This is a genomic window from Variovorax atrisoli, assembly GCF_014195185.1.
Taxonomy (GTDB): domain Bacteria; phylum Pseudomonadota; class Gammaproteobacteria; order Burkholderiales; family Burkholderiaceae_C; genus Variovorax; species Variovorax atrisoli.
Map to the genome: position 1 here is coordinate 1,331,141 of NZ_JACIBG010000001.1, position 110,120 is coordinate 1,441,260.

At 68.3% G+C, this 110,120-nt stretch carries 106 protein-coding genes and 2 riboswitches (1 of these 108 cut by a window edge); of the genes, 50 read left to right on the top strand and 56 right to left on the bottom strand.

Features of this window, described 5'->3' with window-relative positions:
* The 5 genes from FHY06_RS06310 to FHY06_RS06330 all read left to right on the top strand — a co-directional run.
* Positions 1-903: the end of a penicillin acylase family protein gene (locus FHY06_RS06310; protein ID WP_184603911.1), read on the top strand. The gene continues 1,500 nt to the left of window position 1, outside the view; the window shows 903 of its 2,403 coding nt (coding positions 1,501-2,403); its start codon lies off the left edge, out of view; its stop codon occupies positions 901-903.
* A gap of 23 nt (positions 904-926) precedes the next feature.
* Complete coding sequence (locus FHY06_RS06315) at positions 927-1,574, top strand: histidine phosphatase family protein (RefSeq protein WP_184603913.1); 648 nt, start codon at positions 927-929, stop codon at positions 1,572-1,574.
* Positions 1,575-1,633: 59 nt separating this feature from the next.
* Positions 1,634-2,596: a DnaJ C-terminal domain-containing protein gene (locus FHY06_RS06320; RefSeq protein WP_184603915.1), complete on the top strand. Its 963-nt coding sequence runs from the start codon at positions 1,634-1,636 to the stop codon at positions 2,594-2,596.
* 2 nt (positions 2,597-2,598) lie between these two features.
* Positions 2,599-2,916, top strand: coding sequence for a chaperone modulator CbpM (locus FHY06_RS06325; protein ID WP_126021976.1), 318 nt, complete (start codon positions 2,599-2,601; stop codon positions 2,914-2,916).
* Positions 2,917-3,043: 127 nt separating this feature from the next.
* Positions 3,044-3,577 (top strand): MerR family DNA-binding protein, encoded by a 534-nt coding sequence (locus FHY06_RS06330; protein ID WP_260310077.1) that lies wholly within the window; start codon positions 3,044-3,046, stop codon positions 3,575-3,577.
* Here FHY06_RS06330 and FHY06_RS06335 read toward each other — a convergent pair.
* The gene (locus tag FHY06_RS06335; RefSeq protein WP_184603918.1) at positions 3,531-5,270 is read right to left on the bottom strand and encodes a dipeptidase; all 1,740 of its coding nucleotides are present in this window, start codon (positions 5,268-5,270) and stop codon (positions 3,531-3,533) included. The two genes, FHY06_RS06330 and FHY06_RS06335, sit on opposite strands and share 47 nt — an antisense overlap.
* A 64-nt stretch (positions 5,271-5,334) precedes the next feature.
* Here FHY06_RS06335 and FHY06_RS06340 point away from each other — a divergent pair, with 64 nt between their 5' ends.
* Positions 5,335-5,919, top strand: coding sequence for a DNA-3-methyladenine glycosylase I (locus FHY06_RS06340; protein ID WP_184603920.1), 585 nt, complete (start codon positions 5,335-5,337; stop codon positions 5,917-5,919).
* A gap of 86 nt (positions 5,920-6,005) precedes the next feature.
* On the opposite strand, the gene FHY06_RS06345 is transcribed toward FHY06_RS06340, so the two are convergent.
* The 4 genes from FHY06_RS06345 to metE form a co-directional block, all read right to left on the bottom strand.
* A complete protein-coding gene (locus FHY06_RS06345) occupies positions 6,006-6,359 on the bottom strand; it encodes an alpha/beta hydrolase (RefSeq protein ID WP_126182217.1) in 354 nt (117 codons plus the stop codon).
* A 329-nt stretch (positions 6,360-6,688) separates the two neighbouring features.
* Positions 6,689-7,657, bottom strand: coding sequence for a Bug family tripartite tricarboxylate transporter substrate binding protein (locus FHY06_RS06350; protein WP_184603922.1), 969 nt, complete (start codon positions 7,655-7,657; stop codon positions 6,689-6,691).
* A 101-nt stretch (positions 7,658-7,758) separates the two neighbouring features.
* A complete protein-coding gene (locus tag FHY06_RS06355) occupies positions 7,759-8,571 on the bottom strand; it encodes a hypothetical protein (RefSeq protein ID WP_260310078.1) in 813 nt (270 codons plus the stop codon).
* A 117-nt stretch (positions 8,572-8,688) separates the two neighbouring features.
* Entirely contained in the window at positions 8,689-11,034 is a 2,346-nt protein-coding gene (gene metE, locus FHY06_RS06360; protein WP_184603924.1) for a 5-methyltetrahydropteroyltriglutamate--homocysteine S-methyltransferase, read from the bottom strand.
* 109 nt (positions 11,035-11,143) lie between these two features.
* On the opposite strand from metE, the gene FHY06_RS06365 reads away from it, so the two are divergent.
* Positions 11,144-12,070, top strand: a complete 927-nt coding sequence (locus FHY06_RS06365; RefSeq protein ID WP_184603925.1) for a LysR family transcriptional regulator — start codon at positions 11,144-11,146, stop codon at positions 12,068-12,070.
* Positions 12,071-12,094: 24 nt separating this feature from the next.
* Here the strand turns inward: FHY06_RS06365 and FHY06_RS06370 are convergent, their stop codons facing one another.
* The 3 genes from FHY06_RS06370 to gcvA form a co-directional block, all read right to left on the bottom strand.
* The gene (locus FHY06_RS06370) at positions 12,095-12,745 is read right to left on the bottom strand and encodes a hypothetical protein (RefSeq protein ID WP_260310079.1); all 651 of its coding nucleotides are present in this window, start codon (positions 12,743-12,745) and stop codon (positions 12,095-12,097) included.
* Between the two features lie 86 nt (positions 12,746-12,831).
* The gene (locus FHY06_RS06375; protein WP_019652025.1) at positions 12,832-13,470 is read right to left on the bottom strand and encodes a DUF1345 domain-containing protein; all 639 of its coding nucleotides are present in this window, start codon (positions 13,468-13,470) and stop codon (positions 12,832-12,834) included.
* Between the two features lie 29 nt (positions 13,471-13,499).
* Positions 13,500-14,483 carry a transcriptional regulator GcvA gene (gene gcvA / locus FHY06_RS06380; protein ID WP_184603926.1) on the bottom strand — a complete coding sequence of 328 codons (984 nt, stop codon included), beginning with the start codon at positions 14,481-14,483 and terminating at the stop codon, positions 13,500-13,502.
* Between the two features lie 151 nt (positions 14,484-14,634).
* Between gcvA and FHY06_RS06385 the strand changes: the two genes are divergently transcribed.
* Both FHY06_RS06385 and FHY06_RS06390 read left to right on the top strand, forming a co-directional pair.
* Positions 14,635-15,915: an MFS transporter gene (locus FHY06_RS06385; RefSeq protein ID WP_409327436.1), complete on the top strand. Its 1,281-nt coding sequence runs from the start codon at positions 14,635-14,637 to the stop codon at positions 15,913-15,915.
* The gene (locus FHY06_RS06390; protein WP_157773606.1) at positions 15,912-16,076 is read left to right on the top strand and encodes a hypothetical protein; all 165 of its coding nucleotides are present in this window, start codon (positions 15,912-15,914) and stop codon (positions 16,074-16,076) included. Before FHY06_RS06385 ends, FHY06_RS06390 begins: the two co-directional genes overlap by 4 nt.
* A gap of 24 nt (positions 16,077-16,100) precedes the next feature.
* On the opposite strand, the gene mmsB is transcribed toward FHY06_RS06390, so the two are convergent.
* The 4 genes from mmsB to FHY06_RS06410 all read right to left on the bottom strand — a co-directional run bounded on the left by mmsB (position 16,101) and on the right by FHY06_RS06410 (position 21,080).
* Entirely contained in the window at positions 16,101-16,997 is an 897-nt protein-coding gene (gene mmsB, locus FHY06_RS06395; RefSeq protein ID WP_184603931.1) for a 3-hydroxyisobutyrate dehydrogenase, read from the bottom strand.
* Between the two features lie 121 nt (positions 16,998-17,118).
* On the bottom strand, positions 17,119-18,234 hold the full coding sequence (locus FHY06_RS06400; RefSeq protein WP_184603933.1) for an enoyl-CoA hydratase/isomerase family protein: 1,116 nt from the start codon (positions 18,232-18,234) through the stop codon (positions 17,119-17,121).
* Between the two features lie 64 nt (positions 18,235-18,298).
* Entirely contained in the window at positions 18,299-19,453 is a 1,155-nt protein-coding gene (locus FHY06_RS06405; protein ID WP_126182225.1) for an acyl-CoA dehydrogenase family protein, read from the bottom strand.
* Positions 19,454-19,556: 103 nt separating this feature from the next.
* A complete protein-coding gene (locus FHY06_RS06410; protein ID WP_184603935.1) occupies positions 19,557-21,080 on the bottom strand; it encodes a CoA-acylating methylmalonate-semialdehyde dehydrogenase in 1,524 nt (507 codons plus the stop codon).
* A gap of 160 nt (positions 21,081-21,240) precedes the next feature.
* On the opposite strand from FHY06_RS06410, the gene FHY06_RS06415 reads away from it, so the two are divergent.
* Positions 21,241-22,200, top strand: coding sequence for a LysR family transcriptional regulator (locus FHY06_RS06415; RefSeq protein WP_132798350.1), 960 nt, complete (start codon positions 21,241-21,243; stop codon positions 22,198-22,200).
* Between the two features lie 41 nt (positions 22,201-22,241).
* A complete protein-coding gene (locus FHY06_RS06420; RefSeq protein WP_184603938.1) occupies positions 22,242-23,411 on the top strand; it encodes a pyridoxal phosphate-dependent aminotransferase in 1,170 nt (389 codons plus the stop codon).
* Here FHY06_RS06420 and FHY06_RS06425 read toward each other — a convergent pair.
* From FHY06_RS06425 to FHY06_RS06435, 3 genes are all read right to left on the bottom strand, one after another.
* A complete protein-coding gene (locus FHY06_RS06425) occupies positions 23,408-24,790 on the bottom strand; it encodes a CoA transferase (protein ID WP_184603940.1) in 1,383 nt (460 codons plus the stop codon). The genes FHY06_RS06420 and FHY06_RS06425 overlap by 4 nt on opposite strands.
* An 86-nt stretch (positions 24,791-24,876) precedes the next feature.
* Positions 24,877-25,515 (bottom strand): 3-oxoacid CoA-transferase subunit B, encoded by a 639-nt coding sequence (locus tag FHY06_RS06430; protein ID WP_019652014.1) that lies wholly within the window; start codon positions 25,513-25,515, stop codon positions 24,877-24,879.
* Position 25,516: 1 nt separating this feature from the next.
* The gene (locus FHY06_RS06435; protein ID WP_019652013.1) at positions 25,517-26,320 is read right to left on the bottom strand and encodes a CoA transferase subunit A; all 804 of its coding nucleotides are present in this window, start codon (positions 26,318-26,320) and stop codon (positions 25,517-25,519) included.
* Between the two features lie 114 nt (positions 26,321-26,434).
* Here FHY06_RS06435 and FHY06_RS06440 point away from each other — a divergent pair, with 114 nt between their 5' ends.
* A complete protein-coding gene (locus tag FHY06_RS06440) occupies positions 26,435-27,001 on the top strand; it encodes a LuxR C-terminal-related transcriptional regulator (protein ID WP_019652012.1) in 567 nt (188 codons plus the stop codon).
* Here the strand turns inward: FHY06_RS06440 and FHY06_RS06445 are convergent.
* On the bottom strand, positions 26,998-27,495 hold the full coding sequence (locus FHY06_RS06445; RefSeq protein WP_221404103.1) for a GNAT family N-acetyltransferase: 498 nt from the start codon (positions 27,493-27,495) through the stop codon (positions 26,998-27,000). The genes FHY06_RS06440 and FHY06_RS06445 overlap by 4 nt on opposite strands.
* Before the next feature lie 235 nt (positions 27,496-27,730).
* Between FHY06_RS06445 and FHY06_RS06450 the strand changes: the two genes are divergently transcribed.
* Complete coding sequence (locus FHY06_RS06450) at positions 27,731-27,877, top strand: hypothetical protein (RefSeq protein ID WP_019652010.1); 147 nt, start codon at positions 27,731-27,733, stop codon at positions 27,875-27,877.
* Positions 27,878-27,889: 12 nt separating this feature from the next.
* Here the strand turns inward: FHY06_RS06450 and FHY06_RS06455 are convergent, their stop codons facing one another.
* From FHY06_RS06455 to FHY06_RS06515, 13 genes are all read right to left on the bottom strand, one after another.
* Positions 27,890-28,858, bottom strand: a complete 969-nt coding sequence (locus tag FHY06_RS06455) for a Bug family tripartite tricarboxylate transporter substrate binding protein (RefSeq protein ID WP_184603943.1) — start codon at positions 28,856-28,858, stop codon at positions 27,890-27,892.
* A gap of 52 nt (positions 28,859-28,910) precedes the next feature.
* Positions 28,911-29,291, bottom strand: a complete 381-nt coding sequence (locus FHY06_RS06460; RefSeq protein ID WP_126182232.1) for a VOC family protein — start codon at positions 29,289-29,291, stop codon at positions 28,911-28,913.
* Positions 29,288-30,277, bottom strand: coding sequence for a hydroxymethylglutaryl-CoA lyase (locus FHY06_RS06465; RefSeq protein ID WP_184603945.1), 990 nt, complete (start codon positions 30,275-30,277; stop codon positions 29,288-29,290). The genes FHY06_RS06460 and FHY06_RS06465 overlap by 4 nt, the downstream gene beginning before the upstream one ends.
* On the bottom strand, positions 30,274-31,449 hold the full coding sequence (locus FHY06_RS06470) for a CaiB/BaiF CoA transferase family protein (RefSeq protein ID WP_184603948.1): 1,176 nt from the start codon (positions 31,447-31,449) through the stop codon (positions 30,274-30,276). The genes FHY06_RS06465 and FHY06_RS06470 overlap by 4 nt, the downstream gene beginning before the upstream one ends.
* Positions 31,450-31,573: 124 nt before the next feature.
* On the bottom strand, positions 31,574-32,356 hold the full coding sequence (locus FHY06_RS06475) for a magnesium transporter CorA family protein (protein WP_184603950.1): 783 nt from the start codon (positions 32,354-32,356) through the stop codon (positions 31,574-31,576).
* Positions 32,353-33,084: a phospholipase D-like domain-containing protein gene (locus tag FHY06_RS06480; protein WP_184603952.1), complete on the bottom strand. Its 732-nt coding sequence runs from the start codon at positions 33,082-33,084 to the stop codon at positions 32,353-32,355. Before FHY06_RS06480 ends, FHY06_RS06475 begins: the two co-directional genes overlap by 4 nt.
* Before the next feature lies 1 nt (position 33,085).
* Positions 33,086-38,338, bottom strand: a complete 5,253-nt coding sequence (locus FHY06_RS06485) for a DNA repair ATPase (protein WP_184603954.1) — start codon at positions 38,336-38,338, stop codon at positions 33,086-33,088.
* Between the two features lie 12 nt (positions 38,339-38,350).
* Positions 38,351-38,896, bottom strand: coding sequence for a TFIIB-type zinc ribbon-containing protein (locus FHY06_RS06490; protein ID WP_126182238.1), 546 nt, complete (start codon positions 38,894-38,896; stop codon positions 38,351-38,353).
* Complete coding sequence (locus FHY06_RS06495; protein WP_019652001.1) at positions 38,893-41,085, bottom strand: hypothetical protein; 2,193 nt, start codon at positions 41,083-41,085, stop codon at positions 38,893-38,895. Before FHY06_RS06495 ends, FHY06_RS06490 begins: the two co-directional genes overlap by 4 nt.
* An 80-nt stretch (positions 41,086-41,165) precedes the next feature.
* Positions 41,166-41,819, bottom strand: coding sequence for an OB-fold-containig protein (locus FHY06_RS06500; RefSeq protein ID WP_019652000.1), 654 nt, complete (start codon positions 41,817-41,819; stop codon positions 41,166-41,168).
* A gap of 25 nt (positions 41,820-41,844) precedes the next feature.
* Positions 41,845-42,228, bottom strand: coding sequence for a hypothetical protein (locus tag FHY06_RS06505; protein ID WP_019651999.1), 384 nt, complete (start codon positions 42,226-42,228; stop codon positions 41,845-41,847).
* A 5-nt stretch (positions 42,229-42,233) separates the two neighbouring features.
* Entirely contained in the window at positions 42,234-42,947 is a 714-nt protein-coding gene (locus tag FHY06_RS06510) for a PspA/IM30 family protein (RefSeq protein WP_184603957.1), read from the bottom strand.
* An 11-nt stretch (positions 42,948-42,958) separates the two neighbouring features.
* Positions 42,959-43,375: a YjfI family protein gene (locus FHY06_RS06515; protein WP_126182241.1), complete on the bottom strand. Its 417-nt coding sequence runs from the start codon at positions 43,373-43,375 to the stop codon at positions 42,959-42,961.
* A 140-nt stretch (positions 43,376-43,515) separates the two neighbouring features.
* On the opposite strand from FHY06_RS06515, the gene FHY06_RS06520 reads away from it, so the two are divergent.
* The gene (locus FHY06_RS06520) at positions 43,516-44,436 is read left to right on the top strand and encodes a LysR family transcriptional regulator (RefSeq protein WP_132751415.1); all 921 of its coding nucleotides are present in this window, start codon (positions 43,516-43,518) and stop codon (positions 44,434-44,436) included.
* Positions 44,437-44,474: 38 nt separating this feature from the next.
* Here the strand turns inward: FHY06_RS06520 and FHY06_RS06525 are convergent, their stop codons facing one another.
* Positions 44,475-44,849 carry a DUF779 domain-containing protein gene (locus FHY06_RS06525; RefSeq protein WP_145758747.1) on the bottom strand — a complete coding sequence of 125 codons (375 nt, stop codon included), beginning with the start codon at positions 44,847-44,849 and terminating at the stop codon, positions 44,475-44,477.
* Positions 44,849-46,369, bottom strand: a complete 1,521-nt coding sequence (adh, locus tag FHY06_RS06530) for an aldehyde dehydrogenase (protein ID WP_126182244.1) — start codon at positions 46,367-46,369, stop codon at positions 44,849-44,851. The genes FHY06_RS06525 and adh overlap by 1 nt, the downstream gene beginning before the upstream one ends.
* A 215-nt stretch (positions 46,370-46,584) precedes the next feature.
* Here adh and FHY06_RS06535 point away from each other — a divergent pair, with 215 nt between their 5' ends.
* The 3 genes from FHY06_RS06535 to FHY06_RS06545 all read left to right on the top strand — a co-directional run bounded on the left by FHY06_RS06535 (position 46,585) and on the right by FHY06_RS06545 (position 51,211).
* Positions 46,585-48,465: a sigma-54-dependent Fis family transcriptional regulator gene (locus FHY06_RS06535; protein ID WP_184603959.1), complete on the top strand. Its 1,881-nt coding sequence runs from the start codon at positions 46,585-46,587 to the stop codon at positions 48,463-48,465.
* 121 nt (positions 48,466-48,586) lie between these two features.
* Complete coding sequence (locus FHY06_RS06540; RefSeq protein WP_184603962.1) at positions 48,587-49,429, top strand: class I SAM-dependent methyltransferase; 843 nt, start codon at positions 48,587-48,589, stop codon at positions 49,427-49,429.
* Positions 49,430-49,612: 183 nt separating this feature from the next.
* Complete coding sequence (locus FHY06_RS06545; RefSeq protein WP_126182247.1) at positions 49,613-51,211, top strand: OpgD/OpgG family glucan biosynthesis protein; 1,599 nt, start codon at positions 49,613-49,615, stop codon at positions 51,209-51,211.
* 28 nt (positions 51,212-51,239) lie between these two features.
* On the opposite strand, the gene FHY06_RS06550 is transcribed toward FHY06_RS06545, so the two are convergent.
* Complete coding sequence (locus FHY06_RS06550; protein ID WP_184603965.1) at positions 51,240-51,650, bottom strand: FKBP-type peptidyl-prolyl cis-trans isomerase; 411 nt, start codon at positions 51,648-51,650, stop codon at positions 51,240-51,242.
* Between the two features lie 118 nt (positions 51,651-51,768).
* Between FHY06_RS06550 and eat the strand changes: the two genes are divergently transcribed.
* The 7 genes from eat (at position 51,769) to FHY06_RS06585 (ending at position 59,105) form a co-directional block, all read left to right on the top strand.
* Positions 51,769-53,196, top strand: a complete 1,428-nt coding sequence (gene eat / locus FHY06_RS06555) for an ethanolamine permease (protein ID WP_019651989.1) — start codon at positions 51,769-51,771, stop codon at positions 53,194-53,196.
* Positions 53,197-53,218: 22 nt separating this feature from the next.
* Positions 53,219-54,622: an ethanolamine ammonia-lyase subunit EutB gene (locus FHY06_RS06560; protein ID WP_184603968.1), complete on the top strand. Its 1,404-nt coding sequence runs from the start codon at positions 53,219-53,221 to the stop codon at positions 54,620-54,622.
* The gene (gene eutC, locus FHY06_RS06565) at positions 54,619-55,425 is read left to right on the top strand and encodes an ethanolamine ammonia-lyase subunit EutC (RefSeq protein ID WP_184603970.1); all 807 of its coding nucleotides are present in this window, start codon (positions 54,619-54,621) and stop codon (positions 55,423-55,425) included. Before FHY06_RS06560 ends, eutC begins: the two co-directional genes overlap by 4 nt.
* 49 nt (positions 55,426-55,474) lie before the next feature.
* Positions 55,475-55,819 carry a helix-turn-helix domain-containing protein gene (locus FHY06_RS06570; RefSeq protein ID WP_019651986.1) on the top strand — a complete coding sequence of 115 codons (345 nt, stop codon included), beginning with the start codon at positions 55,475-55,477 and terminating at the stop codon, positions 55,817-55,819.
* Positions 55,809-57,062: a type II toxin-antitoxin system HipA family toxin gene (locus FHY06_RS35035; protein ID WP_145758753.1), complete on the top strand. Its 1,254-nt coding sequence runs from the start codon at positions 55,809-55,811 to the stop codon at positions 57,060-57,062. The genes FHY06_RS06570 and FHY06_RS35035 overlap by 11 nt, the downstream gene beginning before the upstream one ends.
* Before the next feature lie 101 nt (positions 57,063-57,163).
* Positions 57,164-58,426 (top strand): HAD family hydrolase, encoded by a 1,263-nt coding sequence (locus tag FHY06_RS06580; protein WP_184603972.1) that lies wholly within the window; start codon positions 57,164-57,166, stop codon positions 58,424-58,426.
* Between the two features lie 97 nt (positions 58,427-58,523).
* Positions 58,524-59,105: a peroxidase-related enzyme gene (locus FHY06_RS06585; protein WP_184603975.1), complete on the top strand. Its 582-nt coding sequence runs from the start codon at positions 58,524-58,526 to the stop codon at positions 59,103-59,105.
* 144 nt (positions 59,106-59,249) lie between these two features.
* Here the strand turns inward: FHY06_RS06585 and FHY06_RS06590 are convergent, their stop codons facing one another.
* The 3 genes from FHY06_RS06590 to FHY06_RS06600 are packed head-to-tail and all read right to left on the bottom strand — an operon-like array spanning position 59,250 to position 62,335.
* Entirely contained in the window at positions 59,250-61,001 is a 1,752-nt protein-coding gene (locus FHY06_RS06590) for a phosphoethanolamine transferase (protein WP_184603979.1), read from the bottom strand.
* A 46-nt stretch (positions 61,002-61,047) separates the two neighbouring features.
* Entirely contained in the window at positions 61,048-61,644 is a 597-nt protein-coding gene (locus FHY06_RS06595; protein WP_184603981.1) for a phosphatase PAP2 family protein, read from the bottom strand.
* Positions 61,631-62,335: a phosphatase PAP2 family protein gene (locus FHY06_RS06600; RefSeq protein WP_184603983.1), complete on the bottom strand. Its 705-nt coding sequence runs from the start codon at positions 62,333-62,335 to the stop codon at positions 61,631-61,633. Before FHY06_RS06600 ends, FHY06_RS06595 begins: the two co-directional genes overlap by 14 nt.
* 163 nt (positions 62,336-62,498) lie before the next feature.
* On the opposite strand from FHY06_RS06600, the gene FHY06_RS06605 reads away from it, so the two are divergent.
* Together FHY06_RS06605 and FHY06_RS06610 are read left to right on the top strand one after the other, a co-directional pair.
* Positions 62,499-63,170: a response regulator gene (locus FHY06_RS06605; RefSeq protein ID WP_019651979.1), complete on the top strand. Its 672-nt coding sequence runs from the start codon at positions 62,499-62,501 to the stop codon at positions 63,168-63,170.
* Positions 63,171-63,216: 46 nt separating this feature from the next.
* Positions 63,217-64,572: a sensor histidine kinase gene (locus FHY06_RS06610; protein WP_132751428.1), complete on the top strand. Its 1,356-nt coding sequence runs from the start codon at positions 63,217-63,219 to the stop codon at positions 64,570-64,572.
* Positions 64,573-64,747: 175 nt separating this feature from the next.
* Here FHY06_RS06610 and FHY06_RS06615 read toward each other — a convergent pair whose 3' ends face one another.
* From FHY06_RS06615 to FHY06_RS06625, 3 genes are read right to left on the bottom strand one after another with little or no spacing between them, the layout of a single operon-like run.
* A complete protein-coding gene (locus FHY06_RS06615) occupies positions 64,748-65,173 on the bottom strand; it encodes an acyl-CoA thioesterase (RefSeq protein WP_019651977.1) in 426 nt (141 codons plus the stop codon).
* On the bottom strand, positions 65,170-66,060 hold the full coding sequence (locus FHY06_RS06620) for a DMT family transporter (RefSeq protein WP_311733672.1): 891 nt from the start codon (positions 66,058-66,060) through the stop codon (positions 65,170-65,172). The genes FHY06_RS06615 and FHY06_RS06620 overlap by 4 nt, the downstream gene beginning before the upstream one ends.
* 20 nt (positions 66,061-66,080) lie before the next feature.
* Positions 66,081-66,863 carry an SDR family oxidoreductase gene (locus FHY06_RS06625; protein WP_019651975.1) on the bottom strand — a complete coding sequence of 261 codons (783 nt, stop codon included), beginning with the start codon at positions 66,861-66,863 and terminating at the stop codon, positions 66,081-66,083.
* A gap of 143 nt (positions 66,864-67,006) precedes the next feature.
* Between FHY06_RS06625 and FHY06_RS06630 the strand changes: the two genes are divergently transcribed.
* Positions 67,007-68,704: an electron transfer flavoprotein-ubiquinone oxidoreductase gene (locus tag FHY06_RS06630; RefSeq protein ID WP_184603986.1), complete on the top strand. Its 1,698-nt coding sequence runs from the start codon at positions 67,007-67,009 to the stop codon at positions 68,702-68,704.
* Between the two features lie 102 nt (positions 68,705-68,806).
* Here FHY06_RS06630 and FHY06_RS06635 read toward each other — a convergent pair whose 3' ends face one another.
* Both FHY06_RS06635 and FHY06_RS06640 read right to left on the bottom strand, forming a co-directional pair.
* The gene (locus tag FHY06_RS06635) at positions 68,807-69,877 is read right to left on the bottom strand and encodes a hypothetical protein (protein WP_184603988.1); all 1,071 of its coding nucleotides are present in this window, start codon (positions 69,875-69,877) and stop codon (positions 68,807-68,809) included.
* Positions 69,878-69,909: 32 nt separating this feature from the next.
* Positions 69,910-70,146: a hypothetical protein gene (locus FHY06_RS06640; protein WP_184603990.1), complete on the bottom strand. Its 237-nt coding sequence runs from the start codon at positions 70,144-70,146 to the stop codon at positions 69,910-69,912.
* Positions 70,147-70,316: 170 nt separating this feature from the next.
* On the opposite strand from FHY06_RS06640, the gene denD reads away from it, so the two are divergent.
* The 4 genes from denD to FHY06_RS06660 all read left to right on the top strand — a co-directional run bounded on the left by denD (position 70,317) and on the right by FHY06_RS06660 (position 74,209).
* Positions 70,317-71,336 carry a D-erythronate dehydrogenase gene (denD, locus tag FHY06_RS06645; RefSeq protein WP_184603992.1) on the top strand — a complete coding sequence of 340 codons (1,020 nt, stop codon included), beginning with the start codon at positions 70,317-70,319 and terminating at the stop codon, positions 71,334-71,336.
* Between the two features lie 50 nt (positions 71,337-71,386).
* Positions 71,387-72,355, top strand: coding sequence for a TRAP transporter substrate-binding protein (locus FHY06_RS06650; protein WP_019651970.1), 969 nt, complete (start codon positions 71,387-71,389; stop codon positions 72,353-72,355).
* A complete protein-coding gene (locus tag FHY06_RS06655; RefSeq protein ID WP_019651969.1) occupies positions 72,352-72,846 on the top strand; it encodes a TRAP transporter small permease in 495 nt (164 codons plus the stop codon). Before FHY06_RS06650 ends, FHY06_RS06655 begins: the two co-directional genes overlap by 4 nt.
* Positions 72,847-72,931: 85 nt before the next feature.
* Positions 72,932-74,209 carry a TRAP transporter large permease gene (locus FHY06_RS06660; RefSeq protein ID WP_019651968.1) on the top strand — a complete coding sequence of 426 codons (1,278 nt, stop codon included), beginning with the start codon at positions 72,932-72,934 and terminating at the stop codon, positions 74,207-74,209.
* Here FHY06_RS06660 and FHY06_RS06665 read toward each other — a convergent pair whose 3' ends face one another.
* Positions 74,210-74,989 (bottom strand): AraC family transcriptional regulator, encoded by a 780-nt coding sequence (locus tag FHY06_RS06665; RefSeq protein ID WP_019651967.1) that lies wholly within the window; start codon positions 74,987-74,989, stop codon positions 74,210-74,212. It abuts the gene before it with no gap.
* A 97-nt stretch (positions 74,990-75,086) separates the two neighbouring features.
* On the opposite strand from FHY06_RS06665, the gene FHY06_RS06670 reads away from it, so the two are divergent.
* The 7 genes from FHY06_RS06670 (at position 75,087) to gcvP (ending at position 82,939) form a co-directional block, all read left to right on the top strand.
* A complete protein-coding gene (locus FHY06_RS06670; protein WP_184603994.1) occupies positions 75,087-76,277 on the top strand; it encodes an MFS transporter in 1,191 nt (396 codons plus the stop codon).
* Positions 76,278-76,358: 81 nt separating this feature from the next.
* Positions 76,359-76,853, top strand: coding sequence for a L,D-transpeptidase Cds6 family protein (locus FHY06_RS06675; protein ID WP_080647784.1), 495 nt, complete (start codon positions 76,359-76,361; stop codon positions 76,851-76,853).
* A gap of 102 nt (positions 76,854-76,955) precedes the next feature.
* Positions 76,956-77,504, top strand: coding sequence for a hypothetical protein (locus FHY06_RS06680; protein ID WP_019651964.1), 549 nt, complete (start codon positions 76,956-76,958; stop codon positions 77,502-77,504).
* Positions 77,505-77,537: 33 nt separating this feature from the next.
* Positions 77,538-77,948, top strand: a complete 411-nt coding sequence (locus FHY06_RS06685; protein ID WP_184603996.1) for a YkvA family protein — start codon at positions 77,538-77,540, stop codon at positions 77,946-77,948.
* Positions 77,949-78,002: 54 nt separating this feature from the next.
* Positions 78,003-78,083: riboswitch (glycine riboswitch) on the top strand.
* Between the two features lie 20 nt (positions 78,084-78,103).
* A riboswitch (glycine riboswitch) is annotated at positions 78,104-78,213 on the top strand.
* 45 nt (positions 78,214-78,258) lie between these two features.
* The gene (gcvT, locus tag FHY06_RS06690) at positions 78,259-79,431 is read left to right on the top strand and encodes a glycine cleavage system aminomethyltransferase GcvT (RefSeq protein ID WP_184603998.1); all 1,173 of its coding nucleotides are present in this window, start codon (positions 78,259-78,261) and stop codon (positions 79,429-79,431) included.
* 52 nt (positions 79,432-79,483) lie between these two features.
* Complete coding sequence (gene gcvH, locus FHY06_RS06695; RefSeq protein WP_019651961.1) at positions 79,484-79,855, top strand: glycine cleavage system protein GcvH; 372 nt, start codon at positions 79,484-79,486, stop codon at positions 79,853-79,855.
* Positions 79,856-80,023: 168 nt separating this feature from the next.
* Complete coding sequence (gcvP, locus tag FHY06_RS06700; protein WP_184604000.1) at positions 80,024-82,939, top strand: aminomethyl-transferring glycine dehydrogenase; 2,916 nt, start codon at positions 80,024-80,026, stop codon at positions 82,937-82,939.
* A gap of 22 nt (positions 82,940-82,961) precedes the next feature.
* Here gcvP and FHY06_RS06705 read toward each other — a convergent pair whose 3' ends face one another.
* From FHY06_RS06705 to FHY06_RS06725, 5 genes are all read right to left on the bottom strand, one after another.
* On the bottom strand, positions 82,962-83,216 hold the full coding sequence (locus FHY06_RS06705; RefSeq protein WP_132798399.1) for a hypothetical protein: 255 nt from the start codon (positions 83,214-83,216) through the stop codon (positions 82,962-82,964).
* A 121-nt stretch (positions 83,217-83,337) separates the two neighbouring features.
* Positions 83,338-84,252 (bottom strand): DUF3014 domain-containing protein, encoded by a 915-nt coding sequence (locus FHY06_RS06710; protein WP_184604002.1) that lies wholly within the window; start codon positions 84,250-84,252, stop codon positions 83,338-83,340.
* Between the two features lie 138 nt (positions 84,253-84,390).
* A complete protein-coding gene (locus FHY06_RS06715; protein WP_184604004.1) occupies positions 84,391-85,062 on the bottom strand; it encodes an alpha/beta hydrolase in 672 nt (223 codons plus the stop codon).
* Between the two features lie 40 nt (positions 85,063-85,102).
* Entirely contained in the window at positions 85,103-86,152 is a 1,050-nt protein-coding gene (locus tag FHY06_RS06720; RefSeq protein ID WP_184604005.1) for an NAD(P)H-dependent flavin oxidoreductase, read from the bottom strand.
* Positions 86,153-86,260: 108 nt separating this feature from the next.
* Entirely contained in the window at positions 86,261-87,562 is a 1,302-nt protein-coding gene (locus FHY06_RS06725; protein WP_019651955.1) for a UDP-N-acetylglucosamine 1-carboxyvinyltransferase, read from the bottom strand.
* Between the two features lie 315 nt (positions 87,563-87,877).
* Here FHY06_RS06725 and FHY06_RS06730 point away from each other — a divergent pair, with 315 nt between their 5' ends.
* On the top strand, positions 87,878-88,303 hold the full coding sequence (locus FHY06_RS06730) for a GFA family protein (protein ID WP_184604007.1): 426 nt from the start codon (positions 87,878-87,880) through the stop codon (positions 88,301-88,303).
* A gap of 5 nt (positions 88,304-88,308) precedes the next feature.
* On the opposite strand, the gene FHY06_RS06735 is transcribed toward FHY06_RS06730, so the two are convergent.
* A complete protein-coding gene (locus FHY06_RS06735; protein WP_019651952.1) occupies positions 88,309-88,665 on the bottom strand; it encodes a hypothetical protein in 357 nt (118 codons plus the stop codon).
* A gap of 331 nt (positions 88,666-88,996) precedes the next feature.
* Between FHY06_RS06735 and FHY06_RS06740 the strand changes: the two genes are divergently transcribed.
* The 3 genes from FHY06_RS06740 to FHY06_RS06750 all read left to right on the top strand — a co-directional run bounded on the left by FHY06_RS06740 (position 88,997) and on the right by FHY06_RS06750 (position 92,283).
* On the top strand, positions 88,997-89,482 hold the full coding sequence (locus tag FHY06_RS06740) for a GFA family protein (protein WP_184604010.1): 486 nt from the start codon (positions 88,997-88,999) through the stop codon (positions 89,480-89,482).
* A 124-nt stretch (positions 89,483-89,606) separates the two neighbouring features.
* Complete coding sequence (gene chrA, locus FHY06_RS06745) at positions 89,607-90,983, top strand: chromate efflux transporter (RefSeq protein ID WP_184604012.1); 1,377 nt, start codon at positions 89,607-89,609, stop codon at positions 90,981-90,983.
* Positions 90,984-91,035: 52 nt separating this feature from the next.
* Positions 91,036-92,283, top strand: a complete 1,248-nt coding sequence (locus FHY06_RS06750; protein WP_184604013.1) for an MFS transporter — start codon at positions 91,036-91,038, stop codon at positions 92,281-92,283.
* Positions 92,284-92,334: 51 nt separating this feature from the next.
* On the opposite strand, the gene FHY06_RS06755 is transcribed toward FHY06_RS06750, so the two are convergent.
* Entirely contained in the window at positions 92,335-93,390 is a 1,056-nt protein-coding gene (locus tag FHY06_RS06755; protein WP_184604014.1) for a DMT family transporter, read from the bottom strand.
* Between the two features lie 237 nt (positions 93,391-93,627).
* On the opposite strand from FHY06_RS06755, the gene FHY06_RS06760 reads away from it, so the two are divergent.
* The 6 genes from FHY06_RS06760 (at position 93,628) to FHY06_RS06785 (ending at position 99,561) form a co-directional block, all read left to right on the top strand.
* Entirely contained in the window at positions 93,628-94,206 is a 579-nt protein-coding gene (locus tag FHY06_RS06760; RefSeq protein ID WP_184604015.1) for a dihydrofolate reductase family protein, read from the top strand.
* 51 nt (positions 94,207-94,257) lie between these two features.
* Complete coding sequence (locus FHY06_RS06765) at positions 94,258-95,184, top strand: LysR family transcriptional regulator (RefSeq protein WP_184604016.1); 927 nt, start codon at positions 94,258-94,260, stop codon at positions 95,182-95,184.
* 178 nt (positions 95,185-95,362) lie between these two features.
* Complete coding sequence (locus FHY06_RS06770; protein ID WP_184604017.1) at positions 95,363-96,313, top strand: N-carbamoyl-D-amino-acid hydrolase; 951 nt, start codon at positions 95,363-95,365, stop codon at positions 96,311-96,313.
* Complete coding sequence (gene cuyB / locus FHY06_RS06775; RefSeq protein WP_184604018.1) at positions 96,310-97,041, top strand: cysteate racemase; 732 nt, start codon at positions 96,310-96,312, stop codon at positions 97,039-97,041. The genes FHY06_RS06770 and cuyB overlap by 4 nt, the downstream gene beginning before the upstream one ends.
* A gap of 58 nt (positions 97,042-97,099) precedes the next feature.
* Positions 97,100-98,086 carry a Bug family tripartite tricarboxylate transporter substrate binding protein gene (locus tag FHY06_RS06780; RefSeq protein ID WP_184604019.1) on the top strand — a complete coding sequence of 329 codons (987 nt, stop codon included), beginning with the start codon at positions 97,100-97,102 and terminating at the stop codon, positions 98,084-98,086.
* A complete protein-coding gene (locus FHY06_RS06785) occupies positions 98,086-99,561 on the top strand; it encodes an N-acyl-D-amino-acid deacylase family protein (RefSeq protein ID WP_184604020.1) in 1,476 nt (491 codons plus the stop codon). The genes FHY06_RS06780 and FHY06_RS06785 overlap by 1 nt, the downstream gene beginning before the upstream one ends.
* 145 nt (positions 99,562-99,706) lie before the next feature.
* On the opposite strand, the gene FHY06_RS06790 is transcribed toward FHY06_RS06785, so the two are convergent.
* Positions 99,707-100,723, bottom strand: a complete 1,017-nt coding sequence (locus FHY06_RS06790; RefSeq protein WP_184604021.1) for a patatin-like phospholipase family protein — start codon at positions 100,721-100,723, stop codon at positions 99,707-99,709.
* Positions 100,724-100,975: 252 nt separating this feature from the next.
* Positions 100,976-101,380: a RidA family protein gene (locus tag FHY06_RS06795; RefSeq protein ID WP_132798429.1), complete on the bottom strand. Its 405-nt coding sequence runs from the start codon at positions 101,378-101,380 to the stop codon at positions 100,976-100,978.
* Positions 101,381-101,533: 153 nt separating this feature from the next.
* Between FHY06_RS06795 and FHY06_RS06800 the strand changes: the two genes are divergently transcribed.
* A complete protein-coding gene (locus FHY06_RS06800) occupies positions 101,534-102,460 on the top strand; it encodes a LysR family transcriptional regulator (protein ID WP_184604022.1) in 927 nt (308 codons plus the stop codon).
* On the opposite strand, the gene FHY06_RS06805 is transcribed toward FHY06_RS06800, so the two are convergent.
* Positions 102,441-102,920, bottom strand: coding sequence for a DUF4188 domain-containing protein (locus FHY06_RS06805; protein ID WP_184604023.1), 480 nt, complete (start codon positions 102,918-102,920; stop codon positions 102,441-102,443). The two genes, FHY06_RS06800 and FHY06_RS06805, sit on opposite strands and share 20 nt — an antisense overlap.
* 263 nt (positions 102,921-103,183) lie before the next feature.
* Between FHY06_RS06805 and FHY06_RS06810 the strand changes: the two genes are divergently transcribed.
* The gene (locus FHY06_RS06810; protein ID WP_019651937.1) at positions 103,184-104,014 is read left to right on the top strand and encodes an HDOD domain-containing protein; all 831 of its coding nucleotides are present in this window, start codon (positions 103,184-103,186) and stop codon (positions 104,012-104,014) included.
* Positions 104,015-104,044: 30 nt separating this feature from the next.
* Here FHY06_RS06810 and FHY06_RS06815 read toward each other — a convergent pair whose 3' ends face one another.
* From FHY06_RS06815 to FHY06_RS06835, 5 genes are all read right to left on the bottom strand, one after another.
* A complete protein-coding gene (locus FHY06_RS06815; RefSeq protein ID WP_184604025.1) occupies positions 104,045-104,791 on the bottom strand; it encodes a tRNA-uridine aminocarboxypropyltransferase in 747 nt (248 codons plus the stop codon).
* Positions 104,792-104,837: 46 nt separating this feature from the next.
* Positions 104,838-105,350: a hypothetical protein gene (locus tag FHY06_RS06820; RefSeq protein ID WP_184604027.1), complete on the bottom strand. Its 513-nt coding sequence runs from the start codon at positions 105,348-105,350 to the stop codon at positions 104,838-104,840.
* A gap of 64 nt (positions 105,351-105,414) precedes the next feature.
* Positions 105,415-106,779, bottom strand: coding sequence for an NHL repeat-containing protein (locus FHY06_RS06825; protein WP_184604029.1), 1,365 nt, complete (start codon positions 106,777-106,779; stop codon positions 105,415-105,417).
* Between the two features lie 372 nt (positions 106,780-107,151).
* Complete coding sequence (locus FHY06_RS06830; protein WP_184604031.1) at positions 107,152-108,363, bottom strand: DUF1501 domain-containing protein; 1,212 nt, start codon at positions 108,361-108,363, stop codon at positions 107,152-107,154.
* Between the two features lie 163 nt (positions 108,364-108,526).
* Positions 108,527-110,077 (bottom strand): DUF1800 domain-containing protein, encoded by a 1,551-nt coding sequence (locus FHY06_RS06835; protein ID WP_184604152.1) that lies wholly within the window; start codon positions 110,075-110,077, stop codon positions 108,527-108,529.
* Between the last annotated feature and the right edge of the window lie 43 nt (positions 110,078-110,120).

A 110,120-nucleotide genomic window follows, 5' to 3' on the forward strand; every position in this document is an offset into this window, starting at 1 on the left:
GACTACGTGCAGAACAGCAACGACAGCTTCTGGCTCAGCAACCCCGACGTCGCACCGGCGGCGGGCATCTCGCCGCTGGTGGGCCCCGTCGGCGTGCCACAGCGGCTGCGCACGCGCAGCGGCATCCTGGAGATCCGCAGCCGCCTGGCGGGCACCGACGGCCTGCCCGGCAACCGCATGGGCGCGGCCGAGCTGCGCAGCGTGATCTTCCGCGACAGGAACCTCGCCGGCATGCTGGTGATGGACGACCTGCAGGCAGCCTGCCGCGCCGCCGGCAGCGCGCTCGACACCGACCAGGCGCTGGGCTGCCGCGTGCTCTCCGCCTGGGACCGCACCAGCAACGCCGACTCGAAGGGCGCACCGCTCTTCCGCGAGTTCTGGCGCAAGGCCAAGGACATCCCGAAGGTCTGGCGCCTGCCCTTCGACCCCGCGCAGCCGGTGGCGACGCCGGCCGGGCTCGACATGGCCACGCCGGCCACGCGCGAGGCCGTGTTCAAGGCGCTGGGCGAGGCCGTCGGCATCCTGCGCACCGCCGGCTTCGCGGCCGACGTGCCGCTGGGCGTGCCGCAGTCGCGCCTGGTGCGCGGCCAGAAGATCGCGCTGCACGGCGGCGACGAGTTCGAGGGCGTGCTCAACAAGCTGGAGTCGCAGGGCCAGTCGCTGATCGACCCGAAGGGCTACAACGTCAACTACGGCAGCAGCTACATGCACGTCGTGAGCTTCGACGCCAACGGCCCCGTCGCCCAGGGCCTGCTGACCTACGGCCAGAGCAGTGACCCCGCCTCGCCGCGCGCCTACGACCAGCTGCCGCTGTTCGCGGCCAAGCAGTGGCATCCGCTGCCCTTCCACCGCGCCGACGTGCAGGCGCAGCGCGTGGGCGCGCCGCTGCAGCTCGCCTACTGACCGATCGATACCACCTTCCATCCATGTCGACACAGACCGCTACCCCCGCACACACCAGACCCAGCGGGCTCGACCAGCTGATCAGCATCGCCGCGGACCAGCCGCTCTCGCCCGACTGCGACCATTTCTACTTCCTGCGCCATGGGCAAACTGGCCGCAACGCGCTGCGCATCTTCCAGGCGGTGGACGAGCCGCTGAGCGAGCTCGGCCTGCAGCAGGCCGCGCGCGCCGCCACGCTGCTGGCGGGCGAGCCGATCCGCACGGTGGTGTGCAGCGACGCGCGGCGCGCGAACGACACCGCCTATGCGGTGGCCACCGCGCTCAAGCTGGTGCCGGCCGCGCAGGCCACGCTGCGCGAGCGCAACTTCGGCGCGCTCATCGGCACCTCGTCCGCCAACATCGACTGGGCCTGCGAGCCCGAGGGCGGCGAGACGCTTTCGCAGTTCATCGCGCGCACGCGCGAGGCCATCGACACCGCCCTGCGGCTGCCGGCCCCGGTGCTGGTGGTGGCGCACGGCGGTACGCTCTACGCGCTGGCCGCCCTGCTGGGCGTGCCCGTCGACCTCGGCCTGCTCGGCAACGCCCAACCCTTGCGTTTCGAGCGCCGCGGCCCCACATGGGCCGTGACGCCGCTGCTGCGGCACGCCGACGGCGACGCGGCCCTGGCCTAGTAGCTGCCGGGGATCCTTCCCCACCTCGATGCCGTCCACCCAACGAACCACCACGCACCATGGAATTCAAGGACTACTACAGCGCACTGGGCATCGACCGCACCGCGTCGGACGACGAGGTGCGCAAGGCCTACCGCAAGCTCGCCCGCAAGTACCACCCCGACGTCAGCACCGAGGCCGATGCCGAGCAGCGCATGCGCGACATCAACGAGGCCAAGGACGTGCTGGGCGACAAGGAGAAGCGCGCCGCCTATGACGCGCTGGCCGACCGCGTCGCGCGCGGCGGCAGCCCCGAGGGCGACTTCCGTCCGCCGCCGGGCTGGGACGAAGGCTTCGAGTTCCACCGCGGCCCGCGCCAGGGTCCGGCCGACCATGCCGACTTCAGCGACTTCTTCTCTTCGCTCTTCGGCGAGGCCGAGCGGCGCGGCGCCGCGCGGCAGAACTTCCGCGCGCGCGGCGAAGACCACCATGCGGCGATCGAGATCGCCCTGGAAGACGCCCTCAACGGCGCCGAGCGCGAGATCACGCTGCGCGCGCAGACCATCGACGCGCAGGGACACCCGCAGTGGAACAACCGCACGCTCAGCGTGAAGATTCCGCCGGGCGTCCACCCGGGCCAGTTCATCCGACTGGCCGGCCAAGGCATGCCCGGCCACGGCGGCGAGCCGCCGGGCGACCTGTACCTCGAAGTGCGAATCGCCCCGCACAAGCTCTACCGCGTGGAGGAGCGCGACCTGTACATGACGCTGCCCGTCACGCCCACCGAGGCCGCGCTGGGCGCGCAGGTTCAGGTGCCGACGCCGACCGGCGGCGTGGTCGAGGTGACCGTGCCGCGCAACGCGCGCAGCGGCCTGAAGCTGCGCCTGAAGGGCCGCGGGCTTGCAGGCAAGACGCCGGGCGACCTGTACCTGCTGATCGAAGTCGCGGTGCCGCCCGCCGACAGCGACGACGCCCGCAAGGCCTACGAGCAACTGGCCCAGGCCACCTCATCCTTCAACCCACGCCAGCATCTGGGAGTCTGAGCATGGTGAATTTCACCCTCACGAGCACCACCGCCATCAGTGCATCGCAGCCGCTCGCGGCGAGCGAACTGGCGCATGCCGTCGGCGCAGACACCGCCTGGGTCGTGCAGCTGGTCGAAGTCGGCATCCTGCGCATCGAAACAGCCGAGGCGCCGCCCGAGCGCTGGGAGTTCTCGAGCACCGACTTGCAGTGCGCACTCGAGGCGCGCAGGCTGGAGCGCGACTTCGGCGTGAACCTCGATGCCGCCGCGCTGATCCTCGACCTGCAGCACGAGGTGCGGCGCCTCAAGGCGGCCCTGCACGCGCACGGCCTTCGATAGGCGGCGCAGGCAGCCCGGCGGGAGGCCGCTTCGCCCTCCCGTCCAAAGGGAAAAGCGGCCCGCCCGCTTGACCTTGACACTGTGCGAAGCCGAAGACTGCGAGCCTTCTCGACACGAAGGAGCTCGCATGAAGAACCCTCGCCACCAAGGCACGCCGGATTCGGCATCGGCATCGGCATCGGCATCGGCATCGGCAACCGCAGCGCAGCCCGAACCGCGATTCGGCATGGAAGAGGCCATCGCCCGTGCGGGCATCTCCGAACGGTTGCTGCGCCAGTGCGAAGCCCGAGGGCTGGTCCACGGCGCCTTCGGCAGCGGATACAGCCACGAGCAAATCGGCGTGCTGCGCTTCGTCCGCCGGGCGCACGCACTGGGCTTCGGCATGGGCGACATCGCCAGGCTGCTCGCGCTGAGACAGGATGAGCACCGCATGAGCGCCGAAGTCAAGAGCGTGGCGCTGACGCGCGCCGAGGAGCTCGAATCGCGCATCGAGGAACTCCAGGCAACGAAGCGCGTGCTGGAGCGCCTCGCGGGCCTGTGCCTGGGCGACCACCAGCCCGCCTGCCCCATCCTCGACGAGCTGCTGGAGCTCAGGGGCTTCGCCTTCGGGCCGGCTACTGCATCTGCTTCAGATTGCCGATACGCACCAGCATCTCGGTGAACATCTGCATGTCGGCATCGAGGTCGGGCACTTCCTTGTACTCCTTGGCGTTGTGCGCGGTGTACTTCTTGCCGGGCATCGCAGGACCGAAGTTGATGGCGTTGGGCATCAGCTTCGCGGTGGTGCTGCCGGCCGTGGGCACGGGCCTGGCTTCGAGGCCGGTGGTGTCGCCGTAGATGTTCAGCAGCGTGGACAGCCATGCGCCCTTGGGGTCGCGCGCCATCCAGTTGCCCTGGTCGTACGCGATCTCGAGCTTCACGTCGTTCGCGCCCGCCCAGGCATCGATCTTCCGCGTGACCTGGGCCTTGAGCTCCTCGGGCGTGCGCCCGCGAGGCATGCGCACGTTGACCGTCACCTCGAGCCGGCCGTCGCTGCCCATGCGCACGAGGTTGGGCGAGAAGGTCAGGGGGCCCGTGAAGTCGTCGGCATAGCCGAGGCCCAGCTTCTCGCCGAGATAGCCCGTGCCGTAGAGCGCATCGATGTACCTCGCGGCCTTCAGATAGTGGTTGGAGGCCAGCGGCACGCCCGATTCCTGCAGGAACAGCGCGAGCCGCGGCAGCGGGTTCACGCCCTCTTCGGGTCGCGAGCCATGGGCGGATACGCCGGTCACCTTCAGTTCGATGCTGTCGGCACCGCGTGCGATGTCGATGGCGAACTTGCCGCCCTGGCCCTCGTACTTCTTCAGAAAGCCGGGCTTCGCGGCCTCGAGTTTCGCGAGCGCGGCGGCCAGGTCGCCGCCCTTGAGCGTGGCGGTGGCCGTCTGCGAGATCGCATTGGCCGACGCGGCGCCCGTCATCGCCGTGATCGCGGTCGATGCCGGGTCGGCCGCCTCAGCAGGGAACAGCACCTTCAGCGCGCCCGAGCCCTTCTCCGCCACCACCGCCGGGTACTTGCTGTCGAGCACGATGTTGTAGGCCGGCAGCTGCGTCTTCGTGCGGTAGTACTGCATCGCGTCGCCGCCGGTCTCCTCGGTGGTCTCGATCATCAGGCGGATGCTGCGCTCGATGGGCAGGCCGCTTTCCTTCACGGCCTTCATCGCGTAGAGCACCGCCGCGATCGAGCCCTTGTCGTCGATGGTGCCGCGGCCGTAGAGAAAGTCGCCCACGCGCGTCATCCTGAAAGGGTCGAGCCGGGTGCCGTCGTCGAGCACCCATTCGGACAGCACCGCGGGCACCACGTCGGCATGGGTGAGGATGCCGAACTCCTCCGAGCCCCTGCCCTTCAGGCTGACCTCGAAGATGCGGTTGTCGACGTTGCGGTACGCAAGCCCGAAGTCGCGCGACATCTTCTCGACCAGCTGGCCGAACTCGATGATCGGCGCACTTTCGTGGGGCGGCACCTGCACGTTGCGCACCGTCGGAATCGCCACCATGGTGCCGATGCTCTCGATCACGGCCTGCTGGTTCTTAAGACGGTTGTAGAGGCCGAGCAAGCGCGCGACGTTGACGAGATCGTCGCCCGCCAGCGATGCCTTGCTGCCGCGGTAGGCATCCACGCTGCCCTGCAGCGTGGGCTGGCTCTTCGCCGCCTGGACGAGGAAGGCATCGAAGTCGGCGGGAGCCTTGCCGGCCTGCCACGCGGCGGCGAGCTGATCGAGCTGGGGTTTCCTGATCGTGTCGGCATGCGCCGGCGAGCCGAGGGCGAGCGCAAGGCCCAGCGAAAGCGCCGACAATGAAAATCGAAATTGCTGCATCAGGGTCTCCCCCTCATTCTGAAAACATCCCGCGACGATAGCCGAGCGAAGAATCGAACGAACAATGAGCAACAGCACCGACAAGATCCGCTGCGCCTGGGCCCAGACCGACCCGCTGCTGATGGCCTATCACGACACCGAATGGGGCGTTCCCGAGCGAGACAGCCGCGCGCTGTGGGAAAAGCTCATGCTCGACGGCTTCCAGGCCGGGCTCTCGTGGCTCACCATCCTGCGAAAGCGCGATGCCTTCCGCAAGGCCTTCAAGGGCTTCGTGCCCGAGAAGATCGCCAGGTTCACCGATGCCGACGTCGAGCGGCTGATGCAGGATGCCGGCATCGTGCGCTCGCGCTCGAAGATCGAGGCCACCATCGGCAACGCCCGCGCCTACCTCGCGATGCAGGCAAAGGGCGAGGACTTTTCTGAGTTCATCTGGGGCATGGCGGGCGGCAAGCCCATCGTGAACCGCACCGGAAACGTGCCGGTGAAGACGCCGCTGTCGGAAGACATCTCGACGGCACTGAAGAAGCGCGGCTTCAAGTTCGTCGGGCCGGTGATCGTCTACGCATGGATGCAGGCCACGGGCATCGTGGACGACCATGCGCACGATTGCCATCGCCACGGGGCGAAGCACAAACTGAAGCCCCAATGAAAAAACCGGACGCTGCTTTCGCAGGTCCGGTTTCTCTTGATGTGTGACTTGTGATTCGATGAAAAGCGGCTTGCGCCGCCTTCGAATTACAGGCCGGCTTGACGCGTGAAGGTCAGGCCCTTGGCTTGCGCGGGGATCACGCTACCGGCGAAGGTTTCGGGACGCAGGTTCTGGCCCGGAGCGTGAGCGGCGGCGACGGCCTGGCTGCGGACGGTGGCGCGGTCGACCGAAGCGGCCAGCGCGGGGGTGGCGGTCGAAGCGGCGCCTTCGTTGTCGCCGTAGGCGTTGCCGGCACGGGCGGCTGCTGCGGCCTGGGGCGCCACGTCGGCGCGGCTGTAGCCGGAAGTCAGGGGCTGAACGCCTTCATAGGTTTCTGCGTGGGCGCCAGCGGCGGCGAGCAGGGACAGAGCGGCGGCGGCGAGGATGTTCGAGGTCTTCATTTCAATTCCTTCTTCATTGGGCTTTTGGTGCCGCTAGTGTGCACCACGAAACCTAGGGCAAACCCTATGGAGAACGAATCGCAGTGTTCACGAAATTGAAACAATAGACCGGAACTTTTTGTCGACGCTAATCCAAGTGTCCTTTCAACGGCCGAAAACCACGGCAGTTTGCATACTTTGTCACTAGACCGTCAAGCACAGCCGCCCCGGTGCCCTTCATCTTTCAATAAAAGGTGGTACCGACACGGCGGCGCTCTTTAGAGCCCTCGTGAATCACATGCACGTTGCATGCCAGCGACCGTGCTCACTTCCGGGGCAGCCGGCCCGGCTCAGTCTTCCTTCATGCCTGTGGCCTTGACCACGCTTGCGAGCCGCGCGCGCTCCTCGTCGACGAACTTGGAAAAGCTCGCGCGCGTGCCGCCGACGGGCTCGATGCCCATGTCCTTCAGGCGCTTCGCGATCTCGGGCGACTTCATCGCGGCGTCGACGGCCGCGGCCATCTTGTCCATGATCGCGTCGGGCGTACCGCGCGGCGCGTGCACGCCGGCCCAGTGCGCGATGCGGATCTCGGGGAAGCCCTCCTCCGTCGCCGTCGGCAGCTCGGGGTAGGCCGAGATGCGCTGGGTCCACGTGCCCGCCAGCGCCTTGAGCTTGCCGCTCTTCGCGTAGGGCAGCACCACGATGCTGGCCTCCGAGGTCGCCTCGACCTGGTTGCCGAGCACCGCGGTGATCGACTCCGAGCCGCTCTTGTAGGGCACCACGTCAAGCTTGCCGCCGTACTTCGTCTGCAGGATGCCCTCGACGAAGTGCGGCGTGCTGCCGGTGCCGGCGGTGGCCCAGTGGAAGCCGTTGGCCGACTTCTTGGAGGCGGCGACGAACTCCTTCAGGTCCTTGTAGGGCGCATTGGCCGGCACCACGATCATTGAGGGCGCCAACCCGATCATGGCCACCGGCACGAGCGCCTCGTCCTTGTACGGCATGCTCTTCTTGATCATGCTGTTCGACACCACGCCCGCCGCGCTCACCAGGAAGGTGTAGCCGTCGGGAGCGCTCTTGGCGACCACGTCGGCGCCGAGGACCGCGCCCGCGCCGGGCTTGTTGTCGACGATCACCGGCTGCCCCAGCTGCTTCGACGCGCCTTCGGCCGCCGCCCGCGCCATCAGGTCGTTGGCGCCTCCTGCGGAAAAGGGAACGACCAGCCTGATCGGCTTGGTGGGCCAGGCCTGCGCAGCGGCCCCCTGGGCGAGGACGGCCACGGCCAGCCCGACGGCGAGCGATGCAATGCGGTTGGAAGTCATGCGAAGTTCTCCTGTGTGTTGTGAGTCGTTGTCGGATACATCGCACATTGCACGCTCCCGGAGCGGCTTTGGCCTCGGGATTTCTCCCAGCGGCCTGTCGGTCAGGAGCGCGGCCAGGCTCGGATCAGGGTGCGCAGCGCGACGCCGCCGCTGCCCTTGACCTCGGCGCGGTAGGTGCCCACCAGCGCCTCGCGCTCGGCGGCGGCCTGCGGATCGTTGCGCCATGCCAGCAACGCGGCCACGTCGGCGTCGGCCAGCGCGGCGAGCTGCGCCTGCGTCACCTGCCTCTCGAATTCGCGCGCCACGAGCATCAGGTTGCGCGGGCGCGTCGAGGTCACGCCGCGCGACCAGAGCGTGTCGAGGGCCATGTCGAGCGTGCGGTCGGGCAGCGAGCTGAACTGGCCGCCATTGCCGCGCGCCAGCTGCTTGACGACGGCGCTCATCAGCAACTGGCTGGAGAAGTCGATCTCGCGCACGTCGGCCACGGCCATTCGCTCCAGCAGCTCGGCGCGGGCCGGGTCCACGGGCTTGGCGCGCTCGCGGTTGAAGAACTCCGCCTTGCCGGCATCGCTCATCGCCGCATAGTCGGTGCGCAGCTTCACGAAGTGCGCCACGGCCGCGAGCAGCTGCGGGCCGGGTGCCGCACCGCCGTTGCCGGCCGATGCAACTTCCTGCTGGATGGCGGCCACCGACGCGTTCGTGTTGAATGCGCGGGCCGCCGCCGTATCCAGCGCCTTGAGCGCCTTGTCGGCGATGGCCTGGTCGTCGGGATCGAGCAGTTCCCTGGCGCCCCGCGAGACGGCACCGGGCCCGTAGGAGGCCTGGTAGCGCTGTTGCACGCCTTCGAACTGCAGCAGCGCTTCCGCGCGGCTTTGCGCCCAGCCCATCAGGGGGGTCGGGAGCAGGAGAAGCAACAGGGAGAAACGGAAGAAAAGGAGACGTTTCGGGGAAAGCATGGCGCCATTATTGGCGCGCCGGCCTTCCCCTCACCCTCCTGCCGGCCCCGGTTGCCCCGGTCTTTTCCGCACTTCTCAGGCCTGCGCCAGTTCCTCGCGCAGCAGCTTCGCCGCCGCCACCATGTTCGACAGCGCCGCCTCGGTCTCGGGCCAGCCGCGGGTCTTGAGGCCGCAGTCGGGGTTGATCCACAGGTTGGCGGGCGGCACCACGTCGGCAGCCTTGCGCATGAGGCGCACGATCTCCTCGACCGAGGGCACGCGCGGCGAGTGGATGTCGTAGACACCCGGGCCGATCTCGTTCGGATAGCGGAAGCCGCCGACGTTGCCGTCGCCGCCGAAGCCTCGCAGCAGCTCCATGTCGGAGCGGCTGGTCTCGATGGTGATCACGTCGGCGTCCATCGCCGCGATCTCCGGCAGGATGTCGTTGAACTCCGAATAGCACATGTGCGTGTGGATCTGCGTCTCGTCGCGCACGCCCGAGGCGCTGATGCGGAAGGCGCGCGTGGCCGACTTCAGGTACGCGGGCCATCCGGCGCGGCGCAGCGGCAGTCCCTCGCGGATGGCCGGCTCGTCGATCTGGATGATGCCGATGCCGGCACTTTCGAGGTCGACCACCTCGTCGCGTATCGCCCATGCGATCTGCTCGCAGGTGGTGGCGCGCGGCTGGTCGTCGCGCACGAAGGACCATTGCAGGATGGTGACGGGGCCGGTCAGCATGCCCTTCATCGGCAGCTTCGTGAGGCTTTGCGCGTAGGCGGTCCACTCGACCGTCATTGCCGCGGGACGCGCCACGTCGCCGTAGATCACCGGCGGCTTCACGCAGCGCGAGCCGTACGACTGCACCCAGCCGTTGGCGGTGAAGGCGAAGCCGTCGAGCTGCTCGCCGAAGTACTCGACCATGTCGTTGCGCTCGGCCTCGCCATGCACCAGCACGTCGATGCCAAGTTCCTCCTGCTTGCGCACGGCCAGCGCGATCTCTGCGCGCATCTTCTCGCGGTAGCCGTCCGCGTCGAGTTCGCCTCGCTTGAAGGCGGCGCGCGCGGCGCGGATGTCGGCGGTCTGCGGGAACGATCCGATGGTGGTGGTCGGCAGCGCGGGCAGCGCGAAGCGCGTGCGCTGCACCAGCTGGCGCATCCCGAAGGACGAGACGCGGCTGTCGTCGCCGGCCACGCTGCGCGCGAGGCGCAGGGCCACGTCGGCACGGTGCACGCGCGGGCTGGCACGGCGTGCCGCAACCGCCGAGCGGGCGGCCGCCAGCTCGGCCGCGACCGAGGCCTCGCCGCCATCGATGGCCGCGCGCAGCACGCGCAGCTCGTCGAGCTTGTCGACGGCGAAGGCGAGCCACGACTTCAGCTCCGCATCGAGCTTCGTCTCCGCCGCGAGGCTGAAAGGCACGTGCAGCAGCGAGCACGACGGCGCGATCCACAGCTCTCCCTGGTGCTTCTCGGCGACGGGCTTGAGCCTGGCGAGCGCGGCATCGACATCGGTGCGCCAGATGTTGCGGCCGTCCACCACGCCGACCGACAGCACCTTGTGCGCCGGCAGCCAATCGGCCACGCCGGTGAGCTCCTGCGGCGAACGCACCGCGTCGACGTGCAGGCCTGCCACCGGCAGCTGGCAGGCCAGGCGCAGGTTGTCCGACAGCGGCGAGAAATACGTGGCCAGCAGCAGCTTCGGCGCACTGCGGGCCAACTGCCAGTAGGCGCGCTCGAAGGCGTTGCGCCATGCATCGGGCAGGTCCAGGCCCAGGATGGGCTCGTCGATCTGCACCCACTCCACGCCCTGCTGCTTCAGTCGGACCAGCACCTGTTCGTACACCGGCAGGAGCGAATCGAGCAGCGAGAAGCGGTCGAAGCCGGCCTCCTTTTCCTTGCCGAGGTACAGGAAGCTCAGCGGCCCCAGCAGCACGGCCTTGACCCCGTGGCCGGCCTGCTGCGCCTGCGCCACTTCATCGAAGAGGCGCGTCGACGCGAGCCTGAATTGCGTGGCCGCCTTGAATTCGGGCACGAGGTAGTGGTAGTTGGTGTCAAACCACTTGGTCATCTCCAGCGCGAAAGTGCCTTCGGTGCCGTGGTTGCAGCTCTCGTCGTGGACGTGGCCGGCTTCGCTCTCCACGCCGCGCGCCATCTTGAAATAGCGCGAGAGCTCGGGCTCGTCGCCATGGAAGTCGAAGCGCTCCGGCTCGCAGCCAAGCAGCTGGATGTGGTTGGCCACGTGGTCGTAGTAGGCGAAGTCGCCCACCGTCACGAAGTCGAGCCCCGCGTCGCGCTGGGCCTGCCAGTGGCGGGCGCGCAGCTGCTCACCGACGGCTTCGAGTGCGGCACGGTCGATCTCGCCGCGCCAGTGCTTCTCGAGGGCGAACTTGAGTTCCCGGTGGGCGCCCATGCGCGGAAAGCCGAGGGTGTGGGTACGGGTGGTCATTTCAGGTAATCCGGTCGCTGATCTTGGAAATCTTGTGAGCCAGCGATGGTCGGCGTTTGAGGCATATGATTCAAACGAAACCTTTTGCTCTTTCGATTGAATATTTTTCATGCAGCAATCGATACTTGAAATCCGCCACCTGCGCACGCTCGTCGCGCTGCGCGACACCGGCAGCCTCGTGCGCGCGGCGCAGCTGCTCAACCTCACCCAGTCGGCCCTGTCGCACCAGGTCAAGCTGCTCGAAGACCGCTACGGCGCCCAGCTCTTCGAGCGCAAGTCGGTGCCGCCGCAGTTCAGCACCACCGGCCTGCGGCTGCTGCAACTGGCCGACACGGCCTTGCCGTTGATCGAGGAAGCCGAGCGCGACGTGGCACGGCTCGCGCTGGGGCGCAGCGGCCAATTGCGCATCGTGGTCGAGTGCCACACCTGCTTCGACTGGCTCATGCCGGCCATGGACGCCTTCCGCCAGCGCTGGCCCGAGATCGAGCTCGACATCGTCTCGGGCTTCCACCCCGACCCGATCGCGCTGGTGATGCAGAACCGCGCAGAAGTGGCCATCGTGTCCGAGCAGGACCCCGGCGAAACCGTCGATTACCACGCCCTCTTCCGCTTCGAGATCATGGCGCTGCTCGCCAACGACCACCCGCTGACGGCCAAGGCGTACCTCACGGCGCGGCACTTCGCCGACCAGACGCTCATCACCTACCCGGTGCCCGACGAGATGCTCGACATCGTTCGCCAGGTGCTGGACCCCGCTGGCGTGGAGCCCGCGCACCGCCGCACGACCGAGCTCACGGTCGCGATGCTGCAGCTGGTGGCCAGCGGACGCGGCGTGGCGACGCTGCCGCTGTGGGCGGTGCAGAACTATCTCGACCGAGGCTACGTCACCGCGCGCCGCGTGGGCAGCAAGGGGCTGACCGGACGGCTCTACATGGCCTGCACGCAGGCCACCTCGGCACGGCCCTGGCTGGCCGACTTCGTGCGCATCACGCGCGAGAGCTGCTTCAAGAGCCTGCCGGGTATCGAGCTGCTCTGAAGCGCATGGTCGCTCCTGCGCCCTTCAGAATCGCGTGCCTACCGATAACCGCACCATGTTCTGCGACGTGAAGTTCACCTTCGGGTCATAGGCTGCGCGAACGAACCACCGCGGCCAGTCGTAGGTCACGGTCAGGCCGGCACGGCGGATGAATCGGCCCTCGACCGTGCCCTGCTTGGCCAGCAGGTCGACGGTCAGGCGTTGCCGATCGGGCAGCGGCATGCGGTAGACGAGATGCACGTCCTGCTGATCGGGGTTCAGCCGGTTGTCGCGGATCAGCGAGAGCGACAGCGCCTTTCCGTCCGTCCACTTGTAGCCGCCATACACCGTGTACGAGTCGTTCGGATCGAAGTTCAGGTTCGCATAGTTGCGCAGGTTGGTGCGGCCCAGGCCCGCGCCGGCGAACCAGCTGTCGCCTGTTTCCACCGCCAGACTGCCGCCCACGAATCCGCCCGAAGCGGCCTGCAGCGAAGGCAGCACCCGCACCGGCCCCAGCGTGAAGGTGTGGTCCCAGCCCACGCGCGGCTGCGCGAAATCGAGTACCGGCGAGCGAAACCAGCCTATCCAGACGTTGCCGTCCCCGTAGGTGTAGCGCAGGTTCATGTCCAGCCCCGGCCCCGCGGGAAGGCCCCCGCCGGAAACGCGGTAGGCCCCCACAGTGAGCTTGAAAGGCATTTCGGCCGGCTCTTCGTCCGCCCACGCGGTCGCGGCGACGCACAGGAGTGCCGCAGCGGCGAATCGGAGATGGCGTGCCCGTGCGCTCAAAACATGCTCGCGCCGATGTTGATGAGCAACGCGAGCACCGTCGTGTTGAAGAGGTACGCCAGGATGCAGTGCACCGAGCCGATCCGCCGCATGGGCTTGGACACGAAGGACACGTCCGCCGTCTGCCCCGAGGTGCCGATCACCGCGGAGAAGTAGAAGAAATCGCCATAGGTGGGAGGCTCGTCGTCCGGAAACTGGAGGCCGGGATTGCGTCCCCGCGCCGTGCCGGCGTAATAGTCGTGCGCGTAGTGCAAGGTGAACATGACCTGCGTGAAGGCCCACGACGACATCACCGTGAGCCCGGCCAGCGCGATGTGCGCGATCTTCTCGATGCCGTGCATGTCCTTCACCACCGCCAGTTCGCCGCCGATGGCCGCCAGGCTGGCAATGGCCGACACCACCACCAGCACGAGGATGACGATGCGACCCTCGTCCTGGAGCTGCGCGCGGTAGCGCATGTGCTGCTGCGAAGAGCGCGTCATCATGATCGCGGCGAGCAGCACGTACAGGCATGCGCCGGTGTTCCAGGCGATCAGCAGACGCGTGACGAGGTGGGCCTCGATGGACGGAGGCCACAGCACGCCGGTCGCGATGGCGATGGCGGTAGCAATGAACAGGCGCGGCCGGGCGGCCATCTGGCGGAGGAATCTGTGTCGCTGGAGCTTCATGAAGGACCGGCCGCGGCGCGCCGACGACGTGGCGGCGCGATGGGCTGACCCGCGACTGTGGGCGATCCTCTCTTGCGGCTACCTGACGAAGCGCCCTTCTCGCGCACCGCATCGAGCAGCCAGTCACGGAATGCCGCGACTTTCGGCCAGTCGCGGCTGGCTTCGGGGCACACGAGGTAGTAGGCGAAGTCTTCGAGCCATGTCACGTTCGAGAGCTGGACGAGCCGGCCCTGCGCGATCTCGGGCGCCATCATGGCGGCGGGCAGCAGGGCCGCGCCCTGCCCCGCGAGCACGGCCTGCAGCAGCAGGCCGGCATCGCCGAAGGAAGGCCCGCGCGCCGGGCCGGCATCGTGGATGCCCTGCGCCTCGAACCACAGGCGCCAGCCCTTGCGATCGGCGTCGTTCACGCGCGGCCACCGCAGCAGGTCGGCCGGCTGCTTCGGCTTGCCGTGCCCGGCGACCAGCGCGGGTGCGGCGACCGGCACCATCTCGACCGTCAGCACGCGCTGGCTGGCAAGCCCGGGGTACTGGCCCATGCCGTGGCGGATGGCGACGTCCACGCCGTCTCGCGAGAAATCGGCCAGCGCATTGCCCGTCAGCACCTGAAGGTCGATGTCGGGATGCGCATCCTGGAAGGACTTGAGGCGCGGCACGAGCCAGGCGGAAGCGAAGAACGGCGTGGCGCTCACGGTGAGCAGGCCGGTCTGCGGGGGCACGGCCACCTTCTGCGTGGCGTCGCTGATCTGCCTGAACGCATTGCGCACGGGTGGCAGGTAGGCCTGTCCCGCATCGGTCAGGAAGATGCCCCGGTTGACGCGGCGGAACAGCTGCACGCCGAGGTGCAGCTCCAGCGTCTTGACGAGCTGGCTCACTGCCCCCGGGGTCACGCAGAGTTCGTCCGCCGCGTTCTTCACCGAGAGATGGCGGGCAGCGGCCTCGAAGGCGCGCAGCGCGTTGAGCGGAGGGAGCTGGTGTTCCATCGTTTAGCCGTTCTGAACTGAAAGAGGCAGAAATTCTGGTTTGCCGCGGAGGCCTGGAAGCCGGAACATCCATCTTGGCTTCACCGAAAGAGAGCACCCGGCCTCGAATGCCCGGGACTACGGCATTAGATATTCTGATCCAGACATCCACATGATGAACACCCCTTCCCCATCGCAAGGCGCAGGCCTGTTCCGTGGCTGGCTGGTGGTCGCGGGCGCCTTCGCCGTGACCTTCGTCGGCTTCGGCTGCGCCTACACCTTCAGCGCCTTCCTCGAATCGCTGCAGAAAGACTTCGGCGCCTCGCGCGGCTCGGTCTCGCTGGTGTTCTCGCTCGCGGGCTTTCTCTACTTCGGCCTCGGGGTGGTCAGCGGACCGCTGGCCGACCGCTGGGGTTCGCGGCGGCTGGCCGTCGCCGGCATGGTGCTGGTCGGGCTGGGGCTGGCGCTGGCGGGGCAGGCGCGCAGCCTCACGCAGATCTATCTCGCCTACGGTCTGGGCGTGGGCCTTGGAGTGGGCGCCTCGTACGTGCCGGTGCTCGGCGCGGTGCAGCGCTGGTTCGTCCGGCGGCGCGGCTTCGCCTCGGGGCTGGCGGTGAGCGGCATCGGCGTCGGCACACTGGCGATGCCGCCGCTCGCATCGCTCTTCATCGAGACACTGGGCTGGCGCAACGCCTACCTGGCGCTGGGTGCACTGGCGATGGTGGTGGGCGTCGGCATGGCCCTGCTGATCGAGAACGATCCGCGCGACCGAGGGCTGGGCCCCGACGGCGATTCGCCGCTGCCGCAGGCCGCGACGGCCCGTCCCGAGGGTTTCACGGTGCGCGATGCCGTGCGCACCCGGCGCTTCGCCGGGCTTTACGTGACCTGCCTCATCAGCTCGTTCGGCCTGTTCGTGCCTTTCGTGCATCTGGTGCCCTATGCGCTGGACCATGGGGTGCCCAACGCGTCCGCTGTACTGCTGCTGGGCGCGATCGGCGTGGGCAGCACGGCCGGGCGCTTCTTCCTGGGCGGGCTAGCCGACCGCATGGGGCGCGCGCAGACCATGCTGCTGATGTCCACCGGCATGGCGCTGTCGCTGCTCGTGTGGGCTACGTCCGGCGGCTTCCGGGGGCTGGCGGTGTTCGCCTTCTTCTACGGCGCGTTCTATGGCGGCTTCGTCGCACTCCTGCCGGCGCTGATGATGGACTACTTCGGCGGGCGCAACATCAGCGCGATCATCGGCGTGCTCTACACCAGCGTGGCCTTCGGCACGCTGGTAGGTCCGGCCGCGGCGGGCTATGCCTTCGACATCAGCCGCAGCTACCTGCTGCCGATCCTGTTCAGCGTCGGAGCCAACCTGGTGGCAGCCGCCATCATGTGGTCGATGTCGCGGATGGATGCCAATGCAAAGCTGGCCCCGGCCGGCGGACTGCGCTGTACAGTGGGGAAATGACACAACCGCAACCCGACGTAACCGCCAGCGCGCCTCCCGCGATGGCTTCGCAGGCCGAACTCACCGAAACGCAGGCGTTCACCCGCGCCTGGGTTCTTTTCGCCGTGCTGCTCGTGGTGGTGCTCGGCCTGCTGTGGCTGCTGCAGTCGCGCTACAGCTGAGCCGGATCGATCGACGCAGCGGGCTCAGGAAGCCTTCTGCACCAGCTTCAGCACGCTCGAGAAATCGAGCGCACCATGGCCGGCGAGGCTGTGGGCCGCATACAGGCTGCGCGCCAGCCCGCCCAGCGGCGTGGCCGCACGCACGGCGGTGGCGTTTTCCTGGGCCAGCCCCAGGTCCTTGAGCATCAGGTCGGTGCCGAAGCCGCCGGCATAGTTCTTCGAAGCGGGCGCCGTCTCCATCACGCCGGGCATCGGGTTGTACTTTTCCAGCGCCCAGTTGCCGCCCGAGCTGCGGCGCATGATCTCCGAGAGCACCTTCGGATCGAGCCCGTTGGCAACGCCCAGCGCCAGCGCCTCGGAGGTGCCGATCATCAGGATGCCCAGCAGCATGTTGTTGCAGATCTTCGCGGTCTGCCCCGCACCTGCCGCGCCGGCATGGAAGATGTTGGCGCCCATCTTCTCGAGCACCGGGCGCGCACGCTCCAGGTCTTGCGTCTCGCCGCCGACCATGAAGGTCAGCGTGCCCGCGATGGCGCCGCCGGTGCCGCCCGATACGGGCGCATCGATTATCGCGATGCCCTTCGCCGCAGCCGCCTCGGCCACCTTGCGCGAGGTCGCGGCCGCGATGGTGCTGCTGTCGATCACCAGCGAGCCTGCGCGGATGCTCTCCAGCAGCCCGGGCTTGCCAGCGCCGCCCAGGAACAGTCCTTCAACATGCGCGCTGGCCGGCAGCATGCTGATGACGACCTCGGCATCCGCCACCGCCTCGACGGCCGACTTTGCGATCGGCAGGCCGTCGGCACCGAACTTCGCACAGGCCTCCTTCGAGAGGTCGAAGGCGGCGAGCGTGTGGCCGGCCTTGTGCAGGTTCATGGCCATCGGGCCGCCCATGTTGCCTAGGCCGATGAATGCGATCTTCATTTGATGTCTCCTGGGTTGCGTGAACACGAATGCCGGATCAGGACGCAGAGGACGCGAAGGTTTCGCGTCCTTCGCGGAACCTTCGCTCCCTTTGCGCCCGGCCGTCCGCTTTCTTTCTCTCTCAGGCCAGCGATGCCAGCTCCGGCGGCATCTCCCCGCGCGGACGCAGGTGGTCTTCGATGAAGGCGGGCGTGATCTCCTCGAGCGTGGCCGGGTTCCAGCGCGGATTGCGGTCCTTGTCGACCAGCACTGCGCGGATGCCTTCGGCGAAGTCCTTGTGCGCGCAGAAGCCGAGCGAGGCCCAGTACTCGAGGCGGAACACTTCGGCCAGCGACATGCGCAGCACGCGCTGCCACAGCTCGAAGCTCAGCGCGGCCGAGCTGGGCGCGCCCTTGGCGAAGGTCTTGGCCGCCGTCTGCAGCCACGCGTCGTCGCTCTGCAGCTCGCGCAGGCGCCCGGCGATGTCGAGCAGGTCGTCGCCCGCCATCAGCGCGTTGATGGTGTCGTAGTGCTCGCGCACCTTCGATGCCGGCATCTCGGCGCCTTCGCCCGCCTTGGCGAGGATGCGCGACAGCGTGGCGCGGTCGGACTTGTTCTCGCCGGCCCATCGGGTGCCGGCGATGGCTTCGAGCACTTCGCTCTTGCGCTCCTGAGGCACCAGCACGTCGGCAAGGCCGCAGAAGATGGTGTCGGCCGCGTTGATGTTCGCGGCAGTGAGCGCGAGGAACAGCCCGGTGCGGCCCGGCGTGCGGCGCAGGAACCAGCTGCCGCCCACGTCGGGGTACAGGCCAATGTTGATCTCGGGCATGGCGATGCGGCTTTGCAGCGTCATCACGCGATGCGAGGCGCCCGCCAGCAGGCCCACGCCGCCGCCCATCACGATGCCGTGGCCCCAGCACAGGAAGGGCTTGGGGAAGGTGTGGATCAGGTAGTCGAGTTCGTACTCCTCGCGGAAGAAGTCCTCGGCGTAGGTATTGCGTTCGGGGCCGCAGTCGAGCAGCGTCTGGTAGAGCTGGCGCAGGTCGCCGCCGGCGCAGAAGGCCTTCTCGCCCGCGGCCTGCAGCAGCACGCCGACGATGCCGGCGTCGCTCGCCCATTCGCGCAGCTTGGGGGTGAGCAACCGCACCATGTCCACGGACAGCGCGTTGAGCGAAGCCGGCGCGTTGAGCGTGGCAACGGCGAAGCGCTGGCCGCCGGCGGTCTTGATTTCGTCGAAGAGAACTACTGAGTCGGTCATGTGAAGCTGAGGTGAGACTGGGCTGGATCGGATGCGGGGACAGCACGCAGAGAACGCGCAGGTTTCAGCGGATGTCGCTGTCCCCTTCCAGCAATTTTCGCGCAACGATCACGCGCATGATCTCGTTGGTGCCTTCGAGGATCTGGTGCACGCGCGTGTCGCGCACCAGGCGCTCCAGCGGGAATTCGCCAAGGTAGCCGTAGCCGCCGTGCAGCTGCAGCGCATCGTTGCAGACGTTGAAACCGGCGTCGGTCGCGAAGCGCTTGGCCATTGCACAGTAGGTGCTGGCGTCGGCATGGCCGGCATCGAGCTTGGAGGCTGCGAGCCGCACCATCTGCCGCGCAGCGACCAGCTCGGTCGCCATGTCGGCCAGCTTGAACTGCAGCGCCTGGAAGCTGGCCAGAGGCTTGCCGAACTGCTGGCGCTCGTGCAGGTAGCGGCGGGCCGCATCGAGCGCGCCCTGCGCGGCGCCCACCGAGCAGGTCGCGATGTTGATGCGCCCGCCGTCGAGCCCCTTCATGGCGATGCGGAAGCCCTCGCCCTCCTTGCCCAGCAGGTTCTGCGCGGGAATGCGCACGTTGTCGAAGCTGATGGTGCGGGTGGGCTGGCTGTTCCAGCCCATCTTGTGTTCCTTCTTGCCGTAGCTGATGCCCGGCGCGTCCGCCGGCACCGCGAAGGCCGAGATGCCGCTCGCTCCCGCGCCGCCCGTGCGCGCCATCAGCACCAGCACGTCGGTCGAGCCTGCGCCCGAGATGAAGGCCTTGCCGCCGTTGATAACGTACTCGGCGCCCTGCAGTTCGGCGCGCGTCTTGAGCGAACCTGCGTCCGATCCGGCGCCCGGCTCGGTCAGGCAGTACGACGCCAGCTTGCGCCCGCTCGTCAGGTCCTCGCCCCACTGCTGCGCCACTTCGTCGGTCGCCCAGGTTCCCAGCATCCACGTCGCCATGTTGTGGATGGTGATGAAGGCCGTGGTCGAAGGGTCGACCGCCGCCATCTCCTCGAACACCAGCGCGGCGTCGAGGCGCGGAAGGCCGAGGCCGCCGATGCGCTCGGGCGCATAGAGGCCGCAGAAGCCCAGCTCGCCAGCCTTGGCGATCGCTTCCCTGGGGAAGATGGCTTGCGCGTCCCACTGCGCCGCATGCGGCGCGAATTCAGCCTGAGCGAAATCGCGCGCCGTCTCGGCGAAGGCGCGCTGCTCTTCGGAAAGTTCAAAGTCCAATTGGTGCCCCACAGCAGATCATTTCTCGAGTCCTCTTTCCGGGGACATCGCGCAGCCGGCCTTGCCGGATCGCAGATGTGGCCCCGGGAGCCTGGGGGCGAGCTTATTTCAGGCTGATGGTCGTGTTCACGCCGTGCGAGACGGTGCTGTCGTCGAACCAGCGCGCCGTCACCGTCTTGGTCTGCGTGTAGAACAGCACGACCTGCTTGCCGTACGGGCCCAGGTCGCCGAGCTTCGAAGCGCGCGAGCCGGTGAACGAGAACATCGGCACCGGCACCGGGATCGGCACGTTGATGCCCACCTGGCCCACGTCGATGTCTTCCTGGAAGCGACGCGCCGCCGCGCCCGACTGCGTGAAGATCGCAGTGCCGTTGCCGTTCGGGTTGCTGTTGATCAGCTCGATGGCCTCGTCGATGTTCTCGGCGTCCGCGACGCACAGCACGGGGCCGAAGATTTCCTGGTCGTAGATCGTCATGCCGGGCTTCACGCCGGTGAAGATCGTCGGGCCGACGAAGTTGCCCTTCTCGTAGCCGGGCACCGTCGGCTTGCGGCCGTCGAGCACCAGCTTCGCGCCGTCGGCTTCGCCGCGCTCGATGAGGCTGTTCACGCGGTCGTAGGCGGCGCACGAGACCAGCGGGCCCACGTCCACGCCCTTGTCGGTGCCGGCGCCGACCTGCAGCGTCTTCGCCTTCTCGATCAGCTCGGGCACCCAGTTGCGCGCCTCGCCCACCAGCACCGCCACCGACACCGCCATGCAGCGCTGGCCCGCTGCGCCGAAGCTCGCGCCGGCCAGTGCGTTGAGCGTCTGCTCCTTGTTGGCGTCGGGCATCACGATGGCATGGTTCTTCGCACCCATCATGCATTGCACGCGCTTGCCGGCCAGCGTGGCGCGGTTGTAGACGTGCGTGCCGACCTTGGTGGAGCCGACGAAGCTGATCGCCTTGATGTCCTTGTGGTCGCAGATGCCGTTGACCACGGCCTCGCCGCCATGCACCACGTTCAGCACGCCGGGGGGCACGCCGGCCTCGAGCGCCAGTTCGCACAGGCGCATGGTGACCATCGGGTCCTGCTCGGAGGGCTTGAGCACGAAGGTGTTGCCGGTGACGATGGCCATCGGGAACATCCACAGCGGGATCATGGCCGGGAAGTTGAACGGCGTGATGCCGGCGCACACGCCCAGCGGCTGCAGCAGCGTGTAGGTGTCGACGCCGCTGGCCACGTTGTTGGCCAGTTCGCCGAGCTGCAGGTTGCCGATGTTCGAGGCGTGCTCGACCACTTCGAGGCCGCGGAACACGTCGCCTTCCGCGTCGGGCAGCGTCTTGCCCTGCTCGGCCGTCAAGATCGCGGCGAGCTCGCTCATGTTCTCGCGGATGAGCTGCTGCAGCTTCAGGAAGATGCGCGCGCGGGCGCCGATGGGCGTCTTGCGCCAGGTCTTGAAGGCTTCCTTGGCGGAAGCGACGGCGGCGTCGAGCTCGGCCTGCGTGGCGAATGGCACGCGCGCCAGCACTTCCTGCGTGGCCGGGTTGACGACGTCGCGCCATTCGGTGGTCTTCGATTCGACCAGCTTTCCGCCGATCAGCAGCTTGACGGTGGCGACCTGGGTCGAGGGCGTGGTGGTGGCGTCCATGGGTTTTGTCTCCTGTGAATCTGTGAAAGCGGCGCCGGGCGAACCGGGTCGGTCACGCATCCTAGCTTTGCAGATTTGCCATGACAATAGACAAAATTGCGCGACGACTTTGCAAAAATGCAAAGCCTTCCACCCGATACGACCTGAAGCACGAAAGCACATGGACTGGGACAACCTGCGGTACTTCCTGGAGCTGGCCCGCTCGGGCACGCTGATGAGCGCGGCACGGCGGCTGGAGGTCGACCACACGACTGTGGCGCGGCGGATCCAGGCGCTCGAGAAGGAGGTCGGCGCCCCGCTCTTCTCGCGCGAATCGGGCGGCCACCGGCTCACCGAGGCGGGCCGGCGCCTGCAGCCGCAGGTCGAGGCGATGGAGAGCGCCTTCCTGGCGGTGGAGAGCACCGCACCGGCCTCGCAGGAAGGCCTTTCGGGGCTGGTGCGCATCGGCGCGACCGAAGGCTTCGGCACGGTGGTGCTGGCGCCGCAGCTCGCGTCGTTCGCGGTGCGGCACCCGAAGCTCACCATCGACCTGCTCGCGATGCCGCGTCTCGTGCACCTGTCTCGGCGCGAGGCCGACATCGTGATCTCGCTCGAACGCCCGGCGCGCGGGCCGGTGGTGGTCGCCAAGCTCACCGACTACACGCTGCGCCTGTACGCATCCAGGCAATACCTGTCGGCGCACAAGCCGATCCGCACCCGGGAGGACCTGCGCGGCCACACCTTCATCAGCTACGTGGACGACCTGCTCTTCAGCAAGGAGCTGCAGTATCTCGACGAACTGCATCGCCCCGACGCCTTCGCGCTGCGCAGCACCAGCGTGCTCGCGCAGCACAGCGCGGTGGCTGCGGGCGCGGGCATCGCGGTGCTGCCGGCCTTCCTCGCCGAACACGACAGCGCGCTGCGCCCCGTCCTGCCCGGGCAGGCGAACTTCACGCGCACCTTCTGGATGTCGATGCCGGCGGAGACCAAGCATCTCGCGCGCATGCAGGCGGTGTGGAACTTCCTGCGCGAGACGGTGCAGGAGCGGCAGCCGCTCTTGCTGCTGCAGCCGCCTGGCGAAGAGAATGAGTCGAGCGGCCCGCCGCAACGGCCGGCCCGCCAGCGCAAGCCCACCCCGTAACGATCGACCCGCTCCCCCAGACGGAGACAGGAGAAACGCCCATGCCACGCCACCGCCCCGCCCGACTCGAACACATCGCCGGCATCGGCGTCGACCGCATGGGCGCCATCGCAGACGACGCGAGCGGCCCGCCGCTCCTGCGGCTGGAGAACCTCGACGTCGACATCCCGCCAGACCCCGAGGCCGTCGCACGCACCGTGCAGGCCGCATCGTTCGACCCGGACAACAGCTACCTGCCCTTCGTCGGCCAGTCGCGGCTGCGCGACGTGGCGGCGCGGCATGTGTCGGCGCTCTCGGGCGTGGCGTACAGCGGCGCGCGCAACTGCGTGATCTCGGCGGGCGGGCTCTCGGGCATCCTCAATGCGCTGCTCGCGACCGTCGAGGTCGGCGACGAGGTGCTGGTGACCGACCCGACCTACGCAGGCCTGCTCAACCGCATCCGCCTTGCGGGAGGCACACCGAAGTACGTGCCCTTCAGGTTCACACCCGGCGGTGAATGGAAGCTCGACCGCGAAGCGCTGCAACAGGCAGTCGGCCCGCGCGTGCGCACCATGCTGCTGATGTCGCCCTCGATGCCCTCTGGCGGCTGCTTCGACGAGGAAGACTGGCGCGCCATCGCCGCGCTGTGCGTGCAGCACGACATCACGCTGATCCTCGACACGGCGATGGAGCGCCTGCTGTACGACGGCCGCAAGCCCATCCATCCCGCGGGCCTGCCCGGCATGGCCGAGCGCACCATCACGGTGGGCTCGTCGGCCAAGGAACTGCGCATGATCGGCTGGCGCGTGGGCTGGACCGTGGCGCCCGAGAGTTACATGCCCGACCTCGTGGCCGTGTCGCTCGCCAATGTGGTGGTGCCCGTCGGTATCGCTCAGGACGCGGTGGCCACCGCGCTGGAGCAATCGCCGCGCACGCTCGCGCCCTACGTGGCGGAACTGGAGCGGCGGCGCGACACGGTGCTGGAGGAGCTCAAGGGCCTGCCGGTCGGCGTGCCGGGCGGTGGCTGGTCGCTGCTGCTGCGCACGAGCGATTTCGGCATCGACGGGCAGACGTTGTCGGAGCGCCTGCTCGCGCAGCGCGTCTGCGCCACCGCGATGAAGGGCTGGGGCGAGACGCATGGGGCGCAGTACCTGCGCTTCGTGTTTTCCAACGAGCCGGTGGAGCGGCTGCGGGGGTTGGGAGACAAGGTGCGGTCGGCGCTCGGGGCTTAAGGCCACCTCGGCGGATCGCTTCCCGGCGGCATCGAAGGCCGCACCCATTCGGCGGGCGTGCGTTGCAGTTGCGCGCTGTGTCGCAGCGCCGCCAGCCGGCCGAACCCGGAGTCGGAGGTTTCGACATACGGCTTCAGATCGGGCTTCGCAGCCGAGAGCCCGTCCTGCACGCGCCCGAGGCTGCGCAGCCACTGTCCCGTCTGCGCCAGCGACAGCTGCACGTGCCAGCTTCCACCCTCCCGCTGCTGGCGCCAAAGTGCCGCGGCTGCGCCGAAGGCGATCAGGTAGCCGGTGGCCTCGTCGAGGATCTGCATGGGCAGCGGCCTGGGCTTGCCGTCGCCTGCGGCCTCGCCCTCGGCGTGGTTGAAGCCCATCGCGGTCTGAACCAGCGAATCGAAACCCCGGCGACTCGCCCACGGCCCCTTGGTGCCGTAGGCGCTGAGCGATACGCAGACGATGCCGGGCCTCATGCTTGCCAGCGCGTCCGGCCCGAAGCCGCGCGCCTCGATGCCGCCCGGCCTGTAGCCCTGGACGAACACATGCGCATCGACCACCAGCCGCCGCAGGGCCGTCCGCCCCTCCTCGGTCTGCAGGTCGGCATGCGCCGAGAGCTTGCCCCGGCTGGTATCGGCGATTGCACTGATGTTCGGCAGGTTCGGTGAGTTCACGAGCATCACCTCCGCGCCATAGGCCGCAAGGGCGCGTCCACCGACCGGCCCGGCAAGCACCCGCGTGAGGTCGAGCACGCGCAGGCCCGACAGGGGGCGCTCGTCTTCGCGCAGGGGCGGCAGTGCAAGCGGCGGCGCATCGCCGATGCGCTCGATGGTGAAGAGAGGCTGCGCGGCGACTGCGCGGCCCTGAGGCGAGGCATCCCATTCGTCGAAGCGCCGCAGCGCCGTCACGACCAGCCCGGCCGCAGCCGCGGCATCTTCGAAGTCGAGCGCGGGCCACGCGGCCATCGCCCGCTCCGCGTCCGCGCGGGTGGCGGTGGCCGGGTCGAGATTCATCAGCCGCAGCGCGCCGTCGCGGTGATGCGCGAAGTTCGCGTGCAAGCGCACCCAGCCGTCGGCGCAGCGATAGAGCCCCGAGAACTCGTCCCATTGCGGTGGTACCTGGCCGTCCAGGCTGAACCAGCCCGTGCTCTCCAGGGCCGCGTGAAGCATGTCGACGCCCACCTGCTGCCGTGGCGTTCCCCGCAGGTGCCCCAGTTCGCAGGCCGCGAGGGCGGCCGCAGCGATGGTGCCCTGTGCCGCAGTGCCTACCGCGAAGGAAGACGGCAGCACAGGTTCCGAACCGGTGAGCCGCGCGAACTGCAAGGCCTCTTCGGGCAAGCCGGCTTGCCGCCAGATGCCGCCCAGAACCTCGCTCGAATTCACCATTTCCATGCTCCAAGGCAAAAAGCAAAAAGGCAGGCCCACTTGCGCGACCCTGCCTCTTGTTGTCGTTGCGTTTGCCGTCCGCCCAGTTACTGGATCAGCTTGGCCCCCGTCTTGGCCTGCAGCGCGTCGAAGGTGACGCCAGGCGCCAGCTCGACGACCTTCAGGCCCTCGGGCACCACGTCCATCACGGCCAGGTCGGTGATGATGCGGTCGACCACGCCCACGCCGGTCAGCGGCAGGGTGCACTTCTCGAGGATCTTCAGATCCTCGGTGCCGTCCTTCTTCTTGGCGACGTGCTCCATCAGGACGATCACGCGCTTCACGCCGGCCACGAGGTCCATGGCGCCGCCCATGCCCTTGACCATCTTGCCGGGGATCATCCAGTTGGCGAGGTCGCCCTTGGTGCTGACCTGCATGGCGCCGAGGATCGACAGGTTGATCTTGCCGCCGCGGATCATCGCGAAGCTGTCATGGCTGCCGAAGATGGCCGAGCCCGGCAGCGTGGTCACGGTCTGCTTGCCGGCGTTGATCAGGTCGGCGTCGACCTGGTCTTCCGTCGGGAACGGGCCGATGCCGAGCATGCCGTTCTCGCTCTGCAGCCACACTTCCTTGTCGCCGGTGTGGTTGGCCACCAGCGTCGGGATGCCGATGCCGAGGTTGACGTAGAAGCCGTCCTCGAGTTCCTGGGCGGCGCGGGCCGCCATCTGGTCTTGGGTCCAGGGCATCTCAGGCTCCTTCTTTCTTGTTGACGACCTTGGCAGGCACTTCGCTGCCGGCTGCTGCCGCGGCGGCGATGACAGTCTGCGCCTCGACCTTGGCGGCGGCGGCATCGACCGATGCGCTCACGGTGCGCTTCTCGATGCGCTTCTCGGGGTTGGCGTTGAGCACGATGCGGTGCACGTAGATGCCCGGCAGGTGGATGTCGTCGGGGGCCAGTTCGCCCACCTCGACGATCTTCTCGACCTCGACGATGCAGATCTTGCCGGCCATTGCGGCAGCGGGATTGAAGTTGCGCGCCGTCAGGCGGAAGCGCAGGTTGCCCGACTTGTCGGCCACGTCGGCCTTCACCAGCGCCACGTCGGGCACCAGCGAGCGTTCCATCACGTAGGTCTCGCCGTCGAACTCGCGCAGCTCCTTGCCTTCGGCAACCTGGGTGCCCACGCCGGTCTTGGTGAAGAAGGCCGGGATGCCGGCGCCGCCGGCGCGCAGCTTCTCGGCCAGCGTGCCCTGCGGCGTGAACTCCAGGGCCAGCTCGCCCGCGAGGTACTGGCGCTCGAACTCCTTGTTCTCGCCGACGTAGGACGCGATCATCTTCTTGATCTGGCGCGTCTCCAGCAGCTTGCCGAGGCCGAAGCCGTCGACGCCCGCGTTGTTGGAGATGACGGTGAGGTTCTGGACGCCGGAATCCTTGAGCGCGTCGATCAGCGCTTCGGGAATGCCGCAGAGGCCGAAGCCGCCGACCGCGAGCATCTGCCCGTCGGCGACGACCCCCTTGAGTGCCGCATCAGCGGTGGGAAAAATCTTGTTCACTCGAGCTCCTCGATGGATGAATGAAAGTGGGTGGAAAGGAGTTGGGAAAGGGCGGGAAACCCCTGAACGATACTACCTACTCGCATACGTAGTATTTCGTAATGGAGACCCCCGATGCCCGAGATCGATTACCGGCTGGCGTTTGAACACGCGCCTGTCGGCATGGTGGTGTCGAGCAACCGCACCATCGTGGCGTGCAACCTGCGCGTTTGCGAGATTTTTGGCGCAACGCCCTCCGCGCTGGTCGGGCATTCGTTCAGCATCCTCTACCCGAGCGTGGCCGAGTTCGAGCGCATCGGCAAGCGCATGGAGCCCTTCCTCAACGCCAGCGGGCACTACGCCGACAACCGCATGATGAAGCGGCTGGGCAACCTGCACGGCGCCATCGCCGACGAGACCTTCTGGTGCCACGTGACCGGCCACGCCATGAACCGCGACGCCCCCCACGAGGCCGGTATCTGGACCTTCGAGGACCTGGGCTCGCGCCGCGCCGTCAAGGCCGAACTCACGCCGCGCGAGCGCGAAGTTGCGGCGCAGGTGATGCGCGGGCTGACCTCCAAGGAGATCGGCAAGGCGCTGGGCATCAGCCACCGCACCGTCGAACTCCACCGCGCCCGGCTGATGCGCAAGTACTCGGCCGCGACCACGGCGGAGCTGGTGCAGAAGCTGATCGCAGGCTAGGGCCGGCCTGCGAGCTCGATGCGCAGGCGCACCATGTCGCGCAGCACGATGCCGTCCTGCCTCTGCAGCCTGCCGCTGCCCGCGCGGCGCACGAAGAAGTCGGTGTCGACGCCGACGATGCGGAAGCCGAAGCGCTGGTAGAAGGCCAGCTCGCGCAGGCTGCTGTTGCCTGTACCCACCTCGAGCAGTTGCGCCCCGCGCTCGGCCGCCAGCGCCTTCGCCTTGCGCAGCAGCGCGGTGCCGACGCCATGGCTGCGCAGTTCGCCGCGCACCGCGATGTTCATGATTTCCCAGGTGCCGACGCGGGTTTCGAGCAGCACCATCTGGCCGACGACCTCGCCTGCCGCCTCCGCCAGCCAGAGCTCGCCGCGGGAGAGGTACTTGCGGATCTCGGCGCGCGGGCCGTCGGCGGCCAGCAGCAGCGGCCATGGCATCGGATCGTCGGGGGTGGCGCGGCGCGTCTTCAGCCTTGGCGCTGTCGTCTTGCTCTTCATTCTTGCGGGTCTGCCTGCTTGTTCGTCTATGGATCGGTCGAGGGGCGCTGGATTTTTACCCCACGTGCGCGGGCCCACCGATTCGAAAGCTCCGCCCGAAGTTCCGTCCGGCGGATGCCCCATCGTTGCGAAAACGGAAACGCCGTGTCGACGAAACGCCTGTGCCGCAGCGCGCTGCGAAGCCTATCGTGGAGGCCATCGGGGCGATGAGCCCGCAACCACACAGGAGTCCGAAATGTCCACACCCATCCATTCCGAACGCAGCCTCCTGCTGCAGACGCAGGCCTCGGTCGCCCGCGCCCATGCGCTCGCCGTGCGCCAGCTGCCGGTCGCGATGACGCTCTCCGCGATCATCCTTTCGATCATCAACGTCAAGCTGTAGCCGCGCCTTGGATCAATCGGGCTTGATGTCCGCCGACTTGATCACCTTCGACCAGGTCGCCAGTTCCTGGTCGACGAATTTCGCGAGCGTCGCCGAGTCCATGTAGGTCGCGAAGGCGCCCTGCTCGTCCACCTTCTTGCGGAAGGCTTCGCTCTCGACGATCTTGCGCAGTTCCGTGCTCAGCCTGTTGACGACCTCCGGCGGCGTCTTGGCCGGTGCGAACACCGCGAACCACGACTCGACCTCGTAGCCCGGCAGCCCCGCCTCGGCCGAAGTCGGCACGTCGGGCATCGACGGGTGGCGCTTGCTGCCCGTGTAGGCCAGCGGCTTGATGCGACCGCCTGCGAAGTGGCCGATGACGGAGGGCGGCGTGGTGATGAACATGTCCACGTTGCCCGAGATCAGGTCGTTGATCGCCGGCCCCGAGCCCTTGTAGGGCACGTGCGTCATCGCCTGCTTCGCCTGCCGCGACAGCAGCTCGCCCGCGATGTGCTGGATCGAGCCGTTGCCCGAGGAGGCATAGAACAGCCCGCCCTCCTTCCTGCTGCCGTACTCGATGAGCTCCTTCATCGACTTCACAGGCAGCTTGCCGCTCACCGCGACCACGTGCGGCGCGCGCATCACCATCGCCACCGGCACGAAGTCCTTGGTGGGGCTCCACTTGATGTTCGGGTAGAGCGAGGGATTGCCCACGTGGTAGCCCGAGTACTGCATCAGCAGCGTGTAGCCGTCGGGCGTGGCGCGCGCCACGAACTCGGTGCCGATGTTGCCGCTCGCGCCGGGCTTGTTGTCGACGACGACGGGCTGCCCCAGCGCACGCTGCAGCGGCTCGCCGACCAGGCGGGCCATGATGTCGGTGGAGCCTGCCGGCGCGGTCGGCACGACCATCGTGGTCGGCTTCGAGGGCCAGGCGTCGGCAGCGCTCGCGGCCGAAGCGGACAGTACAAGGCCGACCGCGACGAGGCGGTGGATGGTTTTCATGGTTTGTCTCCGGTGGTTTTGTTTTTGCTCGCTGTCTTCCGGGGCCTCGCCCTCAGGGTGACAGCTCCGAGATCTCGATCAGGTTGAGATCCGGATCGCGCACATAGACCGAGCGGATGCGCGAGGTGGCGCCGGTGCGCATCACCGGCCCTTCGAGGATCGGCACGCCCTGCCTTGCAAGACGCGCAATGACTTCGTCCAGCGGCACGCTGGCGATGAAGCACAGGTCCAGCGAGCCGGGCGTGGGCAGCTGCGCCTTGGGCTCGAACTCGTGGCCCTTCACATGCAGGTTGATCTTCTGGTTGCCGAAGCGAAAGGCCTTGCGGCCGGCGCCGAAGCTCTCCAGCGACATGCCCATCACGTCGACGTAGAAGCGGATGCAGGCTTCCTCTTGCGCGGTGGTCAGCACGAGGTGGTCCAGGTGGTCGATCATGGTTGCAGCTCCTTCGTTGCGAGCCCGCGCTGCCTTGCACGAGCCACGATGTCGTTGAAATCCGGCGGCGGCGCATGCCGCGTCAGCCGGTGGCCCGCGCGCGAGACCTGGGCGGGCAGATCGTGCTGCAGCAGCGCTTCCAGGGCCACTGCGGTGCCGACCAGGCCCGCGAGGTCCATGCCGGTGTCATAGCCCATGCATTGCAGCATGTGGACCAGGTCCTCGGTCGCCACGTTGCCGGTCGCGCCCGGCGCGTAGGGGCAGCCGCCGATGCCGCCGAGCGACATGTCGAGCCGGCGGATGCCGGCCTCGACCGCCGCCACCGTGTTCACGAGGCCCATGCCGCGCGTGTTGTGGAAGTGGGCCGTCCATTCCAGTGCCGGGTGGCTCGCCATCACCGCTTCGCAGATCTCCCCCACCTGCGTGGGATAGGCCATGCCCGTGGTGTCGCACAGCGTGATGCCCTGCACGTCCAGCGCGGCGAAGCGATCGATCCAGCCACGCACGGCCGCCAGCGGCACCTCGCCCTCCATCGGGCAGCCGAACACGCATGAGAGCGACACGTTCACCGGCACGCCGGCGTGCTTCGCCAGGCCGATGACGTCGGCCAACTGCGCGAAAGACTGCTCCCGCGTCATCCGCAGGTTGGCGAGGTTGTGCGTCTCGCTCGCCGACATGACGATGTTGAATTCGTCGATGCGGCTTTCCAGAGCGCGCTGCGCACCGCGCACATTGGGCACCAGCGCCGTGTAGACCACGCCGGGGCGGCGGGCGATGCGATTCATCACCTCCTCGCCGTCGCGCAGTGCGGGAATCGCCTTCGCCGAGGTGAAGGACGTGACTTCGATCTTCGCGTAGCCCAGGCCGCCGAGCCGGTCGATCAGCGCGATCTTGTCCTCCGTCGGGATGAAGCGGCTCTCCATCTGGAAGCCGTCGCGCGTCGCGACCTCGTTGATGAACAGCCGCGTGCCGTCGCCCTCCTTCATGCCGCCGCTCCTTCGGCACGGCGCGCGGGCCAGCCGCCGCCGCGCAGATCGCCATCGTGCTCGCCCAGCCGGGGCGCGGGGTGCGCGATGCGGCCCGGCGTGGCACTGAGCTTGGGCACCACGCCAGGCACCTTCAGCGTGGCGCCGTCGGAAGTCGAGGCTTCCACGATCATCCCGCGCGCCAGGTATTGCGGGTCGCTCGCGATGTCGGCCACCGTGTAGATGCGCCCCACCGGCACGCCCGCCGCATCGAGCGCGGCCAGCACCTCGTCGCGGCTGCGCCGCAGCGTCCATGCCTCGATGGCGGCGTCGATCTCGTCCACGCGCAGCACGCGGCCGTCGTTGTGCGCGAGCGCGGGGTCGCTTCCCAGGTCTTCCCGGCCGATGGCGCGCATCAGCCGGCGGAAGATGCTGTCGCCGTTGCCGGCCACCAGCACGTAGTGCCCGTCCTCGCAGCGGTAGGCGTTGGTCGGCGCGATGCCGGGCAGCGCGCTGCCGGCCCGCTCGCGCACGGCGCCGAAGGCGTCGTATTCGGGCAGCAGGCTTTCCATCACGTTGAACACCGACTCGTAGAGCGCCACGTCGATGAACTGCCCTTCTCCGCCATGGGCGGTACGGTGGTGCAGCGCGGTCAGCACGCCGATCACGCCGTGCAGCGCCGCAAGCGTGTCGCCCAGCGACACCCCCACGCGCACCGGCACCCGCTCCGGCTCGCCACTCAGGTAGCGCAGGCCGCCCATCGATTCGCCGAGCACGCCGAAGCCGGGCTTGTCGCGATAGGGCCCGGTCTGCCCGTAGCCCGAGATGCGCAGCATGATCAGCCGCGGGTTCAGCGCATGCAGCTCTTCCCACCCCAGGCCCCAGCCTTCGAGCGTGCCGGGCTTGAAGTTCTCGATCAGCACGTCGGCCTCGAGCGCCAGTGCGCGCACGGCCTCCTGACCTTCGGTGCTGCGCAGGTCGAGGCACACCGAGCGCTTGTTGCGCGACTGCACCTCCCACCATGCCGAAGTGCCGTTGTCGCGCAGCAGCCGCCACTTGCGCAGCGGATCGCCGGCGCCGGCCGGCTCGACCTTGATCACGTCGGCACCGAACTCCGCCAGCGTCTTGCCGGCGAAGGGGCCGGCGATGAGCTGGCCGAGCTCCAGCACCTTCAGGCCTTCGAGTGCATTCATGTCCGCGTCCGTCTCCTTGGTTGGGCTGGCCCCGACTCTAGGAACGGATCGCGGAATGCGGAATTGCTTTGGCGGCAGCAGTCCTTCGCGAAACGCGAAGGCCACCGGCGACGGCAGGGCCGCCCTACTTCTTCTTCGACAAGCCCGATCCGAGGGGCGGCACGGCCGGTGCAGGCGCATCGGGCGCCTTCACCCATCCGCGCAGCAGAACGCCCATGAAGAGTCCCGCACCGAAGATCGCCCAGTAGACCCAGCCCGGCAGGTTCTCGACGCCGCTGTGCAGGTTCATGCCGAAGGCCGCGCCGATGGCCATCAGCGGAAAGGTCAGCGCCGCAATGGTGTTGAGCTTGTGCTGCGCCCGGCTGACTTCGTTGGCGGCGCGCGCCTGCTGCTCGGCCGCGTGGGCGAGCCTGTAGTCCAGCGACATGCGGGTGTCCGCCAGCAGCAACTCGAGCCCGCGCGAGATCTCCACCGCACGGTCGCGCAGGTCGGTGATCATCGAGTCTTCCGGCGCGGCCTCCCGTGCGGCCTGCAGCGTGGCCTGCATGTTCGAGGCGGCGCGCGAGAGCGGAATCAGCGGCCCGAGGATCTGGAACAGCGCTTCCGAGCCGTCGGCGGCCTCGTGCCGGACCTCGAAGGCGGCCAGAGTCGCGCGGTAGTTCTCGACCAGCTTGGCCAGCGGCCGCTCGCCCGGGTTGTTGCCCTTGTGCAGCCAGGTGCCGTCGGGCTTGCGCAGGAACACTGCCGCCTTGCGCTCCGACGCCGTGCCAGCCGGCGGCTCGTGCAGGATCACCATCAGGTGCCCCTGCTCGTGGATGACGCGCTGCGCGCCGTAGCTGGAGCCGCCCAGCCGCTGCTGCATCTCTGGCGGCAGTTCCCAGTCGTAGTCGATGCGTCGGGTGCTCATCGGGGGGCCTGCAGTTCTTTCCAGAGGCTGTCGAACTCGTCGGCGAAGCGCCGCACGAGCTGCGGGTCGTTGGTCAGCACCAGGTTCTCCTCGTTGGACTCGCAGGCGCTGCGCGTCCAGTTGTAGCTGCCGTTGAGCAGCCGGGCGCCGTCGAAGATGGCGAACTTGTGGTGCATGTGCGCCTCCGTTCGGTCCACCGCCACGGGAATGCCGGCAGCGCGCAGCTGGCCGATGTCGCTGCCGAGATCGAACTCCTTGTCGTTGTCGGAGATGCAGCGCAGCGATACGCCGCGCCTGTGCGCGGCCAGTACCTCGGCCGTGATGCGGTCGTCCGACAGGGTGAACACGCACAGGTCGATCGAATGCCTCGCCGCACGCAACTGCTGGTTGATGGCCTGCAGGCAGGCCGTACCGGGGCTGAAGAAGGCCTGGGAGCACACGGCCACGTTGTCGGGCGAGCGGCCGGTGTCGATGGCGCGGACCACGCCTTCCAGCCACTTCAGCAGCGCGAGCTGTTCAGGGTCGGCGGTGCGTGCGCGCACAAGGTCGAAGGCACGGTTGCGCAGCTGGCGCAAGCCGTCTTCGGGCGGCTGGGCCTCGCGCAGCGTGTGGACCAGCACGCGCCGCTCGTCGTCGCTCAGGCGGGCATCGGCGAGGGTGTCGTCGAGCTGGGCCAGCAGAAATGGCAGGCCGGGCGGTGCTTCGGTGGTCGCGGGCAAGGCCGACATCTCATTGCTCCTTGTCGGGTTCGGAGGCGCGTTTCGGCGCCGCTCGCATGCTCATCGCCTCTGCCGCGAGCCGCTCCATGTTCTGCGCGATGGAACGGTCCAGCTCCAGGCGGCGCTCGGTGGCCGTCACCAGCGGCAGGATCAGCTCGCGGTAGGTCACGGCGATCTGCAGCATGGCGTCGGCCAGCCGCTGGCTTTCGCTGGGCCCTTCTGCGGGCGCTAGGGGTTCCGGCTTGAGCGCATCGACCGCGCGCGCCACTTCGAGCATGCTGCTGGCGATCCGCTGGCTGCCGTCCACGTCCGCCCCGCCGAGCTTGCGCTGGCGCACGAACTCCTCGCAGATCTCCTTCCAGCGCGCGTCTTCCTCGGGCGTCGGGCTGCCCAGGAGCTGCGCCAGGCGCAGCAGGTTCTCCTCGGCCCCGGTGGTCAGGGTCTGGGCCTCGCCGCGGTAGTGGTCGCGCAGGAGCGAATCGAGCTCGTCGTCGCGCATCAGCGCGGTGATCTTGCCCGCGAGCTTGGTCATGTTGCGGTAGCTGCCCTGCAGCTTGAAGGGCGGCGCGATGCGGTACGACTCCTGCTGCGCAGCCGACTCGATATAGGCGAGGTTCACCTTCAGCAGCAGGTCGCGCGCACGGAAGAGCCGCTGCAGCAGCGCCTTGATCTCCTCCAGCTCGACCGCGCTGTACGCGTGCGAGAGCGCGCTGCTGGGCACCTCGTGGCCCTGGGCCATCTGCACCAGCAGCTGTACGTCCTTGGGGTCGCGCGAGGCAAGCGGCATCAGCGTGGGGTTCGACGTGAGGCTGTTCTCGATGTAGGAGAGCGCGAACGCCGACTCTCGGCCCGAGAGCACGTCGCCGAGGTTGTAGATGTCGGCCCGGTTGGCCAGCATGTCCGGGATCTTGAACACGTCGCCCGATTCGGTGTACGGGTTGCCTGCCATCACGATGGCGAAACGCTTGCCGCGCATGTCGTAGCTGCGCGGTTCGCCGTTCCACACGCCTTCGATGCGGCGGGTGCCGTCGGCCAGCGCGATGAACTTCTGCAGGAACTCGGGGCTCGTGTGCTGGATGTCGTCGAGGTACAGCATCACGTTGCTGCCCATGGCGAGGCCCAGGTTGAGCTTCTCCAGCTCCTGCCGCGCCGCGCTGTTGGGCGCATTGGCCGGGTCGATGGCGGTCACGCCGTGGCCGAGCGCCGGGCAGTTGATGCGCACGAAGATCAGGCCCAGCCGGTCGGCCACGTACTCCATCAGCGTAGTCTTGCCGTAGCCCGGCGGAGAGATCAGCAGCAACAGGCCCATGCGGTCGGTGCGGCTGCCCTCGCCCGCCGAGCCGATCTGCTTGGCGAGGTTGTCGCCGATGATGGGCAGGTACAGCTCGTCGATCAGCTGGTTGCGCACGAAGGTGGAAAGCGGCTTGGCCTGGAACTGGCTCAGCTTGAGACGCGCCTTCTCCTCTTCGAGCAGCTCGTGGCGCAGCCGGTGCAGCGCCTCGAAGGCCGGCACCGCGTGCTGCGCGTGGAAGAGGAAACGGCGCCAGAAGTCGTTGAGGTTCAGCACCAGCCGACCATCGGCCACGCGCGGATGCTCGCCCCTCAGCCCTTCGACGGCCTGGTCGAGCGCCACGTTGACCCGGGTGCGCTGAAGCGGCATGGCGAGCACGCTGGCCGCATCGTCCACCCAGTCGGCCGATTGCGGCGACTGGTGCACCGCATACGCACGCACCCAGTCACGCGCGAGCCGCCAGCGCTCGGCCGGCGGTGCGGCGTCCAGGTCGGCCTGCCATGCCTCGCGGCGCCGGCCGCGTTCAAGCTCGCGCAGCAATGCGGCGGCAAGGTCTTCGCCGGCGCCCGAGACCACCCAGGTCTCGCCGCCATGGGCAGAAAGCTCGCGCACGAGGTAGGCAGCCGACTGGTCGCATAGCGTGGCGACGAGCGCCTTGCGGCCCTCGGGCTCCTGCTCATCCTCCGCCGTCTCGCCCACCGCGAGCATGTCGGGCAGCACCTCGCGCACGAAATGCCCCAGCGAGCGGGCGACGTCGGCTTCGAGCTGGTCGAGGGCGTCGCGACGCCCGAAGAGCTCCTGCATCTGAAGCGCCGCGCGCGCACGGCGCAGCAGCGACTCGCGGTGCGCGATCAGGTGGCCGTGCTGCCAGTAGAGCAATGCCAGCGCACGCTCCGTCGGCCCCCAGGCGAGCAGCCCGGCCTGGTCCTGCATGGCGACCAGCGCGGCCAGCAGGCGAAGCGCATCGTCGTCGTGGATGCCCTTCTGATAGCCCTCCTGGTAGCGCGCGGCAGCGAAGCGGCGGACCATTTCGAGCAGCTGCGGATGCTGCGGGTCCTCGGCCAGCAGCGTGCGCACGTCGGCCCAGCTGCGTTCGGCCCTGCCTTCGAGCAGCGCTTCGAGCAGGCGGCCTGCGAGGTACTCGGCGCGCGACAGCTCGGGCGTCTCGGACACCAGCGACTGGCCCCAGTAGTCCCGCAGCGCCTGCAGGCGCTCGTCTTTCACCGGGCTCAGGTAGTCGGTGCCCGTCACCTGGTAGGCCATGCCTTCCTCGCGGGCCACCAGCGTCAGGTCGACGGGCTGGCGGTGCACGGTGAAGACGTGGCGCCCCAGGCGCAGCGTATCGCCGCCCTCGCTCACCAGTTCGCGTTTGTCGCGAACGGCGCGCAGGGCCTGGTCGCGCGCGGTCTTCAGGCGCGTGTCGAGCTCGTCGGCAGGCACCGCCGCCCCCAGCGTGCGCAGGTCGGCGATCAGCGTGCGCAGCTTGCCGATCATCGGGTCGGCGGCGAAGTAGCTGTGGACCTGCGTCAGATCGGACAGCTGCGCGATGCGGCGCGGAATGCCGTCGAGGATGCGCCCCGCCGCGTCGATCACGCCCTGCGCGCGGCGCTGGCGAGCCTCGACCAGGGCCTGCCGCCGGGCCGACAGCGCCTCGTAGACGCTCTCGCGCTTCTCGGCGATGTCGCCCAGGAACTCGTCCTGCTCGGCGAAGCGGCCTTCGATCTCTTCCAGCTGTGCCAGCAGTCGGGTGAGCGCGTCGTCACACTTCTCGGGCGTGTCGGCGAACTCCAGCGCGTTCTCGACCGCCTGTCCGAAGAGCTTGAACTGCGCGCCGAACTCGGCCCGCGCCTCGGTCACGCCCAGCGACTTGCGCCGGGCGCGCGCGTCGGCGCGCATGCGGTTGATGTCGGCGTAGATGAGAGAGATGCGGTCGAGGATGGATGTGCGGATCACCGCATCGCCGCCCGGCAGGCTGCCGAGCTGCTCGGTCAGCAGGTCGAGGCCGGCGGCCTGCTCGTCGAGGGTGGCGAGCAGTTGCCCCAGCGCCGGGGAGGTGCCGAGGTTGGGCAGTTCCGTCGCGAGCTTGTCCAGCGCCTGGCGCTGGCCGGCGAAGGCGGTATCCGCCGCCAGGAACTGCATGGCGCGCTCGCCGATGCGCTGCTGCTCGGTTTCGAGCTCCGCGTCCATCGCGGCGATGCGCGGCAGGTCGGCGTAGCGCAGCTCCTTGAGCATCTGCAGCGCGCCGCGGCGTTCGCGCAGCCGGCCCAGCGCCTTCACGAAGTCGTCGGGCGCGCGCCAGAGCGTGCTGGCGATGTCGACCAGGAGCGCGTGCTGTTCCTCTTCCGCGCGGGCCAGCGCGCGGGCGGTCTCGCGGCGGATGGTGTCGACTTTCTCGAACTCGGCCAGCGTGCTGCGCGCCACCTCCGCGATGCTGCGCAGCTCGCCCATGATGCCGGCGGCCTCGGGCGCGTCGAGCCAGAAGTAGGCGTCGCTCACGCGGGTGCACTGGCGGATCAGGTCCTCGTAGGCGGCCTTGGTCGGCGCCTGCTCGCGCACCGCGCGCGCGATGCCCATCAGGTCGCTCACGCCGCGCACGAGCTCGGCGTTGCCGATCTTGCCGAAGAAGCCGGCAGCGGGCGGCTGCGCGCTCGCATGCTCCTCGCTCGCGAAGGGCGTCTTCCACAGCTGCATCGGGTGCACGCGCGTCGGCTCGCCGTCGTTGTCGTGGAACACCAGGATGCGGCCGTCGGCGAAGCGCGCGTAGCCGTTGGCGATGATCGGCGTGGCGAGCTTCTTCTCGATCAGGTTGTAGTTGAAGAGCGCGTAGCGGCCGGGCCTGGGGTCGTAGAAGATGTAGGCAACGTCCTCGCCGTTGGGCGAACGCAGCATGCGCTTGAAGCGCAGGTTCTCGACCATCTCGGACGGCAGGTCGAAGCGCTTGTGCTCGCCCGACTGCAGGTAGTAGCCGCCCGGAAAGATGATGCCGTGGTCTTCCGGCAGCTGCACGCAGGAGCCGCCGATGGCGTCGATGCGCTCGACCTGCTGGGTGCGGATGTTGAACACCAGGTAGCGCGTGACCTGCTCGCGGTAGGGCTTCACGCGCAGCAGGATCAGCATGCCGAGCTTCGCCCACGCGATCTCAGCATCGGTCAGCGATTGGCTGCGGTCTTCCACCGGCTCGCTGTAGATGCCCAGCCCGGTCTCGGTGTTGTTCTCGATCTTGATCGTGAGGTCGCCGCCCAGCGTCTCGACGAAGACGGTGTCGAGCACGTTGACGTGAGGGTGCTTGCCCCCCACGTGGTCCTCGCGCGTGGCCACTGTCCACTCGAAGTCGTGGCTCGGCGGCAGGGCGATGTCTCGTTCGCCGCGGTTGTCGATGTACTGGATGCGGCCGTCGCGCTCGATGGCCCAGCGGAACACGCGCACGTCGGTGAGCTGCTGGCCGATCTGGAAGGAGGCGAGCAGCTTGTCCTGCGTGACGCGAAGCTGCAGCAGCGTGGCCTGCTTGTAGTAGGCGTAGAGCTCGCGGAAGTCGGAGGCGAAGCGCGCATCCTCGAGGAAGCTGCCCGCCAGCGGCACCGGCTGCAGTTCGTCGCTGTCTGCGCCCTGCCCGGCTTCGCCCGGCGACACCAGGCGGTAGAGGCCGAACACGTCGCCGACGGTGGTCTCCTTGCGCAGGCCGATGAACACGTTGTAGCCGAACAGCAGCAGGTCGCCGATGCGCACGAGGTCGCGCGCCACGGCGTTGTTCTCGGTGCGCGCGCGGGTGCGCAGCACCAGGGCCTGGTCGGAGCGGCCGAACTCGGCCAGCCGCTGCTCGTTGAGCGCCTGGGTCTTCTTCAGCAGGCCCTCGCCCTGGTTCTCCAGCCGTTTCTTCAGCAGGTCGTAGCTGCCGCTGCCGGACACCAGCGCCTCGGTCTGCGATTCGGCGGCGACGGCCGGCGGCGCGCCTTTTTCATCCGTTGGTTGCATAGTTCGGCGCGGTCAGTCCGCGCGGAGCAAGGCGAGCAGTTCGTCGCGGTGGGGCTGGGTATCGAGCCAGGCGCGGATGCGGTCCAGCTCGTCGATGCATACGTCGCCGTAGCGGCGGCGCAGCGCGGCAACGCGGGCCTCGCGGACCACCTCGGTCTGCAGGCGGCGCTGCCATCCGTCGGACAGCATCTCGTCGAGCCGGCCGGCCAGGCCCCGGCTCACGATGGCGCGCCACTCGCCCTGGTCGAACCAGAGGTTCTGGCAGGCCACGCAGCGGTCGACGCGGAAGTCGGGGCCCGCGCTCATGCGCAGGCGCTGCATCAGGCGTTCGCATTCGGGGCAGTGCCGCACCGCCGTGGCATCGAACACCTCGATGACCTCGTCGTCGACCGCCTGCGGCACGCGGCTCGCGTCGCCCGCCTTCCAGGCACGCCAGTCGTCCATGTCCATCAACATGCCGTGGCAGTCGTCGCACTCCACCGCGAGCAGCCCCTCGGCCAGCGCCACCGGCCGCATCGGCAAGTGCGCGGGACAGCTGCACTTGAGGTTCGCATTCATCGCGCCGCTTCCCCGGCGGCGCCGTTGCGGAAGGTGGCGACCAGGTTGCGCAGCGCGCTCTTCTGGCTCTCGCTGCCGTCGGTGGCGATCCTGTTCATCAGGGCGGCCACGCTGAGGTTCTGCACCTCGCCCGACGAGCTGCCCAGTGCGCCGACGATGTCGCGCAGGTCCTTCACCACGTCGCGCTCGCCGGAGAGCTGATCCTTGAAGGCCACTTGCAGCGCATTGCTCTTGGAGATGACGCCGTCGATGCCCTTGCCCACCGAGAGCGACCGCACGAAGCTGTCGAAGTAGTCGCCCTGCCCGCCCACGATGTCGATCTTGGCGTTGGCCAGCGCGGTGCCCAGCACCTCGGCCTGCTCCTTGGCGATGGCGGTCTGCGCGTCGATGCCCTTGAGGGTCTCGATGTGCGACTTCTCCAGGCGCATGCGGAATTCCTCGTGGTCGCGCGTCTCGGGGCTCATGGACTTCATGGCCTCGAACTTCTCGTGCAGGCCCTTGGCCTCGGCACCGAAGCGCGCCTCGATGACCTGCGCATCGGCCTGGCCCGACTTGAGCGTGGCCTCGGCGTCCGCCGTGCGCACGTTGACTTCGGCGAGGCCGAGCTTCTCCTTGCCCGAGGCCTCGGCCTCGAACTTGGCGCGCATGCCGGCAGCTTCGGCCTGCGAGCGGGCCTCGATCACCTGCGCGTCGGCCTGGCCGGCCTTGAGGATCGCGTCGGCATCGGCCTGGCGGACATGCACTTCGGCAAGGCCCAGCTTCTCCTTGCCCGTGGCCTCGGCCTCGAAGCTGGCGAGCTTGGCCTGCGCGGTAGCGATCTCGACCTTGGCGGCCGCCAGCCCCGGCGCGGCCGAGATGGCCTCCACGCCTTCGGCCTCACGCTTCTTCGATTCGGCCTCGCGCTCGGCCACCTTCAGCTTGGCCTCGGCCAGCGTGAGTTCTTCCGCGGCCTTGTGGCGGGCGCGCTTTTCCTGCGTCTCGGCGGCCTTCAGGTCGAGCACCATCTTCTCGTCGGCCTGCCCCTCGGCCATGATGACGACCGACTTCTTGGTGCGCTCGGCCTCGGCGACCACGCGCAGCTCCTTGATGGCCTCTTCCTGCTCGGCCACCGTGCGCTCGACCACGATGCGCTCTCGGATCACGTCGGCGATCGCCTTCTTCTGCACCTCGACGGCCTTGTCCTTCTCGATGCGCTGCAGCGTCACTTCCTTCTCGCGGTCGACCACCTCCAGGTCGCGGGCGCGGATGACCTTTTCCTCCTCGACGGCCACGGCGCGCTTGCGGTTGTTCTCGGCCACTTCCTTCTCGCGCTGCACGTTCTCCTGCTGCACCGACACCGACTGTTCGGCGAGCAGGCGCGCGGTTTCGGACTTGGTGCGCTCCTCGGCCTGGATCTTGGCGGTCTCGGCCTCCTCGCGGGCCCGCACGCTGGCAATCTCGCGCTGCTGGCGTGCGGTGGCGTCGGCCTGCTGGCGCTCGAGCTCGAGCAGGGCTTCCTGCGTCTCGACGTTCTTCTTCTTGATCTGCATTTCCTCGTTGCGGCGCAGCTCGTTGGTGCGCACGTGCTCCACGGCCGTGAGCTCGGTGATCTTCTTGATGCCCTGCGCGTCGAGGATGTTGTTGGCGTCGAGCTCCGACAGCGGCGTCTGCTCGAGGAAGTCGATGGCGGCGTCTTCCAGCACGTAGCCGGAGAGGTCGTTGCCGATCTGGCTCACGATCTGGTCGCGGAAGTTGTCACGCGCCTGGTAGAGGTCGACGAAGTCCATCGACTTGCCCACCGTCTTCAGCGCCTCGGAGAACTTGGCGGAGAACAGCTCCTCCAGCGTCTCGTGGTTGGAGGCCCGCGCGCAGCCGATGCCCTGCGCCACCTTCAGCACGTCGTCGGCCGTCTTGTTCACGCGAACGAAGAACTTCACCTTGATGTCCGCGCGGATGTTGTCGCGGCAGATCAGGCCCTCGTTGCCGGAGCGGTCGATCTCGATGGTCTTGACCGAGATGTCCATCAGCTCGGCCTTGTGGATGATCGGATAGACCATGCGCCCGGTGAAGGTCACCTCGGGCTCCGCGCGCAGCGTGTTCACGATGAGGGCGTGGCCCTGCTCGATCTTGCGATAGAACTTGGCGAACATCGCGAACAGGCCGAGGACGAGGATGGCCAGTATGACGACGGCGAAGATGATGGGCTCCATTTTTTCTCCAGAGATGCTTGAGAGCGAAAGAAACGAAACGGGTGAGGGCCGGGTGGCGGCGCGCCGGTGGGCGCGCGCACTCAGGCCGCGTGGTCGTCGTGCGCGGCGATGAGGTAGCGCGCGGCCACCTCGTCGTACTCGACGATCAGCGCCTGCGAGCCGCGCTTGAGCGTGTTGGGCGTGGGAGCCCACACGCGGATGTTCAGGCTGGCGCCGCGCCGTGCCACCTCGGCGCGGCCGTCCTTCTCGTTGACCACGCCGGTCACGACGCGGCACAGCTGGCCGACCAGCGCGGCGTTGCTCACGGCCGTATGGCTCACGAACAGGCCTCGCAACGGCCGGATGGCGACGGCCGTGACCGGAATGGCGATGAGCGCGCTGGCCACCAGCAAGGCGGTGCCCGCCAGAAGCTGCAGCGGCATGGTGGGCACCAGCGGCAGCAGCCACTCGCCACCCAGGCAGGACACGGTCCACGCGACGAGCACCAGCAGGCTCACGGCCACCGAGAACGGCACGCCGTTCAGGCCCAGGGCCACGACGTAGCTGGCCAGGTGCCCTATGTCGCTGGTGTCGCCATCCGCGTGCGTGTGGACATCGACGTCCACATCCAGGCCGCTGTGTTCGATGTCGACCATTCCGAGCATCGCGAGCACCCAGTAGATCACCACGACGCCGAGCAGCACCGTGTAGATCGCGGTCGGGTACCCCGTCACCGCTCCCAAGAAATCGCCCATTGATCCTCCCGCGTGCGGGTTGTTGTCAGTTGTTCTGTTTGCTGCCGCGAACCGGCTTCCTCGCGCCGGTGCTGTTCTTCTTCGTTGCCGCGGCCGGCTTGCCCGCGAAGGCAATCAGGTCGCGCGTGGCCCTCTCCTTGATGGCCAGTCTGTCGTCTGCGGCGAGGCCGTATCGCTTCGCCAGGAATTCGTAGTCGGCGGCGCTCAGCGACACCGTGAGACGCGGCCGCTTCGGCTTGGCCGTGGTGGCGAGGCCGAGCACCTGCCGGATCTGGTCCGACGTGGAAACGTGCTGCTTGAAGGCCGCGGTACGCACGGCCTCCAGCACCGCCTCCTCCACGTCGAACGCGACCTGGACGGCGCGCAGCGCCTCGTCCGAGCCCTGCCAGCGAACCGGCTTGACGCGCATGATGCCTATTGCGCCTCGGGTGCCGCCGGCTTCGCCTGGCGGGCGCGGATGCGCTCCATCACCTTGCCGGTGCGGTCGGCGTCGCCGCCGATGCCCGCGGCGGCCAGCTTTTTCTCGAGCGCGCCGTGGCCGAACTCGTCTTCGAGCTGCTTGCTGGCCGTCATGCGGTCGGACAGGTCTTCATGTCGCGCGCGGATGCGCTCCAGCGACTCGCGCGCATTGGCCAGCCGCGAGCCGCCGCTGCCGATGTTCTCGGAGATCGACTGCGTGGCGCGGTAGACGCTCTCGGTGGTCTTGGCGATGCCGATCTCGCGTTCGTGCTCGCGGATGCGCGCCTCGGCGGACTTGATCAGGTCCTTGAGCTTGGACACCTGCAGCGCGTACGAGGCGTGGGCCCTGGCCTGCTCCTCGAGCTCCTGCTCGAGCGCGCCGACCTTGGCCGCGACATCGAGCGCCAAGCCTTCCTGCGTCTTGTTGAGGGCCTCCAGCGCCAGGCCCTCGTAGCGCGCGACTTCGTTCTTCAGCCGTTCGATCTCGCGGGCCGACTGCATCTCCTTGGCCATCACGCCCGTGAGGTCGCCCTTGGCCTTCTCGATGCTGTGCTTGGCATCGATGATTTCCTGCTCGTAGATGCGCGTGGCATTGCTGTCGACTACGCTCTCGCCGATTTCGCGCGCGCTGCCGCGCAGCAGGGTGACGAGCTTCTTGATGACTGTCATGGGACCTCCGCTTAATTCAGGAATTCGGACAGGGCGTCGAGCGCATCGAGCGCGTTGTCGCTGAGCACCGCAACCTCGCGGGCGATGTCCTGCACGCTGGCATCGCGGCCCAGCGCGCCGGTGAGCACGTAGCGGCCGTCGACGCGACCGAAGGAAGACAGGGGAACCGAAGGATTCAGGTCGAGCAGCGATTCGAGCAGCTCGGTGCGGCGCGCCGGCTTCACCTCTTCCTCGGCCCAGAGGTAGCAGATGCAGATGATCTGCATGTCGGAACTGGTGACGAAGATCGGCAGTTCGTCGCGCCCCTCGATGCTCACCTGGATCACGGGCGTGTGGCCCGGAATGGGCTGCAACTGCACGGACCGCCCGCCCATCTCTGCGCCTGCCAGCACATCCAGTCCCTTCAGTTGATCGAGCAGTGGTTGCATACCTCTCCTTGTGGTGAATACCTTTGGAAGCGAGCCGTGCTTCGATGGATTCACTATAGGGATTTGGACATAACATGTCAAAAAATATCTTTCGCCGGACCCATGACTTTCGGCACTGGCGCGCTCCCTAGAATTCGCCGATGGCCAGCACCATCAATCCCGCGCGTGTCGATTTCGTGACGCTTCGCCTCTTCTGCGCCGTGGCCCAGTCGGGCAGCATCACCAAGGGTGCGGAGGCGTGCCACCTCGCGCTCTCGGCCGCAAGCCGGCGGCTTTCCGATTTCGAAGCGGCAACAGGGTCGAAGCTGCTGGAACGCAGCTCCCAGGGCATCGCGCTCACGCCTGCGGGCCATGTGGCGATGCAGCATGCGATGCGGCTCTTCCAGGGCTTCGAGCAGTTCAGCAGCGAGCTCGGCGACTACTCGAGCGGCGTGCGGGGCCACGTGCGGCTGTGGGCCAACATGTCTGCGCTGACGGAGTTCCTGCCCGCTACGCTCGCGGCCTTTCTCGCGCAGCATCCGGACATCCGCGTCGAGGTCGAGGAGCAGCTGAGCGGCGACATCGTGCGCGCGCTCGTCGATGGGCTCGCAGACGTCGGCGTGTTCGCCGAGAACACTCCTGCCTACGGCCTCGACGTGCAGCCCTTCCAGACCGACGAGCTCGTGGTGCTCTGTGCCAAGCAGCATCCGCTGGCACGCAGCCGCGTGAAGCAGACGGATTTCAGGAGCTGCCTCGCGCACGAGTTCGTGGGGCTGAACCGCAGCAGCTCGCTGCTGGAGCTGACCTCGCGCGCTGCCGAGCAGGCCGGCATTCCGATGCGCCTGCGCGTGCAGGTGCGCAGCTTCGACGCGATGTGCCACATGATCGCGGCCAACCTGGGCATCGGCGTGGTGCCGCTGGCCGCCTGCAAGGCGCAGGTGGAGGCGCTCGACCTGAAGGTCGTGCACCTCAAGGACGAATGGGCCACGCGGCGGCTGCTGATGGCGACGAAGACGGGGGCCGAGCTCTCCCCCGCGGCGCGGCTGCTGGTGCGCCAGTTGCTGCAGCCCGCCGCTCCCTGAGGCCGCTCTGCTGCCTCAGGGCTGCCGCGAGCTTGGTCTCACCCTTTCTCCAGCGCTGTCCATTCTTCGTCGGTGAAGAGCCTCGACCGCGTCAGGAAGCGCAAGCCCTCCGGCCCCTCCAGCGAGAACATGCCGCCGCGCCCCGGCACCACGTCGATGATGAGCTGCGTGTGCTGCCAGTACTCGAACTGCGGCCCGCTGATGTAGAACGGCATGCCGCCGATGTGCCCCAGCAGCCTGTCGTAGTCGCCCACGATGAACTCGCCCTGCGCGTAGCACATCGGCGCGCTGCCGTCGCAGCAGCCGCCCGACTGATGGAACATCAGCGGGCCGTGCCCGGCGGCGAGCCTGTCGATCAGCGCAAGCGCAGCATCGGTCGCGGTGACGCGCAGGACTTCGCCGGTGCTGCTCATCAGAAGAAGCCCAGCTTGTTCTCGCTGTAGCTCACCAGCAGGTTCTTGGTCTGCTGGTAGTGGTCGAGCATCATCTTGTGGTTCTCGCGGCCGATGCCCGACTGCTTGTAGCCGCCGAAGGCCGCGTGCGCCGGATAGTGGTGGTAGCAGTTGGTCCACACGCGGCCGGCCTGGATGCCGCGGCCCATGCGGAAGGCGCGGTTCATGTCGCGGCTCCACACGCCGGCGCCGAGGCCGTAGAGGGTGTCGTTGGCGATGGCCAGCGCTTCTTCCTCGTCCTTGAAGGTGGTGACCGACACCACAGGGCCGAAGATTTCCTCCTGGAAGATCCGCATCCTGTTGTTGCCCCTGAACACCGTCGGCTTCACGTAATAGCCGCCGGCGAGGTCGCCTTCGAACTGGTGGCGCTCGCCGCCGATCAGCACTCTCGCGCCCTCCTGCCTGCCGATGTCGAGGTACGACAGGATCTTCTCCAGCTGCTCGCTGGAGGCCTGCGCGCCGATCATGGTGGCCATGTCCAGCGGGCTGCCCTGCTTGATGGCGGCCACGCGCTTGAGCGCGCGCTCCATGAAACGGTCGTAGATCGACTCCTGGATCAGCGCGCGCGACGGGCAGGTGCAGACCTCGCCCTGATTCAGCGCGAACATCGCGAAGCCTTCGAGCGCCTTGTCGAAGAAGGCGTCGTCCTTGTCCATCACGTCGGCGAAGAAGATGTTGGGCGACTTGCCGCCCAACTCCAGCGTGACCGGAATCAGGTTCTGGCTAGCGTACTGGGAGATCAGCCGGCCCGTGGTGGTCTCGCCGGTGAAGGCGATCTTGCCGATGCGGTTGCTCGACGCCAGCGGCTTGCCCGCCTCCACGCCGAAGCCGTTGACCACGTTCAGCACGCCCGGCGGCAGCAGGTCGCCGATCAGCTCCATCAGCACCAGGATCGACACCGGCGTCTGCTCGGCCGGCTTGATCACCACGCAGTTGCCGGCCGCGAGCGCGGGCGCCAGCTTCCACACGGCCATCAGGATGGGGAAGTTCCACGGAATGATCTGCCCGACCACGCCGATGGGTTCGTGGAAGTGGTACGCGAAGGTTTCGTGGTCGATCTCGCTGATGCCGCCCTCCTGCGAGCGCACGCACGAGGCGAAGTAGCGGAAGTGGTCGATGGCCAGCGGCAGGTCGGCGGCGGTGGTCTCTCGGATGGGCTTGCCGTTGTCCCAGGTTTCCGCAGCCGCGAGCACGGCCAGGTTCTCCTGCATGCGGTCGGCGATCCTGTTGAGGATGTTCGCGCGTTCGGTCGTCGAGGTGCGGCCCCAGGCGGCCTTCGCCTTGTGGGCTGCGTCCAGCGCGCGCTCGATGTCGGCCGCGGTGGAGCGCGGCACCTCGCAGAAGACCTTGCCGGTCACGGGCGTGATGTTCTCGAAATACTGGTTCTCCGCCGGCGCGACCCATTCGCCGCCGATGTAGTTGCCGTAGCGCTTCTTGAACGGCACCGCGGTACCGAATTTGCCCGGTTCGAGCATGTCCATGACGTTGTCTCCATGTGCAGGGTGATGGCACCGCGACATGCGGCGGCCGCACGCTCAAGCGCAAGCCGCGTACCCGGCCGGATCGGTAGATTCCCTGAGCGCCCTACCGAGGGGAGGCGGCCCCGGCAGCGGGTTTTCATTCGCAATCTGCGACATGTTCGGGCGAACATGGCGACTACGATGTCGCACAAGGCGAAACACCATCGGAGACACGCATGAGTGCACAAGCGCAGTTGCCGTCGATCGCAGTGGCACAGGCCCGGGAGCTCTTCTTCGAACAGGGCGCCGACCCCGTGCCCTGGATCGCCCCGCACATCTCGCGCTCCTGGCAGCGCAGCCGCCCGGTCGACCACCAGGCCGTCGACCCCGAGCCGATGGCGCTCTCCCTGCTGAGCGAACGGCGCGAGCAGGCCATGCGCCTGCTGAACTGCGCGCAGCCCGAGCTCGACGGCCTGGCCGAGCATGCGATCGGCAACGGCTGCGTGGTGATCCTGTCGGACGCCAGCGGGCTGATCCTCGAAGAGATCGGCAGCCCCGACTTCCTGCCCAAGGCCCAGCGCATCGCGCTGCAGCCGGGCGTGGAATGGTCGGAGCACCACCGGGGCACCAACGCCATCGGCACCGCGCTGGCCGAGCGCGAAGCGCTGATGGTGCTGGGCGGCGAGCACTACCTGGCGCAGAACGGCGGACTCGGCTGCGCCGCAGCGCCCATCTTCACGGGACGCGGCGAGCTCGCGGGCGCGCTCGACATCTCTGGCGACACGGTGCGCGTGAACACGCACGCGCTCGGACTGGTCCGCATGGCGGCCCAGCAGGTCGAGCACCGCATGATGCTGGCCGAGGCCGGCGGCCACGTGCTGCGCTTCCATGCACGGCCGGCGCTGATCGGCACGGCGCGCGAGGGGCTGATGGTGATCGACGGCGGGCGCATCGTCGCGGCCAACCGCGTGGCGCTCGAACTGTTCGGCCGCTCCCGGAAAGACCTGCTCGACCTGGACGCCGACGACTTCCTCGGCCCGCACTGGCCGCGCATGGAGCACCGGCGCGGCCTGCTCACGCTGCCGGGCGGACGGCAGATCGCGACGGTGATGGAGCGCTCGGGCACGCCGGGCAGCCCACGTGCGACCCGGCGGCGCAGCGTGCCATCGCAGGCCGTGACCGAGGCCGACGACGTGCAGCCGCTGCTGCACAAGGCCGTGCGGGTGCTCAACGAAGGCGTCTCCGTGCTGGTCAACGGCGAGACCGGCAGCGGCAAGGAGGTGTTCTCGCGCCGGCTGCATGCTGCCAGCCGGCGCAGCGCAGGCCCCTTCGTCGCGGTGGATTGCGCCTCGCTGCCCGAGACGCTGATCGAATCGGAACTCTTCGGCTACGAGCAGGGCGCCTTCACCGGGGCCAGGCGCAAGGGCATGGCCGGGCGCATCCGAGAGGCCGACGGCGGCGTGCTGTTCCTCGACGAGATCGCGGAGATACCGCTGGCCCTGCAGACGCGGCTGCTGCGCGTGCTGGAGGAGCGCGTGGTCACGCCGCTGGGCGGCGGCCAGGGCGTGCCGGTGGACTTCGACCTGGTCTGCGCAACCCACGGCCACCTGCCCTCGCTGGTGGAGGCCGGCCGCTTCCGCGCCGACCTGATGTACCGCGTGGCCGGCTTCACCGTCACGCTGCCGGCGCTGAGGCAGCGCGACGATCGGCATGCACTGATCTCGCGGCTGTTCCTCGAGGCGGGCGGCGCGGCGAAGCATCTGCAACTGGAGGCCGATGCTTTGGAAGCGTTGGCAGCCTACCGTTGGCCGGGCAACGTGCGCGAGCTGCGCAGCACGCTGCGCTCCATCGTGGCGCTGGCCGATGCGGGCGACTGCGTGACGGCGGCAATGCTCCCGCCGCATCTGCAGGACCATCAGGCGCAGCCTGCCGACCCATCGCCGATGCCGACCGCTCCGCACGCGGCGCCCCTGCAGGCCATGACGCGCCAGGCGCTCGACGAGGCGCTCAAGGCCTGCGACCACGACGTCGCGAAGGCCGCGCGCAGGCTGGGCATCCATCGCAGCACGATCTACCGGCACCTCGCACGCCAGCGCGGCAAGCCTGCCGGCAACTGATGCCGGGGTCCGGCCGGAACCTGCATCGATCCCGGCCCGCCGTACCGACCGCTACCAAAGACTGACTTGCCCCGGTGTGCCGGAGCGGCCAGACTTTGGGCGAAGCGCAGCTCCAGCATCCATGACCGCCCGCAAATCCGTCCGCCGCCTGTCCGCCGTTCCTTCGACCCTGCGGATTCCCCTGGCCGCGCGTGCCTCGGGCGACGCGATGTTCCCGCAGGTGGCCGTGCGCGACGCGTACGCCGCGGGCGTCCTCGAACAGATCCGCGACGAGGGCGATCCGCTGCCCGAAGACCGGGCCACCATCTACGGCATCCTCTCGCGCACGCGGCGCTTCCGCAGCCTGGCGCAGGAGTTCCTCAAGCAGCACCCCGGAGCGCGCATCGTGAACATGGGCTGCGGGCTGAGCCACTACTTCCAGTGGCTCGACGACGGCAGGTCGCGCATGACCGATGCCGACCTGCCCGAAGTGCTCGAACTGCGCCGCGCGCTGCTTCCCGAGCCCGGCGATCGCCATGACGTGCGCGAGTTCGACCTGAGCGCAGCCAAGTGGTGGGATCAACTGGGCCTGCCGCGCAAGCGCGATGCGCAACCCGTCTTCCTCTTCACCGAAGGCGTGCTGATGTACCTGGAACCCGGGCAGGTCCAGGCGGTGCTCGCGACATTCGGCGAGCGCGCGCCCGCCGGCTCCGTGCTCGCCTTCGACGCGATGTGCTGGCTCGCGGTGGGGCGCGGCAGGCAGCATCCCTCGGTGCGGGTGACCGGGGCGGAGTTCAAGTGGGGCATCCGCCGCACGGCCGAACTCACGCAGCCCCATCCGCGCCTGAGCCTCGAGAGCGCCTACCGCGTGCTCGAAGGCTTCGGCCTGCCCTACACCCTGTTCGCGCCGATGGTCATGCTGTTCCTGGGCGTGCCGCTCTATGCGCTCTACGAACTGAAGGCGACGGACGGCGCCGATACATAAACGCACAATTTTGCGAATTGCCGGTTTTGTCCGGCGCGCGCTGCGCGGATCGGCTGACGCGGGCCGCGCTCCGATAAGGCCATGATCCGAGGGTGTTTACGGTCGCGGAAAATGCCATATCGTTTCTGCACTCCACCGTCCCTCCGTCTTTCCCCCAAGAGATTCGCAACCCTCAAGAACCACATGCTTGATCGCCGATCCTTCCTTGCCGCCGGCAGTGCCGCTGCCGCACTTGCCGCCCTCGGACTGCCCGAAGAGGCCCTCGCCGCCAACGGCCTGCAGCTGAGCCAGCCCACGCCCTTCTCCTTCGACGCGCTGGTCGCGCAGGCGAAGGCGCTGGCCGGCAAGCCCTATGCCGCTGCCACGCCCCTTGCACCCGAGGTGCTCGACCGCATCGACTACGACGCGCACGGCAAGATCAAGTTCGACCCGGCCAACGCCCTCTTCCGCGACGGGCCCGGCGCATTCCCGGTCACCTTCTTCCACCTGGGGCGCTTCTTCCAGACCCCGGTGCGCATGAACGTGCTGGAGAACGCCGACGGCGACGTCTTCTCCCGGGAGGTGCTCTACAGCCCCTCCTACTTCTCGATGCCGCCCGACAGCCCGGCGCGCTCGCTGCCCCCGGGCGCGGGCTTCGCCGGCTTCCGTCTGCAGGAAAGCCGCCTGGGCGACCAGAGCAAGCTCGACTGGCAGAAGAACGACTGGGTGGCCTTCCTGGGCGCCTCGTACTTCCGCGCCATCGGCGAGCTCTACCAGTACGGCCTCTCCGCACGCGGCATCGCGCTGGACGTGGCGGTGCCCGACCGGCCCGAGGAGTTCCCGAACTTCACCCGCTTCTACTTCGAGACGCCGGCGGCCAACAACACGACCTCGATGACGGTCTACGCGCTGCTCGAAGGGCCGAGCGTGACGGGCGTCTTCAAGTTCGTCATGCAGCGCACCAAGGCCGTCATCATGGACATCGATGCACGCCTGTTCATGCGCAAGGACGTGGCCCGCCTGGGCCTCGTGCCGCTCACCTCGATGTACTGGTACTCGGAAACCACCAAGCCCACCGCCATCGACTGGCGCCCCGAGGTGCACGACTCCGACGGCCTCGCGATCTGGAACGGCGCGGGCGAGCGCATCTGGCGCCCGCTCAACAACCCGACGCAGACGCGCGCATCGGCCTTCGCCGACACCAGGCCGCGCGGCTTCGGGCTGCTGCAGCGCGACCGCGCCTTCGACCACTACCAGGACGGCGTGAACTACGAGAAGCGCCCGAGCCTGTGGATCGAGCCGCTGGGCGACTGGGGCGAGGGCTCGGTGCAGCTCATCGAGATCCCGACCGACGACGAGATCCACGACAACATCGTCGCCTTCTGGGTGCCCAAGGCCGACGCGAAGGCCGGCACCAGCTACAGCCTGCAATACCGGCTGCACTGGACCGACCAGGAACCGTTTCCCTCGCCGCTGGCGCGCTGCGTGGCCACGCGCATCGGCCGCGGCGGTCAGCCGGGCCAGCCGCGTCCGCAGGGCGTGCGCAAGTTCATGGTGGAGTTCATCGGCCAGCCGCTGACGACCGTGCCCTTCGGCGTGAAGCCCGAGGTGGTGCTGACGGCCGCGCGCGGCAAGTTCTCGTACGTCTTCGCCGAGGCCGTGCCCAACGGCGTGCCGGGCCACTGGCGCGCGCAGTTCGACTTCACGCCCGAGGGCAACGAGCCGATCGACATGCGCCTGTACCTGAAGAACGGCGACCAGACGCTCACCGAGACCTGGCTGTACCAGTACCAGCCAGGCTGAGCCCTGACAGCTCCTTGCCGACGAAGCCTCAGCGCTTCGTGACCGAGATCAGCTCGACCTCGAAGTTGAGCGTGGCATTCGGCGGGATCACGCCGCCGGCGCCGCGCGAGCCGTATGCGATCGAGGGCGGGCAGGTCAGCTTGGCCTTGCCGCCCGGCTTCATCTTCTGCACGCCTTCGGTCCAGCACGGGATCACGCCGTTGAGCGGGAACTCGGTGGGCTCGCCGCGCTTGTAGGAGCTGTCGAATTCCTTGCCGCTGTCGGGGAAGGTGCCGCGGTAGTGCACCTTGACCACGTCGGTGGCGGCGGGCGACGCGCCGGTGCCTTCCTTGATCAACTGGTAGACCAGGCCGCTGGGCGTGGTCACGGGCGCGGACTGCGCGAATGCGGCGGGCACGGCAGCGAAGGAAACCAGGGCGGCACAGAAAAGAGACTTCACGGAACACCTCGAGGATTGAGAGGCCTCGATTATGGCCAGCGGCCATGCAGGCCCACGGTGGAACAGCCCTTGCTTTGGCGAATGTGCACTGTCAACATTCACGAAGAGAGGAAGTCGCATGAACTCCACCACCGCCGCCGGCACGGCCGCATCGCCGGCCCCTGCAGGCACAGGCCATCTCAAGAAGGTGCTCGGCCCCGTCCAGCTCTGGGGCATCGCGGTGGGCCTCGTCATATCGGGTGAGTACTTTGGTTGGAGCTACGGCTGGAACACGGCCGGCACGCTCGGCTTCCTGGTCGCCACGGTGCTGGTGGCGACCATGTACACCACCTTCATCTTCAGCTTCACCGAGCTTTCCACCGCCATTCCGCACGCGGGCGGTCCCTTCGCCTACGCGCGCCGCGCCTTCGGCCCCACCGGCGGCTTCGTCGCGGGCTTCGCGACGCTGATCGAATTCGTCTTCGCGCCGCCGGCGATCGCGCTGGCCATCGGTGCGTATCTCAACGTGCAGTTCCCGGGCATCAACCCGAAGTGGTTCGCGCTCGGCGCGTACGTGATCTTCATCGGGCTCAACTGGATCGGCGTGGGCATCGCCGCGGCCTTCGAACTCTTCGTGACGGTGCTGGCCATCGTGGAACTGCTGGTGTTCATGGGCGTGGTCACCCCGGGCTGGAGCATGGCCAACTTCGTGGCCAACGGCTGGGCCGGCGGCAGCGTGCTGAACGGCACGGCCATCGCAGGCATCTTCGCTTCCATCCCCTTTGCGATCTGGTTCTTCCTCGCCATCGAGGGAGCGGCCATGGCGGCCGAGGAGGCGCGCGATCCGCACCGCACCATTCCCATCGCGTACACCACCGGCATCGTCACCCTGGTGGTGCTGGCCTTCGGCGTGATGATCTTCGCAGGCGGCGTGGGCGACTGGCGCAAGCTCGCCAACATCAACGACCCGCTGCCGCAGGCGATGAAGGCGGTGGTGGGAGACAACAGCGGCTGGCTGCACATGCTGGTGTGGATCGGCCTCTTCGGCCTGATCGCATCGTTCCACGGGATCATCATGGGCTACTCGAGGCAGATATTCGCGCTGGCGCGCGCGGGCTATCTGCCGCGCTACTTCGCCGGCCTGAGCCCGCGCTTCGACACGCCGCACCGTGCGCTGCTGGCCGGCGGCGTGATCGGCGTCATCGCCATCTTCAGCGACGAGTGGGTGCAGTTCGGCGGCCAGACGCTCACCGCCAACATCGTGACCATGGCGGTGCTCGGCGCCATCGTGATGTACCTGATCTCGATGGCCGCGCTCTTCAAGCTGCGCCGCAGCGAGCCCGACCTGCTGCGCACCTATCGCGCGCCCTTCTACCCCGTGTTCCCGGCCATCGCGCTCGGCCTCGGCGTGGTCTGCCTGGGCGCGATGGTGTGGTTCAACGGCATGCTCACGCTGCTGTTCGTCGTGCTGATGGCTGCCGCCTACGGCTACTTCCTGCTGACGTCGGGGCAGCGCGACGCGGCAGCGCCCGACGAGATGTTGTCTTCATCGACCACCACCAGCTGACACCCGCGCAAGCTCCAGAAAGATGCTGTATCGCACCACCATCGCCGGCCAGGGCTATGCCTTCGAGGACCTGCGCCAGGTCATGGCCTTCGCAAGCCCGGCCCGCTCGGGCGACTACCTCGCGGGCATCGGCGCGGCCACGGCGCAGCAGCGGATGGCCGCGCGGCACGTGCTGGCCGAAACGCCGCTCAGGCAGTTCCTCACCGAAGCGCTGATTCCCTACGAGAGCGACAACATCACGCGCCTCATCATCGACAGCCACGACGCGCAGGCCTTCGCGCAGGTGTCGCACCTCACGGTGGGAGACTTCCGCAACTGGCTGCTGTCCGATGCGGCGACCACCGCCACGCTCACCGCGCTCGCACCGGGCCTCACGCCGGAGATGGTCGCGGCAGTTTCCAAGCTCATGCGCAACCAGGACCTGGTATCGGTCGCCAAAAAATGCAGCGTGGTCACGCGCTTTCGCGACACCATCGGCCTGCCCGGCCATCTCTCGGTGCGCCTGCAGCCCAACCACCCGACCGACGACCTGCGCGGCGTGGCCGCCTCCACGCTCGACGGCCTGCTCTACGGGGCGGGCGACGCGGTGATCGGGCTCAACCCGGCCTCCGACAGCATGCCCGTGCTCGGCCGCCTGCTGCACATGCTCGACGAGGTCATCCAGCGCTTCGAGATTCCCACGCAGAGCTGCGTGCTCACTCACGTGACCAACACGCTCAAGCTTGCCGAAGCCGGCGCGCCGGTCGACCTGGTGTTCCAGTCGATCGCAGGCACAGAGAAGGCGAACCTCTCCTTCGGCGTGACGCCCGAACTGCTCGACGAGGCCTACGCCGCAGCGCTGTCGCTCCAGCGCGGCACCGTGGGCGACAACGTCATGTACTTCGAGACCGGCCAGGGCAGCGCACTGTCGGCCAACGCCAACTTCGGCGTCGACCAGCAGACCTGCGAGGCGCGCGCCTATGCGCTGGCGAGGCGCTACAAGCCCTTTCTCATCAACACCGTCGTCGGCTTCATCGGCCCGGAGTACCTGTACGACGGCAAGCAGATCATCCGCGCCGGGCTGGAAGACCACTTCTGCGGCAAGCTGCTGGGCCTGCCCATCGGCTGCGACGTCTGCTACACCAACCATGCCGAGGCCGACCAGGACGACATGGACACGCTGCTCGTACTGCTGGGCACCGCGGGCATCAACTTCATCATGGGCATCCCGGGTGCGGACGACGTGATGCTCAACTACCAGAGCACTTCGTTCCACGACGCACTGTTCCTGCGAGACACGCTGGGCCTTAAGCGCGCGCCCGAATTCGAGGCATGGCTGCAGCGCATGCAGATCACCGATACGGCCGGCAGGCTGGCCCCGCCCTCGCCCGCTTCCTCCAACCGGCTGCTGGCCGACATGAGCGGGCTTTCCGCATTGGCGTCATGAGCAGCCCCGAATCGCCCGTCACCCCCAACCCGTGGGCGCAATGGCGCTCCGCCACGCCCGCCCGGCTCGCGCTCGGGCGCGCCGGCTCGGGCATGCCGACCGACGAGACGCTGCGCTTCGGCTGGGCCCATGCGATGGCGCGCGACGCGATCCATGCCGCGCTCGACGTGGATGCACTCGAGTCGGCGCTCGCCGCGCAGCACTGGGAAGTGGCCCGCGTGCGCAGCCGTGCCGCGGACCGCACCGAATACCTGCGCCGGCCCGACTTCGGCCGCCAGCTCGACGAAGACTGCGCCACCCGCCTCCTCGGCGAGCGGCGATACGGCTGCGATGTCTGCGTCGTGATCGGCGACGGGCTCTCCTCGCTGGCCGTCGCGCGCCACGCGGTGCCTCTGCTGGCCGCGCTGCGCACGCACCTGCCGCCCGACATCCGCTTCGCCCCGGTGGTCATCGCCACGCAGGCGCGGGTGGCGCTGGCGGACGAGGTGGGTGAACTCTTCGGCGCGGCGCTGTCGGTCATGCTGATCGGCGAGCGCCCGGGCCTGAGTTCGCCAGACAGCCTCGGCATCTACCTGACCCACACGCCCAAGCGCGGCCGGCACGACGCCGAGCGCAACTGCATCTCGAACGTGCGCCCCGAGGGACTGCCCTACGGCGCGGCCGCGTTCAAGCTGGCATGGCTGATGCGAGAGTCCCTGCGCAGGGGGCTGACAGGCGTCGGGCTCAAGGACGAGAGCGACCTCGCGGTGCTGGAGCAGCGCCACGGGCCCGAGATCGGCCGGGCGGACGGCCTCCCCAAGTAGAAAATATGCAATAAAATGACTTTTAAGCCGGTTAACAGTCATTTTATTGATGCCCAAAAGCAGCCACAGCCTTTCGGCCCTGCCTTCTCAGACAACTCGTCCCCTTGAACAGCTGGGCCTGCGCCTTCGCGCGCACAGGGTCCATCGCGAGTGGACGGTCGCCGAAATGGCCGAGCGACTGCTGTGTTCCCCCAACACGCTGCGCGCGCTCGAATCCGGCAAGCCGGGCACCAGCATCGGTCTGCTGGCCCATGCGTTGTGGCTCTTGGGCGAAATCGATTCGCTGGACAGCGTCGCCCCCGCCCCTGCAGGACTGGCGGCAAAACGCCGGGTGCGCAAGTCGGCAACGCAAGGCGCGGCGGGCGTGATCGCGGAGGACGAGCGTGACTTCTGAAGCCAGCGAAGTCGAGCGGCGGGTCTACGTCGGGCTTGCGCACCGAACCGGCGCGCAGGTACAACCGGCCGGGCTGATGAAGCTCGTTCGCCGTGGTGTCATGGAGTCCGGCGAATTCGCCTACGGCCGGCGCTACCTCGAAGACCCGGAAGCTGCACCGCTCAACCCCGAGCACCTGCCGCTGCGCGACGCGGCCTTCGTGCTGGCCGAGGGCCGCATCCGCGATGGCGGCGCCATGCCGCTCACGCTGCGCGACGCACTGCCAGACAGTTGGGGACGCAAGGTGCTCGAAATACGCCAGGGCAGGCCACTCTCGGACATCGACGCGCTTTTGTTGACCAACGAGGACCGCGTAGGTGCGATGGTGTTCGCCGAAACCCTGCCCATCCGCAGCGACGAACCACCGGTCGCACTCCGGTCGCTACAGGAACTCGCCGATGCCTCGCATCGCATCGAGCAAGGCCTGGAGGTCGGCCCCGACATGCATCTGTTGCTGCGCGGCGGAAGCCTGGGCGGCGCGCGTCCCAAGGCAGCGTTTGTGCACGAGGGTCGGCGCTGGATCGCCAAGTTCGCATCGCGCGGTGACGACCACGACGTGGAAGTGATCGAGGCGGCCACGCTCTGGCTGGCCGATGCATGCGGAATCGAGGTACCACCTTTCCTGTTGCAGCCTCTCTCGTCAGGGCATGCCTTGCTGGTCGAGCGCTTCGACCGCGCAGGACCGGTGACAGACGAGCGACGCTTTCACTACCTCTCGGCGTCGGCGCTGCTCGATGTGCCTTATGAATCCAGCCGGGGCAGCTATGTCGAACTGGCCCAACTGCTGCGGCGCATCTCTGCGCAGCCACAAGAGGACCTGACCGAGTTGTTCCGGCGGCTGGTGTTCAACCTGGCAGTTGGGAACAGCGACGATCACGTCAAGAACCATGGCGCGCTGCGCAGCGACGACGGAAGGTGGCGTCTGGCCCCGGCTTTCGATCTCGTCATGCAGCTTGGCGGTCACACGGGCTATCAGGAGCTCGCCATTCTTCCAGGGCAGCACGCGTCGAGCCTCGCCCTGGCGCGCGAGGCGGCGCCGCACTTCGGACTGTCGGCTGCAGCGGCGGAAGAAATCATTGTGGCTATCGGCGAGACGGTTGCCGTTCATGCGGCGGCAAGCGCGGCGACTGCCGGGGGAAATGGGGCGCTGGTGCGGCGGGTGGCGCACTTTGTTGAACTTCAGGCAGAACGCATCGCGGCTTAGCGCGCCTTGCGGCGCAATGCATGCTCATCACGCACAGCCTGGCACGCCTGATGCGTAGGTTGGGGCTCATCTCAATCTGCAAAGCTCAAAACAGGAAAAGCATGCAACGCCGCCTCGTCCTTCTCACCCCCATGGCCGCCGCACTCGTCGCCGCTGGATGTGCCAGCCTCACGCCTGCAAAGAGCCTTGCCCCCGCGAACTGGGACGCCTTCAACCGCGCGCAGATCGAGGGCCTGATCGCCAGCATGGGCAAGGGCAGCCCGGGCTACGACGCCGCGAAGCCGCCGTACGTGGTGTTCGACTGGGACAACACCAGCGTCTTCCTCGACATCGAGGAAGCCGCGCTCATCTACCAGCTGGAGAACCTGGTCTTCGGCGCCACGCCCGCGCAGCTCGAGGTGGCGCTGCGCAAGAACATTCCGAAGAAGGACTTCCTGCCCGCATACAACAACGCGGCCGGCCAGCCGGTGAACATCGACACCGTGGTGCCGGACATCCTCGCGAGCTACACATGGCTCTACCAGAACTACAAGGGGCTGAAGGGCGACCAGTCGCTGGCCGTGGTCGCATTGAGCCCGCACTACGGCGCATTCACCACCAAGGTGCGCTATCTCTACGAAGCCATCGGCGACACCTTCGACCACGACACGGCCTACCCGTGGGTCACCTACCTCTTCGCCGGCATGACCGAGGCGCAGGTGCGCAAGCTCACGGTCGACACCGTGGCCTGGCAACTGAAGGAGCCCGTGACCAAGGTCAAGTGGACTTCGCCTGCGGCCCTGCCGGGACGCGCCGGCGTGGTCTCGGTGAGCTGGAAGAACGGCCTTCGCCTGCAGCCCGAGATGCAGCAGCTGTATGCCGCGTTCCGCAACGCGGGCTTCGACGTGTGGGTGTGCTCGGCCTCCTTCGTCGACGTGATCAAGGAGATCTCGTCGAACCCGGCCTTCGGCTACAACAACCCGCCCGAGCGCGTGCTCGCGATGGAGCTGGAGCGCGACGCCCGCGGCATGATCCAGCCCGAGTTCCGCCGCGGCTACGACCAGACGCAGGGCCCGGGCAAGACCAAGAACATCCGGCGCTTCCTGGTCAGCAAGTACGGCTACGGCCCCAGCTTCGTGGCCGGCGACAGCGAAGGCGACCAGAACATGATGGCCGACTTCGCCGACACGAAGAAGGTGCTGATCGTCAACCGCCTGCGCGATCCGAAGACCGACATCGGCAAGTTCTCCGCCATGGCGGTGCAGAACTACGGCAAGGCCGACACGCGCTACCTGCTGCAGGGGCGCGACGACAACACGGGCTCGTGGGTGAGCTCGCAGTTGCACACGCCGCTGGGCGCCACGCAGGGCAAGGCGCTGAAATAGGACCCGGCCTCGGCTGCGTCCGTCTCACAGGCCGGCCCTGCGCATCTGCGGAACTATGATGATCCGTCAAGGCAAACAAACCACGACGGAGACAGACATGGCCGCAGACCGCTACCCCCTCGCCGAACTGAAAGACCTGCCCGAGGACATCCGCACCGCGATCCTCGCGGTGCAGGAAAAGGCCGGCTTCGTGCCCAACGTGTTCCTGGCCCTCGCGCGCCGCCCCGCGGAGTGGCGCGCCTTCTTCGCGTACCACGACGCGCTGATGCTCAAGGAGGAAGGCTCGCTCACCAAGGGCGACCGCGAGATGATCGTGACCACCACCAGCGCGGCCAACAAGTGCCTCTACTGCGTGGTGGCCCATGGCGCGCTGCTTCGCATCTACGAGAAGAAGCCGCTGGTGGCCGACCAGGTGGCGGTGAACTACCTCAAGGCCGACATCACGCTGCGGCAGCGCGCGATGCTCGACTTCGCGATGAAGGTCTGCGAGCGCTCCCACGAGATCGACGACAGCGACTTCCCGCCGCTGCACGCCCACGGCTTCGACGACGAGGACATCTGGGACATCGCGGCCATCACCGCCTTCTTCGGGCTGAGCAACCGGCTCGCCAGCTTCAGCGGCATGCAGCCGAACAACGAGTTCTTCCTGATGGGGCGGGTGCCGCGCGAGAAGAAATAGGCTGAAGAACCAGAACGAGCAGCCGGACGCGGGCGACGCTTTCGCTGAGGGCGCAGAAGAGAGAACCGGATTCTTGTCGGGCTCTTTCGCGCTCTTCGCGGAATCTTCGCGTCCTTTGCAGCCGGCAGCCCGATCCCGCTTCCCTCAGCCCTTGCCGCGGCAGGAGGCCAGCGCGTCCAGCGCCGGCTTGTAGGTCGGCGTGGTCACGTCCATCACGCCCAGCACCGTGTGGTAGAGGTTGTCGTGCGTGAGCGGCGCGTCGAGCCCCGCTTCCATGCACGAGCGCGAGAGCTTGCGCCGCTCGCTCATGCCTTCGCTGAACCAGGTGATCATGGGCACGTGCTTCTGCGCGTCGGGCGCAAAGCTGTAGGGCACGCCATGCAGGAACAGGCCGAACTCGCCGAGCGATTCGCCGTGGTCGCTGATGTAGAGCATCGCCGGGTCGTACTGCTTCGACTGTGCCTTGAGCCAGTCGATGGTCTGGCCGAGAAAGCGGTCGGTCTGCACGATCGAGTTGTCGTACACGTTCATCAGCTCGGCGTGGGCGCAGTCTGCAAGGGCGTTGGTCTTGCACTCGGGCAGGAAGCGCTTCACGTCGGGCGCGGAGCGCTTGTAGTAGGCGGGCCCGTGGCTGCCCATCTGGTGCATCACCAGCACCACGCCCTTGGCGCGGCGCTCGGCAGGCAGCGCGGCGATGCGCTCGTCCAGGCCCTTGAGCATCACGTCGTCCAGGCACTCGTCGCCGTCGCACAGCGCCTTCTTGGTGGCGGGGTCGAGCCCGGCGAAGGCCGATGCGTTGGGAATGCGCTCGCACACGCCCTTGCAGCCGGCCTGGTTGTCGAGCCAGAACACGGCCAGGCCGGCGGCCTGCAGCACGTCGACCAGGGTTTCGTAGTCGTCCTTGCGCGACTCGTAGCCTTCCTTGCCCAGCGGCGAGAACATGCAGGGCACCGAAGCCAGGGTGTTGGTGCCGCAGGAGCGCACCTCGCGGTAGCTCAGCACGCCGCGCCTGGCCAGCTCGGGCGTGGTGTCGCGGGCGTAGCCGTTGAGGGCGAAATGGTCGGCACGCGCCGTCTCGCCCACCACCACCACGAACAGCGGCGGCTTGGTCTGCGCTGCATAGCTCGCGCCCAGCGCCGTTCCCGCGGTGATGGAGACCAGCTTGCCGCTGCGCTTGAAAAGAGGCTTGATGAAGAGCGAGCCGGTGGAATAGATCGACGCGATCGGATTCATCATGTAGCGCAGGTGAACGTTGTTGCGCATCAGCGGCGCCAGTTCGCGGTTCATGGCCACCGCGGTGCCCACCGCCACGATGACGGACAGCAGCAGCAGCCCCACGTTGCGCGCGAGCTTGGGCAGGATGCGCATGGGCACGACGCGCACCCGCCAGATCAGCCAGGCCGCCGGCAGCACCACCACCGCCACGTTGAAGGCCATGCGCCAGCTCAGCAGGTCGCGCGCCTCGTTGGGGTCGGTCTGCAGCGCGTTGGCGATCATGCTGGGGTCCATCACCACGCGGTACTGGAGCATGTAGTGCTGCACCACCGCGGCCAGCACCACCACCAGCAGCCACAGCGGCTTCATCCAGCGCGACCAGGCCGTGAACGAGAGGATGGCCGCCGAGCCGCACAGCGTGAGCAGGCTCATCGACACGACCGTGGACATGTAGCTGCTGGGCGCGCCGCCGATGCGGGCCAGCTCGTTCCAGAGCGGCCAGTTCGTGGTCAATACCAGATAGAGGCTGAGCCAGAGGACGACCAGGGCCGCCGAGCGCGGACGCTGCAACCAGAGGTCGAACCGTGTCCACGGGGCGCCGGAGGGAGGCAACTGTGGTGTTTTGGACTCAGGAGTACCCGCCTGTTCCACGGGAACAGGCGAAATTCGCGAAACAGACATCTCGCGAATGTAACTAGCCCGGCTGAAGCGAGGCTGAATTGCCCCTTCAGTCCGTGTTCAGACTCGCCGCCCTGCGCAGCCTCGATCTGGCCGAGCGCCGCCGCGCCACCAGGGCGCCCGATGCAGCCTGGCTCAGCGGCCGGCTGATGCCCCGCTCCACCACGATCGCCACCAGCGCGCCGAGCATGGTCGCCGCCACGATGTCGGACGGGAAATGCAGGCCGAGGTACACCCGGCTCCATGCCACCAACGCCGCCACGACCAGCGCCGCCAGCATGGGCAAGCGCGACGGCAGGCACCACAGCGCGAACGCCGCGGCGAAGGTACCGGCCGCATGCATGCTCGGGAAGCCCGGCCGCACGCCCTGCGGCACCCACTGGATGCCCAGCCCGTAGAAGGCCGGCCGGGGAATCGGCGCCAGGGACCGGATCACGGTCACCACGATCCAGGCGGCCAGTACGCTCAGCAGCACGGTGAACAGCGCATAGCGCCAGCGACGGCTGAACAAGGCGCGCAAGCCGATGGCCAGCGTGAGCATGGCTGGCAGCAGGTCGGAGCAGAACTCGGCGAAGGCCAGGCTCCATGGCGCCACCGAAGGGCCGGCGTTGATCAGCCCGAAGAGCGCGAAATCAAGGCCCTGCATGTGCCGGGACCGCCGTGGCCGTGCCGCGCGAGCCGAAGCGCGCGACGGCCGTGTCGATGACGAGGCCCACCGTCCAGCAGACCCAGCCGGTCCAGAGGGTGTGGCTCATGTAGTGCGCGCCGCGCAGCTGCTGGGCCACGCCCAGTACCAGGCCCGCGGCCATGGCCGTCCACAGCCAGATCGTCGCCGCGCGGGCCGATGCCCGCCGCAGCACGAAGTACCCGCCCAGGTAGGCGAACGCCGCCGAGGCGTGGCCGGCCGGGAAGCACCCGCCGGGGCCGCCGTCGCTCACGCCCCACGACCAGTGCGACACGTAGCGCGCGACACCGCCGAATTCCTGCAGGTCCCAGGGGCAGCTGGTGTGGCTCGCGTGCTTGATCATGCTGACCGCGATCACCGAGCCGAGCACCGTCAGGGCCAGCTGGACGCGGGAGGCGGTATCGAGGCGCCGCAGCACGCCGAAGGGCCAGCGGATCGCGACGAACAGCAGGACCACCAGGGCCCAGCTGAGATTGCGGGCGCCCTCATGCATGACGTGGACCATGAAGGGGTTCTCGCGCAGCGCGAACCCGAGGTGCGAGCCCGCCAAGCGCGCCAGGAAGAGATCGCCGCCGGTCGCGTCCCACGCCATCAGCGCAGCGAATGCGAAAAGGGTGAAAACCCACAGGCGGAGAAGGGTGGGACGGGTCATGGAGGCAGGCGGGACTGACAAACAGCCGCGAGCCTACGTTTGCGGAATGAACCGAGCCTGAAGCAACCTGAACCGAATCTGACCGGAAAGCCCGCGGGGGGCGGGCTTTCGGGGCGGCTTTTTCGGGGACGCTAGACTCTTTTTCTCGTTGAAAGGACATGGCGTGCGCATATTGCTTGTCGAAGATGACACCGCATTGGCAGACGCCGTCTGCAGCTACCTGCTCGCCAAGGCTTTCGTGGTCGACGTGGCGCCCAGCCTGGCCGATGCCCGCGCCGCCCTGCTCTCGGTGCAGTACGCGGCGGTACTGCTCGACCTGCACCTGGGCGACGGCGACGGCCTCTCGCTGCTGCCGCAGGTGCGCGCCCTGCCCGAGCGCCCCATCGTCATCGTGCTGACCGCGCGCGACCAGGTGACCGACCGCATCCGCGGGCTGGACGCCGGCGCCGACGACTACCTCATCAAGCCCTACGACCCGGCCGAGCTGCTGGCGCGCCTGCGCGCGGTGGAGCGGCGGCGCAGCTCGAACAGCTCGCCGGTGCTGCAGCTGGGCAACCTCGAGATCGACCTGGCGCACGACATGGTCCGCAAGAGCGGCTCGCCTATCACCCTCACCCAGAAGGAATGGGCGCTGCTGCGCGTGATGGCCACCCGGCCCGAGCGCATCCACACACGCGAGAACCTCGCCGACGCCCTCTATGGCTTCGGCGACGAGGCCGACAGCAACACGCTCGAAGTCTTCATCAGCCGGCTGCGGCGCAAGCTCGGCCGCAGCCACATCCAGACGCTGCGCGGCCTGGGCTACCGGCTGTCGTCCTCGGACGAGGACGAATGAGCGCCGCGCGAACGGCCAAAGGCTCCCGCGGCTCGGAGACTGCCCGTTGAGCACGAGCAGCTTCCTCGCCGGCCGCCAGTCGCTCGCCGGGCGGCTGACCCGCACGCTGATCCTGTGGGTCGGCGGCGTGTGGCTTCTGTGCGTGCTCGCAGTGGTCTGGTATGTGGACCGCGAGATCAACCACAACTTCGACAACGAGCTCATCGAGGTCTCGCACCGCATGTTCGCGATGGCGGTGCAGGAACTGGAGCGGTTGCAGCATTCGGGCACCCAGCAGCCGCGCGAGCCGCTGATCGCGCCCAAGCAGCTCTTCTCGGAAGACGCGGTGATCTACCAGATCGTCGACCCGCACGAGCACGTGCTGCTGCGCTCCGCCGAGGCTCCCGCCGACACCTTCGACGTGCCGCTGGCCGCCGGCTTCGCGAACAACTCGAGCTGGCGCATCTACACCGTGCGCCATCCCACGCTGGGCCTGTTCTTCCAGGTGGCCGACCCGCTCGACGAGCGGCGCCACGCGCTCAACCGCACGCTCTTCGGGCTGATCATTCCGCTCGGCGCGGTGCTGCCGCTGCTGGCGCTGGTGCTGCGCAACGTGGCGCGCACGGAGCTCCGGGTCCTGCAGGAACTGGCCGCCGAGATCGAGAAGCGCAGCGGCGCCGACCTGAGGCCGATCGCGCTGCCCGGCGAGCTGCCGAGGGAGCTGCGCACCGTGGGCGACCACCTCAACCGGCTGCTGGAGCGGCTGTCGCATTCGCTGGACGTGGAGCGCGCCCTGGCGGCCAATGCCGCGCACGAGCTGCGCACCCCGCTGGCCGCGGCCCGCCTGCGGCTGCAGACCGCACTCGACCACGACCTGAGGCGCAATGACGTGCAGGCCGCGCTCGACGCGCTGCGCACCCTGAGCCACCGCACCGAGAAGCTGCTGCAGCTATCGCGCGCGGAGTCTGGCGCCTCGTTCACGCGCAACCAGGTCGACCTTGTGCAGCTCGCAGGCGCCGTGGCGCAGGACTTCTGGCAAGACCCGCAGAACACCGAGCGCCTGATGCTCAAGGTGCCCGACACCGCGTCGCCGGAGGTCCTGGGCGACGTGGACGCGCTTGCCATCGCGCTGCGCAACCTGGTGGAGAACGCGCTGCGCTACGGCGGCGGCCGCGTCGTCATCGAGGTGATGGCGCCGTGCACGCTGGCCGTGCGCGATTCGGGCAAGGGCGTCACCCCCGAACAGCTCGCCACGCTGCGCGAGCGCCATGTGCGCCACAGCTCCGACCGGGCAGGCTACGGGCTGGGCATCTCGATCGTCGGCACGATCGTCGAGAAGCACGGCGGCCGGCTGGAGCTCTCTTCCCCGCCGCCGGGCGCGACGCAGGGCTTCGAGGCCCGCATCGTGCTGCAGCAGGCCTGATCGGCCGGCCGGCGCGACCTCGGCGCCGAGGGGCTTCCTTCCTCGACACGAGGTCACGGGAATCGTCGAAGCCAAGCGGATGGGCGCCATACATCGCCGCCACCTCCTTCACGAGGTGCTGCAGCGCGGGCTTCGGCAAGAAGAAGCTGCCGGCGTCGGACCGGCTGCGCTCCTCTCAGTCGGCACTCACCAGCGCGCGCAGCCAGTCGGGCAAGGTCATCGCCTTCTGCTTCGGAAAGTCGACCCAGATCGTGGTGGCACCGCCGGCTGCGCAGATGACGTCGGGCTCTTCCTCGCGGGCCATGGTGCCCCAGCTCTCGAAGGTGGTGCGGCCCGGGTCGCTCACGTACATCTTGAGCAGCACGTTGCCGGGGTACTCGATCTGGCGGTAGAAGTTGCAGAAGGCGTTGACGATCACCATGCCCTCGCCGTCGGGCTGCGGCTCGAAGCCGATGGAGTGCATCCAGTCGATGCGCGCCGTCTCGAGGTAGCGGAAGTAGGTGCCGTTGTTGAGGTGGCCCATGGCGTCCATGTCGCCCCAGCGGATGGGAATGGACGTCTCGTACACCAGCTTCTTCTTTTCGGGGATTTCGATTCTCATCGGTGCGCCTTGATGGATGCGAGGATGCCCAGCACGAACAGCGCCGCCGCGGCCCACTCGGTGGCCTGCGGCCAGCGGCCGTCCCAGACGAAGGAATAGAGCAGCGCGAACAGCGTCTCGCTCACGATCAGCTGCCCGCAGAGGCTGGCCGACAGTCGCTGGCTCGCCACGTTCCAGAGGATGGTCGCGAGCCAGGAGGAGCCGAAGCCGCTGGCCAGCGCGATCCATGCGAAGAGCATGCCGTCGGGCCGATCCTTGAGCGTGGCCGCGTCGCTGCCTGCGACGAGCCACAGCAGCAAGGCGCCAAGGCCCGTGGACACGCCGAGCCAGTTGGCCCAGTCGGTCGCATTGAGTTCGGTGTGGCGCTGCAGCCAGGCGGCGTTGAGCAGGCCGTACACCGTCCAGCTCGCCATCGAGGCCACCGCCAGCGCGATGCCCCAGCCGAAGCGGGCGCCGGTCTCCGAGCCCGCGCCGTGCTGCGCCGACCATGCCCCGTAGATCATCAGTGCGATGCCCGCGCCCGTGAGCAGCAGCCCAGGCAGCAGCGCACTCATGCGCAGGCCCGCGGGCCGGCCCAGCAGCATCATCCAGACAGGGATCGTGCCGATGATGAGGCTGGGCACCTCCGTGCCCGCCGCCTGGATCCCGAAGACCAGCAGCAGGTAGTAGCCGCTGAACCCCAGCACGCTGAGGCCCAGCGCCGCGAGCGCCTGCTGCGCAGTCGGCCAGCGCGATGCGGCCGGCCGCGCGAACAGCGCGAGCCCCGAGATGGCGCCGAACACCAGGAAGCGCGCAGCGGTGATGTCGACCATGCCGAAGTGGCCCACCATGCGCGGCGCGACGAACACCAGGCCCCACAGCGCGCCCGCGCCCAGGCCGGCGGCAATGCCGATCCAGGCCCGCGGGCTCAGAGCGCGAACCCGTCGTCGGCCGCGATGACGGCGCCGTTCACGAAGTGGCTCTGGCCGCTGGCCAGCAGCACGATCAGGCCGTCCAGGTCTTCGGGCTTGCCCACGCGCTTTCGCGGCAGCATGTTGACCAGCTTGGCGCCGCCTTCGGTGCTCCAGTGCTCCTCGTTGAGCTCGGTGGTGATGTAGCCCGGGCACAGCGCGTTGACGTTGATGCCGAAGCGGCCCCATTCGAGCGCCATGGCCTTGGTCATCTGCACCACTGCCGCCTTGCTCATGCAGTAGGTGCCGATCTGCGGCATGACCTTCAGCGCCGCGGCCGACGCGATGTTGATGATGCGCCCGCCGATGTAGGTGCCCGGCGCGGTGCCCCGTGCACGCGCCAGCATGCGCTTGCCGACCTCCTGCGCCACGAAGAAGGAGCCCTTCACGTTGGTGTCGAAGATGTAGTCGTAGTCGTCGGGGGTCACGTCCTGCAGGCGCTGCGTGGTGCTCACGCCCGAGTTGTTCACCAGGATGTCGATCGGGCCGACCTCGGTCTCGGCGCGCGCCACGGCGGCCTTGATGCTCGCGATGTCGGTCACGTCGAGCTCGACCACGTGGGCGTCGTGGCCCTCGCCCTCGATGCGCGCGCGCAGCTCCTTGAGCTTCTCGATGCGGCGGCTCGCGAGCACCACCGCGGCGCCGGCACGCGCCAGCGTTTTCGCGAACTGGGCGCCGAGCCCGCTGGAGGCGCCGGTGACGAAGGCCACGCGGCCGGAGAGATCGATGCTGTAAGCCATGGACTGGATCCTGTGGAGTCGCGCAGGTGACGCGGGGAAGCCCCGCCCGCGGGCGACAGGGAGCATGCCTGGACGCCGCATAAAATGCCCCGCAGTCCCGGGCTGCCACCGCGCCCCGAAAAATCATTATCGATCCAACCCACATGACGCACGACGAAATCCTCGCCCAGTTCGGCCCTCGCGAAGCCATGGAATACGACGTGGTCGTGGTCGGAGGCGGCCCCGCCGGCCTGTCGACCGCGATCCGGCTCAAGCAGCTGGCCGCGCAGCAGGAAAAGGAGATTTCGGTCGTGGTGCTCGAGAAGGGCTCGGAGCCCGGCGCGCACATCCTCTCGGGCGCCATCATGGACCCGCGCGCACTCAACGAACTGCTGCCCGACTGGAAGGAACTCGGCGCACCGCTGAACCAGCCGGTCACCGACGACGCGATGGTGTTCCTGGGCGAGAAGTCGGGCCTGCGCACGCCCGGCTTCCTGCTGCCGGAATGCTTCCAGAACCACGGCAACTACATCATCAGCCTGGGCGCCTTCACCAAGTGGCTCGCGCAGCAGGCCGAGAACCTGGGCGTGGAGATCTTCCCGGGCTTCCCCGCTGCCGAGGTGCTCTACAACGACGACGGCTCGGTGCGCGGCGTGGCCACCGGCAACATGGGCGTCGGCAAGGACGGCGAGCCCACCGAGAACTTCCAGCTCGGCATGGAGCTGCTGGGCAAGTACACCGTGTTCGCCGAAGGCGCGCGCGGCCACCTGGGCCGCCAGCTCATCGCGAAGTACAAGCTCGACGCCGGCAAGGACCCGCAGACCTACGGCATCGGCGTGAAGGAAGTCTGGGAGATCGACCCCAAGCGCCACCAGCCCGGCTTCGTACTGCACACCGCCGGCTGGCCGATGAAGAGCGACACCTACGGCGGCGCCTTCCTCTATCACATGGAGGACAACAAGGTCACCATGGGCTTCATCACGGGCCTGGACTACAGCAACCCCTACCTGAGCCCCTTCGAGGAAATGCAGCGCTGGAAGCTGCACCCCAACATCCGCTGGTACCTGGAGGGCGACGAGTCCAAGGGCATCAAGCCTGCCAAGCGCATCGGCTACGGCGCGCGCGCCATCACGGCCGGCGGCCTGATGTCGCTGCCCAAGACGGTGTTCCGGGGCGGCGCGCTGGTCGGCTGCGAGGCCGGCTACCTCAATGTGAGCCGCATCAAGGGCAGCCATGCCGCCATCAAGACCGGCATGCTGTGCGCCGAGGCCGCCTTCGACGCGGTCATGGCCGGCCGCCAGCACGACGAACTCACGGCCTACCCGGCCGCATTCGAGAAGAGCTGGCTCCACACCGAGCTGAACAAGGCCCGCAACTTCAAGGCCTGGTTCAAGAAGGGCCTGGGCATCGCGACCATCATGAACGGCGTGGAGCAATGGCTGCTCAAGGGCCACATCCCATGGACCCTGCGCCGCGACAAGCCCGACCACCTGTACCTGAAGCCGGCGTCCGAGTGCAAGCCCATCGTCTACCCCAAGCCCGACGGCAAGCTCACCTTCGACCGCCTCTCCAGCGTGTTCATCAGCAACACCAACCATGAAGAGCAGCAGCCGGCCCACCTGACGCTCAAGGACCCGACGGTGCCGGTGAACGTCAACCTCGCCAAGTTCGCAGGCCCCGAGAGCCGCTACTGCCCCGCCGGCGTCTACGAGTTCGTCGGCACCGAGGACGGCAAGCAGCGCCTGCAGATCAACGCGCAGAACTGCGTGCACTGCAAGACCTGCGACATCAAGGACCCGACGCAGAACATCGTGTGGGTCACGCCCGAAGGGGGCGGTGGGCCGAACTACGTGGGGATGTAAGGCCCTCGGCCCTCTTCTCTTCCTCCGCTTCTTTTCGCTTCCTTCTGCTCAAGGCCCTCTTCGGAGGGCCTTTTCCTTGGCATGGCCGGAAGGCCCGCCGCCTCAGGCAAGGTATCCGGCGACCTCCTCGGGCGTGAGCAGGCGCACCAGCGACACACGCGACTTCTGCTCCGAATGGAGCACGCGGTCGAACCCGTTCCAGCTGCGGCTGGGCTTGTTCTGCGTGTCCAGTGCGACGAGCACCAGCCGTCCCTGCCTGCGTACGTTCTCACGCAGCGAACCCTCGCCCCATGACCACGCCATCGGATCGACAAGTTCGCCGTTGCTGAAGGCGTGGGCCTGCAGCCACAGGTACTCGGCCGAGTCGCTGTCACGGTTTGCGTTTGCACCCGCCTCGCCCGCGGGCGCCTGGGGCGGCTGGATGCCCAGCGCCTTGGCGTGCTTGCGCATCAGCTTCTGCAGCAGCGAGAACGCGTGGAAGTTGTTGTTGATGGCATGGGCCTTCACCAGCATGCCGGTGCCGGAGGCCGGTAGCACCACGACCAGTTCGTCCTCGTAGGTCAGCTCGGCGGCACCCTGCAGGAAGTGCAGGCCGTCGATCGGCAGCGAATCGTTGACGGCCATCGCATCGATGCGCGCCACCAGTTCGCCGTCGGCCAGCAGGGCGCGGTGGTTGCGCACGTCGCGCATGAGCATGGCCATCAGCGGAAGCACCAGCAGCCCGGCCGCGGCCTGCCGCGCCTCGACCTCGAAACGCTCCTGCGCCGACAGCGCGCCGAGGGCGGCATTGGCGGCCTGCCATTCGGCGAGATCGTCGGGGTCCGCGTCATCGTCGCCTTCGAGCGGCTGCGTCGCGCAGAAGGGCTCGAGCGAGGCGAGCAGGTCGGACATGAGTTCGAGCGCCGCACCGAAGAGCAGGTGCGGATCGGCCCCGTCCTCCACCAGCGCACCGCATAACAGGGCGAGCAGCGCGGCACGGTGGGGATGCAGGAGGGGCAGCTGGTCGACAGCCAGTTGCAGCACCTCGTTCTTCTCCGGGCTCTTCATCACCGAGAGGTAGAAATCCCTGACCTCCTCGCGCGAGAAGAACGAGGACTGGGTGTCGAGGTCGGCTTCGCCGAGCACCGGCTGCCGCAGCGTTTCGAGGAAATCGGGTGGGAACTGCATCGTCATGTCGTCGTTGTTTCTGCTCAGGAGTCCGGACTTCACACCGGAACCAGGCTGCGCGCCGCCAGCCCGGCGGCCATGGCACCGAAGATGGAGCCCGGCAGCGAGAAGGCCGGTCCGGCCAGCCCGGCAAGCGCTCCCGCGCAACCGCCAAGGAACATCCACGCCACCAGCGTCCGTCTTCGCCGGTATTGCGGCGAAGGCTTCTCGGCGAACAGGCCGTTTGCCACGAGCCATGCCACGGCGAGTAGCCACAAGACAATGACCGTGAGCATGCAATGTCTCCTGTCGATGAAAGGCGCTCATGCGCGCCGGGTTTCGCGATGGGCTCCGAGGCGCAGCCTGCGATCGAGCATGCCACAGGCCTGTCGCCCTCGCCGCCGCCCGCGATCGGACGGGAAATGCACCGCACGCTTATCCTCGGCGCTCACAGGAGACAAGACCCATGCAGATCATCATCACCGGCGGCGCAGGCTTTGTGGGCGCGCGCCTCGCACGCACGCTGCTCAGGCAAGGCAGCCTTTCGCTGGCCGGCGCGCCCGCCAGCCCCATCGAGCGCATCACGCTGGTCGACCGCGCGGCCCCGCCGGCCGACCTTGCGGCCGATGCGCGCATCAGGGCCATCACCGGCGACCTGAACGACCAGCTCTCGGCACAGGCCGACGCCACGCCCTGGCGCGAGGCCGACGCCATCTTCCACCTGGCGGCCGCAGTGAGCGGCGAATGCGAGGCCGACTTCGACCTCGGCATGCGCAGCAACTTCGCCGCCACGCATGCGTTGCTCGAACGGGTGCGCGCGCTCGGCACGAAGCCGGTGCTGGTTTTCTCCAGCTCGCTCGCGGTGTTCGGCGACTCGCCCGAGCAGCCCCTGCCCAAGGTGATCGAGGACCACACGCTGCCCACGCCGCAGACGAGCTACGGCATCCAGAAATTCATCGGCGAGCAGCTGGTGGCCGACTTCACGCGCAAGGGCTTCGTGCGCGGGCGCAGCGTGCGGCTCATGACTGTGAGCGTGCGTCCGGGCAAGCCTAATGGCGCGGCCTCGGGCTTCTTCAGCGGAATGATCCGCGAGCCGCTGGCTGGCCTGCGCGCAGCCTGCCCGGTGCCCGACGAGACGCCCGTAGCCATCGCTTCGCCCTCGCGCACCATCGAGGGCATCATCCGCGCCGCCGAGGCGAGCGACGCGCAATGGGGCCCGCGCACCGCGCTGAACCTGCCCTCGCTGCCGACCACGGTGGGCGAGATGGCTGCGGCGCTGGAGCGCGTGGCCGGCAAGGCCGCCACCGCCCTGCTCGACCGCACGCCCGACCCGACGATCATGCGCATCGTGAAGACCTGGCCGGGGCACTTCGAGACGGCGCGCGCCAACGCGCTCGGGCTGACGGCCGACGAGAACTTCGATGCCGTCATTCGCGAATACGTCCGTGAAAATCCCGACGCGGTGAAGCTTCCGGTTACGGCATAGTCGGATCAAGCGCGCCTGACGCGCTCCTGACCCCAATCCCCGGAGACACCATGAAATTCGGCCCCATCGCTGCCGCTTGCCTTTCGCTCGCCCTGAGCTCGGTCGCCTTCGCGCAGACGACCATGAAGATCAGCATCTCGACCGCGCAGAACTCCCACCAGGGCGTTGCGATCGACACCTTCGCCAAGGAAGTGGAGAAGCGCACCGGCGGCCGCTACAAGATCCAGACCTTCTACAACGGCTCGCTCGGCGGCGAGCGCGAGTCGATCGAGGCGGTGCAACTGGGCACGCAGGAACTCGCCTTCTCCTCGACCGGCCCGGTGCCGAACTTCGTGCCCGAGACCAAGATCCTCGACGTGCCCTTCCTGTTCCGCGACAAGGCCCATGCGCGCGCGGTGCTCGACGGTCCGATCGGTCAGGACCTGTTGACGAAGTTCGACGCCAAGGGCTTCAAGGCACTGGCCTGGGCCGAGAACGGCTTCCGCCACATGACCAACAGCAAGCGCGACGTGAAGGGCCCCGAGGACCTCAAGGGCCTGAAGATGCGCACGATGGAAAACCCGGTGCACATCGCCGCCTACAAGGGCTTCGGCATCATCACCACGCCCATGGCGTTCCCCGAGGTTTTCACCGCGCTGCAGCAAGGTACGGTCGACGGCCAGGAGAACCCGCTGCCGGTCATCATCTCGGCCAAGTTCGACCAGGTACAGAAGCACCTGTCGCTCACGGGCCATGTCTACTCGCCCTGCATCTTCCTGATGAACAAGGCGAGCTTCGACAAGCTCAGCGCTGCCGACAAGCAGGCTTTCCTCGACGCAGCCAAGGAAGGCACCAAGGCCAACCGCGCGCGCGTGGACGAGGACGATGCCAAGGGCGTGGCCGACCTGCGCGCCAAGGGCATGACCGTGATCGACAACGTCGACAAGGCCAGGTTCGTCGCCGCGCTCGCGCCGGTCAATGCCCAGTTCGAGAAGGAATTCGGCAAGGCCAACCTCGACAAGATCCGCGACTACAAGTGAAAGACAAGTTCCTGAGCATCGAGCGCTGGACCACCGGCGCCTCGATGCTGATGGCCTGCCTGATGCTGGTCGTCGCGTCGAGCCTGGGCCTGTTCCAGATCATCACCCGCTTCGTGCTGGAGCAGCCGGCCGAGTGGAGCGAGATCCTGATCCGCGTGAGCCTGATCTGGATGGTGTTTCTCGGCATCCCGACCGCGTTTCGCCAGGGCGCGATGGTGAGCGTGGACGTTCTCTACCGCTGGAGTCCGCCGCGCGTGCGCCGGATGCTCGATGCGGTGGTGAGCGTCGCCGCGCTGGTCCTGATGCTGGTGGTGCTGTGGTGGGGCTGGGACTACGCCATCCGCGGTCGCGTGCAGTCGATGGCAGGGCTCGAGAGCGTCTCGATGCTGTGGTCGTACCTCGCGCTGCCGGTGGGCTCGCTCTTCTGCCTGTTCGGCATCGTCGGCAATTTCCTCGACCCGAAGCGGCTCGAGCTGGAGACCGCGCAATGAGCGCCGCGCCGGGCCGCCCCATGCGGGCGAACGGCTCCCCTGAGGAGCCGCAAGGACACGAAATGCCGACAGTGGGGGCTGGATCATGAGCACCGTGATGGTTGCGACGATGGTGCTGTGCTTCGCACTGTCGATCTCGGTGGCGGTGTCCATCGGGCTGGCGTCGATCCTGGGCATCCAGGTGAGCAACGCCAACATGCTGATCTCCGTGAAGGAGATGTTCAACTCGATCAACAAGTTTCCGCTGGCGGCCATTCCGTTCTTCATCCTGGCCGGCAACCTGATGGAGACCGGCGGCATCTCGCGGCGCCTAGTGGAGTTCGCCAAGAGCATCGTGGGCGGCGTGCAGGGCGGCCTGCCGATGACCTGCGTGCTCACCTGCATGATCTTCGCCGCGGTGTCGGGGTCGTCGGTGGCAACCACCTTCGCGATCGGCGCCATCCTGATCCCTGCGCTCATCAAGCACGGCTATCCGACCTCGTACGCTGCGGCGCTCCAGGCCACCAGCGCGGAGCTGGGCGTGATCATCCCGCCGTCGATCCCGATGATCCTGTACGGCGTGAGCGCCGAGGTGTCCATCGGCGAGCTGTTCATCGCGGGCTTCGGACCCGGCATCCTGATCAGCCTCGCGCTGATGCTGTTCGTATGGGTCTACTGCAAGTGGAAGGGCTGGGGCAAGAACGACGGCGAAGGCCGCATGCCTTTCGGGCGCGCGCTGTGGCAGGCCGGCTGGGCGCTGCTGATGCCGGTGATCATCCTCGGCGGCATCTACGGCGGTATCTTCACGCCGACCGAAGCCTCTGCGGTGGCGGTGTTCTACGCACTGGTGGTGGGCATGCTGATCTACCGCGAGATCAGGCTGGGCGACCTCTACGCGATCCTGCGCAAGTCGGTGGTGTCGTCGGCGGTGATCATGTTCATCATCGCCAACGCGGGCCTGTTCGCGTTCCTGATCACCCGTGCCGGCGTGCCCGATGCGATCGGCCACTGGCTGCAGGAGGTGCTGAAGTCGCCGGCGATGTTCCTGCTGGGCGTGAACGCGGCGCTCTTCGTGATCGGCATGTTCATCGAGACCAGCGCGGCGATCATCGTGCTCGCGCCGATCCTGGCGCCGGTGGCGGTGCACTTCGGCATCGACCCGGTGCACTTCGGCCTGATCATGGTGGTGAACCTCGCGCTCGGCATGATCACCCCGCCCTTCGGCGTGAACCTGTTCGCGGCCTGCACGGTGGCGCGCATCTCGCTCGACCGCATCGTGAGGCATCTCGTGCCGTTCGTGCTGGTGATCCTCGCTTGCCTGATGGTGATCACCTACGTGCCGTGGATCTCGCTGGCGCTGCGGGATCTGGTCTACGCGAGATAGTCAGTCGCGGCGCAGGTACACGCTCGGCGGCACGCCCAGCGTGCGCCGGAACATGGCGGTGAAGGCGCTCGGGCTCTCGTAGCCGTGGGCCAGCGCCACCTCCAGGATCGACGCGCCCGCTGCCAGCCGGGGCAGGCTCAGCAGCAGCCTCGCCTGCCGGCACCACGCACCGAAGTTCATTCCCGTCTCGCGCTGGAACAGGCGCGCGAGCGTGCGGGTGTTCATGTGCAGGCGCGAGGCCCACTCGTCCAGCGTCGCGGGCAGCGAAGGATCGCGCACCAGTTCCTCGCACAACGCGGCCAGCCGGGCATGGCGCGGCATCGGCACGTGCAGCGAGAGCGCCGGCGCGGCCTCGATCTCGTCGAGGATCAGCTCCATCACGCGCTCGTCGCGGCTGCCCGGCGCGTAGTCCAGCGGCAGCGACACGGCCGTGACGATCAGCTCCCGCAGCAGCGCGCCGACGTGGATCACGCGGCACTCGCTGCCCAGGTCGGCGCGCGTGCCCGGCTCGACGAACACCGTGCGCATGCGAACCTCGCCGGCCATGCGGATGCGGTGCTCCATGCCGCCGGGCACCCACACTCCGCGGCCGGTCGGCACCACCCAGCTGCCGGCGGCGGCGCTCACCAGCATCACGCCCGAGATCGCGTGGATGAGCTGGCCGCGCCGGTGCGTGTGCGGCGGAATGAAGGCGTCGCCGGCAGGGTCGGTCGCCAGCACCGCGACCGCGCGCGGGGTGGATTCGCCTTGCTCGGGGCGGAGGTCGATCGCTTTGTCCATTTCTCGACGATGCTTGCCAATTCGTAGCAGGAATATCTTCTCACGGCTTCCTACGATGCTTTTTTCACTCCTACCGCAAACGAAAGAAGCATCCGTCATGAACAAGCGCCGACTCGGGCTGCTCACCGGCACCCATGCCGTCAACGACCTCTACCAGGGCCTCGTGCCCGCCCTGCTGCCGTTCATGGTGCTGGAGCGCGGCTACAGCTACACCGCGGTCAGCGGGCTGATGCTGGCGGCCACGGGCCTGTCGAGCGTGGTGCAGCCGCTGTTCGGCCTGTACGCCGACCGCCACCCGCGCAGCTGGCTGGTGCCCACGGGCTTCCTGGTGGCCGCGCTGGGCGTGGTGCTGGCTGGGCTGAGCCAGAGCTACCTGCTGACCTGGATCGCGATGGCGCTGTGCGGCCTGGGCATCGCGGCCTACCACCCGCCGGCCACGGTGGCTGCACGCGCGGCCGGCGGCGGCTCGCAGAAGGCGATGAGCGTGTTCTCCGTGGGCGGCACCATCGGCGCCTCGTTCGCGCCGGTGCTGGCGGCCACGGCCGTGGGCGGCGGCAGCCTGTCGCGCAGCTACCTGCTGGGCGTGCCCGCGCTGGCGATGGGCCTGGTGTGGTTCGTCGTGAACACGCGGCGCGGAGCGGCCTCGGGCAGCGCCGCCGCCGCGGCGCGCAAGGCCGGCGACCATCTGATGAGGCCGCACAACGACTGGCGCGCCTTCGGGCTGCTGGTGGCGACCATCGTGGGCTGGTCGATCCCATACGTCACGGTGATGTCGATGCTGTCGCTGCGCATCACGCGCGACCTGCACGGCTCGGCCTTCCAGGGCGCGGCGGCGCTCACCGCGTTCACTGCGGCGGGCGCGGTCGGCACGCTGCTCGGTGGGTGGCTCGGCGACCGCATCGGGCGCATGGGCACGATCCGCGCGGGCTACCTCTTCGCGCTGCCCTCGCTCGCGGGCATCGTGCTCGCACCGAGCGCCGGCTGGGCGCTGGCCTGCACCGGGCTCTTCGGCCTGTGCATGTTCCTGCCCTTCGCGGCGCAGGTGACGCTCGCGCAGGACTACCTTCCGCGCAACCCGGCCACCGCCAGCGGCATCGCGCTGGGGCTGGCGCTGTCGGTGGGCGGGCTGGTCTCGCCGCTCTTCGGCATGCTGTCGGACGCGCGCGGCCTCGGCGTGACGCTGACCGCCGTGCTCTGCCTGCTGTGCGTGGCGGCGGTGCTCGCGCTGCGGCTGCGCAATCGCACCATGCAGACGATGCCTGTCGACGCCGAGGGAGCCGCCGCCTGAAAGCGGCCCGGCGCATGTTCGCTGCCAGAATCGGGCGCAGGGCCGAAGGGCCGGCGAAACGACGAGGAGGGACACTGCGCCATGAATCGATTCCTGAGCTGCGTATTGGGGAGCACGCTGCTGGCTCCGGCTGCCTTCGGCGCCGGGCCGACGACGGCGGTAGCGCCAGGAGCGCCGGTAGCGCCAATAGCGCCGACGACGCCGGCAGCCGCCGCCGCGCCGGCCGATCCCGCAGCAGGCATCCGTGAAGTCGAGTCTGCAGTGCGCGCCTGGGCCGCGGCATGGTCCGCACGCGACGTGACTCGCTACCTTGCCGCCTACGCGCCCGACTTCACCCCGCCGCGCGGCCAGGACCGCAAGGCATGGGAGGCCGACCGCCGCGCCCGCATCGAGGAGAAGGCCGCCATCAGCGTGGAGATCGACAGCCTCGTCATCAGCCTCAAGGGACAGGCGGCCACCGCCAGCTTCCAGCAGACCTACAGCGCCGACAAGCTGCGCGAGAAGAGCCGCAAGACGCTGGAGCTTCAGCGCGTCGGGGGCCGCTGGCTCATCCGCAAGGAGGGCGCGGGCGGATGATGCAGGCGCCCGGACCAATGGCCCTGTAAGCCAAACGGTTCACGAAGGTGTCACCGCTTGCAACCATGCTGCAGCCTTCGTTTCCCCAAGGCTGTGGCTGCCATGTTTCCCACCAAGACCGACAAGGCGCGCAACGAACTCCAGGGCGGACAGCGCACGCTCACCCAGCGCGAACGCGCCCTGCTGCTGATGGCCGACGGCCGGCGCTCCCTGACCGACTTCAGTCCCCTCTTCCCCAATCGCGATGAAGCCGAGCGGACGATCCAGGCGCTGATCGACAAGGGCTACCTGCAGGGCCCCAAGGCTGCAGCCGCACCGGCCGAGCCTCCCGCACAGCCCGCGCCCTCGCCCATCCCGGCCGTCGAGCCGATCCAGGTCGCCACCGCCGCCGACACCTTCGACGGCAAGCGCTCGCTGGCGACCACGCGCATGTTCCTGTTCGACATCTGCGAGCGCATGTTCGTGCGCCGCGACCCTAAGTTCGCACTGCAGATGCGCGACGCCCTGCGCGAGGCGCGCGACCGCGAGGCGATGCTGACCATAGCCGCGCTGATGCTCACCGAGATCGAGAAGACCGCCGGCGTGGAGCGCGCCGAATCGCTGCGCGAGCGCATCGACCGGCTGCTGCCGCCGGCCGAAGTGATTCACTGAAGACCCCGGCCGGGCCTGTGACACCATCGCCGGGTGAATCTTTCCTCGCGTCCCACACCCGCGCTGTCCGAGCGCCTTCTCAACTGGGCCAGGCGCCTCAAGCGCGACGGCGTCACGCTCTGGTTCGCCTGCCGGCACGCCGCCACGCCCTGGTATGCCAAGGCGCTGGGCGTGTTCGTGGTGGCCTATGCCCTGAGCCCGATCGACCTGATCCCCGACTTCGTGCCGGTGCTGGGCTACGTCGACGACGTGCTGCTGCTGCCGGGGCTGATCTGGCTCACGATCAGGCTGATTCCGGCGTCCGTCCTCGCCGAATGCCGTTTGCAGGCCGATGCCTGGATCCAGCGTGCCGGCGCCAGGCCGACCAGCCGCTGGGGCGCCGCGCTGGTCGTGGCGGTGTGGATCGCGGTCGCCGCCGGGGCCTGGTACCTGTGGGCGCGCTGATCGCAAAAAGCCCGGATCGCCGGCCGTGCCGCGCGATCCACTACACTCCCCGGGGTCAGGAGAGAGCCCCGCATGCCGGGGCCGCCGAAGGCGCAGGGGGAAGTTTCCCCCGAACGCTCAGGCAAAAGGACTGACGAGGCGCCGGTGAAAACCGGTGTTTCCTTGCTGGAGAGAGGCCGCCGCCAAACACAGGCAGCGGCCCACCGAAGGAGCAAACCCCGATCGTGGGGCGAATCTCTCAGGTAAAGCGGACAGCAGGGGTGGCCCATGGCTTGCGTCATGGATTTCGACTGCCCCTTTGGAGTGCCCCGTGGCCGCTTCCCCCGCATCCGCTACCGAACTTCTCAAGACGCCGCTGTACGACCTCCACCTGGAGCTGGGCGCACGCATGGTGCCCTTCGCCGGCTATTCGATGCCGGTCCAGTACCCCGCCGGCCTGATGGCCGAGCACAAGCACACGCGCGACGCGGCCGGTCTGTTCGACATCTCACACATGGGCCAGCTGCGCCTGGTCGGCGCCGACGCCGCGGCCGCGTTCGAGACCCTGATGCCCGTCGACGCGATCGACCTGCCCGCCGGCAAGCAGCGCTACGGCCTGCTGCTGAACGACGAGGGCGGCATCCTCGACGACCTGATGTTCTTCAACGAGGGCAACGGCTCGATCTTCGTGATCGTCAACGGCGCCTGCAAGGTGGCCGACATCGCCCACATCCAGCAGAAGATCGGCTCGCGCTGCGAGGTGCGCCCCCTGCCCGACCATGCCCTGCTCGCGCTGCAGGGCCCGCAGGCCGCGGCCACGCTGGCGCGGTTGTCGCCCGGCGTCGAGCGCTTCGTGTTCATGACGGGCGGCGCTGTGCAGATCGGCGGCATTGCGGCCTTCGTCACCCGCAGCGGCTACACCGGCGAAGACGGCTTCGAGATCTCGGTGGCCGCATCCGACGCCGAACGCCTCGCCCGCCTGCTGCTGGCCCAGCCCGAGGTCAAGCCCATCGGCCTGGGCGCGCGCAATTCGCTGCGGCTCGAAGCGGGCCTGTGCCTCTACGGCAACGACATCGACACCACCACCACGCCCGTCGAGGCCTCGCTCAACTGGGCGATGCAGAAGGTGCGCCGGGCGGGCGGTGCGCGCGAAGGCGGTTTTCCGGGCGCGGCCAGGGTGCTTGCGCAGCTCGCCACGGCCACTGCCGGCGCGGCCGGCCGCACCGGCCACGACACGCTGAAGCGCAAGCGCGTGGGCCTCGTGGCGCTGGAGCGCATTCCGGTGCGCGACGGCACGGTGCTGCAGTCTTTCGAAGGCCAGGACATCGGCCTCGTCACCAGCGGCCTGCTCGGCCCCACGGCCGACCGCTGCATCGCCATGGGCTACGTGGCCACCGCGTTCGCCGAACCCGGCACGCGCGTGCAGGCCATCGTGCGCGGCAAGCCGGTGCCGATGGAAGTGTCGACCATGCCCTTCGTGCCCACCCGCTACTACCGCGGCTGAACGGCTAGGCTCTGCACCCCGAAACATTTTTTCCACGAGGAGTTTTTCCACCATGAGCATCAAGTACACCAAGGACCACGAATGGGTGTCGGCCGAAGGCGACGCGGCCACCGTCGGCATCACCGTGCATGCGCAGGACGCGCTGGGCGACGTGGTGTTCGTCGACCTACCCGAGATCGGCAAGACCTTCGCCCAGGGCGAAGTCGCCGGTGTCGTCGAATCGGTGAAGGCCGCCGCCGACGTGTTCATGCCCGTCTCGGGCGAGATCACCGAAGTGAACGAAGCGCTGCGCGCCGACCCCTCTCTCGCCAACAGCGACCCGCTGGCCGCCGGCTGGTTCTTCAAGGTCAAGCTGAGCGACCCCTCGCAGCTCGACGCGCTTCTGGACGCGGCCTCGTACGACAAGTTCGCTGCCGAGTCCTGATCCCAGAAATCGGACAGCCGGACGCAGAAGGAATACAAGAACCAGGCAGAAGTCGCAGAAGAAACCGAATCAACTCCTGGTTCTCCTTCCGCGACCTCTGCAAAACCTTCGCGACTTCCGCGTTCTGACCCCGCTCCCCCGCCCCAAGCTCTTATCACCAGCCCTGCCATGTCGAAGCCCGCTGCCCTCCCCACCCTGCAAGAACTCGAGAACGCCGAAGAATTCATTGCCCGCCACATCGGCATCGATGCGGCGGACGAGGCACGCATGCTGCCGGCGATCGGGTCGGAAACGCGCGCGGAGCTGATCGACGGCATTGTGCCCGCCGCCATCCGCCGTGCCAGGCCGATGCGCCTGCCCGCGCCGGTGACCGAAGCCGACGCGCTGGCCGAGCTGAAGGCGATGGCGTCGAAGAACAAGGTGCTGCGCAACTTCATCGGCCAGGGCTACTACGGCAACCACACGCCGGGCGTGATCCTGCGCAACATCCTCGAGAACCCCGCCTGGTACACCGCCTACACGCCCTACCAGGCCGAGATCTCGCAGGGCCGCATGGAAGCCCTGCTCAACTTCCAGACGATGGTGTGCGACCTCACGGGCATGGCCATCGCCAACGCCTCGATGCTCGACGAGGCCACCGCCGCCGCCGAGGCCATGACGCTCGCCAAGCGCAGCGTGAAAAGCAAGAGCAACGTGTTCCTGGTCTCGGGCGACTGCCATCCGCAGACCATCGAGGTCATCAAGACCCGTGCCGCGCCGCTGGGCATCGAGGTCAAGGTGAGCACCGTGTCGGAAACGCTGCCGCACCTGATGGTGAGCGGTGCCTTCTTCGGCGTGCTCGCGCAGTACCCTGCCACTACCGGCCACGTGCACGACCTGCGTCCGCTCGCGGGCCATGCGCACCAGTGCGACGCGGCCTTCATCGTCGCGGCCGACCTGCTGGCGCTGACGCTGCTCGCGCCTCCGGGCGAATGGGGTGCCGACATCGTCTGCGGCACCACGCAACGCTTCGGCATGCCGCTGTGCAACGGCGGCCCGCACGCCGCCTACCTGGCCTGCCGCGACGAGTTCAAGCGCTCGCTGCCGGGCCGCCTGGTGGGCGTGAGCGTCGACACGCACGGCCAGCCGGCCTACCGCCTCGCGCTGCAGACGCGCGAGCAGCACATCCGCCGCGAGAAGGCCACCTCCAACATCTGTACCGCGCAGGTGCTGCCGGCCGTGGTGGCCAGCATGTACGCCGTGTACCACGGGCCCGACGGCCTCACACGCATCGCGCAGCGCGTGGCTGCGCTCACCGCCGTGCTGGCCAAGGGCCTCGCGCAGATGGGCCGCGAGCCGGTGAATGCCACCGCGTTCGACTCGCTGACCATCCGCACCGGCGAAGACACGCAGGCGATCATCGAGCGCGCGCAGGCAGCAGGCGTCAACCTGCGCCAACGCCTGCAGCAGCACCTGGGCATCTCGCTGGACGAGACCAGCACGCGCGCCGACGTCGAAATGCTGTGGGCCCTGTTCGCGCCCGCCGGCACGCAGGCGCCGCGCTTCGACGAACTCGCCGGCAACACCACGCCGCTGATCCCCGAAGACCTGCGCCGCACCAGCGCATTCCTCACGCACCCGGTGTTCAACACCCACAAGAGCGAGACGGCGATGCTGCGCTACATCCGCAGCCTGTCGGACAAGGACCTCGCGCTCGACCGCAGCATGATCCCGCTGGGCAGCTGCACCATGAAGCTCAACGCGACCAGCGAGATGATCCCCATCACCTGGCCCGAGTTCGCCAACATCCACCCCTTCGCACCGCCCGACCAGCTGCAGGGCTATGCCCAGCTCGACGCCCAGCTGCGCGCCTGGCTGTGCGAGGCCACGGGCTACGCGGGCATCAGCCTGCAGCCCAACGCGGGCTCGCAGGGCGAGTACGCGGGCCTGCTGGCCATCAAGTCCTTCCATGAGGCCCAGGGCCAGGGCCACCGCAACATCTGCCTGATTCCGTCTTCCGCGCACGGCACCAACCCGGCCAGCGCACAGATGGTCGGCCTGCAGGTGGTGGTGACGGCCTGCGACGCGCAGGGCAACGTCGACATCGACGACCTCAAGCGCGCCTGCGAGAAGCACAGCGCCAACCTGGCCGCGGTGATGATCACCTACCCCAGCACCCACGGCGTGTTCGAGACCCGCGTGAAGGAGCTGTGCGAGCTGGTGCATGCGCACGGCGGCCGCGTGTACGTGGACGGCGCCAACATGAACGCGCTGGTCGGCGTGGCCGCGCCGGGCGAGTTCGGCGGCGACGTGAGCCACCTGAACCTGCACAAGACCTTCTGCATCCCGCACGGCGGCGGCGGTCCCGGCGTCGGCCCCGTCTGCGTGGTCGAAGACCTCGTGCCCTACCTGCCGGGCCATGCCACGGCCGGCGTGCCTTCCAACGGCGTGGGCGCGGTGTCGGCCGCGCCGCTGGGCAACGCGGCGGTGCTGCCGATCAGCTGGATGTACTGCCGCATGATGGGCGCCAAGGGCCTGCAGGCCGCGACCGAGACGGCCATCCTGAGCGCCAACTACATCAGCGCGCGCCTGAAGGACCACTACCCCACGCTGTACGCGAGCCCCAACGGACACGTCGCGCACGAGTGCATCCTCGACCTGCGCCCGCTGAAGGACACCAGCGGCGTCACCGCCGAAGACGTGGCCAAGCGCCTGATCGACTACGGCTTCCATGCGCCCACGCTGAGCTTCCCCGTACCCGGCACGCTGATGGTGGAGCCGACCGAGAGCGAGCCGCTGGCCGAGCTCGACCGATTCATCGACGCGATGATCGCCATCCGCGGCGAGATCCGCCGCATCGAGGAAGGCGTCTGGCCGAAGGAAGACAACCCGCTCAAGCACGCGCCGCACACGGCCGCCAGCCTGCTGGGCAGCGAGTGGAGCCACACCTACTCGCGCGAACTCGGCGCCTTCCCGCTGGCTTCGCTCAAGACCGCGAAGTATTGGCCGCCTGTCGGCCGCGTCGACAACGTCTACGGCGACCGCAACCTGTTCTGCAGCTGCGTGCCGGTGAGCGAGTACAGCGAGCAGGCCGAAGAGGCTTGAGCGAAAGGCCCTGCGAAGTCTTCTACTGCGAAGGCTCGCGGCGGTAGGTCGCCCACTTCACCGTCAGGATGTCCGCCGCGATCTTCGCGGCGTTGACGCCCGCGTAGGGCTCGGACGGATCGAACTGGAATGCCTCGCGGTAGCGCCTGACCTGCGCGTAGTCCTGGTCGAAAGTCATCGGGCCCATCAGCTCGGCCGGGTCGGTGCCCGCGGGAAGCGCGAGGAATTTCTCCGAATCGGTGGCACTCTGGTAGAGGTCAACGCTCATCAGGTTCATGGGGGTGTCTCCGAGCTTGGTTTTGGACCAGCCAAGGCTCGGCGACCCCGAGGGGCCGTGCAATCGGTGCGGGCCTACATCGCGCGCCGGAGCAGGCCCACGGCGCCGGCAAGCCCCGCCGTCAGGGCTGCTTCTTCTTCGCGATCTCGCCGGTGGCGATCTGCTGGCGCAGCCCGCGCAGGCTGGCCTTGGCCTTGCGCTCGTTCTCGGGGCCCATGCGCACCAGGATCTTCTGGCCCGCGGAGAGCGACTCCAGCTGCTGGTCGACGTATTCGTAGCGCACCCAAGGGCGCTGCGAGGGCACGTCGCCCTTCACCTCCACAAGCCGCACCTGCACCGGGCCCTTGGGCTCCGGCGCCTGCAGCAGGTGGTCGATGACGGCGATGAGCCTGTCGTTGAAGTAGCGGCCCGGATAGCCGAGTTCTTCGTACGCCTGCTGGAACAGCGGATAGAGCTTTGCATACACGGCGGCGGCCTTCGCCGGATCGACCGACTCGGCCAGCAGCACGATGCCGTTGTAGCGCGCCGCGTTGTTGGCGGCGATGGTCTGCACCCCGCCCTGCGGCCCCTCGGTGATGAAGCGCTGGCCCGCGGGCTGCACCGGCCACACGCTTGGCGGCGCGTGCTCGCGCGGCAGGTTGTCGACGGTGGCGACGAAGCGCCGCACGATGCCGTCGGGCCGCAGGAACTCGGCGACCCTCTTGGCGCCGAGAAGCTCGCTCAGCGCCTTCGTCACGCGCGCATCGGAATCGGCCAGCTTGGGCAATGCCGGGTCAGGCTGCGCCAGCACATCGACCGGGTTCTGCGGGCCCGTTGGCGCTGCGGCAGGCGGGGGTGCGGCAGGCGCGTCGTTGGGCGCGGCGGCCACCGGCACGGGCTCGGCGGGTTTCTGCTGTTGCTGCTGATACCAGCGCCAGCCGAAGAACGCGGCTGCGAGCAGCACGAGCACGCCCACGACGATGGTGCCGATGGGCGTTTCACGGCGGGGTCTGAACTCGGGGGCGTCGCGGGTGTCGCGGTTGTCGCTGTCGGACATACGGGCGGTTTCCTTGTGCTGGAGTGTCAGGAAGGCGAGCGGCTATGGTGCACCAGATCGGGTCATGGCCGGCCCGCCTCGTCGTAACGCCCTGTGACGCGGCTGTCGCGCCGAAGTTCAGCAAGAAGCTCGGCAGGTTCAGCCCGGCTGCGCGCTCAGCGACTGCAGCCACGCCAGCGTGGCCTGCAGCTCGGCCGGGCGAATCTCGTGCGCACCGGGGAAGTCCGTGCCCGACAGCGCCAGCGGCAGGGTGCGCGCCAGCTCGCGCGTGGCCTGCGCCGCGCTCGGCGGAATCACGTTGTCGGCGCTGCCGTGGCTCACCCACAGCGCCTTGCCCTCGAAGGCCTCGGGCGGCGCGATGTGCGGCACCACCTGCGGCAGCAGCCGGCTGTGCCACACCATCGCGGCGCGCACGCTCGCGGGCCTGGTCAGCAGCAGCGACAGCGCCATGATCCCGCCCTGGCTGAAGCCGCCGACGATCACGCGCTCCGGCGGCACGCCCAGCTGCTGCGCGGCCGAGGCGACCATCTCGCCGACGAGGAAGCGGCTTTCGCGCTCCTGCTCCTCGTCGATGCGGCGCTCGCCGTCGGGCAGCACCTGGAACTCGAACCACGCATAGGCGTCGGGCGACAGCACATAGGGCGCGCGCAGGCTCAGCACGTGGAACTGCGACGGCATCATGCGCGCGAGGCCGAACAGGTCCTGCTCGTTGCTGCCGACGCCGTGCATCAGCACCAGCAGCCAGGGCTCGCGGGCATCGGGTTGCGCGCCGTGCGCGAGGAATTTCAGGGGCAGGTGAAGCTGGGTCATGGTTTGGGCGGATGTGATGTTGTTCGTCTCTTCCTTCGAATCAGCGGAAGCCCCGCGCCAGCGCGCGGGTGAGCTCGGCCGACGGAATCTCGCGGCAGCCGGTCGCGTTCTGCCCCGACCACAGCGGAGAGAAGTCACCGCTGCCCTTCGCTTCGGCCTTGGCGCGCAGCGGCGCGATGGCCGAGGTGGCCAGCGGAAACTCCGGCGCCGCCTTGCCGATGGGCCCGAGGTCGCGCATCGCGCGGTTGACGATGCCGCGCGCCGGCCGGCCGGTGAAGAGATTGGTGAGCGCCGTGTGCCGCGCCGCCTCGCTCTTGAGCGCCGCGCGGTGGACCGCGCTGGTCGTCGCCTCGGGCGTAAGCATGTAGGCCGTGCCGATCTGCACGCCCGCCGCGCCCAGCGACATCGCCGCCGCCACGCCGTCCGCATCGGCGATGCCGCCAGCGGCGATCACCGGCAGCTTCACCGCCTTGACCAGCTGCGGCAGCAGCGCGAAAGTGCCCAGCTGCTTCGTCAGGTCGTGCGAGAGGAAGTGGCCGCGATGCCCGCCGGCCTCCAGCCCCTGGGCGATCACCGCGTCGGCGCCGTGCGCCTCGAGCCAGAGCGCCTCATCCACCGTGGTGGCCGAGGCCAGCACCTTGGCGCCCCAGCCATGCACCTGCGCCAGCAGCGCCTCGGAAGGCAGCCCGAAATGGAAGCTCACGACCGGCGGCTTGAACTCGGCCAGCAGCGCGGCCACCTCGGCGCTGAAGGGGTTGCGACCCGGCCCGGCCGGAATGCTCGCGGCGTCGATGCCGTACTCGGCGTAGTAAGGCGCCAGCGCGCTGCGCCACGTGGCCTCGCGCTCGGCGCTGGGCTCGGGCGGGGTGTGGCAGAAGAAGTTGACGTTGTAGGGCTTGTCGGTTCCCGCGCGGATCGCGGCGATCTCGCTGCGCAGCGCGTCGGTGCTCAGCATGGCTGCCGGCAGCGAACCCAGGCCGCCGGCATTGCTGACCGCGATGGCCATCGCGCTGCCTTGTATGCCGGCCATCGGGGCCTGGATGAGGGGGAGTTCGGTGCCGAGAATCTGCTGCAGCGAGGTGGTTGTCATTCGAGGGCGCTCCTTTGTCGGATGCCGTCCATTCTCCAGCCAAGCCCTTGGGCGCCGCCGCGGCAGGGTCATCGTCCGGTGCGGCGACGACCCGGGTTCAGGAGGGCCTCACTCCTCGCTGGTCCACTCCACCTGCACGCCCAGGCTTCGCAGGTTCTCGACGAAGCGCGGATGCGCGCGGCGGATCGGCGCCGCGTTGCGGATCTCGGAGCGGCCCTCGATGCTGGCCGCCACCATGAAGAGCGCGATCGCCACGCGGATGATGTAGGGGCTCTCGACCACCGCCGGCGTCAGCGGATTGCCGCCGAAGGTGATGAGCCGGTGCGGGTCGGACGAGAACACGTGCGCGCCGAACTTCGAGAGCTCGCCCGTCCAGCCCAGCGCGCCGTCGTAGACCTTGTTCCAGAACATCGCGTTGCCCTGGGCACGCACGCCCAGCGCGATGAAGATCGGCAGCAGGTCCACCGGGAAGTACGGCCACGGCGCCGCCTCCACCTTGGTGAGCACGTTGCTCGTGAAAGGTGTCTGCACCTTCAGCGGGCCGCTGCGCACGGCGCGCGACCAGCCTTCCTTGTGCTCGATCTGCACGCCGAACTTGGCGAAGGTGCGGTCCAGCAGCGGAAAGTTCTCCGGGGCGCTGTTGCGCACGACCACGTCGCCGCCGGTGATGGCGCCCAGCGCGAGGAAGGTGGTGATCTCATGGAAGTCTTCGTCGAAGCGGAACTCGCCGCCCTTGAGCGCGCCGCCGCCATGCACCGTGAGCCGCGAGGTGCCGATGCCCTCGATGCGCACGCCGATCATCGCCATGAAGCGGCAGAACTCCTGCACGTGCGGCTCGGAAGCCGCATTGGTCAGCGTCGAGGCGCCGTCCGTCGCGGCGGCGCACAGCACGAAGTTCTCGGTGGTCGTGACCGAGGCGTAGTCCAGCCAGTGGTCGGTGGGCATCAGCCGGCCCTTGCTGCGCACGAGCAGCGAGCCCTCGGTGCGCTCCACCTCGCCGCCGAAGCGCTGGAACACCTCCACGTGCGGATCGATCTCGCGCACGCCCAGCGTGCAGCCCTTGACGTTGTCCTCCAGCCGGGCCACGCCGAAGCGCGCCAGAAGCGGCGGCACCAGCATGATCGACGAGCGCATCTCCTCCGGCAGCCGGTGGCGCGATGCGTCGAAGGCCGTCTCGCGGTGGTGCAGTTCCAGAGTGCCCGTCTCGTGGTCCATGCGAACGTCGCTGCCCAGGGTGCGGAAGATGTCGAGGATCTTGCGCACGTCGGTGATGTCGGGCACGCCATGCAGGCGAAGCGGCTCCCAGGTGAGAAGCGTGGCGCAGAGCACCGGTAGCACTGCGTTCTTGTTGGCGGAAGGGGTGATGCGGCCACGCAGCGGCGTACCGCCGTGCACGATGAGGTTGGACATGGAGAGGAGAGAAAGCGCGAAAGCGACCGGATGGGAGGCGGCAGTAAAGATTCGGAAATAGTCCGAAACGGGAGACAGGACTTTACCGCCTGAACGCGCCACGAACGGCGCCGAAGTTGTAAGAACTCAAGGCAGAAGACGCGAGATCAGCAACTCTTTCGCATTAATTTCGCTTGTTTTCGACTTCTGCCTGCCGGCCCGGAGAGCCGACTCGCGACGAACTTGTTACTCCCCTGCTTCGCCCGGGCTCGCCTAGATTGGCGGCACCCAGCCCCATCCGCTGGAGAAACGACCAACATCCCAAGGAAAAGCGAAATGAGCAACGCCCCCTCCTCCTACACCGGCGGCTGCGCATGCGGCGCGATCCGCTACGAGATCCCCTCCGAGCCGATCTTCCAGAACCACTGCCAGTGCCTCGACTGCCAGCACAAGAGCGGCACCGGCCACGGCTCGTACCTGAGCTTCATGCGCAGCGGCGTGAAGCAGACCGGCAGCGCCGCGCTGTGGGACATGGTCGGCGACAGCGGCAACGTGAAGACCCGAGCCTTCTGCCCCGCCTGCGGCTCACCCGTGTACATGACTTATGCGGCGATGCCGGACGTCATCACCGTGCATGCCGCGAGCCTCGACGATGCGAGCCGGTTCAAGCCGCAGGCGGTGACTTATGCAGTGCGCGGATACGAATGGGACGTGCTGGACCAGGCGCTGACCAGATTCGAGAAGATGCCGCCGGGCCAGTGAGCGATCTAGCTCGTCAGCGCCTCGCACTGCACCTCGATCCGCTCATGAAGCAACCCCAGCGCCGCCGACAGCAGCCGCTGCAGCGAACTGCGCTGCCCCGCGTCGAACAGCGGCGCAGGGTCCGCATCGGATGAAGCGGCATCGCGCCGGTCTTCATCCCAGCCGAGCAGTTGGACGAGCGTCTGCGCGCCCTGAACGACGTCGCGCGCATCGTTGAGGAATGCGGCCTGGCTTTGCCGCGAAGCATCGAGGCGCTCGCCCTGGACCCACTCGAAGGGCCTGAACTGGGCTGTGGGACGGTAGGACGCGCCGGCGCAGCGGGCATCGGCGCCTGCCGCGTCGTTCGAAGAAGCATTGGCCATGTGTGGGCCTCCCAAGGATGTCGATTTGCAGAAACCGACGCACCCGCTGCTAAACGGGGGCGGCAGCTCGAACGGGTTAGCAGACCGGGACATCCTTGCGGAAACCGGCAGGGCGCGAGCCCTCCCGTTCGAGCCGCCTAAAAGAGGTTCGAACGAAAAAGCCGCAGACCAAGTGCGGTAGCTGCGGCTTTCGTCGCAGGATGTCAGCGGGCTGCTAAACCCGGCCTCGCTCATCACGAGGCGGGGGCAATGTAAGCGCTGTAGATGACGCACGTCAAGCTGAGCCCCCGGCCCGTTCGCCCATACTCGCGGCTTCACACAGGAGGTTGGCGTGAGCATTCAGCGTACTGGAGGATGCGTCTGCGGGTCGGTGCGTTTCGTCGCCCATGGCGAGCCTGCTCGCACCTTGCAGTGTCACTGCAGGTTCTGCCAGCGGATGACCGGCTCGACTTCTTACGCGCAGTCGACGTATCCGATGGAAGCGGTGCGGTTCTCGGGCGAACCGATGGCACGCTACTCGCACAGATCGGAAACCAGCTCGAAGCAGGTGCACGTTCATTTCTGCCCCAGGTGCGGAACCACGCTGTCGCTCACATTCGAGCGCTGGCCGGAGTTCCGGGCGATTTCCCGGGGCGCCTTCGACGACCCGAACTCCGTTTCGATCAGCACCCACATCTGGACCAGCTCGGCGCAGACGGGGGTGATGCTTCCCCCGGGAACGGACTGCTTTCAGCTTGCCCGAGCCGACCTGGCCGGCTCGCCACAGACGCCGGAGTGCTTCGACACACCGAGGTTTGCGCGTGGAAGCGATGCGTGACGCCGCAGGGCGCTTCATCGCGCTTTTGCTCTGCTACGATTGTTTCCCCGGGAAAACAGCCTCCCGCTCTGCAAAGAAAGACGGTGTCCCGTCCAAGCGCTGGTGACTCACAACGGAGCCTTCCGTGGACACCGCCTTGCCCGACACTTCTTCCCTCGCGCCTTCCGCGCGCCCCGAGCCGATCTCCTTCTCCGAAGCCTTCCGCTTCTGGCTCAGGCTCGGCTTCATCAGCTTCGGCGGCCCCGCCGGACAGATCGCGATCATGCATGCCGAGCTGGTCGAGCGGCGGCGCTGGATCAGCGAGAAGCGTTTTCTGCATGCGCTGAATTTCTGCATGCTGCTGCCCGGCCCCGAGGCGCAGCAACTGGCCACCTACATCGGCTGGCTCATGCACCGCACCTGGGGCGGCATCGTGGCCGGCGCGCTGTTCGTGCTGCCCTCGCTGTTCATCCTGATCGCGCTGTCGTGGATCTACCTGCGCTTCGGCAACTTGCCCGTGGTCGCGGGCATCTTCTACGGCATCAAGCCGGCGGTCACGGCACTGGTGCTGCATGCGGCGCACCGCATCGGCGGCCGCGCGCTCAGGAACCGGTGGATGTGGGGCATCGCGGGCGCGGCCTTCCTGGCGATCTTTGCCTTCGACACGCCGTTTCCGGCCATCGTGCTTGCCGCCGGTCTCATCGGGTACTTCGGCGCGCGATGGGCGCCCGGGGTCTTCGCGCTCGGCGGCGGCCATGGCGGCGCGACGCAAGGCTACGGCCCCGCGCTGATCGATGACGACACGCCCACGCCGCCGCATGCACGCTTCTCGCGCCGGCAGCTGCTCAAGGTGATTGCCTTCGGACTGGGCCTCTGGCTGCTGGCGATGGGCATCCTCGTCGCCGTGCTGGGAACCGAGAGCACGCTCGCGCAGATGGGCTGGTTCTTCACCAAGGCGGCGCTGCTGACCTTCGGCGGCGCCTACGCGGTGCTGCCCTACGTCTACCAGGGTGCCGTCGAGCACTACCAGTGGCTTTCGGGCGCGCAGATGATCGACGGACTGGCGCTCGGGGAAACCACGCCGGGGCCGCTGATCATGGTGGTGGCCTTCGTGGGCTTCGTCGGCGGCGGGCTGAAGCAGGTGCTGGGGCCTGACTCGCTCTTCCTGGCGGGCGCCCTGGCTGCAACGGTGGTGACCTTCTTCACCTTCCTGCCCTCCTTCATCTTCGTGCTGGCCGGCGGCCCCGCCATCGAGGCCACGCATGGCAGGCTGGGCTTCACCGCGCCGCTGTCGGCCATCACGGCGGCAGTGGTCGGCGTGATCCTGAACCTGGCGCTCTTCTTCGCCTACCACGTGCTGTGGCCCAAGGGCTTCGGCGGCCATTTCGACGCGGTGTCGGCGCTGATCGCCGCGGCCGCGGTCGTCGCGCTGTTCCGGTTCAAGGTCGGGGTGATGCCGTTGCTGGGCGCCTGCGCGGCCATCGGGCTGGCGGTGACCTTGGCGCTGCCCTTGCTGCGCTGAAGGATTCGGCATGCCCCTCCGAGCCCCGGCAGGAGCCGAACCGGCGAGCCCCATGCCCCGACCACGCCGCGGCCTCGCGCGCCTGCTGCCCTCCGGGGTCGATCCGGGCGCCCTGCCGCTGCTCGTCGCGCGGGGCCTTCGCGCCTTCGCCGATGGATACATGGCCGTGCTGCTGCCGGCCTACCTGCTGTCGATAGGGCTGGGAACGCTGGAGGTCGGCATCGTCAGCACGGCGACGATGCTGGGCTCGGCGCTCGCGACGCTCGCGGTCGGCGCGTGGGGATATCGCTTCGCGGCGGGGCGCCTGCTTCGCTGCGCCGCCCTGCTGATGGCCGCGACGGGCATAGGCTTCGCCGGGCTCTCCTCGTTCTGGCCGTTGCTGGTCGTGGCGCTGGTCGGCACGCTCAACCCCAGTTCAGGCGACGTCAGCGTTTTCCTTCCCCTGGAGCACGCGCGGCTGGCCAGCGCGGCGCAAGGCCACGCGCGCACGGCCCTCTTCGCCCGCTACAGCCTGCTCGGCGCCTTGTGCGCGGCCCTGGGTGCGCTGGCTGCGGCGGCGCCGGACTGGCTGGTGCGGCACACGGGACTCGGGCGGCTCGATGCACTGCGCGGGATGTTCGTGGTCTACGCCGCCATCGGACTGATCGTCTTCTGGCTCTATCGGAACCTGCCAACACAAGCAGGCGCGGGCAGCACTGACAGCATGCCCGTGGCGCCAGCTCCGCTGGGCCCCTCACGCCGCGTGGTGATGCGGCTGGCCGCCCTCTTCAGCATGGACGCGTTCGCCGGCGGGCTCACGGTCAACGCGCTGATGTCGCTCTGGCTGCTGGAGCGGTTCGGCTTCTCCTTGACCCAGGCCGGCGTGTTCTTCTTCTGGACCGGTTTGCTGAGCGCGGCATCGCAACTGGCAGCGCCCGCGGTGGCGCAGCGCATCGGCTTGCTCAACACGATGGTGTTCACGCACCTGCCTGCCAACGCCTGCCTCGTGCTCGCCGCGGTAGCGCCGAGCCTGCCGGTCGCGCTGGCCCTGCTGATGATCCGCAGCTCGCTGTCTTCGATGGACGTTCCCACGCGAACGGCCTATGTGATGGCGGTGGTGACGCCTGCCGAACGCAGTGCGGCCGCGAGCTTCACCGCCGTGCCGCGAAGCCTGGCCGCGGCCATCAGCCCGACGCTCAGCGGCGCGCTGTTCGCAGCGGGCTGGATCTCGCTGCCGCTGGTCGCATGCGGACTCCTGAAGATCACCTACGACCTCACGCTCTGGCGCGCGATGCGGCGTGACCGGCTGGAGGGGGACTGAGCGCAGCCGTGGAGGCACGAAGCCCTCCCGGAACACGACGATCAGGTCGCCTCAATGGATGTGCTGGTGATGCACATCGGGAACGTGGGAGTGCGCGTGGCGCATCGGCTCGTGCACATGGGAGTGGCTGTGCGATCCCACGGGAAGCACGTCGTGCGTGTGGTCGTGATGGCCGTCGTCATGGCGGTGCGCGTGCTCATGCTCAAGGCGTTCGTGCTCGTGCTCGTGGCCGTGCGACTCCGCCAGGTGCAGCGTCACACCCAGCATCATCAGGGTGCCGCCGGCGGCCATCGCCCAGGTTCCGCTGCGATCCCCCAGCGCGACGGAGAAGGCTGCGCCGATGAACGGTGCGAAGGCGAACACGGAGCCCGTGCGTGCCGCACCGAAGGCCCGCTGGGCCAGAAGGTATAAGCGCAGGCTCAACCCATAGCCACTCGCACCGATCGCGAACAGCGCAACTGCGGCGCCCCACGCCGGCATGGGCTCGCCGAGCAGCCATGCGAGAACGGCCGTCGCTACCGTTCCCATGGCCGCCTTGCCCAGCACGACTTGTCCCGGGTCGCGTTCAGCCAGGGCGCGCGAAAGCGTGTTGTCAGCCCCCCATGCGGCGGTGGCGAGCAACACCGCGAGCAAACCCCACGACTGCATGGCGCCGCTGCGCCACTGGTCCAGCACCAATGCGACGCCGCCAGCCAGCAGGAGCAGCATCGCGGCCCACACGCGCCGGTCCATCGTCTCCTGATACAGCAGACGCGCGAGCAACGCCGTGAACAGCGCCTCCAGCGTCAGCATCAGCGAAGCGCTGGCGCCGCTGGTGTGCTGGAGCCCCCAGGCCAACGCCACGGGCCCGAGCACGGCACCGAAGGCGGCCATCGACAGGAGCCGCGGAACATCGCCCCGCACCACGCGAGCCTCTCGCTCCATGCGTTGACGCGAAGCCATGCCGATGGCTGCCGCGCCCGCGTACAGCAACGCGGCCGTGGTGAATGCACCCAGCCCCTTGCCGAAGTGCTGGACCAGCGGCGTGCTGACGCCGAAGAGAAGCGCCGCAAGCAGCGCGAGCAATCCGCCGCGTGCGGCAGGCAAGGAGAAGTGTTTCGCCGTCATGGGATGCCTGGTTCATCGTGAAGCGAATGGCTGTCCGCTCGTGGCGTCGGACAGCCTCGGCCATGGCAGAGATTCCTGAATGCCGGGAATTCATGCTCCTGGGGTTCCTGGGCGCATTCTCTGCGCACTCTGAAAGCCACGGCGAAGGTTCTGCCGGACGGGTGGAGTTGCGCGAAGGCCGGGAGCAGTTCAGCATCCCCAGTCCTCCAATCCCAACGACCAGATACGGAGACCCGAATGAGAAAGCTCAAGATCATGGAGCACGTGTCGCTCGACGGCGTGATCCAGTCCTCCGGCGAAGACGGCTTCCCCTATGCCGACTGGACGGTGCCCTACCGCACGCCCGCCGGCCGTGACGAGGTGCTCGCCGCACATGGGCAGCGCTTCGACCTGCTGCTGGGCCGACGCACCTACGACATGTGGTCGGACTACTGGCCGAAGGCGCCCGCGGGTCCGATGGCGGACGGCCTCAATGCGGCCACCAAGTTCGTCGTCACCCACCGCCCGGAGAGCCTTGCGTGGGGACCATTCGAGGCAGTCGGCGCCGACGTGGTCGAGGGCGTGCGGCGCATCAAGTCGCAGGCGGGGCCGGACCTCGTGCTGTGGGGCAGTTCCACGCTCACCTCGACGCTGCTCGCGCAGGGACTGGCGGACGCGGTCATGCTGATCGTCTACCCGGTGCTCGTGGGCACGGGCAAGCGCCTGTTCGCGCAAGGGACGCCGGGACGCGCCTTCGAGCTCGTCGGCGCGAAGACGACGCCGTCGGGCCTCTTGCTCAACACCTACAAGCTCGCGGGCGCGTTGAAGGCGGCGTAGCCGGGTGGCAGGTGCAGCATCGGCGGCATGCCGCATGCTTCAGAATCAGGCATGAACCTGCGACAGATCGAGGTGTTCCGCGCGGTGATGATCACCGGCTCGGTGAGCGGCGCGGCACGCCTGCTCCACGTTTCCATTCCGGCGGTCAGCCGGCTGCTTTCTCATACCGAGAGCCGGCTCGGCTTCCTGCTCTTCGAACGGGTGAAGGGCCGCCTGCATGCGACGGCGGAGGCGCGGCGCCTGTATCTGGAAGTCGAGCAGGTCTATGGCGGCGTGCAGCGCATCGGCAGCCTCTCGCACGATCTCGCGCTGCGGCGGCGCACCCTGTTGAGCATCCTCTCGAGTCCGAGCATCGGGCAGACGCTGGTGCCCCTGGCGATCTCTCAGCTGCGCAACGCGATGCCCGACGTGCAGGTCCACTTCCACTGCCTCACGCACGAGGCGTTGAAGGAACGCATCCTGCAGCAGCGGGCCGACCTCGGCATCTCCACCTTTCCGGTCGACCACCCCAACCTCGCGACCAGGCCCCTGGCAAGCAGCCGCCTGATGTGCATCTGCCCGCGCAGCCACCCGCTGGCCATGCATGAGGAAGTCGGCCTGGACGAGTTGCTACCCCATGAATTCATCGGCTATCCGCACGGCTCGCCGCTGGGCCTGCGCATCGACCAGATGTTCGAGACGCGCGATGCGTCCCCGCGCATCAGCGTGGAGGTGACCTCGCCGCAGTACGCCTGTTCGCTGGTGCATGCCGGCGCCGGCATCGCGCTGGTGGACGAGTATTCGCTGCAAGGCTGGCTCGGGTCGCCCTTCAAGGTGATACCGGTGCGCGGCGCGCTTCCGATCGTGGCCGACCTGGTGTATCTGCAGACCGAGCCGCTTTCGCCAGCGGCCCAGGCGCTGCTGCGCGCCCTGCACAGCGTGCTGCTGCAGCGCGGACTGGCGATGCCGTTGGCGGACGACGACGAGATCCTGCGCTGACGCCCCCTGCCGGATGCCTGCGCGCCCTGCGCCGGTGCAGGCGCGCATGCGCGCACCAGCGGGAGGCAGACCTTTAGCACGCTGTTAAACCCGAGCGACAAATCGTCATTCGACGTCGCGCGAGCCGCTTCGAATAATCGATTGCACCGATCACACGGCTGCAACGAAGAAGGTTCAAATGACATCGCGCCCAGGCTCTCCCCCCCGTTTTCTCGGCCTTGCCGTCGCCCAGATGGGCCCGGTCCACCTGTCGGACAGCCGCGAGTCCGTGGTGGCCCGCCTGGTCGACATGCTGCGCCAGGCCCACGGCCGCGGCGCGGAGTTCGTGACCTTTCCCGAGCTCGCGCTCACCACTTTCTTCCCGCGCTACTGGATGACCGAGGAGGAAGCCCGCGAGCGCTTCTTCGAGCGCAGCATGCCCGGCCCGGCGACGCAGCCGCTCTTCGACGAGGCGCGCAGGCTCGGCGTGGGTTTCTACCTCGGCTATGCGGAGCTCACCGAGGACGGCCGCGCCTTCAACTCGGCGGTGATCGTCGGGCGCGACGGCAGCATCGCGGGCCGCTACCGCAAGATCCATCTGCCGGGCCATTCGGAGCACAAGCCCGAGGAGCCCTTCCAGCATCTCGAGAAGAAGTTCTTCGAGGTCGGCGACCTGGGCTTCCGCGCATTCGACACCGATGGCGTGCGCATGGGCATGTGCCTGTGCAACGACCGCCGCTGGCCCGAGACCTACCGCGTGATGGCGCTGCAGGGCGCCGAGGTGGTGGTGCTGGGCTACAACACGCCCTCGCTCAACATCCACTGGAACGAGCCGGCACACCTGCGCACCACCACGCACCTGATCTCGCTGCAGGCCAACGCCTACCAGAACGGCATCTGGGTGGCAGCGGCAGCCAAGTGCGGCTCCGAAGACGGGCACCACATGATCGGAAGCTCCGTGATCGTGGCGCCGACCGGCGAGATCGTCGCGCGCGCCGTCAGCGAGGAAGACGAAGTGATCTGCGTGCGCGCCGACCTGGCGCTCGGCGCGCACTTCCGCGAGCACGTCTTCAACTTCGCCAAGCACCGCCGCCCGGAGCACTACCGCCTGATCGTCGAGCGCACCGGCGCCGGGGATCCGCTGCCATGAGCGGGCAGCAGCCTTCGTCCGCACCGAGGGCCCTGGGCATCCTGGGCGGCATGGGACCGCTGGCGGGCGCGACCTTCGCGCTGCGGATGGTGCAGCTGACCGAGGCCGCCGTAGACCAGGACCACATCCCGACGATCCTGTGCAACGACCCGCGCATCCCCGATCGCTCGAGCGCCATGCTGCAGGGCGGCGAGAGCCCGCTGCCCGCCATGCAGCGCGGCATCCGATTGCTGGAGGCCGCAGGCGCCGGCTGCATCGCGGTGCCCTGCAACACCGCGCACCTCTGGTTCGACGACCTGAAGGGCGCCACCCATCTGCCGTTGCTCAACATCGCCGAGGCGGTGGTGCAGGACCTGCGGGGCCACGGGCTCCTGCAGGGCAAGGTGGGCGTGCTCGGCACGCCGGCCACGCTGGCACTCGGCCTGTACCAGCGCGCGCTGGAGCAGGCGGGGTACGAGGCGATCGTTCCCGCGGCCGACGATGTGCAGCGCCACTGCGTGGCCGCCATCGCTGCGGTCAAGGCCGGGCAGGTCGATGCCGCATGGGAGCCCGCCGCACAAGGCATCCGCGCGCTGGTCGCACGCGGCGCGAAGGCCGTGGTGCTCGGCTGCACCGAGCTTCCGCTGGCGGTTCCGCATCACCGGCGCGGCGAGTTCGACTGCGTGCTCACGGACTCCATCGACGCGCTGGCCCTGGCAGCGATCGCGCACTGCCGCCGGGGGCACTGAGGCGCCCTTCCCGCTCTCCCCTTTTTTACTTCCACGAAATCCACGAAAGCCCCTTCCGATGATCCATCGCAAGTTCTCCCGCCCGATGGCCGTGCTGGCCGCCGCCTTCGGCCTGCTCGCAGGCTCGGCACCGACCTGGGCCGCGTGGCCCGAGAGGCCCATCACCTTCGTCGTGCCCTCTGCGGCCGGCGGCTCGCCCGACGTGCTCTCGCGGCTCGTGACCAACGAGGTCTCGAAGTCGCTCGGCGTGCCGGTGGTCATCGAGAACCGTCCCGGTGCGGCCGGCAACATCGGCATCCTGCAGATCAAGAGCAAGCCGGCCGACGGCTACACCATCGGCTACGGCAACGTGAACACGCTGGCGGTCAACCGCACGCTGTTCAAGAAGCTGCCCTACGACGTGGACCGCGACCTGATGCCGGTGGCCCAGGCCTTCGACCTCTACAACGTGCTGATCGTGCCCAAGGAGTCGCCCATCCACGACGTTGCCGGGCTGGTGGCCGCGGCGCGCAAGCAGCCGGGCAAGCTGTCCTTCGGCGCACCCGGCATCGGCACCACCGGCCACATGGGCGGCGAGCTGCTGCGCAGCATGGCCGGCATCGACGTGCTCTTCGTACCCTACAACGGGGGACCGGCCGCGCTGCAGGACCTGATGGGCGGACGCATCGACTACCTGTTTGCCAACTCTTCCGAGGTCGGCCCGCTGGTCGCGTCCGGCAAGGTGCGCGCGCTCGCGGTGAGCAGCACCAAGCGCATCGCCATGCTGCCCAACGTGCCGACGCTGGACGAGGCGGGCATCAAGGGCTACGAGACCGTGGCCTGGGGCGGCGTGGTCGCACCGCGCGGCACGCCGCGCGAGGTGATCGAGAAGCTCAATGCCGCGATCAACGCCGCGCTGGCCACTCCCAGCGTGCGCGAGGGCCTCGCCAAGCTGGGCGCCGTGCCGGCCGGCGGCACGCCCGCCGACTTCCAGCGCACCATCGACCGCGAGACCAGGCGCTGGGGCGAGCTGATCGAGCACAACCGCATCGAGAAGCTCGACTGATGGCGGGCCCCGCGACTCCATCCGGGCAGCAGCAACAACATCACTTGCTGCTGCTGCGCGGCGGCACGGTGATCGATGGCAGCGGCGCCCCGCCGCGCCGCGCGGATTTGCTGGTCGAGGGCGACACCATCGCGGACATCCTGCCGCCGGGCAGCGAGGTTGCCGGCGCCGGCATCGTCGAGCTCGACGGCCTGAGCCTCGCGCCCGGCTTCATCGACTCCCACACCCACGACGACGGCTACCTGCTGGCGCATCCGGACATGGTGCCGAAGGTTTCGCAGGGCGTGACCACGGTGGTGACCGGCAACTGCGGCGTGAGCCTCGCGCCCGTGCCGCCCGGCAGCCCCCTGCCCCAGCCGCTCGATCTGCTGGGCCCGCCCGAGCTGTTCCGCTATGCGAGCTTCTCCGGCTGGATGGACGCGCTGCGGCAGGCGCCCGCCGCGGTCAACGTGATCCCCCTCGTGGGCCACGCCAGCCTGCGCGTGAGCGCGATGGACGATCTGCAGCGGCCCGCCACGACGCAGGAACGAGGCGCCATGCGGCAGCTGCTGGCCGAGGCGCTGGACGCCGGCGCGTTCGGCATGTCCACCGGCACCTTCTACCCGCCCGCACAGCACGCCACCACGCAGGAGATCATCGACATCGGCCAGACCATGCGGGGCCGCGGCGGCATGGTCTACGCGGTTCACCTGCGCGACGAATCCGACCGGATCGACGAGGCGATCGAAGAGGCCCTGGAGATCGGGCGTGCACTGACGGCGCGCGTCGTGTTCTCGCACCACAAGCTCGCGGGCGAGCGCAACCATGGCAGGTCGGTTCAAACCCTCTCGCGCATCGACGAGGCCGGCGCCATGCAGCCGGTCTGCCTCGACTGCCATCCCTATCCCGCCACCTCGACGATGCTGCGGCTCGACCGCGTGCGGCTGGCGCGCCGCACGCTCATCGCATGGTCGAAGGGCGACCCGTCCGCGCAGGGGCGCGACTTCGCGGACCTGCAGCGCGAATGGGGGCTGGACGACGAAGCCATGCTGCAGCGGCTCGCGCCCGCGGGCGCCATCTACTTCCTGATGGACGAGCGCGACGTGGAGCGCATCCTGGCGCACCCGCGCACGATGGTGGGCTCCGACGGGCTTCCCTTCGATCCGCATCCGCATCCGCGCCAGTGGGGCACCTTCACCCGCGTGCTGTCGCGGCTGGTGCGCGACAAGGGTCTGCTCACGCTGGAAGCCGCCGTCCACAAGATGACCGGACTGGCCGCGAGCAACTACGGGTTGGTCGACAGAGGCCTGCTGCGGCCCGGCTTGCGGGCCGACCTGGTGGCCTTCGACCCGCAACGCGTGACGGACCTCGCCACCTTCGACAACCCCGTCCAGGCAAGCCGGGGCATCGAAGGCGTCTGGGTCAACGGGCAGCGGGTCTGGGACGGGCAGCGCCCCACCGGCCTGCGCCCGGGGGAGGTGCTGCAGCGGCACTGAGCCGGCATTCCTCTTCTATCGATGATGCGCACGACGCAGAAGGCCCGGGTCCTTCCGATCCGAGGCCTGACAAGGGCGAGCGATCGGAAGGAGCTTCAGCGGATGCTCGACGCGTATTGAAAGGCCGCAGCCGCCGGAGCCGGCCTCACTTCCAGTTCGTCTCGACCCAGTCGCGCACCTTCGCCCACTCGGAGGAATTCTTGATGTAGTCCTGCGTCGCGCTCACCAGTTCGCCGACGTTCCTGTAGTCGTCCAGGCCGAAGGGCTGGGCCAGGGGCACATTGCCGCGCATGTAGTTGCCGCCGAGCATCTGGCCGGCCTGGACCGCCGCGAGTTCGGCGGTGGCGTCCATCGTGAGGTTGAGCAGTGCCGTCGCCGGCACGGTGCCGTTGCCGAAGGGCCACAGCCAGTGCGTGACGCCCCAGTCCAGCGGGTTCGGCACCGAGCCGGGCGAGATGCCGACCGGGTTCACGCCGGTGCCCAGCGAGAGCATCAGGATGTCGGAGGTGCCGCTCGCGTAGCCCTGGTAGATCGCCTCCACCATCGCCGTCATCGAGGGGTTGTTGGCGAAGGTGCCGCCGTCGGCGAAGTAGCCGTAGCTGCCCACCTGGTAGGGCGGAAAGTAGGTCGGCGCGGCCGAGGTGGCCAGTGCTGCATCGACCATGCTGATGCCGCGATAGGCGTTGCTCGGGCCGTTGGAGATGGTGCAGGGCTCCCAGCTGTTCTGGCTCGGGTCCCACAGCCGCGCGGAGTTGACCGCCACGAAGCGGCCGGCCGACGACAGCGCGCCGGTGCCCACCAGCTGCTGCGCGACCTGCTGCAGGCCAGTGTTGACGTACTGGCACTTGAAGATGCCCGGGCCGCTGCCCAGCAGCTCCTCGGTCGACTTCGCCGGAGCCTTGTCCTGCTGCTTCGCTTGCGCATCCAGCAGCCAGCCGTTGGGCTTGAAGATGGTGGCGCCGTCGTTCTCGTAGATGTTCACGATGTCGCCGATGGCCACGCCGTTCACCAGGCCCAGCGAGATCAGCCCGCCGGTGGAAGTACCGGCAAAGCCGTTCGCGCCTGCGACGATGCCGAAGCTCTGGTCCAGGTCCTGGATCAGCAACGCCGTGATGACGCCGCGAATGCCGCCGCCGTCGCAGCAGAGAATCTTGAAAGACATGCTGTGCTCCTTGCTCGAGTGGATGGGCGCCGCGACGCCCTCTTTCCATCGAAGGCACCGGGCTTTCAATGCGGGGGTTGCCGGTGAAGCGATCGTTCCCCACGCCGAACGATCGCTGGCTGGACAGCCACGGATCTCTCAGGCGCAATGTGGGTCAATCCGTGCGGCGATGCATCACTCGAACAGGTGAGTTTCGGCCTCCGGGGAGCAGGTCGATCGGGCCGTACAGCCCTCCTCATACAAAGAAAGTCGTCATTCCTGCGTGCCGTCTGGCAGCCTGGCGATGACCTTGATCTCGAACTTGAAGCCGTAGAGCCACGTCACGCCGACGCCGGTAAGCGTGGGGTGCGGCGCATCGCCCCAGTACTCGGGCACGATGTTCCAGACCGTCTCGAAGTTCTTCTCCGGGTCGACGATGAAGACGGTGACGTCGACCACGTCGTCGAAGGTGCAGCCCGCGGCGGCGAGCACGGCGTTCAGGTTCCTGAATGCGAGCCGCGCCTGTGCTTCGAGGTCGGGCTCGGGCGAGCCGTCCTCGCGGCTGCCGACCTGCCCCGACACGAACAGGAAGCCGTTGGAGCGGATCGCCGGCGAGTAGCGGTTCTTTTCATAGAGCGCCTGGCGCCCGGGCGGGAAGACGACGTCGCGTTTGGCCATGGATGCTTTCTTCTTTCTCTTCAATCAATCAATGAACGGAATGAAGGGACTTTAGAAAAGCCAGCCTCGCGGATAAACGGGCAATGCCGACAATGACTGTTTGGGCAGACCAAACAATCGATCGACACTCAAGGCACCTGGGAAAGCGCGCACATGGACCGTTTCGACGCGATGCAGGCCTTCGCCCGCGTGGTGGAGGCAGGCAGCTTCACCAAGGCGGCGGAGACGCTGCACATGAGCAAGACCAGCGTGACCCAGCTGGTGCAGCAGCTCGAAGCCAGGCTGCGCGTGAAGCTGCTCAACCGGACCACGCGCAAGGTCGGTCTCACCGCCGACGGCGCGGCCTACTACGAGCGCGTGGTGCGCCTGCTGGCCGACATGGACGATGCCGAGACCAGCCTCTCGGGCGCATCGGCTTCACCGAGAGGCCGGCTGCGTGTGGACGTGCCCACCCCGCTGGCCCGCACGATCCTTGTGCCGGAGCTTCCGGCGTTCCACGCACGCTACCCCGACATCCAGCTCGACATGGGCGTGAGCGACCGCATGGTCGACCTCATCGGCGACAACGTCGATTGCGTGGTGCGCGGCGGCGAGCTCACCGACCAGTCGCTCATGGCGCGCCATGTGGGAGACCTGCAGCTCGGCGTGTACGCGGCGCCCGGCTACCTGGAGCGCGCCGGCACGCCCCGCGATCCGCGCGAGCTGGAAGACTCGCACCACCGCATCGTCGGCTTCCTGTGGTCGCGCAACGGCAAGACCTTTCCGTATGCGATGCAGCGCGGCGGCGAGCGCATCGAGGTGCAGGGCCGCTACGTGCTCTCGGTCGACGACGGCAACGCCTACCTCGCGGCAGGCCTGGCAGGCCTGGGCGTGCTCTGGCTGCCCGACTACATGGCGAAGGCGCACCTGCCCGGCGGCGAGCTGGTGCCGCTCTTCGAGGACTGGAGCCTAGATCCGATGCCGCTGTACATGGCGTTCCCGCCGAACCGGCATGTGAGCGCCAAGCTGCGGGTGTTCATCGACTGGGTGGTGGAGGTGATGGCGCGGCATGCGCCGGTCGTCACCCCTGCGCCTTCGTAGCCCTCAATCGCGCAGCGGCCGAGCGATGGGCCTCGGCGACGCTCTGGAGGCTGCCGGCGCGGCCGAGGCCGAAGGGCGGCATGTTGACGTAGATGTTCTCGTAGGTGCCTGCAGACACCGCGTAGGTCTCGTGCCAGATGCCGACGGAGCCGTCGGTGCCGATGGCCCTGTTGAAGGCGCGCCATGCCGGGAGGTGCTCGGCCTCCTTGTCCTTGGCATAGGCCAGCAGCTGCTCCATGGAGCGCCAGTACTGCAGCACGAGGATCGTGCGCGAGAACCACAGGTCGGCGTGCAGCAGGCCGCGCTCGGGCTGCTGCGTGAGTTCCTTGAGCATCCGGGGCATGGCCGCCGCGACGGGAAGCCACTTGTGCAGCTTCAGCGGCTGGTTGATGCGCATGCCGATGAGGAAGACGACGAAGTCGCCGTCCAGCCGGGCGGTCAGGCGTTCCGGGTGAATCATGGAAAGGGCCTCCTCGAGTCGTGTTCGGGTGGTGTTCGGGTCGTGTGTCCGGGTCGGCCGGACTATGTCACCGCGGGGCCCGAGCGGCGACCGCCATGCGACGAAACGCCTGTACGTGGCGCCAAGTGCGCCTGGATCAGGGTAATCCCTCCCCCACCGGAATCAGTGGAAATTGCGGATTTGCACTGCTGGAGCCCCCAAATGGCCCATCCGCTGGAGGAAAATCCATTGCATACAAAGGCAATAACACCCTCCACAGCGCCATGAAGACACTCGACGAACTCTTTGCCAATGACGAGTCGCTCCCCACCGTCCCGCGGGTGGTGTCCGACCTGATCGAGATGCTGCGGAACGACGAGGTGTCCTTCGCGGCGGTCGCGAACCGCATCGAGCTCGACCAGGTGCTCGCGGCGAAGGTGCTGCAGATGATCAATTCGCCGCTGTTCGGGCTGCGGCGCAAGATTTCGTCGATCCAGGGCGCGATCCTGATGCTGGGGCTCTCGGCGATCCGCTCGGTGGTCGTGAGTTCGGGCCTGGCGGGCACCTTCAGGAAGGTCGAGGGCGTCAGCCTGCCGGCCTTCTGGGCCCACAGCCTTCGCGTGGCCTCGGTCTCGCGGTACCTGGCTTCCAAGACGCGCCACGTCGACCCGAACCTGGCGTTCACCGCCGGCAGCATGCATGCCATCGGCCACCTGATCATGGCCCAGGCGATGCCCGGCCGGATCGGCGAGCTGAACGCCCTGCACCCCTTCGAGTCGCTCGGTCGCGCGCAGCTGGAGCTGGTCGAGTTCGGCTACCACTACGGCGACGTGAGCGCGTCGCTGGCGCGGCGCTGGGGCTTCGCCCCCGACCTGGTCGGCGGGCTTTCCAGCTTCGTGAGCCCCGACAAGTCGGAGCATGCCGATGCGCTGGGTGACGTGCTGCACCTGGCGGTGTGGCGCGTGGCGCTGGAGCGCCAGGGGGTCGACCTGGGCAAGCTCGAAGGCGGCTGGCCGAGCCAGTCGGCACTCGCGGCCGGCATCACCGAGGACGTGGTCCAGGAAATGCCGGCGCCTCGCGAACTGGCGGCCGAACTGGAATCGATGATCGCCTGACGCCGGCCCGCCCCCCGGCCGGCCGCGGGCTCAGGAATCCTGCGAGGAGACCACCTCGCGCAGCCGCAGGTGCTCGGCGCCCGCCCAGTCGACAGGCTGCTGGTTCTTCGCGCGCAGATAGTGGTGCGAGAACACCGGCAGGTAGGCTTCGAGCGTCTTCCCTGCAGCGCCCTCGCCCGCCAGGTTCATGCACATCGCCGCCACCTCGCTGGTGCAGAAGTGGTCGTCGCGGCCCGAGTTGCGCAGCTTGTACTGCGTGATCTGCTCGGGGCGGAGGCTGAGCACCGGCAGCCGGTCGAGATAGGGGCTCCTGCGGAACATCTTGCGCGCCTCGACCCAGGTCGCGTCGAACAGGATGAAGAGCGGGCGCTTCGCGGCTGCGCCCCCGTGCAATGCCGGCTGCTCGACGCCCTGCACCACCCGCTCCGGCGCGGCGTACTGCCCCGGAAACACCACGTAGGGCTGCCACTGCGGATCGTTCAGCAGCGCCAGCAGCGCGGGATCGACCTCGGTACGGGCCCAGCCGAATGCGAAGGTGTCGGCCACCACGTCGGCAACCAGCCAGCCGGTGTTGGTTGGCTTGAGCGGCTCGATGTCGGCCATGATCAGGCACACGCCCGCGCGTGTCGCAACAGATGGGCGTATGGCGCACATGCAATGGCTGGGCAGCAGGCGGCAGCCCGCACAACGCTCGCGCTTGAAACCGCCGCGGGCGAGAAAGGGCTTGGCGCTTCGCGCCAGGCGGGCGGCGCGAAGAAGGGAAACGGCGTGAGGCATGCGGGGATTCTCCGCGGTGTCGCCGCCCACGCTCTACGCCCTGCGATCAGGCAGGCGCGGCGGCATCGCGGTCGATGCCGGCGACCAGTTCCCGAAGCCACACCCGATGGGCACGGAAGCTGCCCAGCTGCTCTTCGGCCGCCTCTCTCGACCTCAGGTACCGGTCGAGAAAACGGAATCCGACCCGCGCGGCGGCGCTGCGCAAGGCTTCATCGGCCAGATCGCATTCGTAGAGAAAGTCGAAGCGGGTCGCCCAGAACCCCTGCTCGGTGCCGGCGAGCCGCTCGAACCCGGCCGGGTCTTCGATGCTGAACTCGATGAACTCCAGGCCGCCATCGCTTTCACGAAGCGCGCAGACCCTGCTGCCGTGGTCCCACAGCGGGACCAGGGTGGGCCCTTCGGGCGCACGGGCGCCGTGATAGTTGTAGAACGGCGGCCCCAGGCAGAAGCCCCGGAAGGCCTCGTGAAGGCACTGGCCGGCGGCCAGCTGCAACAGCGCGGCGGACATGCCGAGCCGCTGCAGCTCGGGGATTCGCAGGTGCTGGTCGATCACGGCCATGTTTTTTTCTCTCGATCCTTCTCGCACGGTGGCCCGGATCATGGCGCATGAGGACCCAGGCGGCTCAGGGCGCAGGCGTCGGCGTGATCTTGCGGATCTTGTTGTTGAACATGTCTGCCACGTAGACGTTGCCCGCGGCGTCCACCGCCACGCCGTAGGGTCGGTAGAACGTCGCTGTCTTGCCCACGCCGTCGTCCGCCCCGGAGGTTCCCGCCTTGCCCGCCAGCGTCCTGACCATGCCGTCCGGCGTGATCCTGCGGATCACATGGTTCGAACTGTCGCCCACGTAGAGGCTGCCGCTGGAGTCGATCGCGATGCCCACCGGAAAAGAGAAGGTCGCGTCGTTGCCTTTGCCGTCGGCGTGACCGCTCGTGTTCCGCTTGCCGAACGGCGTCGTGACCACGCCCTGCGGCGTGATCTTGCGGATCACGTGGCTGCCGAAGTCGGTCACGAACATGTTGCCGGCGGCGTCCATCGCGATGCCGGCGGGCACGCTGAAGGTTGCGGCCGTGCCGGTGCCGTCGTCCGAGCCCTGCGCGCCCGAGCCCGCAAAGGTGCTGACCGCGAGATCGGGCGCGATCTTGCGGATCCTCTGGCCCAGCGAATCGGCGACGACAAGGTTGCCCTGCGGATCGAAGGCGATGCCCGAAGGCTGGGAAAACTTCGCGCTGGTGCCGTTCGCGTCAGCCCAGCCGGCAGTCCCGGCGGTCCCGGCCAATGCGCTCACCACCCCGGTCGGCGTGACCTTGCGGACCAGGTGGGTCGTCAGTTCGGTCACGTAGATGTTGCCGGCGGCATCCAGGACCAGGTCGAAAGGATCGGACAAGGTTCCGCCCGCGCCCTTGCCCGCCACGGTCGAGACAAAGCCCGAGGGAGAAATCGCGCGGATCAGCTTGTTCTGGGCATCGGTCACGTAGAGGTTGCCGGCAGCATCCAGCCTTACACCCCTTGGGATTTGGAAGGTGGCGGCGAGCCCCTCGCCGTCCGCATCGCCGGGGGTGCCCGTACCCGCGAACGTCGAAACCGTTGCCAGTGCCTCCTTGCAGCTGACCGTCACGCCGGTGACCTCGGCGGCTGCGTTGCCGCCGCCGTTGCTCACGGTGCAGAACTGCCACAGCGGCTGGGTGCGCACGGTGACGGCGTAGGTGCTGCCTTCCTTGACGGGAGTCGCGAAGCTGAACTTGCCGTCCGCCGTGAGCGTCAGGTCGTCGCCCGCATTGTTCTGCAGCACGAGCTTGCCGCTGGTGATGCCGCTGAGGGTTCCACCGACCGTGTGCATCGCCACAGGCGTCTCGGGCTGAGGCTGCGGCTGCGGCTGCACGATGGGAGCCAGCGGAACGAAGCCGCCGCCTCCTCCGGAGCCTCCCCCGCAGGAGGCCAGCACCACGGTGGCACCGGCGATGGCGCAGACACTGGCAAGAGCAGACATGCGGGGCGAGAACATCGGTTTCCTTTTCTTGGACGTGGGCACTTCGCCTGGCGGCGAAACGACAGGTTCCGGCACCCTTGGCCGGCGTTGGAAGAGGCGAATTCCAGAAACAGCGATAGGTCTTGGTCGAAGCACTAGAACCTCGCGCGAAGCGAAAACCGCCCCTGCGCGACTGGTCTGGACGTGACGAGCATTATCTTTGTTAACTATTTGTGTCTCAGCCATCCCCGGAATTCGGGATGTCGGAATACAAGAATCCGCCGCCGGGACGCAGGCGGGCGCAGGCCGGCGTCCTGGAACGCAGGCCCATCAGGGGGTGAAAAGGAAAGCAAGACCGGCCGCCGCCGCCACGGCCGGCCTCGACGCCGCCGGCTAGACCAGCCGCAGGTCCCTGGGTGCCACGCCGTCGAACACCTTGGCCAGCTGCGCCGGGGAAAGGCCGTACATCCGCTGGAACAGCCCGCCGAACACCGCACGATATTCGTTGAGCACCGGATAGTCGCGGTTCTGGAACAGCGTCGCCTGCGTCAGCGCCTGCTGCTCGCCAACCACGCGCCCGCCGGCCTGTGCCGATAGGCCGCCGCCGAGCACCCAGTAGACGGTGCCGTGGCCGTGGTCGGTGCCGCGGTTGCCGTTCTCGCGGAAGGTGCGGCCGAACTCGCTGATGACGACCACCACGGTCTGTCGCCAGGCGTCGTCGCCCATCTCCTGCGCGAAACCGGCGACGCCGCGGCCCAGCTCTTCAAAACGGTTGGCGAGGTAGCCGGTGGCGCCGCCCTGCCCCACGTGGGTGTCCCAGCCGCCGACGTCGACAAAGCCGAGGTCGAAGCGGTCGCGCATCAGCAGCGCCATGCGGCGTGCCACCAGCTCGAAGCCCTTGGCGGACATGGCGTTTCGGCTGGCCGCGTCCATCTCGGCCTGCACCGCGCGCATGACCTCGTCGCGCACCTGGAAGCCCTCGGCCACCGGCTGGGCCAGCGCGGTGTTGCGGTACATGGCGGTGATGACCTGGCTCTGCCGCGCGTCGATGCCCGAGCGCGCATTGCCGGCCAGCGCCATGTTGGCGGCCTTGGCGCTGCCGCGCATCGAGATCGGCAGCTGGTCGGTGAAGGCGATGGGCGACACGTCGGTGACGGGGCCCGCGCCGAGCACGCCGGCCAGCCGGTTGAGGAAGCCCGAGCGGTAGTCGCGGCGCTTGTCGAGGGCCTGGCCGAGTTCGATGGAGTCCTGCGTCTCGAAGTGGCTGCGCGTGAGGTCGTCGGTGCCGGCGAAGGCGATGAAGGATGCCTGCTTCTGCTGGAACATCGGCATCACGCTCTGCGCCAGTGCGGGATGCAGGCCCCAGTTGCCGTCCAGCGGCAGCGCGCCATTGGGCGTGCCGGGCCGCGCGATGGCGATGTTGGGGCGCGAGGCGTAGTAGAAGTCGCTGCTCGTGGGCACGAGGAGGTTGCTGCAGTCGTACGCGCCGCGCAGGAACACGACCAGCAGCTTGGCGCCTTCGGCGGAAGGCGCGGCCATCACTTTGGCAGCAGCACCTGCGAACGGTGCGGCGGCCGCGAGCTTCAGGATATCTCTGCGTTGCATGACGGTTGTCCTTTCTTCTTTCTTCCTGCGTTGCGCCTTCCCCTCTGGGGGGAAGGTCGGGATGGGGGCATGCGGCGTTCGTTCAGCCTCGGTGTCCTGTCGAACGCCGCTTGCCCCCACCCCTGCCCTCCCCCGGCGGGAGAGGGAGAAAAACCGAATACCTTCAGCGGCGCATCAGCTCGGGCGAAGCCAGCAGGAAGGTGTTCCATTCCTGCGGATTCTTCGCCTGCGCCAGCGCCTCTCGCGTGTCGGCGCTCATGCTGCCCTGCATCGTGCGTACCGCGCGCGAATCGGCCAGCGGCGGGAACGCGGGCTTCTCCAGCGGCGCCTTGTCGTCCGCACGGAACAGCACCGCACCGTTCGCACCGATGGCACGCGCGATCTCGAAGCGTGTGTTCATCTGACCGGCGCTGGCCCAGGCCGCCTCGTTGAGCGGATAGCCATCCGGCGTCTCGTGGCCGTAGAGCTGCTCGCCCATGCGGTTGATCCAGCCGAGCATCGGATTCACGTTGATGGCCACGCGGTCGTCGTAGGCGAGGCGCACGCCCGCCATCACGTAGTGCACCGGATCGCGGAACTTGCGGCCCAGTGAAGCCGAGAACTCGGGCGACTCGAACAGCGCCTTCAGCGTGACGGCGATGTCGCCGTCGCTGCGCTTGAAGGCCGCGGCCATGCGCTCGACCAGTGCCTGCGGCGGATCGTCGGAGACAAAGTACACGGCCAGCTTGCGCGAGATGAAGCGCGCGGTGGCCGGCGCGCGCGCGAGGCGGTCGAGCGCCTCGTCGGCCTCGGCCAGACCGCGGCTCTGGATGGGTTGGCCCAGCAGCGTCTTCGGCCCGTAGTCGTGGCGGTTCGGGTTGAACTCGAACAGCCCCTTGCGCACGTAGTCGCCACGCAGGTTGGGGCGCACGTTCGGCGGCGGCGCATCGAGCGGCTGGTTGGTCACGCCCACGCCGGTGAGCACGCGCGCAAGTTCCTGCACGTCGCCCTGCGTATAGCCGCTGCCCACACCCAGCGTATGCAGCTCCATCAGTTCTCGTGCGTAGTTCTCGTTGATGCGGTTGGCGGCGTTCTGCGCGTTGTCGAGGTAGCGCAGCATCGCCGGGTGGTGCAGCGTGGCGCCGAGCAGGTCGCGGAACCTGCCGAGCGCGTGCGGACGGATCGCGTTGTCCTCGTAGTCGCCCACCATCGCGCGGATGTTGTCCTTGCGCAGGTTGACGTTGAAGTGGTTCATCCAGAACCACGTCATCTGCTCCTGCAGCTGGTTGGGCGAATAGAGCGCACGCAGCACGAAGCGCTGCTGCGCCTCGCGCACCAGCGTGTTGAGGTGCTGCTGGTATTCCTGCCGCGCGGCCTTCTTCTGGTCTTCGTCGGGCAGCGCGTCGGCCGCCTTGCGCTGGGCCTCGAGGCCGGTGACGAGCTGGTCGAGCGGCACGCGCGAGATTTCCATCGCGTCGATCTGCGCCTGCGCGGCCGGCGGCAGCGGCGCGGGGCGCGGGTTGAGCTGGTCGCGCATCCACAGCGACAGGCCGCGCCTGGCGAGCTGCGCGTCGCTGCTCGCATTGGCGCCCCAGCTCACGCGGTCGAGCCAGCGCAGGCGCGTGGCCTCGTCCACCTGCTGCAAGGGCAGCGACACCGAAACCATGGGCCGATGATCCCCCGGCGCGCTCGCGCATGCCGCGAGCAGCGCCAGCGCGCAGGCGCCGAGCGCCATCGACACGCGCCGCGCGGGCTGGGAGAAGATCGGCGAAGCGGTG

What these genes read in the sequence shown, in the direction of transcription:
- FHY06_RS06580 (WP_184603972.1), top strand. Translation starts at nt 57,164, where the DNA reads ATGCAACGCCGCCTCGTCCTTCTCACCCCCATGGCCGCCGCACTCGTC.
- FHY06_RS06830 (WP_184604031.1), bottom strand. Translation starts at nt 108,363, where the DNA reads ATGCAACGCAGAGATATCCTGAAGCTCGCGGCCGCCGCACCGTTCGCA.
- FHY06_RS06730 (WP_184604007.1), top strand. Translation starts at nt 87,878, where the DNA reads ATGAGCAACGCCCCCTCCTCCTACACCGGCGGCTGCGCATGCGGCGCG.
- eutC (WP_184603970.1), top strand. Translation starts at nt 54,619, where the DNA reads ATGAGCAGCCCCGAATCGCCCGTCACCCCCAACCCGTGGGCGCAATGG.
- FHY06_RS06635 (WP_184603988.1), bottom strand. Translation starts at nt 69,877, where the DNA reads ATGACGATGCAGTTCCCACCCGATTTCCTCGAAACGCTGCGGCAGCCG.
- FHY06_RS06805 (WP_184604023.1), bottom strand. Translation starts at nt 102,920, where the DNA reads ATGATTCACCCGGAACGCCTGACCGCCCGGCTGGACGGCGACTTCGTC.
- FHY06_RS06795 (WP_132798429.1), bottom strand. Translation starts at nt 101,380, where the DNA reads ATGGCCAAACGCGACGTCGTCTTCCCGCCCGGGCGCCAGGCGCTCTAT.
- FHY06_RS06515 (WP_126182241.1), bottom strand. Translation starts at nt 43,375, where the DNA reads ATGCAACCACTGCTCGATCAACTGAAGGGACTGGATGTGCTGGCAGGC.
- FHY06_RS06440 (WP_019652012.1), top strand. Translation starts at nt 26,435, where the DNA reads ATGCCCGAGATCGATTACCGGCTGGCGTTTGAACACGCGCCTGTCGGC.
- cuyB (WP_184604018.1), top strand. Translation starts at nt 96,310, where the DNA reads ATGAGCGGGCAGCAGCCTTCGTCCGCACCGAGGGCCCTGGGCATCCTG.
- gcvP (WP_184604000.1), top strand. Translation starts at nt 80,024, where the DNA reads ATGTCGAAGCCCGCTGCCCTCCCCACCCTGCAAGAACTCGAGAACGCC.
- FHY06_RS06545 (WP_126182247.1), top strand. Translation starts at nt 49,613, where the DNA reads ATGCTTGATCGCCGATCCTTCCTTGCCGCCGGCAGTGCCGCTGCCGCA.
- FHY06_RS06365 (WP_184603925.1), top strand. Translation starts at nt 11,144, where the DNA reads ATGCAGCAATCGATACTTGAAATCCGCCACCTGCGCACGCTCGTCGCG.
- FHY06_RS06835 (WP_184604152.1), bottom strand. Translation starts at nt 110,077, where the DNA reads ATGGCGCTCGGCGCCTGCGCGCTGGCGCTGCTCGCGGCATGCGCGAGC.
- FHY06_RS06370 (WP_260310079.1), bottom strand. Translation starts at nt 12,745, where the DNA reads ATGCCTTTCAAGCTCACTGTGGGGGCCTACCGCGTTTCCGGCGGGGGC.
- FHY06_RS06450 (WP_019652010.1), top strand. Translation starts at nt 27,731, where the DNA reads ATGTCCACACCCATCCATTCCGAACGCAGCCTCCTGCTGCAGACGCAG.
- FHY06_RS06680 (WP_019651964.1), top strand. Translation starts at nt 76,956, where the DNA reads ATGTTTCCCACCAAGACCGACAAGGCGCGCAACGAACTCCAGGGCGGA.
- FHY06_RS06810 (WP_019651937.1), top strand. Translation starts at nt 103,184, where the DNA reads ATGAAGACACTCGACGAACTCTTTGCCAATGACGAGTCGCTCCCCACC.
- gcvH (WP_019651961.1), top strand. Translation starts at nt 79,484, where the DNA reads ATGAGCATCAAGTACACCAAGGACCACGAATGGGTGTCGGCCGAAGGC.
- FHY06_RS06430 (WP_019652014.1), bottom strand. Translation starts at nt 25,515, where the DNA reads ATGCCCTGGACCCAAGACCAGATGGCGGCCCGCGCCGCCCAGGAACTC.
- FHY06_RS06755 (WP_184604014.1), bottom strand. Translation starts at nt 93,390, where the DNA reads ATGACGGCGAAACACTTCTCCTTGCCTGCCGCACGCGGCGGATTGCTC.
- FHY06_RS06705 (WP_132798399.1), bottom strand. Translation starts at nt 83,216, where the DNA reads ATGAACCTGATGAGCGTTGACCTCTACCAGAGTGCCACCGATTCGGAG.
- FHY06_RS06490 (WP_126182238.1), bottom strand. Translation starts at nt 38,896, where the DNA reads ATGAATGCGAACCTCAAGTGCAGCTGTCCCGCGCACTTGCCGATGCGG.
- FHY06_RS06665 (WP_019651967.1), bottom strand. Translation starts at nt 74,989, where the DNA reads ATGGACAAAGCGATCGACCTCCGCCCCGAGCAAGGCGAATCCACCCCG.
- FHY06_RS06540 (WP_184603962.1), top strand. Translation starts at nt 48,587, where the DNA reads ATGACCGCCCGCAAATCCGTCCGCCGCCTGTCCGCCGTTCCTTCGACC.
- FHY06_RS06460 (WP_126182232.1), bottom strand. Translation starts at nt 29,291, where the DNA reads ATGATCGACCACCTGGACCACCTCGTGCTGACCACCGCGCAAGAGGAA.
- FHY06_RS06760 (WP_184604015.1), top strand. Translation starts at nt 93,628, where the DNA reads ATGAGAAAGCTCAAGATCATGGAGCACGTGTCGCTCGACGGCGTGATC.
- FHY06_RS06525 (WP_145758747.1), bottom strand. Translation starts at nt 44,849, where the DNA reads ATGAGCAGCACCGGCGAAGTCCTGCGCGTCACCGCGACCGATGCTGCG.
- metE (WP_184603924.1), bottom strand. Translation starts at nt 11,034, where the DNA reads ATGACCACCCGTACCCACACCCTCGGCTTTCCGCGCATGGGCGCCCAC.
- gcvA (WP_184603926.1), bottom strand. Translation starts at nt 14,483, where the DNA reads ATGGAACACCAGCTCCCTCCGCTCAACGCGCTGCGCGCCTTCGAGGCC.
- FHY06_RS06640 (WP_184603990.1), bottom strand. Translation starts at nt 70,146, where the DNA reads ATGCTCACGGTCATTGTCTTGTGGCTACTCGCCGTGGCATGGCTCGTG.
- FHY06_RS06345 (WP_126182217.1), bottom strand. Translation starts at nt 6,359, where the DNA reads ATGAAGACCTCGAACATCCTCGCCGCCGCCGCTCTGTCCCTGCTCGCC.
- FHY06_RS06590 (WP_184603979.1), bottom strand. Translation starts at nt 61,001, where the DNA reads ATGTCTGTTTCGCGAATTTCGCCTGTTCCCGTGGAACAGGCGGGTACT.
- FHY06_RS06485 (WP_184603954.1), bottom strand. Translation starts at nt 38,338, where the DNA reads ATGCAACCAACGGATGAAAAAGGCGCGCCGCCGGCCGTCGCCGCCGAA.
- FHY06_RS06415 (WP_132798350.1), top strand. Translation starts at nt 21,241, where the DNA reads ATGGACTGGGACAACCTGCGGTACTTCCTGGAGCTGGCCCGCTCGGGC.
- FHY06_RS06735 (WP_019651952.1), bottom strand. Translation starts at nt 88,665, where the DNA reads ATGGCCAATGCTTCTTCGAACGACGCGGCAGGCGCCGATGCCCGCTGC.
- FHY06_RS06660 (WP_019651968.1), top strand. Translation starts at nt 72,932, where the DNA reads ATGAGCACCGTGATGGTTGCGACGATGGTGCTGTGCTTCGCACTGTCG.
- FHY06_RS06315 (WP_184603913.1), top strand. Translation starts at nt 927, where the DNA reads ATGTCGACACAGACCGCTACCCCCGCACACACCAGACCCAGCGGGCTC.
- FHY06_RS06790 (WP_184604021.1), bottom strand. Translation starts at nt 100,723, where the DNA reads ATGTCTTTCAAGATTCTCTGCTGCGACGGCGGCGGCATTCGCGGCGTC.
- FHY06_RS06725 (WP_019651955.1), bottom strand. Translation starts at nt 87,562, where the DNA reads ATGTCCAACCTCATCGTGCACGGCGGTACGCCGCTGCGTGGCCGCATC.
- eat (WP_019651989.1), top strand. Translation starts at nt 51,769, where the DNA reads ATGAACTCCACCACCGCCGCCGGCACGGCCGCATCGCCGGCCCCTGCA.
- FHY06_RS06465 (WP_184603945.1), bottom strand. Translation starts at nt 30,277, where the DNA reads ATGAAGGAGGGCGACGGCACGCGGCTGTTCATCAACGAGGTCGCGACG.
- FHY06_RS06320 (WP_184603915.1), top strand. Translation starts at nt 1,634, where the DNA reads ATGGAATTCAAGGACTACTACAGCGCACTGGGCATCGACCGCACCGCG.
- FHY06_RS06495 (WP_019652001.1), bottom strand. Translation starts at nt 41,085, where the DNA reads ATGGAGCCCATCATCTTCGCCGTCGTCATACTGGCCATCCTCGTCCTC.
- FHY06_RS06470 (WP_184603948.1), bottom strand. Translation starts at nt 31,449, where the DNA reads ATGAATGCACTCGAAGGCCTGAAGGTGCTGGAGCTCGGCCAGCTCATC.
- FHY06_RS06750 (WP_184604013.1), top strand. Translation starts at nt 91,036, where the DNA reads ATGCCCCGACCACGCCGCGGCCTCGCGCGCCTGCTGCCCTCCGGGGTC.
- FHY06_RS06570 (WP_019651986.1), top strand. Translation starts at nt 55,475, where the DNA reads ATGCCCAAAAGCAGCCACAGCCTTTCGGCCCTGCCTTCTCAGACAACT.
- adh (WP_126182244.1), bottom strand. Translation starts at nt 46,369, where the DNA reads ATGGACATGCTCGAACCGGGCAAATTCGGTACCGCGGTGCCGTTCAAG.
- FHY06_RS06350 (WP_184603922.1), bottom strand. Translation starts at nt 7,657, where the DNA reads ATGACTTCCAACCGCATTGCATCGCTCGCCGTCGGGCTGGCCGTGGCC.
- FHY06_RS06600 (WP_184603983.1), bottom strand. Translation starts at nt 62,335, where the DNA reads ATGACCCGTCCCACCCTTCTCCGCCTGTGGGTTTTCACCCTTTTCGCA.
- FHY06_RS06785 (WP_184604020.1), top strand. Translation starts at nt 98,086, where the DNA reads ATGGCGGGCCCCGCGACTCCATCCGGGCAGCAGCAACAACATCACTTG.
- FHY06_RS06340 (WP_184603920.1), top strand. Translation starts at nt 5,335, where the DNA reads ATGAGCAACAGCACCGACAAGATCCGCTGCGCCTGGGCCCAGACCGAC.
- FHY06_RS06770 (WP_184604017.1), top strand. Translation starts at nt 95,363, where the DNA reads ATGACATCGCGCCCAGGCTCTCCCCCCCGTTTTCTCGGCCTTGCCGTC.
- FHY06_RS06330 (WP_260310077.1), top strand. Translation starts at nt 3,044, where the DNA reads ATGAAGAACCCTCGCCACCAAGGCACGCCGGATTCGGCATCGGCATCG.
- FHY06_RS06670 (WP_184603994.1), top strand. Translation starts at nt 75,087, where the DNA reads ATGAACAAGCGCCGACTCGGGCTGCTCACCGGCACCCATGCCGTCAAC.
- FHY06_RS06720 (WP_184604005.1), bottom strand. Translation starts at nt 86,152, where the DNA reads ATGACAACCACCTCGCTGCAGCAGATTCTCGGCACCGAACTCCCCCTC.
- FHY06_RS06520 (WP_132751415.1), top strand. Translation starts at nt 43,516, where the DNA reads ATGGCCAGCACCATCAATCCCGCGCGTGTCGATTTCGTGACGCTTCGC.
- FHY06_RS06630 (WP_184603986.1), top strand. Translation starts at nt 67,007, where the DNA reads ATGACGCACGACGAAATCCTCGCCCAGTTCGGCCCTCGCGAAGCCATG.
- FHY06_RS06390 (WP_157773606.1), top strand. Translation starts at nt 15,912, where the DNA reads ATGACACAACCGCAACCCGACGTAACCGCCAGCGCGCCTCCCGCGATG.
- FHY06_RS06385 (WP_409327436.1), top strand. Translation starts at nt 14,635, where the DNA reads ATGATGAACACCCCTTCCCCATCGCAAGGCGCAGGCCTGTTCCGTGGC.
- FHY06_RS06585 (WP_184603975.1), top strand. Translation starts at nt 58,524, where the DNA reads ATGGCCGCAGACCGCTACCCCCTCGCCGAACTGAAAGACCTGCCCGAG.
- FHY06_RS06615 (WP_019651977.1), bottom strand. Translation starts at nt 65,173, where the DNA reads ATGAGAATCGAAATCCCCGAAAAGAAGAAGCTGGTGTACGAGACGTCC.
- FHY06_RS06445 (WP_221404103.1), bottom strand. Translation starts at nt 27,495, where the DNA reads ATGAAGAGCAAGACGACAGCGCCAAGGCTGAAGACGCGCCGCGCCACC.
- FHY06_RS06710 (WP_184604002.1), bottom strand. Translation starts at nt 84,252, where the DNA reads ATGTCCGACAGCGACAACCGCGACACCCGCGACGCCCCCGAGTTCAGA.
- mmsB (WP_184603931.1), bottom strand. Translation starts at nt 16,997, where the DNA reads ATGAAGATCGCATTCATCGGCCTAGGCAACATGGGCGGCCCGATGGCC.
- FHY06_RS06625 (WP_019651975.1), bottom strand. Translation starts at nt 66,863, where the DNA reads ATGGCTTACAGCATCGATCTCTCCGGCCGCGTGGCCTTCGTCACCGGC.
- FHY06_RS06425 (WP_184603940.1), bottom strand. Translation starts at nt 24,790, where the DNA reads ATGGTGAATTCGAGCGAGGTTCTGGGCGGCATCTGGCGGCAAGCCGGC.
- FHY06_RS06335 (WP_184603918.1), bottom strand. Translation starts at nt 5,270, where the DNA reads ATGCAGCAATTTCGATTTTCATTGTCGGCGCTTTCGCTGGGCCTTGCG.
- FHY06_RS06480 (WP_184603952.1), bottom strand. Translation starts at nt 33,084, where the DNA reads ATGTCGGCCTTGCCCGCGACCACCGAAGCACCGCCCGGCCTGCCATTT.
- FHY06_RS06325 (WP_126021976.1), top strand. Translation starts at nt 2,599, where the DNA reads ATGGTGAATTTCACCCTCACGAGCACCACCGCCATCAGTGCATCGCAG.
- FHY06_RS06820 (WP_184604027.1), bottom strand. Translation starts at nt 105,350, where the DNA reads ATGGCCGTGATCGACCAGCACCTGCGAATCCCCGAGCTGCAGCGGCTC.
- FHY06_RS06825 (WP_184604029.1), bottom strand. Translation starts at nt 106,779, where the DNA reads ATGTCTGCTCTTGCCAGTGTCTGCGCCATCGCCGGTGCCACCGTGGTG.
- FHY06_RS06595 (WP_184603981.1), bottom strand. Translation starts at nt 61,644, where the DNA reads ATGCAGGGCCTTGATTTCGCGCTCTTCGGGCTGATCAACGCCGGCCCT.
- FHY06_RS06410 (WP_184603935.1), bottom strand. Translation starts at nt 21,080, where the DNA reads ATGGACGCCACCACCACGCCCTCGACCCAGGTCGCCACCGTCAAGCTG.
- FHY06_RS06800 (WP_184604022.1), top strand. Translation starts at nt 101,534, where the DNA reads ATGGACCGTTTCGACGCGATGCAGGCCTTCGCCCGCGTGGTGGAGGCA.
- FHY06_RS06815 (WP_184604025.1), bottom strand. Translation starts at nt 104,791, where the DNA reads ATGCCTCACGCCGTTTCCCTTCTTCGCGCCGCCCGCCTGGCGCGAAGC.
- FHY06_RS06560 (WP_184603968.1), top strand. Translation starts at nt 53,219, where the DNA reads ATGCTGTATCGCACCACCATCGCCGGCCAGGGCTATGCCTTCGAGGAC.
- FHY06_RS06455 (WP_184603943.1), bottom strand. Translation starts at nt 28,858, where the DNA reads ATGAAAACCATCCACCGCCTCGTCGCGGTCGGCCTTGTACTGTCCGCT.
- FHY06_RS06765 (WP_184604016.1), top strand. Translation starts at nt 94,258, where the DNA reads ATGAACCTGCGACAGATCGAGGTGTTCCGCGCGGTGATGATCACCGGC.
- FHY06_RS06375 (WP_019652025.1), bottom strand. Translation starts at nt 13,470, where the DNA reads ATGGCCGCCCGGCCGCGCCTGTTCATTGCTACCGCCATCGCCATCGCG.
- FHY06_RS06650 (WP_019651970.1), top strand. Translation starts at nt 71,387, where the DNA reads ATGAAATTCGGCCCCATCGCTGCCGCTTGCCTTTCGCTCGCCCTGAGC.
- denD (WP_184603992.1), top strand. Translation starts at nt 70,317, where the DNA reads ATGCAGATCATCATCACCGGCGGCGCAGGCTTTGTGGGCGCGCGCCTC.
- FHY06_RS06420 (WP_184603938.1), top strand. Translation starts at nt 22,242, where the DNA reads ATGCCACGCCACCGCCCCGCCCGACTCGAACACATCGCCGGCATCGGC.
- FHY06_RS06505 (WP_019651999.1), bottom strand. Translation starts at nt 42,228, where the DNA reads ATGCGCGTCAAGCCGGTTCGCTGGCAGGGCTCGGACGAGGCGCTGCGC.
- FHY06_RS06535 (WP_184603959.1), top strand. Translation starts at nt 46,585, where the DNA reads ATGAGTGCACAAGCGCAGTTGCCGTCGATCGCAGTGGCACAGGCCCGG.
- FHY06_RS06400 (WP_184603933.1), bottom strand. Translation starts at nt 18,234, where the DNA reads ATGACCGACTCAGTAGTTCTCTTCGACGAAATCAAGACCGCCGGCGGC.
- FHY06_RS06510 (WP_184603957.1), bottom strand. Translation starts at nt 42,947, where the DNA reads ATGACAGTCATCAAGAAGCTCGTCACCCTGCTGCGCGGCAGCGCGCGC.
- FHY06_RS06475 (WP_184603950.1), bottom strand. Translation starts at nt 32,356, where the DNA reads ATGAGCACCCGACGCATCGACTACGACTGGGAACTGCCGCCAGAGATG.
- FHY06_RS06675 (WP_080647784.1), top strand. Translation starts at nt 76,359, where the DNA reads ATGAATCGATTCCTGAGCTGCGTATTGGGGAGCACGCTGCTGGCTCCG.
- FHY06_RS06715 (WP_184604004.1), bottom strand. Translation starts at nt 85,062, where the DNA reads ATGACCCAGCTTCACCTGCCCCTGAAATTCCTCGCGCACGGCGCGCAA.
- FHY06_RS06780 (WP_184604019.1), top strand. Translation starts at nt 97,100, where the DNA reads ATGATCCATCGCAAGTTCTCCCGCCCGATGGCCGTGCTGGCCGCCGCC.
- FHY06_RS06500 (WP_019652000.1), bottom strand. Translation starts at nt 41,819, where the DNA reads ATGGGCGATTTCTTGGGAGCGGTGACGGGGTACCCGACCGCGATCTAC.